The sequence below is a fragment of the Wohlfahrtiimonas chitiniclastica DSM 18708 genome (assembly GCF_000375345.1).
GTDB classification, from domain to species: domain Bacteria; phylum Pseudomonadota; class Gammaproteobacteria; order Cardiobacteriales; family Wohlfahrtiimonadaceae; genus Wohlfahrtiimonas; species Wohlfahrtiimonas chitiniclastica.
This window is the reverse complement of the sequence record NZ_AQXD01000001.1, coordinates 749057-864399: the sequence shown is the minus strand read 5'-3', so window position 1 is coordinate 864399 and position 115343 is coordinate 749057. Positions and strand designations below refer to the sequence as shown.

Here is a 115343-nt window from a genome sequence, read left to right as displayed (position 1 = left end):
AAAGTCAAAGGCTTGGTGACAGAGTTTGGTGGGCCAACCTCGCACACAGCCATTTTAGCAAGAACATTGGGCATTCCGGCGGTTGTGGCTGTGGGGCAAGGGTTACACATCATTGAAACCCATGATGAGATCATTGTGGATGGGGATGGCGCGGCCATTTATGTTCGCCCAACCGCGACAAACATTGATGCGGCTAAAGCATGGATCATCACGCAGCGCGAAAAACGTGAAAAAGAGGAGGCCGATCGCCGTAAACCTGCCACCACGACAGATGGTCACACCATGATGGTGGCAGCGAACGTCAATCGACCGGATCAAGTGAAATTTGCGCTGGCTCAAGGTGCAGAAGGTGTTGGGCTCATGCGGACAGAGTTTCTCTTTTTAGAGCGCGGCGATACACCTTCAGAAGATGAGCAATATGAGACTTATCAAGCGATGATCGCAGCCTTAGACGACGCGCCGCTCATCATTCGTGCGTTAGACATTGGCGGGGATAAACAAGTGGCGCATCTTAAATTACCGCATGAGGAGAATCCATTTTTAGGCGTGCGCGGTGCGCGTTTATTGCTGCGCCGTTTAGATCTATTGTTGCCACAGCTTAAAGCCATTTATCGTGCGGCGAAAGAGGGCAAAGATGTATCGATCATGTTTCCGATGATCACATCGGTTGCAGAAATCACTGCTCTTAAAGCCCATTGTGAAGAGATGCGCATCGCAGTTGATGGCCCAAATATTCCCATCGGCATCATGGTGGAAGTGCCCGCAGCCGCATTAATGGCGGATGTGCTAGCAGAGCATGTGGACTTTTTCTCCATTGGCACGAATGACTTAACGCAATACACATTGGCGATGGATCGTCAAAATCCGGATCTTGCGCCAGAAGCAGACAGTTTACATCCTGCGGTGTTGCGTTTAATTGAAAAAACCGTGCAAGGCGCGAAAAAGCATCAACGCCATGTCGGCGTATGTGGCGGCTTAGCCGGTGATCCGTTAGGTGCATTGTTGCTCATGGGTTTAGGTGTGGATGAGTTATCGATGACGCCGCGGGACATTGCATCGGTCAAAGCACGCATTCGTCAGCATTCATTGGCAGACATGCAAGCGATGGCCGCAAAAGCTGTGACCTTTGAAAACGCCGCTGAAGTGCGTGCATTAACAGGAGAAATGGCATGAGCATCATCACCGTGACATTAAATCCCGCGATTGATCAAACCATTCAGTTAGAGCAATTACAAGTGGGTGAGGTGCATCGAGCACAATCGGTGCATTATACGGCAGGCGGCAAGGGCATTATGGTGGCTTCTTGTTTGGCCGACTGGTTTGAAGAACCGATTGTGGTCACAGGCCTTTTAGGCGATGAAAACATTGGCATTTTTGAGGCGATGTTTGAGTATAAAGGCATGGATGATCAGTTCATTCGTGTGCCCGGACTCAATCGCACCAACATTAAAATTGTGGATCACGATTGCACCACAGACATTAACTTACCCGGCATCGCTGCGAGTGAATCTGCTTTAACAGAGATGATGAGCGCTGTGGCACAAGATTATGAGATTGCCATTTTGTCAGGTTCCATTCCACCTTTGTGCCAAGGCACCATTTATGCAGAGATTTTAGATGCTTTAGCAGCACATGATACCAAAGTGATTGTGGACGCGAGCGGCGCGGCGCTCAAAGCAGCTTTAGCCGCCCCTGTGAAGCCGTATTGCGTGAAACCCAATTTTGTGGAGCTCTCTGAATACGCAGGACGTACATTAACCACAGAAGATGAGGTAATTGCAGAGGCCAAAAAATTATTGGCCAGTGGCATTCATTTAGTGGTGATTTCAATGGGCAGTGATGGCGCGCTCTTTATTGATGAGACAGGCGTCATTAAAGCGAATCTCATGGCGCCTAAAGTGATGACCACCGTTGGGGCGGGTGATGCGATGGTTGCCGGCATTGCCAGCGCGATGCGTGAGCATGCAAGCCTTGAGCGCATTGCTCGCTTAGCCACCGCCTTTGCGGTGTCTAAGTTAGGCTCCATTGGGCCAAACTTACCGGAACATGAAGTTGTTGAAGCATTTGCAGTACAAGTGACAATCCAAACTTTGGAGGTATCATCATGAAAAACATTTGGGTCATCCTCAATTCAGACCAATCAGATGTGAAAGCCATTTTAGCCAAAGAAGCATTGCATCAAGCCGCAAAAGAGCTTGGGCACAATGTCGATGTGGCCATCATCTCGAATGATCAAAAAATGGTGAATTTTAAAGCTTTACCAAGTGCACAAGATGCCTTGATTTTAGCGGATGTGGGACAAGACACTGCTGAGCAATATCCACAAACGGATCAAAAAATGGTCACCATGAGTGATCTATTGAGTGATCCAAAATCTGTGTTGCAAGCTGTGGCAAAAGAGACTGCGATGGCGCTCTCGCCAGATACCGTTTCTAAAGATGGCATTCATAACATTGTTGCAGTCACCTCTTGCCCGACAGGGATCGCCCATACTTTTATGGCGGCAGAAGGATTACAAACCGCAGGTGAAGCACTCGGTTATCATGTGCGAGTGGAGACGCAAGGCTCAGTCGGTGCGCAAGATGTGTTAACGCCTGAAGAGATTAAGGCTGCGGATTTGGTCATCATCGCGGCGGATCGCGAGGTGGATCGTTCCCGTTTTAATGGTAAACGCGTGTATGCATCTGGCACAAAAATGGCCATCAGCAATGGTGAAGGCTACATTCAAAAAGCCATTGCAGAGGCAAAAATACAGCAAGGCAGTGCAGCTGCTGACAGTCAAGCGGCCTCTAAAACAGAAGGGCAATCGGCCGGCGGTGTGTATAAACATTTGATGTCGGGCGTCTCCTTCATGTTGCCGTTTGTGGTGGCAGGCGGTTTATTGATCGCGTTAGCCTTTGCATTTGGCGGCATCAATGCCGGCAGCCCAGAAAATGCGGGGTCTTTTGCTCATACACTATCGACCATTGGTGGGGTTGGGTTCTCCTTGATGGTGCCCGCGTTGGCCGGTTACATTGCCTTTTCCATTGCTGATCGCCCAGGTTTAGCGCCTGGTATGATCGGTGGTTTTCTTGCTGCACAAATTGGTTCAGGCTTTTTAGGCGGCATCATTGCAGGTTTCATGGCCGGTTATTTGGTCTTATGGCTCAATAAACACATCAAGTTGCATCGCAATCTAGAAGGTTTAAAACCTATCTTAATTTTACCATTATTGGGCACTCTCATTGTGGGCTTGGTGATGGTGTATGTGATTGGTGAGCCTGTGGCGGCAGTGTTACACGGCTTAGAATCCTGGCTTCGCAGTATGCATGGGGCAAGTTCCTTTGTGATCGGTGCCATCATCGGTGGCATGATGGCAGCAGACTTAGGTGGACCCATCAACAAAGCCGCATATGCAACGGCGGTGGCACTCATTGCTTCAGGTGTGTATGAACCGATTGCTGCTGTTATGGCGGCTGGTATGGTGCCTCCATTGTCTGCAGCAGTGGCGACACGTTTATTTAAAAATAAATTCACCCATGATGAATATGAAGCAGGTGTGGCCACTGGGGTGTTAGGATTAGCTTTTATCAGCGAAGGGGCGATTCCTTTTGCAGCGCGTGATCCATTTCGCGTGATTCCATGCTTTGTGGCAGGTTCTGCAGTGGCAGGTGCGATCTCTATGGCATTAGGTTGTCAGCTCAAAGCGCCGCATGGCGGTATCTTTGTGTTGGCCATTCCGGGTGCAGTCTCTAACTTATTAGGCTATGCCCTTGCCATTGTGGTGGGTACGGTGGTCAGTGCGTTATTACTTGGCATTGTGAAAAAAACAGTGGTGGCCAAAGCGACTGCATAAACAATTCTTCGGTATAATCAATGCGCCTTTCGGGGCGCATTTTTTATGGAGGGAATATGAAACGAGTGGTGAGTATTGTCGGTATATTGTGGCTGATGTTGATCATGGCAGTGGCTGAACCCATTGATCGAAAAGCATTATTAGAGAATTTAGATGAATCTGTGATGATCATTTATCCCGCGGTGAACGAAACCCACACCGTTACGATTTTTACGGATGTTTTGTGTCCGTATTGCCGAGAATTACATCATAATCTAACAGATTTTACGGATCATGGCATCACGGTGCGTTTCGTGCCTTTTCCTTTGATGGCGGAATCAAAGCCCATTTTAGAATCCATTTGGTGCGCGCCGCAGGATCAACAACATTTTTTATTGGATGTTGCGATGATTTATGGCAAATTCAAAGCGCGCCCATGTGATGCACCGATTTTATCTAACGCACACATTGCCGCGAAAGCCATGCAAGTCTTTGGCACGCCTTCAATTTTTCTAGACAATGGACGCAAAGTCAGTGGTTTTATGTCACCTAAAGAGATTCGAGCTGGCCTTAATGGCGAGCTCGACTTTGACTCATGGCAGCGGGTTAATCCCCAATGATGCGGGCGCGGCAGCGAATATTTTTGATGGGGTTTTTCCAGATTTGATCCACCGCTTGTTTTGCATGTGCGCGACTGATGGCCACATAAGCTTGCATCGGCAATAGAGTGATTTTGCCCACATCTTTGCCTGAGATTTCACCTTTTGCCGTCAAAGCGCCTAAAATATCCCCAGCACTGATTTTGGATTTTTTGCCTTCGCTGATCTCGATGGTGCTCATTTTAGCGATCAATGAGATGGGCTTAACATCTTTAAAATGTTCAGCAGGGTATTGCGTAATGGCTTGATCTTGATATTTTTCAATCTCTTGGAGACGATGCAATTTATCCATCACCACTAAACTGACGGCAATGCCTGTTTTGCCTGCGCGCCCTGTGCGACCGATGCGATGAACGTAAACTTCAGGATCAAAGGGCAGATCATAGTTGATCACCATGGATAAATCAGCGATGTCTAAGCCGCGCGCCGCGACATCAGTTGCCACCAATACGCGGGTGCTGCCATTACTAAAGCGCAATAACACTTGATCGCGCTCGCGCTGTTCAAGATCACCGTGAAGAGAAACCACATCAATGTCTTGCTCAAAGAGATAATCTTCAAGCTCCTGGCAGGCGGCAATGGTGTTACAGAAAATGACGGTGGATTCTGGCGCATAATGGTAAAGCAGTGCGGCGGTTGTGGCAGTTTTTGCGCCTTGATTGTCTACAATCACAACCGATTGATCAATGTTTGGTTTGTCCGCAGGTGTTTCTTCCACCGTTACGCGCACAGGATTGTGTTGAATGCGTGCGCTGATGGCTTCGATGTTCTCAGGGAATGTGGCTGAAAACAACAATGTTTGGCGTTGACGCGGAGCATGTTCAATGATGGCATCCATTTCATCGGCAAAGCCCATGTCTAGCATGCGATCGGCTTCATCGAGTACCAAAACTTTAAGGGATTTGAGGCTCAATGTGTTGCGTTTGAGATGATCTAATAAACGGCCGGGCGTGCCCACAGCAATGTGCGGTGGATGCTGGCTCATGGCATGGATTTGACGGGCAATCGGCGTGCCGCCACAAATGCTTGAAATTTTAAGATTCGGAATGTAACGGGCTAAACGGCGCAGCTCTTTACTCACTTGATCGGCCAGTTCACGCGTTGGGCAAATCACCAAAGCTTGCGTGGCAAAGCGCGTGACATCAATGCTTTCTAACACACCAATGCCGAAGGCGGCTGTTTTACCGCTGCCGGTTTTGGCTTGGCCCAGCAAATCTTTCCCCTTTAAAATGGCCGGCAGGGCTGCAGCTTGAATGGGCGTTGTGGATTGATAGCCCAAATCTTGAAGGTTTTTAAGTTGCGCAGCCGGTAAAGGGAGTTCAGAAAATTGCATAGACACAGTGATTCTCGATGTTAATGAAAGACATAAAGGCTTCACTATACGGAAAATTGTTACGCAACGCCATCTTTATTGGCAAAAAGCCGATGAAATTCATCGGCTTTTGAAGATTGTGTCGTGTTGCCGTTGCTTTTTTTAAACTAAAATGTCGGATGTGATGTCTGCAATGGTGTTTGCACCGGTTAAGGTCATGGCAACTTTCATCTCTTTTTGGAAAAGATCGAGTAAGTTTTCAACACCGGCTTGACCATTTGCCGCTAACGCATAGGCAAAGGCACGGCCAATCATGACGCTGTCGGCCCCTAGCGCTAACATGCGCACCACATCAAGCCCTGTGCGAATGCCAGAATCCGCCAAGATTTTAAGGTCACCTTTGACGGCATCTGCAATCGGAGGCAGTGCGCGTGCAGAGGACAATACGCCATCTAATTGACGGCCACCATGGTTAGACACCACAATACCATCCGCCCCAAAGCTGACCGCATCGCGTGCATCATCTGGATCTAAAATGCCTTTGATGATCATTGGGCCATCCCAGAATTCACGGATCCATTCCAAATCTTTCCAACAGATCGATGGGTCAAAGTTTTTCGTGAGCCAACCGATGTAATCTTCAAGGCCAATGGCGGAGCCAAAGTATTTCGAGATGTTGCCAAGATCATGTGGTTTACCATTTAAACCCACGTCCCATGCCCATTTAGGATGAACCATGGCTTGACCGATGCGGCGAACATTTGCGTAAGGCCCACTCATGCCGGAATGTGCATCACGATAACGTGCGCCTGGTGTTGGCATATCGACTGTGAAGACAAGCGTGGTGACACCTTGAGCTTTTGCACGTTCAAGAACATTTTTCATAAAGCCGCGATCTTTGAGTACATACAATTGAAACCACATTGGGCGATCAATGGCTGGGACAACTTCTTCAATCGGGCATACAGACACTGAGGACAATGTGAAGGGAATGCCTTTGTTTGCAGCAGCTTTTGCGGCTTGTACTTCACCACGGCGTGCATACATACCGGTTAAACCCACAGGCGCAAGAATCACAGGCAAGGCCAGTTTTTCACCCCAAAGTTCAGTTTCTGTGCTGACATGTTCCATGTTGTTCAAAACGCGTTGTTTCAATTCAATGTCAGAGAGATCTTCTACATTGCGTCTTAAAGTATGCTCAGCATAAGCACCCCCATCAATGTAATGAAACAAGAAGGGCGGAAGCGTGCGTTTAGCGGCTTTTCGGTAATCTGTTGAGGCTGAAACAATCATGTTTTTCTCCAATGGTTAACTGTTTGACTCAATGAATTGCTTGACAAATAAACTACAATTCATTTACTTTTTCGCATACGGTAAGAAAAAACAAATCATAAAGCGATTTAACGCAGATTGGAATAATTAAATAACATTTTTTTGGATATTAGGATATGGAAGGGGTTTCTCAGCTGAAAAAGTCGCATGCATTATTTGTGCAGGCGCTTGGTGAAGTTTTACCAAAAGCGCAGATTTATACTGAGCTTGCGGTACGTTTCGCCTATGGAACAGATGCAAGTTGCTATCGTTATGTGCCAGAGGTTGTGGTGCGTGCACAAAACGAAAAAGAGGTGTTAAATATTATGCAGCTTGCGGCACAATATCATTTGCCGATCACTTTTCGGGCATCAGGAACCTCATTGTCGGGTCAAACATCGTCAGATTCTATTTTGGTGTTGTTAGGTGATGAATTTGTGGATGCCAAAATTTTGGACAAGGGCGATAAAATCAAATTGCGCCCGATGGTGATTGGTTCAAATGCGAACCTCATCCTCAAGCCTTTTGGTCGGAAGATTGGACCCGATCCTGCCACCATCAATACCGCAAGGATTGGTGGGATTGCTGCAAATAACTCAAGTGGGATGTGTTGTGGGACAAAAGACAACAGTTATCACACATTAGATACGATGCGCGTGATCCTTGCAGATGGCACAATTTTAGACACTGCGGATGCAAAAAGCATTGCTGATTTTAAAGCCTCACACGGGCAATTTTTGGCAGAGTTAAAGGGATTATCTGATTTAATTCGTAGCAATCCTGAGCTTGAATCGCGCATTCGTCATAAATATCGCCTGAAAAATACCACAGGTTATGGCATCAATGCGTTGGTGGATTTTGATGATCCGATTGACATGCTCACCCATTTGATGATCGGTTCAGAAGGCACCTTAGGTTTTATCAGTGAAATCACCTATAAAACGGTGGTGGATCATCCTCATAAAGCTTCCGCACTGATCTATTTTGATGATTTAGACAATTGCTGCAATGCCGTCACTGCGCTTCGTCAGCAAGCGACTGTGGATTCTGTGGAGTTGCTTGATGCGCGTAGCATTCGCTGTGTGGGTGAAAATATTATCGATCGTTTGCCAAGCTTTTTCTATCAAGAGATTCCGGAAGATTCAGGTTGTTTGCTCATTGAAACGAAAGCGAAAGATGATGCCATGCTTGATGAACAAATTGCCTTCATAAATCAATTGGTGGCGGATCATGGGGCAACGGAGCACAGCACATTTTCAAAAGATACCGTAGTCACGGATCTTTATTGGAGCGTGCGTAAAGGCTTATTGCCAATCATTGGCGGCAATCGTCCCCTTGGGAGTAATTTGATCACAGAAGATGTGGCATTCCCGATTGAACGCTTAGCTGAAGGTATGCGCGCTTTAACAAAGCTATTGAAAGCGTATGGCTATGAAGAAGGCATGATCATGGGGCATGCGCTTGAGGGTAATCTCCATTTCATCTTAACGCCAAAGCTTGACAGTGACGCTGAAGTGTCCCGTTATAACGGCTTTATGGCGGCGCTGGCTGAAATTGTGGCAGTTGACTTCAATGGCTCTTTAAAGGCCGAACATGGCACAGGGCGCAACATTGCCCCCTTTGTGAAAGTGGAGTGGGGAGAGGATGCTTATGGCATCATGCGCAGCATCAAAGCGCTGTTTGATCCCTTGGGCATTTTAAATCCTGATGTCATCATCACCGATGATCCGCATTTGCACTTGAAGAAACTCAAAGCGATGCCAGAATCTGATCCCATCATTGATCAATGCATTGAATGTGGTTTGTGCGAGCCTGCGTGCCCATCCGATGGTTTATCTTTAACGCCACGTCAGCGCATTGTGTTGTGGCGTCAGCATGAGCATTTAACACGCACCGGCGAGCATCCTGAATTATTGGCATCCATTCAAAAAGTCTATCCCTACATGGGGATTGATACATGCGCCACAACCGGCATGTGCGCCACCCGTTGCCCCATTGGTATCAATACCGGCGAGATGATGAAATCTCTGAAAACTGCCAATCGCCAACCGGATTTAGCCAATTATGCAGAGTCCCACATTAACTTTTTAAGCAAAACAGCGCGCACAATGCTCAAAGGTGCTCATGTATTGGGCGCAAAACGCAGTCATGGGATCACAAAATCCCTACATTCTGTGTTTAAGGGCATTCCGATTTTGCCAGAGCATTTGCCAAAAGCTGCCAAGCCCATTGCGCCAATTGTGGCGACCGATCAAACGCCTGTGGTCTATTTTGTCTCCTGTGTCAATCGCACCTTTGCAGAAGGCACAAAAGAGGCAACATCGGTGGCAGATCACACATTGTCCTTATTTAAAAAGGCCGGTTACCGTGCCATTTTCCCAGAGGATTATCAATCACTGTGCTGCGGGCAACCCTTTGATTCACTCAAAGAAGTTTTAGCCAGTGAGCGCGCGGCAAACCGCGTGAACCAAGCGTTATTACAAGCGAGTCAAGATGGACAATATCCTGTTTATATTGACAATGCACCGTGCGCCTTGCGCTTATTTGATGCGCAAGAACAAGGCTTGATTGATGCACGCTTAAAATTGTATGATGCCGCCTCATTTTTAGCAGCCTTTGTGTTGCCAAAATTGACCATCGTGCATAAGCGTGAGCAATTATCCCTGCATATTCCATGTTCGGCCACGAAAATGAACAGCGGCACCGCGCTCACACAATTAGCGGCCGCTTGCACGGATTCGCTGAACTTCACCAACATTGCGTGTTGTGGATATGCGGGTAATAAGGGGATGTTTTTGCCAGAGCTCAATGCCAATGCATTGCGTTTATTAAAGCAGAACATTCCAAGCAACTGCGAACATGGGGTTTCCATGAGCCGCACTTGCCAAATGGGTTTAACTGAACATTCCGGCATTGAGTATCACAGCATTGAAGCTTTGCTCAATCACTGTTCAGATTAGTTAAACCATTCATCTATCTGTAACTTGTAAATTATGCCGATCTATATTGTGGTAGATCGGTCTTTCAACTAGCCTTTTTTTGACAGAGGTATTTTATGACATGGATGCAAAATTACACACCCATTATGAATCTGGGTGTCTCCTCACTATTTGCTGTATTGCCAATTGTAACGTTTTTCTTGTGTTTGACGGTTTTTAAAATTAAAGGCTATTTAGCCGGATTATTGACATTGTCGATGGCCATTTTAGTGGCAATTTTTGTCTACGACATGCCAGTGACTATGGCATTTGCAGCCTCAGGTTATGGCTTTGTGTATGGCTTATGGCCGATTGCGTGGATCATCATCACTGCCGTTTTCTTGTATAAGATTGCTGTGAAAACAGGGCAGTTTGACATCATCCGCTCATCGATCATCTCCATTACCGAAGATCAACGCTTACAGTTGTTATTGGTGGGTTTTGCATTCGGTGCCTTCTTAGAAGGGGCGGCAGGTTTTGGTGCACCGGTTGCCATTACAGCTGCACTGTTGGTGGGTTTAGGCTTTAAACCTTTGTATGCAGCCGGTTTATGTTTGATCGCCAATACAGCACCTGTTGCATTTGGCGCAATGGGCATTCCGATCATTGTGGCAGGGGAAGTGTCTCATTTAGACGCATTCCATATTGGTCAAGTGGTGGGTCGTCAGTTACCGATTTTATCCATCATCGTACCGTTTTGGTTAGTGGCAATGATGGATGGCTGGCGCGGTGTGCGTCAAACGTGGCCAGCTGTTTTAGTGAGCGGCGTTTCCTTTGCCATCACTCAATTCTTAACGGCGAACTTTGTGGGCCCAGAATTGCCAGACATCACCTCTGCATTGGTGAGCCTCGTCTGCTTAACCTTGTTCCTTCGCGTTTGGCAGCCTAAAGAGATCTTCACATTTGACGGTCAAAGAAAACCATCGCCAAGACAAGCCAGTGGTTATTCCATGAAACAAATCTTCATTGCATGGTCACCGTTCATCGTATTGACCATCATGGTAACATTGTGGAGCTTTAAATCTGTTCAAGCATTATTAACCTTTGCCACCTTCAAATTTGAAGTGCCATTTTTACACAATTTAGTGATGAAGGCAGCGCCCATCGTTGAAGAACCGACAGCATATGCAGCTGTTTATACCTTAAACATTTTGGGGGCAGTGGGTACATCGATTCTCATTGCATGTGTGATCTCTATGGTGATTTTACGCATGAAGGTCACTGATGGCATCAAAACCTTCACAGAAACACTGTATGAACTCAGAATGCCAATTTTATCCATTGGTTTGGTATTAGGTTTTGCCTTTATCGCGAACTATTCAGGTTTATCTTCAACATTGGCATTGCTCCTTGCACAAACAGGCGTATTGTTCCCATTCTTCGCGCCATTCTTAGGTTGGCTCGGTGTATTCTTAACGGGTTCAGATACATCATCAAATGCGCTCTTTAGCTCATTGCAAGCAAACGTTGCCAATCAGCTCAATGTGACGCCTGAATTATTGGTTGCGGCAAATACCACAGGGGGTGTGACGGGTAAAATGATCTCTCCGCAATCAATTGCGGTGGCATGTGCAGCAACAGGGATTGTGGGTAAAGAGTCTGAGCTCTTTAGATTCACGGTGAAACACAGCTTGATCTTCTGTAGCTTTGTGGGCTTATTGACGATCTTACAAGCTTATGTGATGCCATGGACATTGATCTTCTTTAATAAATAAAGTGTCATTGACCGTATGAATCGATAAAATCCTCCTTCATGGAGGATTTTTTGATGGAGGCAATATGGATTTAACCTATATGTATATGGATTCACCTCTTGGGCAAATGGTATTGTGCGCACTTGGGGATCGCGTGTGTGCGGTTGATTTTGTGGAAGAGGATGCATTCAGTGCCATTCAGCGCATGGAAAAACGTCATCAAGTGACCGCAAAAGCGGGCAATCATGCTGTGTTATCGCAATTGATGGAAGAGTTAGAAGAGTATTTTCAAAAGAAACGGACAGATTTTACGGTGCCGATGGTGTTGTCTGGCACGCCCTTTCAACAGGCGGTGTGGCAAATTTTATTAGAGATTCCGTATGGGCAAACCATCAGTTATAAAACTGAAGCGGTGCGATATGGCAATGAAAGGGCCATCCGCGCTATTGCTAGCGCGAATGGGAAGAACCCCCTGAGTATATTGGTGCCTTGTCACCGTGTGATTGGCAGCAATGGCGCGTTGGTCGGCTATGCAGGCGGGCTGCATCGAAAAGAAGCATTGTTGACATTAGAGCAATCCTGACTCATCTTTCGCTTTGCGCACTTTGTCAAAGGCTTGATTGATGGTGTTTAAATTACACTCTAATAAACCGATGTAAGAGTCACAAGGCTCGCCTTTTGGCATAATGGTGTCAGAGATGAGTTGACCGCCATCGGTGATGTGATAATCCTTCACAACTGTATTCACAAAGCGGCTTTGCTCCATGGATTCAGAGAAAATCACAGGAATTTGATTGTCTTTGATCATGGTTTGAATGCCCGCAAACACTTTCACAGAAGGCTCGCTTAAACTATGGGCATCGAGCACAGGGAAGAACATCATCGGATAGCGCTCAGAGAAATAACGATAACTGTCATGGAGCACGATGCCTTTGAGTGGTTGGCTTGGGTTATCGTTGAGCGAATGCATAATGGTTTGATCCACTTGATGTAACTTTTCTTGATACGCTTCTAGATTTTTGGCATAAAATTCGCTGTTTTCAGGATCTTTCTCAGAGAGTGCTTTGGCAATATTGTTGGCCATGATGATGCCGTTGAGTGGATTTTGCCACACATGTGGATCAGTGTCCCCATGATCGTGGTGATGCTCGTGATCATGATCATCATGGTCGTGATGATGGTGATGCTGTTCATCTTCTGCTAAATGAATCACTTTGATGCCATCGCTTGCGGTCACAATCTCGCCTTTAAAGTTTGATTGCTTTGTGGCGCGCTTGAGCCAATGCTCGAAATTAAGCCCATTGATGATGAGTAAATCCGCATTGTATAGGCTCTGAATGTCAGACATGGTGGGCTCATAATTGTGCGGGTTTTGATTGCGCTTAATCATGGAGGTGATTTTGACTTTATCTTGCCCGATGTTCGCAGTGATGTCTTCTAAAATGGAAAAGGATGTCACCACGTTGAGCTCTGCAAAGCTTAGGGATAAGCTTGACGCAAAGAGGGCGGATAAGAGAAGTTTTTTCATAAATTACACAGTTCCTTGTATAAAGTGTTGAGAATCTTGACGCACAATGGTGCCTTCAAGTTCCATCATCATGATGGCTTGTGTGGCAATGTGTGTGTCAAGTTGTGTTCTCACCACGATGTCATCGATGGTGAGGGGTTCGGTGAGCAGCTCAAAGATTTGACGTTCAATGGGATCAGTGGGCGCAGGCACAATTTTACGCACCGGTTGCAATGGCGTGAGGGTTGTTTGCGTCGGTTCAACCGCTTGAGCATTCGGCAGCCAATGTTTGAGCTCGGAGAAAATATCAAAGGTGGATTCCACCAATTTTGCCCCTTCACGAATGAGGCGATGGCACCCTTTTGATTGAGGATTGTGAATGGAACTTGGAATGGCAAACACTTCGCGGCTCGATTCATTCGCTAAGCGTGCGGTGATGAGGGAGCCCGATTGATCGGCCGCTTCCACCACTAAAACGCCTAAGGATAAACCGGCAATGATGCGATTGCGTTTAGGGAAATTATTTGGAATCGGCGGCGTATGGAGCGGAAATTCACTGACCAATGCGCCATTGTGTGCCACAATTTTTTCTGCCAATGGGCGATTGTGTTTCGGATAAATTTCATTCAATCCCGTGCCAAGCACCGCAATGGTGGGTGAGGGACTCGCAAGCGTACCATCATGGGCAAATTGATCAATCCCCATGGCAAGGCCACTTGTGATGGTGAGCCCATATTCTCCTAATTGTTTTGCAAAATGATAGGCATTTTGCTCGCCTTCTTTTGTGGGGTGACGCGTGCCCACAATGCCAAGCTGCGGATTTGCTAAAATATCCGGATTGCCGCGCACAAATAAGAGCGCTGGCGGATCATCACAAATGCGCAGCAATTCAGGATAACGTTCATCGGTCACCACAATGATATGATTGAGTGGGTCACTCTCCATCCATAAAAGGGCAGATTCTGCCTTTTTGCGAGATGAATCCGCCCGTGCGGCGATGACTTGATCTGTCATGCCAGCTTTTCGCCAGTCACTGTTAGAGGCGTTGACTGCAAGGGTGGCAGAATCAAAATGTGCCACCAATTGCATCAATCGTTTTGCGCCAATATGCTTTGTATAATAAAGCGTTAACCAATCGATCAGCATTGCCATTACCCTTTTTAAGATGAGAAATTTTTATCCCTCTAAGAGTATAGCAAAGCTGTCAATAGGTAAATTTTAAGGGCTAAATTAAACGAGGGGAATGATCAAATGCCAAAGGACGATCGTCACAAACGAGACGGGAATCCCGATACTTGTGAGGAAATTTGCCAGCTCAGGATCTAAGTTTTTATCCGCCGCAATGATGACACTCATCACCATAGGCGCCATACCGATCTCTAAAATCGTCACCATCGCCGTCATCGGGCTTAAGATGTGATCAAAGATGAACAGGGCAGGAATGGCGATGGATAACGGCATGATGATCAATTTCACAATGAGCCCAATGGAGATCATTTTGATCATGCTTTTATCGCGCGGTAAGCTCAAACTACAGCCAATGGAGAGCATGGTTAAGGGGGTTAACAATGAGCCAAAAGAACTTAAGGCATATTCAATGGCTTCAGGATATTCGATCGGGCGCAATAATACACCTAAAATGAGTGCCACAACGGGTGGATAGATGAGTAAACGCAGGAAGATCTGTTTAAAATTCACTGAGGTGCCAGAGTAAAGATTGGCCACCAAAATCCCCATGGTAAAGAGCAATATGAGGTTTGATTGATCCACAATGATGGCCACATTGAGTGAATCATGCCCTAAAATGGCTTGCAGTAAAGGAAAGCCCACAAATGAGGTGTTACTTGTACCACAAATGAGGATCAAGCAGCCTGTGGTGACTTTCGAGAAGGGAATAAAAAAGCGGATGGCATAGATGGCGCCAACCGCTACAATAAAGGCTATCCATGGGGATAAAATGGGGAAGAAGGCATCACCTTCTAGATTAATGGTGTGAATTTTATCGAGAATCAATGCAGGCAATGCCACACGGACAACGAGAAGATTCAGGGTTCGGATGAGTTCTTGGGGGTTGGTTAATCGGGAGAGTAGCTTGCCTACTCCAAGACAGATGATGATAAAAATTAAACCGCTCATAATTGATTTTCGCCAATTGAGGTTGTTACAGAAGGGGCGTTATTTTATCACCATTGATGTGGTTCACGTTAGCATTTGCGCACTTTTTGAGTGAACCCACGGTCGGATAAAGCCCTAAAACTGTCGAAGGATTGCGCGTTGCCATCTGTAAACTTTTTTCAAAAGAATAATTTAGCGCCATCGTATTTTGAATGCATGAATATAGATCAATGTGCGCGCCAGCAAGCTTGCCTTCGTGATTCACGAGGCGATTTTCCTCACGATAAATGGTGTGCCCATTAAAATCAAAGTGCATTAAGTCACTGCCTAAGGTTGCCATTGCATCCGTGACGAGCACAATGTTGTCAGGGTGTTTAGCCTCAATGGCAATTTTAACCATAATCGGATCGACATGAATGCCATCATGAATGATGGAACCATAACTGTTTTGGTCACTCAATGCGACGCCTAAAATGGAAGGCTCGCGTGACAGCATTGGCGGCATTGCATTAAAGAGATGGGTAAAACCTTTTAAGCCATGATTGAGGGCACTTTGCGCCTCATCAGCCGTTGCGTGCGTGTGCCCTGCAAACACGATGATGCCTGCATCCGTTAAGGATTGAATCATCGATGGGGGCACAATCTCAGGCGCGAGCGTGATCATCACTTTACCAAGGTTGCGTTGCGTTAAACTTTGCAGCAGTTCATCACTCAATGGATGAATGTTTTTTTCAAAGTGAATGCCGCGTTTTGCTGCATTGATCATCGGGCCTTCTAAATGAATGCCCAATAACCCCGGTAGTTTCTCTTCCATAGCAGCTTCCACAGCATCTAAAGCACGGGCAATGGTGTCATCATCACTGGTGATCAAAGTGATCATCATATGATGCGTGCCAAGGGCGCGATGCGCATTGACAATCGTGCGGATGCCTTCTAGTGTTGGCTCATTGTTAAAGAGTACGCCACCGCCGCCATTGACTTGTAAATCAATGAAGCCCGGAATCAACATGCCATCACTGTAATAGCTTTGGGATAAAAACACAGGGCTTTTTGTGATGCTGTGCACGCGGTTGTGCTCAATATTGAGCCACGCATCATGATGGTGCATTTCACCATCATAAATGTGAGAAGCAAAGAGAGATTGCGCCATATTAAACCGTTTTGGTCACTTTATTGAGGAAAGGTGGCTCATCAGGATTCATGCCTTTTTTCATGGCGATCTCTTCGATGATGCTGTAGAGCGCTGCGGTTTGAATCATTGGCTGAATGAGTGGCGAAGATGCTGGAATCACCAATGTTTTCTCATCAAAGGCTTTGCTATCTACAGTGTAGACATTTGCCCCTAAATTTAAGAGTTTTTCGGTGGTTTCCACGGACACTTTATGACTTTCATCATTCATTAAAAAGTGCAAAATCGGAATGCCGCGTTCAATAAGAGCAAGGGGACCATGGAAAAATTCAGAGGATGAATAATCTTTTGCAAACACTTGGCACGTTTCATTGAACTTCAATGCGACTTCTTTAGCCGTACTGAAGTTAAAGCTGCGCCCTAAACAAAAGAGTTGATCTTCTGTGACCATTGCATCAGAAAATTGATCCCAACGCGTGTGCACCACTTGATCCATCACCTCTGGCAGATGATACAATTCATCGGCCAAATCATTTTTACCGCAGAACATTGCATAAATGGAGGCAAAGGCGTAAATGGTGGCAATGTAGGATTTTGTCGCAGCCACGCTGTGCTCTTTGCCGGCTTTGAGGCCAAACAAAAAATCAGACATTTTTGCAAGCGGAGAGTTTTCATCATTGACCAAGCCAATGAGGGTTGCGCCGCCCGCTTTGGCATTTTCTGCATATTTGATCAAGTCAGGGCTTGAGCCTGATTGTGAGCAGACAAACAACAAATGGTTGTTAAAATTAAGGGTGCGATCATAAATCGATGCCACAGAAGGTGAGGCCATAGAAACAGGAATGTTCAATGCTGTTTCAAAAATGTATTTGGCATAATAACAAGCATTTTTTGAGCTGCCGCGCCCTAATAGCGTGATGCCGTGAATGGTCTCTTTTTTAATGAATTCGGCCAATTTAATGAGCATTGGGGCATTGCTTTCCCCTTGTTTGGCTATGACATCTGGGATTTCTCGGATTTCCTTTGCCATATACGTGGACATAATTTTTATTCCTTGTTCATGTTTTTAAGTTGATGTGCACCTGAGAAGCTTTTGGCAAATTGCATGGCCACTCGGCCGCTGCGTGATCCGCGCAAAAGGGCAAATTGTAACGCCTCGCGTTCGGCGTCAGGCGTGAAATGACAATCCGGATCTAAGGTGGTTAACCAATTTTTGACAACATTGAGGTAATCTTTTTGGGAAAAACTATAAAAGGTGAGCCATAAGCCAAAGCGCTCAGAGAGGGAGATTTTCTCCTCAATGGCATCGCCTAAATGCACCTCGCCATTGTGATCATGTTGTGCCTGTTCGTTATCTTTCATGTATTCAGGCAGCAAATGACGACGGTTTGAGGTGGCATAAAATAAAATATTTTCGGGTGGATTCATCAAAGAGCCATCAAGGAGCGCCTTTAATGATTTATACGCCGCATCGTTTGCTTCAAAGGAGAGATCATCACAAAAGATGATGAAGCGTTCATTTGACTCACTCAACAGTGTGAGCAATTTTTGCAGATCATCTAAAGCATCGCGGTCAATTTCGACCATTTTTAAGCCTTGATCGGCAAATTCCGTCAGCGTTGCTTTAATGAGGGAGGATTTACCTGTGCCGCGCGCGCCGGTTAAGAGCACATTGTTCGCGGGTAAACCATGCAAAAACTGTAAGGTATTTTGGCGAAGGCACTCAATTTTATCCTCAACGCCCACTAAGTTTTGATAATCAATGGCGGCAAAGCGGGAAATCGGTTGAAGATGCGCAGGTATCCAGTGATCCGCACGCACCCAACGAAAGGCCGCGCATTCGGAAAAATCCACACTTAGAGGAACTTTCGGAATGAGCGGCTCAATTAAAGCAATGAGCGACAAAAGTCGCTCATTGAGAAGAGATTGATTGCTCATGGGCAATTACCCTTTGAATCGTCCAAATTTCATGATGCGATCATAGCGTTGTTCCATGCGTGTGTCAGGATCTAACGCTTCTAATTCGTTCAAGTATTTAAGGATCTGATGTTTAACAGACATCGCCACTATTTCATGGTTACGATGCGCGCCGCCTTCAGGTTCAGGAATCACGCAATCGATGAGTTCAAGATCAGACAAGCGATCGGCCGTGATGCCCATTGCATTCGCAGCTTCCATTGATTTATCAGCGCTTTTCCAGAGAATGGAGGCGCAACCTTCAGGTGAAATCACAGAGTATGTGGAGTATTGAAGCATCATTACGCGGTCACCCACAGCAATGGCCAATGCACCGCCTGAACCGCCTTGACCAATGATGGTGCAAATGGTAGGCACTTTAAGTTTACTCATCTCTAATAAGTTACGAGCAATGGCTTCACTTTGTCCGCGCTCTTCTGCACCAATGCCAGGATAAGCCCCTGGTGTGTCCACAAATGTCACAATTGGTACATGAAAGCGTTCGGCCAATTTCATTAAGCGCAACGCTTTGCGGTAACCTTCAGGACGTGGCATCCCGAAGTTGCGTTGAATTTTCTCTTTTGTATCGCGGCCTTGTTGATGGCCAATGATCATCACAGGATGATCACCAATGCGCGCAAAACCACCGACGATGGATTTATCATCCGCATACGCACGATCGCCATGAAGCTCTTGGAAATCAGTTGCTAAATATTTGATGTAATCAAAGGTATAAGGGCGCAATGGATGGCGCGCCACTTGAGAGATTTGTGAGGGCGACAATTTAGAGAAAATGGATTTAATCTCATTTTTGCGCTCAGCTTGCAACAAAGACAAAGCCTCGCTCACATCAGCGCCCGCTTGGGAAGCGGCGCTTTCTAAGGCTTCGATTTTAGCATCGAGTTCTAAAATGGGTGCTTCAAAACTTAAAAAATTAGGGTTCAAAACTCATACTCCTAGAGTTAACGAAATGGGCATATTCTAGCATGCCCATTTCAAAACTAAAAAGAACGGATTATTTTGCTAAATAATCAGCCATAATTTTTTTATGTTCATTCAATTTTTCGGCGGTTAAAAATGCCAACTCTAAGCTTTGGGCTGCATTTAAACGCGGATCACAATGTGTGTGATAACGGCTTGATAAATCAGCATCTGTGATGTTTTGTGCGCCACCTGTGCACTCTGTCACATCTTTACCGGTCATCTCAAAGTGAACGCCTCCGGCATGTGTTTTTTCTGCATTGTGCGCATCAAAGAAGGCCGTCACTTCTGCCAAAATTCTGTCAAACGGACGCGTTTTATAGCCCGATTCAGTTTTGATGGTATTGCCATGCATCGCATCACAAATCCATACCACATGGCGGCCTTCTTGTTTCACGCGGCGCAATAATTGTGGCAAGTAATCTAGAAGGTTTTTATCCCCCATGCGCGTGATGAGCGTTAAGCGACCCGGTTCATTGTTCGGGTTTAACGTGTCAATCAAGCGGATTAAATCATCGCCAGATAAATGCTGACTCACTTTAACGCCAATCGGGTTAGAGATGCCGCGGGCAAACTCAATGTGTGCACCATCTAATTGACGGGTGCGCTCACCAATCCAAATGAAGTGGGCAGAGGTGTCATACCAATCACCAGTTGTGGAGTCGACGCGCGTCATGGCTTCTTCATAGCCAAGAAGCAGCATTTCATGAGAGGTGTAGAAATCCACTTCCTTAAGGGCACGGGTTGAATCAGGGCGAATGCCGCAGGCTGTCATAAAGTTCAAGGCATCTTGAATGCGGTTGGCAAGATCAGCGTAGCGCGCCGCTTGTGGCGTTGCATCAAGGAAATCCATCGTCCAGCCTTGGACACGGTGTAAATCTGCATAACCACCAGTGGCAAAGGCGCGGATTAAGTTTAGCGTTAAACCTGCTTGACCATACGCTTTCCATAAACGCTCAGGATCTGGCGTACGTGATTCTTTGGTAAAGTCAATGCCATTGACAATGTCACCACGATAACTTGGCAATGTGATGCCATCGATGGTTTCTAAATCTTCAGAGCGAGGCTTGGCAAATTGACCGGCCATGCGCCCAACTTTAATCACAGGGCTACTTGCCGCAAAGGTGAGCACAACAGCCATTTGTAACAACACACGAAAACTATCTCGAATATTTGTGGCGTTGAATTCTGAAAAGCTCTCTGCACAATCCCCACCTTGCAATAAGAACGAGCGTCCATAAGCAGCTTCTGCCAATGCTTTTTTCAGGGTACGAGCTTCCCCTGCAAAAACCAGTGGCGGTGCTTGATGCAAACGATCTTCAACTTCTTTTAATTTTGCAGCATCTGGGTAATTGGGCATTTGTGCCGCAGGAAATTTTCTCCAACTATCCGGTGTCCAAATATTAGACATAATTTTATCCTTTTCACTTCTAAAAAAAGAAGACTGAATTCAGTCTTCTTTTTTAATCATTAAACTTTAGTTTTTAGACTGATCCACTAAACGATTTTGTGCGATCCATGGCATCATAGAACGCAATTTTGCACCGGTTTTTTCAATCGGATGCTCTGCTGTCAAACGACGACGCGCAGTCATTGAAGGGTAATTGGTTTTGCCTTCTAAGATGAACATTTTCGCGTATTCACCCGTTTGGATGCGTTTTAATGCTTGACGCATCGCTTCTTTAGACTCAGCATTCACCACTTCGTGACCGGTCACATATTCACCATACTCAGCATTGTTAGAGATGGAGTAGTTCATGTTCGCGATGCCGCCTTCGTACATTAAATCAACGATGAGTTTTAACTCATGTAAACATTCAAAGTACGCCATTTCTGGTGCATAACCTGCTTCTGTCAATACTTCAAAGCCTGCTTTAACCAACTCAACAGCACCGCCACATAACACAGCTTGCTCGCCGAATAAGTCTGTTTCAGTCTCTTCGCGGAAATCTGTTTCAATCACACCTGCGCGGCCGCCACCATTGGCAGATGCGTAGGCCAATGCGATCTCTTTGGCTTTACCTGACGTGTCTTGGTAAACCGCGATCAATGTTGGCACGCCGCCACCTTTAACATATTCAGAACGCACAGTGTGGCCTGGGCCTTTTGGTGCAATCATGATCACGTCTAAATCTTTACGTGGCACGATTTGGTTGTAATGCACGTTAAAGCCATGAGCAAAGGCAAGGGCAGCACCTTCTTTGATGTTTGGTTCAATGGATTCTGCGTACACTTCTGGTTGATTTTCATCAGGCAATAAGATCATGACAAGGTCAGCGGCTTTTGTTGCATCTGCCACTTCCATCACAGTGTGACCTGCATTCACTGCTTTTGACCAAGATGCGCCATTTTTGCGAAGACCGACCACCACATTCACGCCTGAATCTTTCAAGTTTTGTGCATGTGCATGACCTTGTGAACCGTAACCGATGATGGCAACAGTTTTGTCTTTTAATAAGGATAAGTCTGCATCTTTGTCATAATAAATGTTCATAAATCGATTCCTTTAAACGGTTAATTTTTGTTGCTGTTATTTTTAGTCTAACAGCTAATAGTAATAGTCAAAATGTTAATTGATTGTCAAGCCTTTTGCGCCACGAACTAAGCCAAGGGCACCTGAACGGACAATTTCAATGATGCCAAGAGTCTCGACAGCAGTGACAAAAGCGTTCAATTTATCGGCGGTTCCGGTCATTTCGATGGTGTAACTTGACTCGGTGACATCTAATAGGCGACCGCGGAACATATCGTTCAAACGATACAGCTCAGCACGGGCATTTTCAGATTCAGCCTTCACTTTAATGAGCATGATTTCACGCTCAATGTGGGAGCCATCGGTTAAATCCACCAATTTGATCACATCGATCAGTTTATTGAGTTGCTTGACGATCTGCTCAATGACTGCAGCATTTGCAAAGGTCACGAGGGTCAATCGAGAAATTGACTGATCTTCTGTCGGTGCAACCGATAAACTTTCAATGTTATAACCGCGGGCAGAGAAGAGATTCACCACGCGCGATAAGGCACCTGACTCATTCTCCATTAAGATGGAGATGATGTGTCGCATAGGTTGTTGAGTTGTGTTCGTCATCATTGTCTCCTTATACTTGGCTCAATCCATCAACGGTTGTGTTTTCCATTTTATCCCGACCACGTAAAATCATCTCGTGATGACCTTTACCGGCAGGAATCATGGGGAATACGTTCGCATCTGAATCCACAATGATGTCTAAGAAAATGGTCTTATCTTTTTGCTTAAAGGCTTCGATAAGGGCGGGTTCTAGATCTTTTGGATCTCTGATTTGAATCCCGTCATGCCCGTAGGCTTTTGCTAAACCAATAAAGTCCGGTAACGACTCGAAATAGCTCATGCAGTAGCGCTTCTTAAAGAAGAACTCTTGCCACTGGCGAACCATGCCAAGGTAACCGTTGTTTAAATTCAAAATTTTTACAGGTGTGTGATATTGCAACATGGTGGAGAGCTCTTGAAGCATCATCTGAATGCTGCCATCGCCCGTGATGCACGCCACATCTTTATCTGGGCAACCAATTTTAGCGCCCATGGCTGCCGGTAAACCAAAGCCCATGGTGCCAAGGCCACCTGAGTTGATCCACTGTCTTGGGCTGTCAAATTTATAATATTGCGCTGCCCACATTTGATGCTGACCCACATCGGTGGTCACAATGGCTTGGCCTTTTGTCACTTTATATAAGGCTTCCACCACTTGTTGAGGCTGAATGATGCCGGGCGTTAAGTCATAGCCTAAAGAATCCATTTTGCGCCAATCATCAATGGTTTTCCACCATTTCGCTAAGGCTTCTTGATTGAGTTGCTTTTCACCACTTCTGACGAGCTCTAAAAACTCTGTCAAAATCGGTTTAACTTGACCCACCAATGGGATGTCCGTCACCACATTTTTACCAATCGATGAAGGATCAACGTCAATGTGAATGATTTTAGCATGTGGGCAAAAGTGCTCAAGCACGCCAGTGATGCGGTCATCAAAACGCGCACCGATGGCAAAGAGCACGTCACAATTGTGCATCGCCATGTTCGCTTCATAGGTGCCGTGCATGCCAAGCATGCCCACGAATTGGCGGTCTGAAGCAGGATAAGCCCCTAAGCCCATCAATGTGTTGGTGATGGGCACATTTAAGCGTTGAACCATTTCGACTAATTCATCACAAGCATCACCTAAAATCACACCGCCGCCGGTATAAATCATCGGGCGTTTTGCCGTCATCAAAAGGTTATAGGCTTTTTTGATCTGTCCTGAATGACCTTTGACAATCGGATTGTAAGAGCGCATGGCAATCTTTTTCGGATAGCTGAATTTTGCTAAAGCCACCTGAACGTCTTTGGGCACATCGATCACCACAGGGCCAGGGCGACCCGTTGTGGCAATGTGAAACGCTTTTTTAATCGTAATCGCTAAATCTTCAACGTTTTTGACTAGGAAGTTATGTTTAACACAAGGACGGGTGATGCCAATGGTGTCCACTTCTTGGAACGCATCATTACCAATCAAGCTTGTGGCCACCTGACCTGAAAAGACCACCATTGGAATGGAGTCCATATAAGCTGTGGCAATGCCGGTGACAGCATTGGTGAGCCCTGGGCCAGATGTGAGTAAAACAACGCCGGGTTTGCCTGTCACGCGCGCATAACCATCAGCCGCATGGGCTGCTGCTTGCTCGTGGCGGACGAGGACGTGCTTAATTTCATCTTGTTGATAAATGGTGTCGTAAAGTGGTAGTACAGCCCCCCCTGGATAACCAAATATATATTCTACTTTCTCCTCGATAAGAGACTTTATAATGATTTCTGCACCTGAAGATTTCACGGTTTACCTCTGTTTTGTGTGTATCTATTTGTTTTAAATATGCTATGACCTGAAAGATTCGATTCTCAATAACTTCGCCTTGCCGCGGATGTTTGCGAGTGCTTCGATCGCGCGTAAGGATTCAAGAATCGAGTGTTCTTTCGTTTCATGCGTTGTCATAATGATATTAGCGAGATTGTCATCAACAGATTTTGTCTGGATCATCAATTCAATACTAATATCATGCTGAGCTAGGATATGGGTAATATCAGAAAGCACACCAGGTTGGTCCACAGCTTTAATTCTTAAATAGTAGGCTGTGTGGATCTCTGCTTGTGGCAGAATGGGCGCATTAGAGAGCGCTTGATTTTGGAAGGCTAAATAGGGCACATAGTGCTCTTTATCAGCATCTAACATGCGTGAGATGTCCGCTAAGTCAGATAACACAGAAGACGCTGTGGGTTTGCCACCTGCACCTGCGCCATAACTTAAAACGGGGCCAACGCCATTGGCTTTGACCAACACGGCATTCATCACGCCATTGACGTTAGAGATGAGCTCGGACTTTGGAATCAAAGTGGGATGCACGCGAATTTCAATGCCTTCGGGTAGATATTTCGCGATGCCTAAATGTTTGATGGTGTAGCCTAATTGATTGGCATATTGAATGTCTTCAGTTTCTAAAGAAGAGATGCCTTCAATGAACACTTTATCAAATTGCAAGGGAATGCCAAAGGCAATGGAAGCTAAAATGGTGAGTTTATGGGCAGCATCAATGCCTTCAACGTCAAAGGTCGGATCAGCTTCTGCATAACCTAAGGCTTGGGCATCTTTTAATGCATCTTCAAAGGAGCGACCTTTCTCTTTCATCTCCGTTAAGATGTAGTTGCCGGTGCCATTGATGATGCCCGCTAAGGACTCAATTTTGTTACCAATTAAGCTTTCGCGTAAGGTTTTGATCACAGGAATACCGCCAGCGACAGAAGCTTCAAACATGAGCATCAAACCTTTTTCAGCCGCTTTCTTAAAGAGTTCATTACCATGAGTGGCAATTAAGGCTTTGTTCGCTGTGATCACATGTTTATTGTGATCAAGGGCTGTTTGAATGTAACTCAAGCTTGGCTCAATGCCGCCCATGAGTTCAACCACCACATCGATGTTTGGGTTCATCAAAACATCATTGACATCTGTGGTGAGGGATAAACCATAAGGATTGTCACGATCCATTGAGCGCACAAAGATTTTTTCAATCGCGAATTCGTACCCTGTACGACGCGTAATTTCCGCATGATTTTCTTTAATTAAATCCACAACTCCCGTTGCAACTGTACCAAAACCTAAAATACCAATATTCAAACGTTTCATGCGCTAATAATTCCAATGTGACTAATGTGTTAACTGTTTTAATAATTCTTCGATGACAAAACCTGTACATAAAGATATATCATAAGGTGTGGCTTCATGGAACATGTAAGCACCACTTGTGATTAATTTATGTTCAATATCGGTGTGTCCTTCGTGTAATTTCGTGTCGATGTGGTTGATATTCCAATCATTTAATGCGGGTAAAAAATTTCCCGCATTTTCAGCGGCGCCAAAGCTCACAGTGGCAGCTTTTTGTGCATCACGCATCGCAATCGCTGCCACTAATGGTGCGGCACAAATGGCAACGATCCAAAGATGATGGGTAATGGCATCATTTAAGGCGCGCCCGATGTCACTCATTAAGGTGGCTTTATTGCCTTTTTCAATGAAATTCGTGAAATTTTTCACAGCGCCAAAGCCGCCCGGCATAATCACTGCAACATATTCACTGGCATCAAATTGATCAATGGGGGCAATGTTGCCGCGGGCAATGCGTGAGGATTCCACTAAAATATTGCGAAGCTCTGGCATGGCTTCTTGTTCTTGATGATTGATGACATCTGTTTGAGATCGGTTAGGGGCAAAGCACACCACATCAAAGCCATGTTGAGCAAGGGCAACACGCAAGGTGACAGCTTCTGTAATCTCAGTGCCATCTAAATGTCCTGATCCCGATAAAAAGAACGCAACTTTCCTGTTCATTTCATGCTCTCCCCGTAAAATTTATTTTTATTTGCGATTCATTTGATCATATCGACTATTTTTGTAGATTGCTATAGCTAAATGCAAAGAATTCGATATGGGGAAGAAACCCCGCTTTTTTTAGTGTAGAATTGAGCCGAAATATCAGAGAGGAAAACCGCCATTATGATCAAACAGATGACACTCGGGCTTGTGGTTGGGCTATTCATTTCAATGGGCAGCGCCAGTGCAAACGAGCCAAAGCAAGACAACCTAATGCTGAATTTCTTATTGGGTGAGTTGGCATTTCAACGCAATGATTTAGAAACTGCAGAGAATTATCTTGCAAAAGTCACTGAAGACAATAACATTGCCTACGTGCTCAGACAGCAGTTTAACATTGCCTATGTCAATGGCGATTATCTCAAAGCCCTCTCGTTATTGAATCAAATTTTAGAAGATGAGCCCGATAACATCGAAGTGTTGCTCTTTGAAGCCATCATTTACGCCCATTTAAATGACAATGGTAAAGCGGCGGCTGTGATGAATCGTGTTGCGATGCTCTACACACAAGATCAACCCGACGACAATGGTTTTCACTTTTTGTATCGTGAATTAAAAGGGGCGATTGCGCCGGCACAATTTTTAACGATTTATCGTCAAATTGCGAAAATGAACGATTATTCACCGGATGTGACGCCACTTTTAGCGAGTCTCTTAGTGGACAATGGCTTATATGATGAAGCTTTGATGTATTTAACGGGCGTGATTGAATCAGATCCAAACAGCGCAGTGAATTACGCCTTATTAATGTATGTGTATGCATTGTTAAATGAGCCGCAAAAGGGGCTGGCCATTGTGAAAGCGGCCGCTGAGAAAAGCGATCATGTGGATTTAAAGCTTGAATATGCTCAAGGGCTCATCAATCAATTTGATTATTCCGGTGCATTACAGTACACAAAAGGGCTCGAAGCACGTTACCCTAATAATGCACGAGTTCAAGGGCAATTAGCGTTCCTCTATTTTGCGTATCAAGACAGTGAGGCTGCTAGAAATCATTTAGATAAAATGGTTCAACTCAAGGGCGATTATGTGGATGTGATCTACAAAATGGCTGACTTTGCACGTTCAGCGGGGCGCATGGGCGATTTGTATGATGTGTTGCCCAATGTGAATGTGATCGATGTGCAAGTGGTGCGTTTATTGTCTGAAGCTGACATGGCATTGAAGAAAAAATCATATGCCACATTCTTAGCAATTTTTGATGAACTGCGCACTAAATTTCCCGATCGTGCAGAATATTTGTATAATCAGCAATTAGAGATGCTTGAGGCATCTTTTGATTATCAGCTCTTGTTGCCTTATGCTGAAATTTTAGATGTGGTGACCAATTATGAAGTGTTCACCTATTCATATTATAAGGCGATCGCGTATGAGGGCATGCAAAAACCTGCCCAAATGCAAACGGTGCTCAAAGCTTGGCTCAATAAGCATCCGGATGATCCTTTAGCCCTCAATGGTTATGGTTATATGCTCTTAGAAAATGCCAAAACAGCGGCGCAAGAGAAAAAAGCGATGGGTTATTTGCAAAAAGCGATTAACCTTGCACCCGATGAACCGGCCATTATGGACAGTTTAGGCTGGGCATATTTTAAAGCAAAAGATTATGTCAAAGCGCGCCAATACATAGTGCCAGCATTCCATCGCTTAAAAGAGCCCGATGTCATCAGCCATTACATTGCGTTATTGATTGAGGAGCAATCCATTGATCAAGCGCGTGCATTATTTGAACAGCTGCAAGCCCTTTTACCCACCCATCCTGAAACATTGGCCTTGCTTAAACAGTATCCAGAGGTTTTACAGTAGTGATGAAACAGGCTTTACACACATTATCGCGCTGCATCGGTGTGCTGATTGTTTTGATCAGTTCGTTGCATGTGGCTTTTGCCGTGACATTAGTGGGTCAAGGGGCGAGCACCACAACGCCCGATGGGAACCTGCGCATTGTCTTTCCGTTGAATGAACGCACAACCTTTACCAGCTTTCGTTTAGACAGTCCGCCGCGTTTGGTGGTGGACATTCCGAATGCACAGCTGCGCAATAAAGTGCAATCGTTGCCGATTGCTGGCAAAAATGTTGCAGGTGTGCGTTTAGGCACGCAGCAAGGCACCGATTTACGCATTGTGGTGGATTTAACGCAATCGGTGCCGGGTACAACGGCTTTAGTCAAAGGCAAACAAGGCTATGAATTGGTGATCATGATCAGCCAAGGCGCAACGGCCGTATCGCGTGACAGTGCGATTGCCCGCGGCTCTGAAATGGTGGTGGCTGAGCAATCGAGCGTACAAGTGGCCAAGCAAGTGCCTAAAAAGAATGTGATTGTGGTGATTGATCCTGGGCACGGCGGGAAAGATCCCGGCGCGATTGGGCAAAACAAAACGCGTGAAAAAGATGTGGTGCTAGCGATTGGTAAAAAATTGCGGGATCGCATTAATAAAGAGCCTGGCATGCGAGCTGTGATGACGCGTGACAGTGATCGTTTCATTCCGCTGCGTGAACGCGTGTTGATTGCAAAACGCCAAAAGGCTGACATGTTCATCTCCATTCATGCCGATGCGGCGCTCAATCGTTCTGCTTGGGGCGCATCGGTTTATGTGTTGTCCACAAAAGGCGCATCGAGTGAAGCAGCGCGTTTGTTGGCGGAAAAAGAGAACCGCTCGGACATCATTGCCGGCGTGAAAATGTCTGATAAAGATAATGCCATTGCATCAATGTTGTTAGACATTTCGCAAGATGCCACCATTGAGGCATCCCATGAATTGGGCGCTCAAATCCTAACGCAATTGCAGCGCGACACTAAATTGCATAAGCAAAATGTGGAACGCGCCAACTTTGCGGTACTCAAAGCGCCGGACATTCCCTCAGTTTTGGTGGAAACTGGCTTTATCTCAAACCCTGATGATGAGAAAAAGCTAAAAAATGCTTCTCATCAAAATCGTTTAGCCGATGATATGATGAAGGGTGTGCGTGCGTACTTTAAAAAACGTCCTGCGGTTGAGCTCGTTTACAGTACCGTTGCGCCACCTAAAAAGGTGAATCCAACGCCTGTGCCACCGCCCACGATTACAGCGCGCCCGAATCCAACGCCGGCTGTGCCAGAGGTGCGTTTAGAGAGTCAAGCACAAGCAAAAGATGCGCAAGTGGTGTTTCCGGAATTATCCCTTGAATCTCAGCAAAACGTACAAACGGCTCAGGTGGTGGTAAAGCCAAAACCACAACCTGCAGTCAAGCGTCACACGGTGCAGCGTGGGGAAGCGCTTGCCGACATTGCGCGTCGTTATCGGGTATCATTGGAGAGTTTGTTGAAAATCAATCGCTTGCCAAGCAATCAATTGCGTGTGCCTGTGGGCACTGTGCTCGTGTTACCGTAAGGGAGTGCAAAGCAATTCAAATCGGATAGCGTAAATTGTTAAAAATATAAAGAAATTGATAAATTCGGTCATTTTTGTGGGGTTGGAAGTTTGTTTCTCTGATAATTTCAGGTATGATAATCCGCTTCTCTGGCCATCTTTATTTGAGAGTAATAGTAATGTCTTCGATTATTTCTTTATGTGGTTCTTTGGCGCTATCCGATTTCAGATTGGAGAAGCTTCGACAAAATGCAGCAAGGTTGAATTTGCCGCCTGATATTAATATAACCGCAACCTATTGGTATTTTATAGAAAGCAAACAACCCTTAACATCCTCCTCTTTATCCTCTCTCTCGGCTATTTTAACAGCCACTCAAAATCCTCCTCCCGCGCTCTCTTCTAGCGAACATCTCTTCTTAGTCACTCCTCGCATCGGCACCATCTCCTCTTGGGCATCTAAAGCCACTGACATCGCACACAATTGTGGTTTTGATGATGTTTCACGCATTGAGCGTGGCATTGCGTATGTATTGAGCGGCGATTTAACAGAAGCACAGTTGAATGCATGGGGCACATTGTTGTATGACCGCATGACGGAATCATTGCTCACATCCTTTGATGAAGCCGAAGCGCTCTTTCATCACACCCAAGCGCGCACTTATGAATCGATTGACATTTTAGGGGAAGGCATCAGCGCCTTACAAAAGGCGAATGTCACCTTTGGCTTTGCATTGTCAGAAGATGAAATCGAATACTTAGTTGAAAACTATCAAAAATTGGGTCGCAACCCCACAGATGTAGAACTCATGATGTTTGCTCAAGCAAACTCAGAGCATTGCCGCCATAAAATCTTCAATGCAGATTTTATTTTAAATGATGAAAAACAGCCAAAATCACTGTTTCGCATGATCAAAGATACCCACGAGAAAACGCCAGAAGGTACTGTGGTTGCGTATAAAGACAATGCATCGGTGATTGAAGGTTATACGATTGATCGCTTTTATCCAAATGCGGATGCGTGTGAATATCAATTCAATGAAGAACTCACACACATCGTGATGAAAGTGGAAACCCATAACCATCCCACAGCCATTTCACCTTTTGCAGGCGCATCCACAGGTGCAGGCGGTGAGATTCGTGATGAAGGGGCCACCGGCCGCGGTGCACGTCCAAAAGCAGGTTTAACAGGCTTTAGCGTCTCTAATCTGCAAATCCCAAATTATGTGCAGTCGTGGGAGCAGTATCAAAACGATGGCAGTTATGGCAAACCTGATCGCATCAGCAGCGCTTTTGACATCATGATCGATGGCCCATTAGGCGGCGCTGCGTTTAACAATGAATTTGGTCGTCCAAATTTATTGGGTTATTTCAGAACCTTTGAAGCGCCTTATAAAGGTAAAGTGCGCGGTTATCATAAACCCATTATGATTGCCGGCGGCTTAGGCAACATTCAAGCACAGCAAGTGGAAAAAGGTATTTTCCCTGCGGGTGCGCTCTTGATTCAATTAGGCGGCCCAGGTCTATTGATTGGTTTAGGTGGCGGCGCGGCATCAAGTATGGAAACCGGTGCAAACAGTGCAGATTTAGACTTTGACTCTGTGCAACGCGGCAACCCTGAAATCGAGCACCGCGCACAAGAGGTGATTGATCGTTGTTGGCAGCTTGGGGATCAAAATCCAATCGTCTCCATTCATGATGTGGGCGCAGGTGGTTTATCGAATGCTTTCCCTGAATTGGTCAATGATGCAGGGCGCAGCGCCATTTTTAATTTGCGTGACATTAAGCTTGAGGAAGAGGGCTTAAGCCCCATGGAAATCTGGTGTAACGAAGCGCAAGAGCGTTATGTGTTAGCCATTTTGCCAGAAGATTTAGAGCGTTTTCGAACCTTATGTGAACGTGAACGCTGCCCATTTGCCGTTGTGGGGACTGCCACCGATGATGGCGTGTTAAAAGTGAAAGATGCGCTCTTTGACAATGAACCTGTGGATTTACCGCTAGACATTCTATTGGGCAAGCCACCGAAAACCACACGCATTGATCATACGGTGGAAGAGTCAGAAATTCCCTTCAATGCCACACAAGTGGATTTGGTGAAAAGTGCGTATGATGTGCTTCGCTTGCCAACTGTGGCGAGCAAAAACTTCCTCATCACCATTGGGGATCGCACTGTGGGCGGCTTAACGTATCAAGATCAAATGGTGGGACCTTATCAAATACCGGTCTCGGATGTGGCTGTGACGAAAATGGGCTTTGACACCACGCACGGCGAAGCGATGACAATGGGTGAAAAAGCCCCAGTTGCTTTGTTTGATGCCGCAGCCTCTGGCCGCTTAGCGGTGGGTGAAGCCATCACGAACATTGCCGCAACAGACATTGGTGACATCAACCGCATTAAATTGTCCGCAAACTGGATGGCGCCTTGCGGTTTACCGGGCGAAGATGAAAAACTCTATCGCACGGTGGAAGCGGTTTCGCACTTCTGTCAGGATTTATCCTTATCGATTCCGGTGGGTAAAGATTCTTTATCCATGAATACAGTTTGGGAAGATCAAGGTGAGCAAAAGTCAGTCACCGCGCCATTATCTTTGGTGATCACCGCCTTTGCACCGATTGAAAATGTGCGTAAAACAGTGACGCCAGAGCTCAAAACTGTAGAAAACAGTCAGCTCTTTTTGGTGGATTTAGGGGCAGGGCATGCGCGTTTAGGCGGCAGTGCTTTAACACAAGTCAATGGTCAATTGTCTGATGTGGCACCGGATGTATCGAGCGAGCATTTAGGCGCATTCTTTAAACTCATGCAGCGCATGGTGGCCACAGGTGAATTGCTTGCTTATCATGACCGAGGCGATGGCGGTTTATTGGCGACTTTAGCAGAAATGATGTTTGCCGGTCGCTTAGGGATGACTGTTGATTTAAGCAGCGTAAAAGCGGCATTGTTGGCAGATGGTTCAAGCCATGAGCAAAATCTTCGCATGCTCTTTAACGAAGAGTTAGGCGCCGTCGTGCAAATTGATGAGAGTTTTGCCGGTAACTTTACTGCGCTTGCTGAAGCAATGGGCATGGGTCATTTAGTACATCAAATCGGTACGGTGGTGGATGATTATACACTCACCATTCGCGCAAATGATGAGACATTATTGGCAGAATCTGGCGTGGCATTGCAAAAAGCTTGGAGCGAAGTGAGTCATCACATGCAGCGCTTACGTGACAATCCTGCGGCAGCAGATAGCGAATTTGCGTTGATTGAAATGCCTGAGCTTAAAAAACTCTTTGCAAAAACCACCTTTGATGTCAATGAAGACATTGCGGCGCCTTACATTAACCTTGGGGCGCAGCCGCGCATTGCGATTTTGCGTGAACAAGGCGTCAATGGTCATGTGGAAATGGCAGCAGCTTTCCATACGGCAGGCTTTGCAGCGCAAGATGTGCACATGAGTGACTTAATTGCAGGGCGCGTCTCTTTAACAGACTTTGATGCCCTTGCAGCATGTGGCGGCTTTAGCTACGGTGACGTCTTAGGTGCCGGTCAAGGTTGGGCGAAGAGCATTTTATTCAATGCTAAATTGCGTGATCACTTTGCAAGCTTCTTTGCGCGCAATGATACGTTGAGCTTAGGGATCTGTAATGGTTGCCAAATGATGAGTCAGTTGGCGGAAATCATTCCGGGCGCAGAGCATTGGCCAACCTTTATGCGCAATGGGTCTGAGCAATTTGAAGCACGTTTGACCATGATGGAAGTGGTCAAATCACCGTCCATTTTCTTCAATGGCATGGAAGGCTCCATGATGCCGATTGTGGTGAGTCATGGTGAAGGCCGTGCGCACTTTAAAAATGGCATGGGCAACATTGATGTGGCCGCGCGTTATGTCGATGGTTTAGGGCAAGTGACGGATCGCTATCCATTGAATCCGAATGGTTCACCACAGGCAATTGCTGGCGTAACCTCTCAAGATGGCCGCGCCACCATCATGATGCCACACCCTGAGCGTGTGTATCAGCGTGATCAATTGAGCTGGAAACCGGATGATTGGGAAACGTTCAGCGGCTGGTATCGTATGTTTGCCAATGCGCGTAAATCATTCGTCTAAAGACTTGCATCTTCATTAGACTTTCAATACTCTGCCTCGGCAGAGTATTTTTTTTCAAAGGACAAAAGTGATGGAAGAGATTGTGGTGGGATTTGATTATGGCGTGAAGAACATTGGCTTAGCGGTGGGCAATCGTTTGACGAATACCGCCCAGCCCATTGCCATCTTAAAAGCCACCGATGGTCAGCCCGATTGGGAAGAGGTGGCGCGCCATTTAAAAGATTGGACCCCCACAGTTTTGGTGGTGGGCATTCCATACACTGCAGATGGCACAGAAACTGAGCACATCAAAAAGATCCGTAAATTTATGAATCGCTTGCATGGGCGCTTTGGTTTGCCAGTGGAAGAGGTGGATGAGCGCTTATCCTCGCAAGAGAGCGAGCAATACATCAAACCCTCTAAAAAAGGCAAGAAAGGCCAATTAGATGCCCATTCAGCCGCGATCATTGTGGAGCGCTACTTAAATGGTGATTGCCTGTTTTAAGTGCGCTGAATGATAAAAATTAGTCAAAAGGGGAACAATGTTTTCCCCTTTTTTATGGGAATCAGGGGCACTGATTCCGATGCAATGGTGCAGCACTTTTAACTAAAATAAATCAATTAAATATATATTTAAAACAATAATCAATAATTTATATGGATTTTAGAAGCGCATAATATAGCGCGTTGATTCATGAAAAACAAATTTTATCTGAATGAAAAATAATCACATATTTAATGTATATGTAATATATGTAAAAATTATTTGCACATCAAAAATCTTAATGCTATAAATATTGAGCTTAAGCAAAATATTTTATTCAGGAGTTTTACGATGCAAATGTTAATGTCAATGATGTGCTGCTGTTCTATGCAAATGTCACACACCACTTTATTAGATCAAACTTTATTAAAATCACGGGCACTTCATCATGATCGAGTTTCAAAACATCACCAAAAGCTATCTTAAGAACAATCAAGAAGTCACAGCGCTTCACCCCATCAATTTAACCATCAACAAAGGCGATGTCTTTGGCGTCATCGGTTACAGCGGCGCTGGCAAAAGCACCCTCATTCGCTTAGTCAATGCGCTTGAATGGCCAACGTCTGGTAATGTCATCATCAACGGCCAATCTCTCCAATCTCTCTCCCCGATAGAACTTCGCAATGTCAAAAAACGCATTGGCATGATCTTTCAGCACTTTAATTTGCTTGAAACAAAAACGGTGGCAGAAAACATTGCGCTCCCCTTAAAACTCAACTCCAATTTATCAAAAGCGGCGATTGATGCGCGCGTTGATGAGTTGCTTGCGTATGTGGAAATTCCTGATAAGAAACATGCGTATCCGCGTGAGTTATCCGGTGGGCAAAAGCAGCGTGTGGGCATTGCGCGTGCCTTGGCAAACAATCCTGACATTTTATTGTGCGATGAGGCAACTTCTGCCCTTGATCCACAAACCACGCAATCGATCCTGAATTTATTGCGTAAAATCAACCAAGAGCAGGGCATCACCATCATGATGGTGACGCACCAAATGGAAGTGGTCACAAGCATTTGTAACCGCATTGCTGTGATGGATAAAGGCGTTGTGGTGGAAACGGGTTCAACAAAAGAGATTTTCCAAAATCCAGCCGCACCGATGACGCGTAAATTCATCAATACGTTGATTGAAGATGAGATTCCTAAAAGCATCATTCGCAACATTGATGATGCCCATCCTAATCACATTTACCGCTTGGAATTTTTGGGCGATTCTGCGAAAACACCAGTGGTCAATGAGCTCATTTTAAACCGCTTAGTGGTGGTTAATTTCCTATTTTCTAACATGATCGAGATCGAAGGCTCCGTCATTGGCAGCATGTTTGTGCAGTTCATTGGCGATGATGATGCGGTGGCAAAAGCCGTTGCATATTTAAGAGATCATGGCGTTCGTGTGACGCACAATCAGTTGGATTAGGAGAGTTTTCATGGAACAATTAACCGCAATTTTTAAAGATTTATTCATCCCCCACACTGTGGGTTTAGAGGGCTTTATTTTAGCTGGGCAACAAACCTTATGGATGGTGGTGGTTTCCTTAGTGCTGGGCGTCATTTTAGGGGGCTTACTTGGCATTATTTTGGTATTGACGCGCCCTAATGGCATTCGCCCACATCGCGCAATTTATAATGTGTTAAATCCCATCATTAACATCGTGCGCTCACTGCCTTTCATCATTTTATTGGTGGCTGTGATGCCGATTACCCGTTTGATTTTAGATGTGGGCATTGGGACATCTGCCGCCATGATTCCACTGACCATCTACATTGCGCCTTTCATTGCACGCTTAGTGGAAACCTCATTATTAGAAGTGGATCACGGCATCATTGAGGCCGCAAATGCGATGGGAGCATCGACCTTTGAAACGGTGTGGCACTTTTTAATTCCTGAAGCAAAAGCATCCCTTATTTTAAACTTCACCACGGCAACGATTGGCCTGATTGGCGCAACCGCCATGGCTGGCGCAATTGGTGCAGGCGGCATCGGCGATTTGGCCATCAACTACGGCTACAATCGCTATGACAACGCTGTGATTGTTTACTGTGTCATCATTTTAGTGGTCTTGGTTCAAGCCATTCAAATGATCGGTAACTACTTCGCAAAACGCGTTCGCTCATAATTCTATTCTCTCGGAGATCACATGACATTATTCACCCATGACACCATGGGTGAGCGTCTTGCTTTGACTCAAAAAACGGCTCAAGCCTTCAAAGCACGCGCTCATCACCATGATCAAAATAACACTTTTCCCTTTGAAAACATTGAAGATTTAAAACGCATTGCGTATCCTGCGCTCACCTTGAGCGCTGAATATGGTGGCATTGGCGTCACGCTAGAAGAGATGCTGCGCCATCAAGCCATCATTGCAGCAAATGATGCTGCCACCGCGTTGGCCATTGGTTGGCACATTGGTATGAGTAAGCAGTTGAGCGATGATCGTCCGTGGGCTGAAGCCACTTTCCGTGAGTTTGCCAAAGATGTGGTGGCGAAGGGTGCTTTAATCAACAGCGCCGCCACTGAAGCGGCAACCGGCAGCCCAACGCGTGGCGGTTTGCCTGAAACCACAGCGCGCACCACTGAATCTGGCTGGGTGATCACAGGACGTAAAACATTTACAACCTTATCGCCTGTGCTCGACTATTTTGTGGTCTCTGCCCGCATTAATGATACAGATGAAGTGGGACAGTTTTTAGTCAAACGCACCTATACAGGATTGCGCATAGAAGAGACATGGAACATGCTTGGCATGCGTGCAACCGGCAGCCATGATCTCATTTTAGATCAGGTGTCACTGCCAAAAGATGCATTATTGATGACCAAAGTGGTGAACAGAGCGCCACAAGGTTGGTTGCTACACATTCCGGCGGTGTATTACGGCATTGCAAAAGCGGCATTGAATGAAGCGTTAGAATTTGCTGCCCATTATGCACCCAATAGCTTAGCAACGGGCACAATTGGCGATTTACCCTTGGTGCAGCAAAAGCTTGGGCAAATGCGCGCAAAGCTCATCGAAAGCGAATATTTACTCTTTGGTGTGGCACGTGACTGGGATCTTGCTGATGCTAAAACGCGTTCAACACTTGGGGATGCCTTGGCGGTGACAAAAACTGCTGTCGTCAATCACGCCATTGAGGTGGTGGATTTAGCAATGCGTTTAGTGGGCGCGCGCTCATTGTCCATGGACAATCCATTGCAGCGCCTGTATCGCGATGTGCGCGCAGGTTTACACAATCCGCCGATGGAAGACATGGTTTACATCAATTTAGCGCAATCCGCCTTGCGTGCACTTAGGGAGAATCATCATGCATCAGTTATTTAAAGTCACAATCGCGTTTTTGTTCATGGGATTATTAGCCGCGTGTGGGCAGGATAAAAAGAGCACGCAAGATTCGATTGTGGTGGCGTTTGGCCCTTCGACTTATTCGGATCAATTCATTCAAGGAATCATGCCCATCATGACGGCAAAAGGCCATCACATTGAGCCAAAAGTTTTTTCACAAAATAGCCAAATCAATCGCAGTATGAAAGATGGCGAAGTGCATGCGTCGATTTTCCAAAGTGAAGCTTTTATGAAGGAGATCAATCGATTGACGGGCTCAAACATGATCAAGCTTGCCAATACTGCCAGTGCACCGCAGACATTGCGCTCAAAGCATCATCAAAGCTTATCAAGCATTCAAGATGGCATGACCATCACCATTCCAAATGATCCCGTCAATGCCGAGCGTGCCGCCCGCATTTTAGAAAAACTCGGTTGGGTAACCATCCGTGAAGGGGTTGATCCGATTCGCTTTAGTGTCAAAGACATTTTGCCAGGGCAATATACTTTAAACATCAAAGAGATTGATCCGGCGCAGGCTTTGCGCTCGTTAGAGGATGCAGATTTTGCAGTGGTCAATGGCAATTACATCATGAGCATGGGGCTTAAAATCAGCGATTCATTGGCCATTGAAGAGACGCCCGATGAACATGTGGTGATTGTCACCATTCCGTCGGCGCTGAAAGACGAACCTTGGGCAAAGGATCTCAAAGCGGCTTATGAGTCCGATGAGTTTAAAGCCTACATTTTAAATGAGCCGTTGTACGATGGGTTCATTTTGCCCAAAGCTTGGCGATGATCAATCGATGATAGAGAAACTCGCCGCGGCGAGTTTTTTTTTGTTACGATGAAGCCTCAATCTAGCGAATAGGGGTAGTATGAGCATTAAATTGATAGCCATTGATATGGATGGCACTTTGTTAAACTCTGATCACGCAGTCAGTCAAAAAGTGGCGGAGAGCATCCGTACGGCACAAGCGCAAGGCGTTGAGATCATTTTAGCCACTGGCCGCCCATTTTCTGGCATGAAACCTCACATTGATGCATTGGGCATATACAATCGTGGTACATACTGCATCAGCAATAATGGTGCATTGATCCAAAACTTTGCCACGGGCGAAGTGGTGTATGAGAGCTTATTGACCCATGAAGATTATGATCGCATTGAAAAATTGAGCCGCAATTTTGATGTGTCCATGCACGTGATCAGTGAGGGTGCGTTGTATACGCCGAACACTGCCATCGGCCGCTATGTGGTGTATGAATCTTATTTATCGAACATTCCGCTGATTTATCGCGCGCCAGAGGATATGGAACCACATCGCTTATATACCAAGTGTTTGTTTTCCGATGTGCCAGAAAAACTTGCCCTTGTGGAAGCTCAAATTCCCGCACCGTTTTATGAGCAATATACCGTAGTGAAGAGCGCGCCATTTTACCTTGAGTTTTTACATTTAGATTCAAGTAAAGGGCGTGCCTTACAACGCATTGCCAATGAATTTGGGCTCAAAAAAGAGGAGATCATATGCATTGGGGATCATCAAAATGATTTTTCGATGTTTGAAGTCGCGGGCACTAAAGTTGCAATGGGTAATGCCATTGAGTTACTCAAAACCCATGCTGATTTCATCACAACGACAAATGATCAAGATGGCGTAGCCGTTGCCATCGAGCGTTACTTATGACTTGATAATTTATTTTAATCGCCTATAGTGAATTGAATAACAACAATAAATGAGGCGATCAATGGATTATCTACATGGCTCAGATCTCAAGGCGATTTTACATTCAAAGCGCGCGAATCTTTATTACCTAGAACATTGTCGGGTGATGCAAAAAGATGGGCGCGTTTTATATTTAACGGAAGCAAAAAAAGACAATCAATATTGGAACATTCCAATTGCGAACACCACGGTGATTTTATTGGGTACGGGCACATCGATCACGCAAGCGGCGATGCGCATGCTGGCATCCGCTGGCGTATTGGTGGGCTTTTGTGGCGGGGGTGGCACGCCGCTCTTTATGGGCACTGAGATTGAATGGATGACGCCACAATCTGAATATCGTCCCACAGAATACATGCAAGGTTGGATGAAGTTTTGGTTTGAGGATCATCATCGCTTAATGGCAGCGAAAGATTTTCAGCGGGCGCGCATTGCCTTCATTCGGGCGGTGTGGTCAAAGGATCGTGATTTACAAGCAGAAGGCTTTCATGCCGATGATCTTGCAGTGGAAAAAGCATTAGAAGGATTTGAATCGCGTTTACCGAATCTCTCTCGCGTGGGTGATTTGCTCTTAAGCGAAGCGCAAATGACCAAGCAATTGTATAAATATGCCGCGCAAAATTTATCGATGACCAGTTTCACTCGCAATCCCGAGGAAGGCGATTTAGCCAATGACTTTTTAAATCATGGCAACTATTTAGCCTATGGTTTAGCGGCCAGTTGTTTATGGGTGCTGGGTATTCCGCATGGCTTTGCGGTAATGCATGGTAAAACCCGCCGCGGCGCATTAGTTTTTGACGTCGCAGATCTCATTAAAGATGCAGTGGTGCTGCCTTGGGCATTTGTGTGCGCAAAAGAGAATATGAAGGAGCAAGAGTTTCGTCAGCAGGTTTTGCAAAAATTCACTGAGCATAAATGTCTTGATTACATGTTCAATGTGGTCAAATCTGTCGCGCTCAAGGAGTGGCAAATATGATCGTCACTTTCATCAGTCAATGTGAGAAAAAGGCATTGAGCCGCACGCGTCGAGTGCTCGATGCTTATGCAAACCGCATTGGCGACAATGTTTGGCAAACCATCATCACCGATGATGGCTTATTGATGGTTAAAAAATTGCTGCGTAAAACCGCCTCAAAAAGTACCGCGGTGAGCTGCCATTGGATTCGCTCCCGTAGCCGCAGTGATTTATTGTGGATTGTGGGCAATCGCAGCCGCTTTAATGAGATGGGCTATGTGCCGGTGAATAGTACTCGGCGCGCATTATTGGTGCGGGATTCAGAGAATGATTGGCCATATTTGGATTTGATGAAAGGTTTAACGGCGCTGGCGGCTTTGCTCCATGATTGGGGGAAGTGCTCGGATCTTTTTCAATCAAAATTGGTGACCACTTCGCAGCACTTTAAGGGTGATCCGATTCGTCATGAGTGGATATCATGTTTATTGCTGCGGGCATTGGTGGAAACATCGGGCGATGTGAGTACAGATGTGGCATGGCTCACCTCATTTGCACAGGGCAATTGGCAGGAAAAAACGCTGCAAAAAAAGATGGCGGCTTATTTGAAAGATGGTGATTTCACAAAGCTTGGGTCATTGCCGCCGATGGCACAAATGGTGGCGTGGTTGATGGTGTCTCATCATCGTTTACCGGATTTGCTGTTGAAGAATGAATATAATAATTTTTCAGAAGATTATATGCCATCTTTACGCCAGCTTTTAAAAAAAGTGGCAGTGAGCTGGCATTATCAAAACCAATATGATGAGAGTTATGACAAGCGCCTAAAAAAATGTTTTCAGTTTAAAGAGGGTTTATTGCAAGATTCTCCTGAATGGATGAGGGCATTAAAACGCTGGGCAGTTAGGTCTTTAACGGTGCAGGATAAAATTGAGACGGTGATGAGTGATGGCAGCTGGCGCATCATCATTCAAAATGCGCGCTTAGCATTGATGCTTGCGGATCATTATGTCTCCTCATTGCCTAAAGAGATAATCCCCCATAAACAATGGCAGCTGCGCACGCCGTTACTTGCGAACACTGACCGAAAAACACGCGAGCCGAAACAGTATTTAGATGAGCACATTGTGGGTGTTTATACCCATGCGCTCAAAGCCATTCAGGCACTGAAATTATTAACGCTGGAGATGCCACAAGCACATGACTTACGTGCCATCAAACGCAAAAGTCCGCCTAAATTTGCATGGCAAGATCTCGCGGTTAAAAAGATTCGTAGCCTCAAAAAAGAGAGTGAAGATCAAGCGGTGGAAGGTTGGTTTGTGGTAAACATGGCCAGCACCGGTACCGGCAAAACGATTGCCAATGCCAAAATGATGCAAGCCTTATCCAATGATGGGGATGCATTGCGTTATGTATTGGCGTTAGGACTACGCACGCTCACATTGCAAACGGGTGACTCGTATCGTGAAAATTTGGGCATGGCGAAAGATGAATTGGCGGTTTTGATTGGTTCACGGGCAGTGCAAGCGCTGCATGAACAAGCAAAATTGGCATCTGATCAATCAATCCCAAGTTATGAAGAGGTGGGCTCTGAATCTTTAGAGTCATTGTTAGAAGAGCCCGTGCTGTTTGAAGATCAATATTATCCGGATTTTTTAGAACAACTCTTCCCACAGGATCAAGCGCGCAAAAGCCAAGCTTTTTTATATAAACCCGTTTTGGTGTGCACCATTGATCACATGATGGCAGCGACTGAGTCCACGCGCGGTGGGCGTCATTTATTGCCATATTTGCGTTTATTGTCCTCTGATCTTGTGATTGATGAAGTGGATGACTTTGGCATTGAGGATTTAATCCCGATTGCGCGCCTTGTGCATTTAGCTGGGATGCTTGGGCGAAGAGTGATGATCTCATCCGCCACGATTCCGCCAAGCTTAGCGGAAGGTTTATTCAATGCGTATCAAAAGGGTTGGCAAGCATTTTGTGCGTTTCGTCAGCTTAAAAAAGTGCCACTGTACGGCATGTGGGTCGATGAGTTCAAAGCAGAGATTGTGAAGATGCCACAAGTCGCCTCTGAACCGTTGATGGAAAACTATCAGCAATCCCATCACGCATTTATTGAAAAACGTGTGGCACGCCTGTTAGAAGCCGTGGTGAAGCAGCATGCAAAAATTGTGCAGTGCGATGATTTATTGACAGAATCGGGCGAAGATTCACGCAAGCAGCGTTATTTTGCGCGCATTCAAGAGAGCATCATTGATCTTCATCAGGCACATCATACCGTGGATAACGCCACCGGTAAGCGAGTCTCTTTTGGCGTGGTGCGGGTTGCGAACATTCCGCCGTGCATTGATTTGACGCGTTATTTGCTCTCTGCAAATTGGGCAGACGGTATCGTGCCAAGAGTGCTCGCTTATCATTCTCGGCAAATTTTATTGCTTCGAAGTGTACAAGAGCGCCATTTAGATGAAGTATTATCCCGCAAAGAAAAAGCAGGTGAGATGCCTAAAGCCTTCAGTCATCCTGTGATTCGTCAACACATTGGTGGCACCGATGGAGATGATGTGATCTTTATTTTAGTGGCAACGCCCGTTGAGGAAGTGGGGCGCGATCATGATTTTGATTGGGCAGTGATTGAGCCTTCGTCGTATCGCTCCATCATTCAGCTTGCAGGGCGCGTTCGCCGTCATCGCCCATTAGAGGCAGACATTGCAACGCCGAACATTGCTTTAATGCAATACAACTTAAAGGGCATTCATGGGAAAAATGTGGCATTTGAGCGCCCAGGTTTTGAGTTGGACAACACTCGTTTTCGCTTAGTGAATAAGGATTTGATGCAATTGATCGAACATGATCAAGGTCAGCTGCCCATCAATGCCATTGCAAGAATTCAAATGGGGGAAAAGTTGGCATCAAATGCATCCCTTGCGGATCTTGAGCATGCACGCATTCAGGCAGCATTGACGGATTATGAGGAAACGGGGGCAAAGCCACTACAAGGTTGGCTCGATGAAGTGTGGTTTTTAACAGGTTTGCCGCAGCGATTTTACCGTTTTCGTCAAAGTAGCCCGGCGATTCGTTTATGTGCTGTGTATGAAGATGAGGACATTCGCTTTAAAGAGCAAGATCAAGCCGGCGATTGGGTGGATCGCACGACCCATTATCAGATCATGCCACTGCAATTGACGGAATTAGAGCAGTCGCGCTTATGGTTGGTGCGCGATTATCGTGCGGCATTATTGTCCACAGCCCATGAGGATTGGGCGGAATATGATGAGCAAACCATATTGCGACGTGCTTCTTATTTATATGGTGAAATCTCGTTGCCGAGTTTTGATGATGTTTCGCATTCGTATCACTATTCTGATCAATTAGGATTAATGGTGGCACGTGCATCAGCCAATTGCATATCTGATTGAATGTGATAGAGTGAAACTCTGCTGAAAAAGCAGCTTAGCGGTATTTGACAACAAATAGATAAACAAATACAGGAAAAATATAATGATTGAATCCATTCAGGAATACATCACGGGACGGCAAACTAGTTGGTTGGAAAAGAAAATTAAAAATGCCAAAGAGGATCAAGAAGCGATTGCGCAATTGATGGAAGAAGCGGCGGATCATTTTCATCCAAAAATATGGATAGAGGATGCTGCAAAACGCGCTAAACAGCTCGTCATGACGACACATCCTTGTAAATTTAGCCATCCGAGTGCCAAAAGTACGCCGATTATGGCCACAGCAACGGCGAGCCATGATGGTTATGTGCGAACCGGTAATATTCGAACAGTGACGGGCGCGGATGTGTATGGCAATGCGGCGGCGTTAGATGTGTATAAGTTTTTAATGCTGCCATTGACGAATGATTGCACTGTGATTGAAGGTTTTGAAACTCATCATCCTTTGTTGGTGCAATACATCGAAGGATTGGGGCTGAATTTTGATGAGATTGCCCAGGAGTTTTTAGAGATTAAAACAGATGATGGCGAACTGAAAACCGATGGTTTACTTAAGCAAGTGTATTTTCCCTTAGGCGAGGGGCAATATCATTTATTGTCCATTCTGACTTCCTCAAATACATTGATGCGCGTGAAAACAGAGATTGATGAGATGCGCTTTTCAGAGTTTTCGAAAGCGGCGCGCAAAGCCCGCAGAGAAGGCAAGTGGCATGAACCGTATCAGGATGTGTTAGATTTAACCTTGTTGAGTCATGGCGGTACAAAGCCGCAAAACATCAGCAGCATTAACAGTCAAATGGCGGGTAAAGTCTATTTATTGCCATGCTTGCCACCGTGCCTGAAAAAACGTGCTGTTCGTGTCCCAACATCAGATTTCTTTAAACAAACGCTGTATCTGAAAAAAGAGCATTCACGCTTTAAAACACTGCATCGATTTGTGAAGCAGGATTATAACACGCATGAGGTGCGCGCGACGATTGACCGCATCATTCACGGCATCATTGATGTCATTTTGCGTAAAGCGTATCAAGTGCGTGCCTCGATGCCAGCAACATGGAGTAAAGACGAGCGTTATCAAAATCTACCCAAAGTTCAGAAAGTTTGGCTAGATGCACAGTATCAAACAGAACGCGAAGATCAAGAGTGGCAGCAAGAGATGGCAAAAATGATCACCAAATGCATTGTCAGTGAATATGAAACGGTGGATCGCGCCCATAAATTAGATGAGCCTGCCCGCAAAGCCATTCGCTTAGCAGTGATGGCATGTTTAGCGAATGATAAGGAGTTTTTCTGATGGCCAAACGATATTTTTTAAAGATTCCGCATTTATCCATTCACAATGCCAATGCGTTGAGCAGCCCTTTGACCATTGGTTTTCCGGCGATGACAGCATGGCTTGGGGCAATGCATGCATTAGAGCGTCATGTGACTGTTGATCCTGAATTATCAGGTGTGAAGTTCACGCAAATGGCAGTCAGTTGTCATGATTTTCATTTGCGTACCCATAAAGGACGCGGCGATTTTGTGCACTCTGTGATCAATTCTCGTAATCCTATGCAATTGAAAAAGAAAAGAGAGAAGGGAGAGCCGGATGATACCGCAGAATCGTCACCTTTTATTGAAGAGCCTTTATGCAATTTAGAAGTGACTTTGCTGATTGAGGTCGAGGGCAAAAGCATGAAAAGCAGTGATGTGCGGGCGGCGCTCGTCAAAGCATGTGATCAGTATGTGATGCGCATGAAGTTTGCGAGCGGTGATGTGATGTCTGTCAAAGCGTGTCAATGGGTAAGCATCGATGGCGACGATGACAGTGCTGATCATCGTCACATTGCCCGTGAATTAATGTTGGGCAATGTCTTAGTGGAAGCGCGTGATGTGATGGCAAAGGCAATGGAAGAAAATCCTGAGAAAGATGCCATCACGATTTTGTTGGACCATTTAGCCATTCAACATGAAGCCACGCCGAATGAACACAACGATGGGGCACAATGGTCATCTTCTCGCCTTGGGGATCATGGTTGGCTGGTGCCCATTAGTGTGGGATTTCAGGCATTGTCACCGGTGACCGATCCCATTTTGAATCAGCGTGATGATATGACACCGCATCGTTTTGCAGAGAGCATGTTGACCCTTGGGCGCTTTGTGATGCCGCATCGCTGTGAGTCATTGTCATCACTGTTTTGGTCTTATCATGTCGATGAGGCGCAAGGCTTGTATCTTTGTCGTAATCAATCATAACAATCGTTTAATCAATAAATAAAGAGGAAAAAATATGTCTAAGAATGAAAAAATTAAGGTTGCGAGCGTGTTGTCTTTTGAGAAAAAATTGGTGCCATCGGATGCATTTTTTTATGGCACATGTTGGGATCAGCGTGAAAAAGCGGGTGCAGAACCTTTGGCTTTGATTGAAAAATCAGTGCGCGGTACCATTTCAAACCGCCTAAAATCGGCACTTGCGAAAGATACAACCAAATTAGATGCAGAAGTGGAAAAGGCAAACTTACAGCGCGTCGATGCATGTGCTTTAGGCGCTGCGCATGACACATTAAAAATGTCATTCACCTTAAAAGTGCTCAATGGGTTAGAGCATCCGTCAGCTTGTAACAGTAAAGAGTTTTTGGCATCGTATCGTCAAATGGTGACTGAGTATGTGAAGGATTTTGGCTTCTCAGAGCTTGCCAGACGTTATGCGCATAACATCGCCAATGGTCGTTTTTTATGGCGCAATCGCGTTGGGGCAGAGAAGGTTGAAGTTCGCGTCACATTAAATGCCACAAATGATGCGAAAAAAGAGACATTGATTTTTGATGCCAAATCTTTTTGCATCAATGATAACTTTAAAACGCCTGACAATAAAGAAACCGCAACACATTTACAAAAATTGGCTGATTATATTGCGAACGCGCTCGAACATTCAGGGGATCACTTTTTAATTCAAGTGGATGCTTATGCATTGATGGGTAAAGCGCAGGAAGTTTATCCGAGTGAAGAGTTGGTGCTTGATAAAAATGAGAGCAACAAAGAGAAAAAGAGCAAGATTTTATATGCCGTCAATGGCACAGCAGCCATGCATTCACAAAAAGTGGGCAATGCGCTGCGCACCATTGATACATGGTATCCGAACTTTACTGAACATAATGCACCGATTGCCATTGAACCTTATGGTGCCGTGACCAATTTAGGCCGCGCGTTCCGTACGCCGAAAGATAAACAGGATTTCTTCACATTGTTTGATGCATATGCCACGGGCGGTGAATTAGAGCGTGATGATCAAAAACATTATGTGATGGCGGTACTCATTCGTGGTGGTGTGTTTGGTCAGAGCGGGAAAGAGTAGGGGAACTGTATGCAGTTTTATCAAGAGATTACATTCATTGTGCAAGAGGATATTTCTCTCAATTTCATTCGTAATCAGGCATTTAAACAGCTGCATGTTGCGTTGGTGGATATGCACAATCGTCAGCAGCACAAAGGCATAGGGTTCAGTTTCCCTGGTTATGTTTTTGAGCCTGATCAGGGAAAAATCGGTCTTGGCAAAACCATGCGCATCTTTGCAAAGACAGAGGCTGAATTAATGGCATTGAATGCAGGTTTGTGGCTGTCACGCTTGACGGATTATGTGCACATCTCTTCCATTAAGCCGGTGCCTAATCGTGTGATGCATTATGCGATTTATCAACGTAAACAGGTCAAAAGCAGCATTGAGCGTTTAGCGCGCCGCTATGCTAAGCGTAAGCATGTGACATTTGAGGATGCCATGGCACATTTGAATGGCAAAACGCCAGAATATTGTGATTTGCCTTATGTTCAGATGAAAAGTGAAAGCACGGATCAACGTTTTCATTTATTGATCCATAAAGAGTGGGTGCCATCACCGACGGAGGCGGCAAACTTTACAACGTATGGTTTGAGTGATCATGAACAATTGTCTGCCGTTCCTGAATTTTAACCAATGTTTTTTGCTCTTTAAAAATTTGGATAAAAATCAGCGTCTTATAAAATAAGGAAAAATCATTGGTCTTTTCAGGTAAACTACCTGCGATCAGTGATTTTTCCTATCTTTTGTGCCGAAATTTTACTGTTCACTGCCGCACAGGCAGCTTAGAAACCCCAACGGCGAAGCAATTCGCGAATCTGCATGTTCACTGCCGCACAGGCAGCTTAGAAAACGCCATGGAAGTTTTGGAACAATCGTTGCTACGTTCACTGCCGCACAGGCAGCTTAGAAAATGTGCAACCTGGTGCAGAACTTCACAATGGAGTTCACTGCCGCACAGGCAGCTTAGAAAGTATTGTGGTACACCAATCCCACCGCCTAAAGGTTCACTGCCGCACAGGCAGCTTAGAAACACCGGTGATCGAAGGTGTGATTGTCCCTCATGTTCACTGCCGCACAGGCAGCTTAGAAAATCGGTCTCAACATTGCGCCCCACTGATGCAATGTTCACTGCCGCACAGGCAGCTTAGAAATGGCAATGAAGGTGCTATGTATGGTGACATTTGTTCACTGCCGCACAGGCAGCTTAGAAATTTACAATGAGATTGGACTCAATGCCAATTTCGTTCACTGCCGCACAGGCAGCTTAGAAACATGAGGTATTAAAAAATGAGTAATAAATTAAGTTCACTGCCGCACAGGCAGCTTAGAAAACACCATTGTGCCATTGCGTTCTTCAACTCGTGTTCACTGCCGCACAGGCAGCTTAGAAAGTGAAGGATGGTAGATTGGTTCAGCACTTCAAGTTCACTGCCGCACAGGCAGCTTAGAAATTTTTCAAGCAAACGCATTGTGGCGTCGTCAAGTTCACTGCCGCACAGGCAGCTTAGAAATAAGTGGGAGCAACCCGAACCGCCTAAGTGGGGTTCACTGCCGCACAGGCAGCTTAGAAATTTGGGTGCTAAGTAATGTTCGCATGTTCAAAGTTCACTGCCGCACAGGCAGCTTAGAAAAAACAGAACGAGCAATTACACGCACAGAACGAGTTCACTGCCGCACAGGCAGCTTAGAAAAGTATGGAAGCGGTTAGTGGCAATATTGAAATGTTCACTGCCGCACAGGCAGCTTAGAAATAACTCATGACGAACAATGCCGCGCTTATCTTGTTCACTGCCGCACAGGCAGCTTAGAAATGATTCTAATCATTTGAGAAAAAATTGCAGAAAAAATGATAAATGTTATAGTTTGCACGATTAGATGAAATACAAGCACAAAATATAATGTGCTAACAATCATCATATATATAGATAAAACAACATAATATATGAATACTAAGGAGAATATTATGCACATGCATTTGAGTAATGAAGATCTTGATGGCTTAATCGCTGAAATTACTGCATCACAAGAGTGGATAAAAATGGCGACACCATCGGTCAGCAATATGATAAGGCTGCATTAAATGACATTACTAAAAGTGTAAAAATGATCATTGGTCACTTTTTAAAAAGTGTAGGTACCACATTTGTTTGTGTTGAAAATTCATTCATCACATCCTTGCCAGTGTTTGCAGATGCCAATAGCAATACAGGTGGCAGCACACAATGGAATAATTCTGTGAACATTAAAATGTCCATCGATATGTATGACAATGGTGTGATGGACATTGGTATCAATGCAGAAATTGAAAATAAAAATGAAATTTCAGACAGATTTAAACATTATTGCGGCTATGTGCTTGGGCGTTTATTCAGTGGTCAGTTGTATAAACGCGGTTGGGTGAATAATGAGCATTTTGGCACAAGCAGCCATTAAGACTGTTGCATTTGTAACCATTGATCAAGCGCGTTGGCAAATTGTTGACGCTCTTTTTGTGATAATGGTGGCGGACCTGAAGTTTGTACACCGCTTGAACGCAATTCATCCATAAAGTTGCGTAAACTTAAACGTGAACCAATCGTCTCTTTCGTTAAAGGCTCACCGCGTGGTGTGATGACCAAAGCACCTTTTGCAATGGCATCGGCGGCAAGTGGAATGTCTGCCGTGATGAGCAATTCACCAGCATTGATGCGCGCGACAATTTCATGGTCAGCCACATCAAAGCCTTGAGGCACCGTCAAAGAGCGGATGAATGGGGAAGCGGGCACGGACAAATTTTGATTCGCCACTAAATAGAGCATGGTTGAGGTGCGTTTAGCCGCACGGTATAAAATCTCTTTGATCACTTTTGGACACGCATCGGCATCCACCCAAATGGTCATGGTTTGATCCTTACAATAGAAAGCTGAGATGATAGAGAATAAAAAGCCCTTCGTAAAGAAGGGCTTTGTGTTTTCAGTGATTTAGAAGTTATAACGTAAATCTAAACGCACTTTCGTATCACGGTAGTCTTGTCTCTTTTTACCTTGCGCATAAGAAACGCCACCCGTTAAACGAAGATCCTTATTCAATTGACTGGTAAAGCCCACTTCAATTTGATAAATATCGCGTGCATTCTGTTGGCTAATGGTGGTCATGCCATTGCCATTTTGTACATTCACTTTAAATGGTTTGGTATTGTGGAAATAGTTGAGCTCCATATATGGCGTTGTTGAGCCATTGAAGAGCGTTTTATCTCCATAAACACGCGCACCCACACGAATTTGTACATTACCGCTATTACTGGTCACAATATTGCCATTTGCTTCTTCATGGCGATCTGACTTCACGCCCATATAAGTCAATTGCACTTGTGGTTGGAAGTAAGAGTTTTCAGAAATATTAAAGGCATAACCTGCTTCAATCGAGGCCAATAAACCTTTTGAATTATATTTCTCTGACGCAAATTTCTTACGTGTTATCTTGTTGTGTAAGTAAGCATATTGCACCCATGCATCAACATAGCGATGTTCAGTGGGCGTGTATGAACCATAAACACCCACTGCAAAACCGTTGCTATCCATATCTGCTTTGATGCCATGACGATGATTACGGCTTGTCCCCGATGCATGGCCATAAGCTGCCATTACACCAAATTGATACAATTCGTTTTCCACCAAATCTTTACCAATATGAATGGTGTAGTAATCCATTTTGGCAGAAATATCTTGCGTTAAACTTGAACGCATTTTATTAAAACCTGCTTGTGCATGAACCCAAACGCCATTTTCACCCGGTAAATAGAGACGATCATGGAATTTTAAGTTAAACATGTGGTTAGCGGTTGCATGTTGTGACAAATAAGCAACCGTTTCTGGGCTGTAAATCGGCGCAGGTGTAGGTTTACTAGGCTGTTCAGGTTTTGGCTCTTCCGGTTGTGGGTCAATCGGTGCTTCAGGTTCTTCATCTTCTGGATCTTTTGGCAATGGATCCGGTGCTGCACAAGTATCCGAACTTGAACGAGTATCACAAGGATCAACCGGCTCACTTGGTTCTTCAGGCTTTTCGATTGGATTTGCAGGTTCTAATGGTGTCCATGGAATGGAAGGCTTAAACTCAGTGCTGCCCACTAAATACCAATCATTGCCACGTTTTTCTAATGCTGTAAAGTCAGTCACGCCAGAGCGCACACCGCGGCTTGGGTCTAATTGGAAAGCGGTTGCTTCACTGGTGCCTTGGACATTGATGAGTAAAATTCCTTGATCTGTGAATTGACCTTCAATTTTTTGTACGATCACATTCGTATTGCCGGATGCATCACCTGTGATGATCAATAAATCTTTATGCGTTGTATCAAACGGATCAACTTCAGCGCCATTAGTTGTCGTATTGCGCTTGATGTTATCTGCATTGACCGCACCAAATACCAATGTACCGCCATTACCAATGTAATTGCCATTAAACGTCACTTTACCACGGTCAGCAGTGCCATTGTCGTTAGCACCCGCAAGTTGAATGATGCCATTGTTGGTAACATGGCCAAATTCGCTGTCAGCATAAGCATGGATGCTGCCATCGTTCAAAGTTTGCCCCAATTTTGCACCGGAAAGGGCAGTGATTGTGCCTTTGTTATTTAAGCGCGCACTCTCTTTGGTTAAATCAGCGGCGCCATTGAATTGTAACGTTGCGCCATCAGCGACATTCAATGTGCCTAAAAATTCATACTGCTGACCATCAATGATGAGGTTACCGGCAGTCAAATCAAATTGTTGACCTTCAGCAATGCCAAGTGTGCCATCCACTTGTGAGCCTTTGGCATCACTTAAAGTGATGTTGCCATCAATCGTGGCTAATTTAGCACCTTTGGCAACAGTGAGTTGTTCACCGATGTTGATGTCACCTTTTGTTGCGGTAAATTCTGCTTGATCCTCGACATTCATAGTGCTTTTGACTGTAACATCGCCGGCTGTTTTATAAATGGCTGCATCGCGCATATTGACATTATTGGCTGTTAAAGATGCAGCGGCATCAACATCAATGGCAGCGGCGGCATCATCTTTTAAGAAATCGACCAATTGATCATAGGTGAGCTCATATTTTTCAGGCGATTTAAGGCCGGGTGCATTAAATTTACGATCATCATTTGAGCCATCAAAATAGCTGGCATCATAAATTTGGGCATGATTTGCCAATGTGAAATCACCTGCAATGTCCAAAGTATTGCCTAAGAATGCACTTTTTTCGTTTTCATTTGCATTGTCAACAATGAAATCATTTGCCTGAATGGTGCTGTTGATGATGACCAATTCAGCATCATTCGCGGACAACGAAATAGTGTCTTCAACATTGAGTGCGCCATGGATCATGGAGAAACTTAAGTTGTCATTCTCTTTTGCAGTAAAATTGCCATGCACATTCACATCACTGTTGATGACGTTAAAGATATTATCACCACTTGCAAGGGTGAAATCGGCTTTTTGATCTGCTGTGCCCACATTGAGTGTGCTTTTTTTCGCATAACCTTCAGAGCGCTGGGGGAAGCTTGTATTGATTTTATATAAGTATTCATTGGTCTTAGGATCTGTACCAATGTATTCTTGCACAAAGCTTAAGCCATCATTGATGGTGATGCTTTGATTATGGAACTCAATGCCATGATCTGCACTGATCGTGCTGCCTGTGGAAACAGTGTTATAGCCTTTATCTTTAGATGAGTCAGATCCACCTTTCCAAGTCTCTTTGGTGATGTGAATGTTTGATGCATCATTGGCATGTAAACCTGCGCCATGACCATTAAAGTTGGCGGCACCTTCTAATGTACCCTCTGAGCGACTGGCAAAAATGCGTGAACCATTGGTAAAGTTGGTGTCTTTTTGAAAGGCAAAGCGACTGCTGCTGGCATTAAAGTCAGCGCCTGCGCCTTGTGCTGAACCAGAAAATTCAACATTGTCTGTCACCGTTAAATCGGCATTGTCACGGATATAAAAAGCACCGCCGCCTTCATCATAAATCGGATCATGTGGACGCATGCTATTGTTATAAGCATGATTCATGTCATAGCCTAATGCATCACCATTTGAACCATTGTATGAGTTATCACAGCTTGCTGGTGTATTGGTGCCTTCACAACGTGTGTTCTCAATGCGCTGTGCAGAAGCATTATTTTTAAATGTTAAGTTCTTTAAGGTTTCTGTTGAGTTGTCAATGGTGACAAGGGTATAGCCTTCAACGATCATGTCATTGTCTTGACCTAACAGATTTGTAGAGGCAGTTTGATGATCCCCAATGTAGAGATTCACGCCTGGCGTCACATAAATGTCACCTTTAAAATCATTTTCCGCACCATTGTTAGACACTAAATGAATGTCACGACCATAACGATCCCCTTTACTAAATGGGCTCAAATGACCATTATGATCATATTTAGGCTCACCTGAGTGATCTGCATATGGATCATAATTGGGATCTGCAACGCCTAAAATGGGCTTATATTGAATGTCTGTCGCGCCAAAGTATACATTTTTATCGCCACTGATTTTTTCATCATAACGAACGCCACTGACAGGTTTGTAATGTTCAGAAGGCACATCATGGGTTTGGTTATTGTTTAAAATCACCAAATCACCTTTTTGAGGTGCAGGCTCAAAGCCTTCAAAGCCATTGATGCCTTTGGTTTCTGCGAATGCATTTGCACCCATCAACGCTAAAACACCAGCAACCGCAGCTTTAACCGTGGTTGATTTAGATTTTTGGTGTGATTTGCCCAATTCGGAAGTCACCACCCATTGATTGAGTGCCATGCTCCACACAATTTTAAATACTTTATTCATACTGTAATTTACATTGACCTAGATATTGTTAATTAATTTTAAGTTAAATCGGCTCCATAGCTAGGTTAGTATAGAAATGTAAGTAATGATCTGCATCAAATTTTGTTGAATTATCAAAAAATCATGATCTATATGAAAATAAAGGGAATATATTTTTAATATGCATAAAAAGTGTGCAGAATTAATGTGTTTTTCTTAAAATAATATTTTTAAATGTAAAGAAAGACGGAAGGGGAAAGGGATTGTAGGAAATTTTAGGCAATAAAAAAGCCCTTCATCGAAGGGCTTTAAATTTGGAGCGGGAAACGAGACTCGAACTCGCGACCCCAACCTTGGCAAGGTTGTGCTCTACCAACTGAGCTATTCCCGCAAAAAGCGTTGTGGATAATGATGATTTGGTCTTCATCACATCACCTTATTTCTAAGGATTTAATTTGGAGCGGGAAACGAGACTCGAACTCGCGACCCCAACCTTGGCAAGGTTGTGCTCTACCAACTGAGCTATTCCCGCAGAAGAGGTGTGCATTATACAACTTTTTCAGGCCTTGTCTGCTCAAAGATTGCGCAAAATGTATTTTTTTTTGATTTATGCACCATTTTTGATTGCCAACTACCAACTTTACGCGCTCTCTTGTAAAATCAAATCCCACATTCATTTATTAAAGGACAAGGCATGAAAATAGGATTCATCGGTGGTGGCAATATGGCAGAAGGCATCATTGCAGGCTTAGTGAAAGGGTTTTTACCCGCATCCATTTTTGTGGCTGATCCAAGTGTCGATCGTCAAATGCACCTTTCATCCACGTATGGCATCAACACTTTTGAGCATTATCGCTATTTTTTATCAGAAGTGGATTACATTGTGTTGGCCATTAAACCTCAAGGTTTTGCAGCATTGTTGCCAGAGATGAGTGCGCACATTCAGCCGCATCAAGTGGTGATTTCCATTGCAGCGGGCGTGACGGTGTCCGCCATTACACAATTATTACCGATTAATGAGCTGCCCATTGTACGTGCGATGCCAAACATGGCAGCAAAAGTTGGGCACGGTGTGACGGGATTATATGCCAATTCTTATATGACGGCTGATCGCATCAATTGTGTGACAGAGATGTTTGAAGGTTGTGGGATGGCAACATGGGTGAAAGAAGAATCCTTAATCAATGCCGTGATTGCGGTGGCAGGTTCAAGTCCAGCGTATTTCTTCTATTTTGCCGAAGTCATTGGGCAAGTGGGCGCACAAATGGGACTGAATCCTGAAGAAGCCACGCGCATGGCGGTTGAAACGATGCTCGGCAGTGCCAAATTAGCGGCAGCAGGTGAAGCTGCATTGCCAGATTTGATTCGTAGCATCTGTTCCCCTAAGGGCACCACAGAACAAGCAATGACCGTTTTTAAAGACAATGATGCTTTATTCAATGTGGTTAAATCTGCCATGACGGCAACGGTTGAGCGCAGCGAAGCATTGGCTCAAGATTTAGAGGCAACCATTAAAGGTGAGGATCACTGATGACAGGATTATTAGAATTCATCATTAAATTGGTGTTTAACTGCATCAGCTTTTTGGTGTTGCTTCGCTTTTTATTGCAATGCGTGAAAGTAAATTTCTTTCACCCAATGATTCAAATTTTGGTGCGCATCACCAATCCGATTGTATTGCCTGTGCGCAGAATCACGCCGGTATTCAGCAGCTGGGATTGGTCATGCATGGTGGTGGTGCTGTTAGCGGGCATCATTAAGTATGTGCTCATAATGTTATTGATGCGCCTTGCGCTCTCGCCATTGATTGTGCTTGGGCTCATTTTAATAGAGATCATTCAAGACATTTTGACCATCTATTTTTATGCCATCATTGGTGTGTCGTTATGCAGCTGGTTTCGAGAGTCCCCGAATGCGCGCATTGTGCTGGATGTGTTAGGGCGTTTAACTGCGCCATTGATGCTCCTTTTTAATTTCACATTGCGATATCGCAACATTGATTTTAAACCGATGGTGGTATTATTGGCGATCATGCTGGTGCAATCTGGGTTATACATCGTCAAATCCTTTTTACTCAACTGGGGTTTGTAGATGATGGCAGAAGAGATACAGCCTCAGGATGAATTTTTCATGCGTGAGGCTTTGGTGGAGGCACAAAAAGCGGCCGCGATTGGCGAAATTCCCATTGGCGCAGTGATCGTCAAAGATGGGCAAATCATTGCCCGCGGTTTTAATGAGTCAATCACCACAAATGATCCGACAGCGCATGCTGAAATTGTCGCCATTCGCCGAGCAGGGCAAGCTTTAAATAATTATCGGCTCATTGATTGCGAACTCTATGTGACGTTAGAGCCTTGCATGATGTGTGCCGGCAGCTTTGTACACAGCCGCTTAAAACGCATCATCTTTGGGGCAGGCGATTCTCGCCACGGTGCGCTTGGCACACAATTGAATGTCAATACCTTTGCTTCTTTTAACCACCGCGTTATGATAACGCAAGCGGTTTTGGCCGAAGAGTGTCGCACATTAATACAGTCGTTTTTCAAAGAGAGACGACAACAACAAAAAAGCAGTAGGAGGGAGTAATGTCAACCATCAAGGAAGCCTATCTTAAGGAGACAGAAACGCGCGGGTATAATGTTGATCCGATTCAGTTGCGCGTGGCAGAAGAGTACGATCGATTAAAAGCTAAGATTGAAAATGATGAGCCTGTCGTGGATCAACGTAAATTATCGTTTTTCCAAAAGCTCACCAAAAAAGTGCCCGATCAAGCCAAGCAATATGCTGATCCCCGAGGTATTTATATTTATGGACGCGTCGGGCGCGGTAAAACGTTTTTGATGGATCTTTTTTATCACAACATCAATGTGCCAAAGATTCGCAATCACTATTATCACTTCATGCAAGATGTGCATAATGAACTCAGAAGCTTTCAGGGCGAGAGCGACCCTTTAAAATTGGTGGCCAAGCGCTATGCTGAAAAATGCAAAGTACTCTGCATTGATGAATTCCATGTGATTGACATCACCGATGCCATGATTTTGTATCGCTTGTTAGAATCTCTATTAGATGAAGGCATTTTCTTCATTACAACCTCAAACCGTGAGCCGGATGAGTTGTATAAAAATGGTTTGCAACGCGATAAATTCTTGCCCGCCATTGAGATCATTAAAAAACGTTTGGTGTCTGTGCCTTTAGACAGCGATAAAGATTATCGCATGCGCCATTTAGAATCGGCGGATGTGTGGTTCACAGGCTCTGTCGATGCACAAATCGCACATTTTGAACAAGCCTTTGATGAGCTTGCCGGTTACAGTCAAGGGCCGATCACCCGTGATGTCAATGGTCATGCCTTTGAGATGATTAAAGTGGGCAATGATGCCACATGGTTCACTTTTAAAGAGGCATGTGCAAAGCCGCGTGCCTCACAAGACTTCATTCAATTGGCCGCTGATTACAATACGGTCTTTTTAAGTGGCGTGCCGATTTTAAATCGAGATCGTCAAAATGAGGCACGCCGATTTGTGATTATGATCGATGAGTTTTATGATCAAGGTGTTAAAATCATTATAGGCGCTGAAACAAATCTAGCTGAACTCTATGAAACAAAAGGCACGAATGCCTTGGATTTTGAGTTTGATCGCACCGTCAGCCGCCTCATTGAAATGCAGTCAGAAACCTATTTACATCAATCGAAACGCCAGGCATAAGGGAGAAAAAGATGAGTCCTTCTATTTCTGAACAAACCATAGAGCAGTACATTCACGCGTTGCGTCAAACGCCATTTCAAGGGGAAATAGAAGTCAGTGAGGCATCGCGCTTGGTGCATTCGGTGGATAACTCCATTTACGAGGTCAAACCCGCAGCGGTGTTGTACCCGAAAAACAGTGAAGATGTGGCAATTGTGACAGCACTGCTGGCAAAGCCAGAACATCAAGGCGTGAACATCACGGCCAAAGGTGGCGGCACAGGCACGAATGGTCAATCCCTCAATACGGGAATCATTTTAGATTTATCCCGCCACATGAATCAGATTTTAAGTTTTGATGCTGAAAAACATCAAGTGACGGTGCAAACGGGCGTTGTGAAAGATCAGCTCAATGCCTTTTTAAAACCCCATGGCTTTTTCTTTGCCCCTGAATTGTCTACGTCCAACCGCGCAACCATTGGCGGAATGATCAATACAGACGCATCGGGGCAAGGCAGTTTTACCTATGGTAAAACGCGCCATCATGTGATTGCCTTAAAAGGCTTTTTGCCTAATGGTGCGCCGATTGACACCACTCAAAATAATCCATTGAGTGAGACGGTCGCCAATCTCATTGCCCCAAATGTGGAGAGCATGAATGCCCATTTCCCTGAGCTCAATCGCTCCATGACTGGGTATGATGCCAAACATTTTTATGAAGATGAAACCCATAACTTAAAGCATCTATTATGTGGGGCAGAGGGCACGCTTGGCATTCTAACGGAAGCGACGCTCAATGTTTTGCCGATCCCGAAATATCGCACACTTGTGATCCTCAGCTATGATGATTTCATCGCTTCTTTAAGGCATTCAAGTTATTTGATGAATGCACCTGTGACGCCAACATCCATCGAAGTGTTAGATGATCGCGTGGTGGAACGTGCGCAAAACGATTATGTGTGGGAAGTGAATCAGCACCATTTTAAAGGTGTGGATTTTGATCGTTTAAAAGCCATTTTATTGGTGGAATTTAACAGCGATGATGAAGCAGAATTGGCAGATTCTGTGGCGAAATTTGCCACGTATATGCAAGAGAGCCAATACAGTGCGCTGCTATCCTCTAATGTAATCCAAGGGGAAGCGGCGATTAAAGATGTGTATGGCTTAAGAAAACGCGCGGTGGGTTTACTTGGTAACATCAAAGGTGAACGCAGAACCATGGCATTTGTGGAAGACTGCGCCGTGCCACCAGAAGCTTTGGCAGATTTCATCACAGAATTTAAAGCAGTGTTAGATGCACAAAATCTCATGTATGGCATGTTTGGCCATGTGGATGCGGGTGTATTGCATGTGCGCCCAGCCCTTGATCTTAAAACGCCAGAAGATCGCGCAATGATCCGCAAAGTGAGTGATCAAGTGTATGATTTATGCGTGAAATACAAAGGTGTTTTATGGGGTGAACATGGTAAAGGGGTGCGCTCTGAATATTGCGAACCTTTCTTTGGGGATTTTTACCCCGTGATTCGTGCCATTAAATCTGCCTTTGATCCGCACAATCAAATGAACCCCGGGAAAATTGCCGCACCGTTAGAAATGACGGATGCAACGCTTAAGAAAATTGACGCAACGCCAATGCGCGGCGAGTTTGATGCATTGATCACAGAAGAGATGTGGAATGAGTACCGCCGCATCAACTTCTGTAATGGTAATGGTGCGTGTTTTAACTATGATGTCCATTCACCAATGTGCCCAAGTTATAAAGCCACACGTGATCGTGTTCAATCACCGAAAGGGCGCGCGATGCTCATTAAAGAGTGGGAACGTCGTCGTTGTACGGATCAAAATACGCCAGAATTTGAAGAAGAGATTTTCAAAGCCCTAGAAACTTGTTTAAGTTGCGGCTCTTGTACTTCTGAATGTCCGGTGATGATCAATATTCCCAATGCCCGTTCACAGTTTATGGAAGTTTATTATCAAACCCGTAAACGCCCATTGGTGCACACCATTTTAGCGCAATCTGAAGAGCGCGCACCGATGTTGTATCAGATGCGAAACCTCACCAACCCGCTGTTTAAATTGCCGATGACCAAAAGCATCATGCAAAAAATTGGGTTGGTGGATGCCACAATGCCACAAGACAATGGCGTGGCGGCATTGGTGAAGGCGGGTAAAGTGACGCAGTGGACAATTGCAGATGTTGAACGCTTAACGGCGGCGCAATTTGACCCGGAGCACAGCGTGATCATTGTACCTGATGCATTGACGGAATATTTTGATGGCCATGTGCTCAAAGATTGCATTGAAGTGTTGCATCAATTGGGGTTGAAAGTCTTTTTAGCGCCGTATCAAAATTCTGGTAAAGCGTACCATGTGCTCGGCATGCGTGATCAATTTAAGCGTTCGGCTGAGCAGCAATATAAAATGTTGGTGCAATTGTCTAAGTTTGGCGTGCCAATGGTGGGCATTGAGCCGCCAATTACTGTGATGTATCGCAAGGATTATAAACAACTCTTTGGCACCGATACCAATGTTCGCCTTGTGCAAGAGTTTTTGGCAGAGTATTTGGCCAAGGCTCAATCTTTACCAAAGGCGACGGCGGCGACTTATTATTTGATGAGTCATTGCATGGAAAAAACTTCTGTGCCGAATGCGCCGACTTTATGGCAGCAAGTTTTTACAAGACTTGGTTTAACAGTGGAAGTGGTGGCAACGGGTTGCTGTGGTATGAGTGGCGCATTTGGCCACTTAAGTGCCCAAGCAGAATTGTCAGAGAAAATTTATGATCAATCTTGGCGTGTGAAGATCGATGGCATTGATGCTAAAGATCACATCATGGCGACAGGTTTTTCATGCCGTACGCAAGTGGAGCGTTTTTCTGCCGTCAATGCGTTGCATCCTGTGAGTGTGTTGCGCCGCGCTTTAGCCTAATTGAAGCGCTTTAAAATCAAAGCCTCGTCTGAATGATTCAAACGAGGCTTTTTTAATGGCGTTAAAAAGACAGAGTCTTAACAGCAGCCCACACATTTTTTAGTGGGAGCGAAGCTTTCGGCTTGCGCTTCATTCCACACAGTTGAGTAGTATTGGCTGGCAATTTCATCTTTGAGTAACGCGCCAGGTTCTAAGTAATAATAAGTGTTCGAGAAGAGGCGCACTTCATTGTCTGTGGTTCTTAATACCAAATGATGGGGCTCTAACTCATGCACATTTGAGATACCCGCAGAACTTAACATCTCAGCAAGCGCATGGAGCGTATTGCGATGATAGTTATACACGCGGTTTTTCTTATTGGTGACATCGAGTCCTTTTTGACGCATTAAATCTTGCGTGGCAATGCCTGTGGGGCAGTTGTTCGTATGGCAGCTCAATGATTGAATGCAACCTAAGGCAAACATAAAGCCACGCGCGGAGTTCACCCAGTCTGCGCCAATGGCGATGGTGCGGGCAATGTCAAAGGCGCTGATGATTTTACCGCTTGCACCAATCTTGATTTGATCACGTAAGTTCGCGCCCACCAATGTGTTGTGCACAAAGAGCAAGCCTTCACGCAGTGGCGAACCAATGTGGTCTGCAAATTCAATCGGGGCAGAGCCTGTGCCGCCTTCTTTACCATCAACCACGATAAAGTCTGGCAAAATCCCAGTTTTGAGCATGGCTTTAACAATCGCGGCAAATTCCCACGCATGACCAATACAGAGTTTAAAACCGACAGGTTTGCCATCACTGAGTTCGCGTAATTTTTGGATGAATTCTAACAACTCGATGGGCGTTGAGAATTCGGAATGTGTGGCAGGGGAGATGCAATCACGATCCATGGGTACGCCGCGTGTTTCGGCGATCTCTTTGGTGATTTTATCTTTTGGCAATACGCCGCCATGCCCAGGTTTAGCGCCTTGGCTGATTTTGACCTCAATCATTTTGACTTGTGGCAAACGGGCTTTTTCACGGAATTTTTCAGGATCAAAACGGCCATCTTCTGTGCGGCAACCAAAGTAACCGCTGCCCAATTCCCAAATTAAATCCCCGCCATTTTCCAAATGGTATGGGCTGATGCTGCCTTCGCCTGTATCATGGGCAAAGTTACCCAATTTTGCGCCACCATTTAAGGCTAAAACGGCATTTGAACTCAATGCGCCAAAGCTCATGGCTGAAATGTTAAAGATGGAGGCACTGTAAGGCTGTTTACACTCTTTGCCGCCAATGGTGACGCGAAAGCCATCAGGATCCGGCATGGCAACAGGTGCCATGGAATGGTTGATGAATTGAAAGCCTTTTTCATAAACATTTTGAATCGTCCCAAAGGCACGATTGGAGTTATGATTTTTCGAGCGATTGTAAACCAATTCACGTTGGCCATGGGTGAAAGGCACCGCTTCGGAGTCAGATTCAATGAAGTATTGACGGATTTCAGGGCGGAAATGTTTAAGGAGATAACGCAAGTTACCCAAAATCGGGTAGTTGCGACGAACCGCATAAGTCTTTTGGGAAATGTCTAAAATGCCGATGAAAATCAGCACCAGTGACACCCCAAAAACCACTTGACCCAGTGGAAAATGGAAGAGGATAGAAACGAGGGCAACAACAATTGCAAGTATGAAGAGGGAATAGCGCCCAATGTATGCAATAGCGGTCATGATATCTCCTTTGATAAATGGTGATAATGGCTTAGAATGGTGGGCGCTATCATACGCTAAATTGTTTTAAATTATAAGGAATTGTAGTTAAAATGTTGTCAAAGAGTAAAAAGGCGGCACCCGAGAACGAATGGGACTATCACTCCATTCCGAGCATTCCTTTTAGTAATCATAGATATAGTGCAGACAGGGCTGTGGCGAAGATCATTTATTCAAATAATTTAAATGATCAGGATTTGAAAATTCAATTGCGTAGAGCCCGTCAATTGGCTTATGTCGAACCTTGGTTTCAGGAGTTTTTGCCCAAGAAATTAAAAGGGCGCTTATTTGTGGCATCTTTAGGTAAGCGTTTTTGGATCATCGGGGCGCTTGATCCATTGTCCATGAGCCATTTTAAACAGTATCATCAAAAAGAGGTGCGCCAAACCCTTGAAAACCATTTAAACAACATTTCCACAAAAGCTTGGAGATTGCCTGAGTTTTATGTGCAAGTGATGCCGAAAAAAAGTGGTGTTGAAGAGATGACGCCGCTGCGTGATGAACCTGTGCCACAGCTGCCAGTGCGTTCCAATAAAACCTTATTAACCAAACCACGCATTCAAAATCGCTCCATTGAAGAGATTTTAGCGAGCATGACAAAAAATGCAGAGAAGTACACCAAACCATGACTGAACACGATCCCGCTAAAGAGCTGCGTTATTGGCAAGAACGCGCTTTGAATCTATTGATGCGCCGCGAACACAGCATTGTGGAATTGACGCAAAAGCTCACTGCCAGAGGTTGCCCAGAAACTGTGTTGCCGAAAGTATTGGCCTATTGTCATGAGCACAATTATGTGAGCCTTGAGCGTTTTGCGGAGATGTTTGCCCGCAACCAAGCGAATTTAGGTTATGGGCCGCATCGCGTTACGATGCAATTAAGACAGCATCAAGTGCCAAGCGACTTAATCAACATTGCGCTTGAAGAGGCAGATTTTACAGCGGCTAAAGCCATCGCTTTGCGGAAAATTGGCGCAAAGCCTGAACCTAAATTAAAGGCGGCGCTGTATCGCCGAGGTTTTTAATGCAGGCGCCTAAATTTTGGCAACACAAAGGGATCATGGCACATCTTTTGTGGCCATTGTCATGGTTGTATCAGATGGCCGCGCGCCGAGTGATGCATAAAAAATTAGCAGCCATCAAACGCCTGCCCGTGCCCGTGATTGTGGTGGGGAACATCAATGTCGGTGGCACTGGAAAAACGCCTGTGACGATTGCTTTAATTGCAGCGTTGCAAAAAAAAGGGTATTGTGTCGGCTTGATTTCACGCGGTTATGGTCGAACAAGTGAAGGATGCATCGTTGCAGATGCCGCATCATCACCAAAGGTGTTAGGGGATGAACCTTATTTGATCCGTGAAAAAACAGGTGTGGCAGTCGCTGTCTGTGCAGATCGCCATCAAGCTGGCATGGCATTACTCAATGCAGCGCCAAACATTGATGTGATCATCAGTGATGATGGTTTGCAGCATTATGCGCTCGCCCGTGATTTTGAGATTGCCGTCATCGGTGAACAAGGCGTTGGCAATGGTTATGTGATGCCCGCAGGTCCGCTTCGTGAACCGGTCAGTCGCTTAGCTTCGGTCTCAGCGATTGTTTCAAAAGTACCCTGTGATGATTTAACCCCCTATATTGATCGATGTTATGATCTAAAACAAACCTTAGGTTTGCCATATCCATTACATCAGCCCACAATAACAACAAACTGGTGCAATTTAACCCATGCAAGCGCGGTGGCTGGCATTGCGCACCCCGATAATTTCTTTCGTGCTTTAAAGGCTCAAGGCGTTCATATCACTCCGTATCCCTTTGATGATCATCATGCATTTTGCGAACAAGATTTTGCCAAAATCAGTGATCCGATCGTGATGACGGAAAAAGATGCCGTCAAATGCACACATATTTTAAAAGATCGCGCGGTCTTTGTGGTGCCGTTAGAGACGACACTGCCAGATGCGCTGATCACAAACATTACACACTGTATTCAAAAAAAGGTTGATGCAATCAGCCTTAAAGAAAGGAGACTCAATGTCTAAATTAACACAAGAACAACAAGCATATTTTGGCGATTACGTACAAAATGATGCGAACTTTAAAAAAGAACAAGAAAAATATACCCATGCCATTCCGAGTCGTGATTTCATTCAAGCCTTATTAAAAGTGGCTGAAAAAGTCACGTTTGATGAAATCGCCGCGCTCTTTCGTTTGACGGAAGATTGGCAGTTAGAAGCTTTAAGCAATCGTTTGTTCATCATGCAGCGCGCAGGTCAGCTCCATTGTAATCATCGCCAAGAATTTTTACCGGTGACTGGAGATGCCACCGTCATTGGCACATTTGAAGGCTCGGTTGAAGGGCACGGTTATGTGATGGTCAAAGGTGAAGATACGATTTATATCTCCCCGAAAGATTGCCGCAATGTGTTGCATCATGATGAAGTGGAAGTGCAAATCACAGGGATTTTCCGCTCTAAATCCATGCGCCAAGGTCGCGTGACTCGCGTGATTAAGCGCCATTTACATGAAATTATTGCCCGCATCTCTTTATATGATGGCTCAGCCCTTGCCATTCCTGAAAATCGTAAGATTACACAACACTTTTTGGTGTTAGAAGATCAATTGAAAGGTGCGAAAAACCATGATCTGGTGAAAATTGAAATTGATCAAAAAGGGCTCGATCAAGGCAATTTTGCCGCAAAAGTGACGGAAGTGTTTGGCCGTAAAATGACCAAAGACATTGCCATCATTCAAGCGATTATGGAGCATCAATTGCCCCATGAGTTTTCTAAAGCCACAGATGCATTGTTAAAAACGATTGCCGATGAAGTCAAAGAAGAAGATAAAGTGGGGCGCAAAGATTATCGCCATTTACCGCTTGTTACCATCGATGGCATCACTGCGCGTGACTTTGATGATGCCGTCTATGCAGAAAAAGTGGCGGACGGTAACTTTAAATTGTATGTTGCGATCGCCGATGTTGCGCACTATGTGCGTTTAGGCAATGCGATTGACAGTGATGCCATCACGCGTGGGACTTCTGTCTATTTCCCGGATCGCGTGATTCCGATGTTGCCTGAAAAATTGTCCAATGGTTTATGTTCATTGAATCCCGATGTTGATCGATTATGCATGGTGTGTGAGTTATTGATCTCGCCCACCGGTGAAATGATCAGCTTTGAATTCTTTGAAGGTGTGATGCGCTCCCATGCGCGTTTAACCTATGAATTGGTGGCAGAACTCATTGGGGAAGATAGCCCAATTCAAGATGATTATGCTCAGATCATGCCGCACATTTTAAATCTCTATCAATTGTATAAAGTATTGCGTAAAGCGCGTGATCAACGCGGTTCCATTGACTTTGAAACGAAAGAGACAGAGATCCTTTACAACGATGAAGGCTTGATTGATAAAATTGAGTTCCGTGTGCGTAATGAAGCGCACATGATCATTGAAGAGTGCATGATTGCCGCAAACATTGCCGCGGCGACTTTCTTAGAAGGCAATGACATTCCGACTTTGTATCGTGTGCATGCCAAACCCCCTGAAGAGCGTTTGACAAAATTGCGCCGCTTTTTGGTGGAATACAATTTAGGTGTTGAAGGTGGCGATGCGCCTGAACCGCGTGATTTTGCGCGCACATTGGCGGAAGCTGCCGATTTGCCTGAGTTTGACATCATTCAAACCATGATGCTGCGCTCGATGGCGCAAGCGGTGTATCAACCAGCCAATGAAGGCCACTTTGGCCTATCTTTGACCCATTATGCGCATTTTACCTCGCCGATTCGTCGTTATCCCGATTTAATTGTGCATCGTGGCATTAAATATTTGATCCACAAAGCGCAGGGCGAAGGCGTGAAATATCCTTACAATGAAAAAATCATGACAGGATTGGGTGAAAACCTCTCAGAAATGGAGCGTCGTGCCGATGATGCTGTTGCGGATGTGGTTTCGTGGCTTAAATGCGAATACATGCAGCAGTTCATAGGTAAAGTGTTAAATGGTCGCATCTCTGGGGTGACGAAGTTTGGCGTGTTTGTTGAATTGGCGGAAATCTTCATAGAAGGCTTGGTGCACATGTCGAAATTGCCAGGCGATTATTTCCATTTTGATGATGTGCGTTATCGTTTAATCGGCGAGAAAACAGGCACAGTGCTTAAACTCAACGATGAAGTGGTGGTGCGTGTATTAGATGCGAATCCGGAAACGAAATTCATTGATTTTGATTTGATCTCATTGCCGAAAAATCCAAAACTCACCAAAAAAGAGCGTGAGAAGATCTTTACAGAGATTGCAGCAGCGAAACAATCGGATCGTGCAAACCGTAAACAATCCTCGAAGCCAAAACGTGAAGCGCAGCGCAAAGGTGGCAAAAAGAAGGTCACAGCCGTGAAGGTTGCCAAACCTGGTCAACTCAAAAAACGTGGCACTCGCAGAAAAGCGAAGAAGTCGTCTTAATATTGAGTCATTGCTATTAATTCACAATGAAATGTTTTAAAATGCCGAGTTATTTTGTGTCATCAACTAGTGTAAGGATTAAGGATTATGAATAAGCCCCCTAAGTATAAACGTATTTTACTTAAGTTAAGCGGTGAAGCGTTAATGGGATCAGGGAATTATGGTATTGAACCTGAAACAATCGGTCGAATTGCAGACGAGATTCAATCGCTTAACTCAATCGGCGTCGAAGTGGGCGTTGTGATTGGTGGTGGCAACATTTTCCGCGGCGCAGGTCTTGCGAGTAAAGGGATGGATCGCGTGACGGGTGATCACATGGGCATGCTTGCCACAGTGATGAACTCATTGGCTTTACAAGATGCATTGGAAAAACGCAATGTATACGTGCGTGTGATGAGTGCAATTCGCATCAATGAAGTGTGTGAAGAGTACATTCGTCGCCGTGCGGTGCGTCACTTAGAGAAAAAACGTGTGACGATTTTTGCAGCCGGTACCGGTAACCCATTTTTCACCACCGATTCTGCTGCAGCCCTTCGTGCCATTGAAGTGAATGCAGACATCATGCTTAAAGCCACAAAAGTCGATGGCGTTTATTCAGCTGATCCACACAAAGATCCAGATGCTGTGCGTTATGATCAAGTGAGCTATAAAGAAGCGTTGGCTAAAGATTTAGGCGTCATGGATGCCACAGCCCTTGTGATGTGCCGCGAAAACAAATTACCGATTCGCGTCTTTAACATCTTTAATCCTGGCGACTTAGTGCGCACAGTATGTGGCGAAGACATCGGTACATTGGTGACAGAATAATTCAATCCATTTGAGTATTTAATCTATTGCGTCAATAAGGAAACAAAATATGATCAATGACATTAAAAAAGATGCTGAGCATCGTATGAACCTCTCCATTGAAAGCTTGAAAAATGCATTGCAAAAGTTAAGAACTGGCCGTGCACACACAAGTTTGTTAGACCACATTGAAGTGGAATTTTATGGCACGCCAACGCCATTGACTCAAGCGGCCAACGTGAGTGTGTTAGATTCACGCACATTAGGTGTGACGCCTTGGGATAAAAACATGGTGGGCCCGATTGAAAAAGCCATCATCATGAGTGACTTAGGGTTAAACCCATCGACAACAGGGACGTTGATCCGCATTCCATTGCCAGCATTAACCGAAGAGCGTCGTCGTGACATGGTTAAAGTGGTTAAAGGTGAAGGCGAAGGCGCAAAAGTGGCCATTCGTAACATCCGCCGTGATGCGAACCAAAAATTGAAAGATGCTGAAATCTCTGAAGATGACGTGCGTCGTGGTGAAGATGCCATCCAAAAATTAACGGATGCGATGATCTCTGAAGTGGATGCGGTATTAGCTGCGAAAGAAAAAGAGTTGATGGAGATCTAATTGCACATGGCAGCATCAGAATCGAATGCTTGTCGTCACGTTGCCATCATTATGGATGGCAACGGTCGCTGGGCTAAAAAACGTTTTTTGCCTCGCACCATGGGGCACAATGCTGGCGTTAAGTCAGTGAAACGGGTTGTGAAGGCTGCCATTGAGCATCACGTTGAAGCCCTAACGCTGTATGCGTTTTCAACGGAAAATTGGTCAAGGCCAGATGAAGAGGTGAGCTTTTTAGTGAAGCTCTTCATCAAAACCCTTGATCGAGAATTACAGTCATTGAATGAAGCAGGGGTGGCCATTCATTTCATTGGGGACACCCATAAATTCCCGCTGTTGTTGCAACAAAAATTGCATCAAGCGGTGGAATTGACGCGCAACAATCAACAATTAGATTTGATCATCGCACTCAATTATGGCTCACGCGCAGAGATTGTCTCTGCCTGTAAAGCGATCGCCCAAGATGTGCAAAATAAGTTCATCAGTTTAGATGAAGTCGATGAAGTGATGGTCAGTCAGCGCTTAGCCTTACATGATTTTCCGCCGGTGGATTTATTGATTCGCACAAGCGGTGAGCAGCGTTTGAGTAACTTTTTGTTGTGGCAGCTTGCGTATGCCGAATTTTATTTCACAGAGTGTCTGTGGCCTGATTTCAATGAGAATGAGTTTAACAAAGCACTGATGTCGTTTGCCGAGCGCGAACGTCGTTTTGGTGCAGTAACGAAATGAGAATAATGATATGAAAGAACGCGTTGTTACAGGAATCATCATGGCGCTGGTGGCGTTATTTGCCATTCGCTTTTTACCCTCTTGGTTGTTTCAATTGGCGTTGCTTGTCGTTGTGATCATTGGTGTCATTGAGTGGGCACGCATGCTGCATGAAGATGTGCGTTTGCCATATTTGCTCATCAATACACTGTTATTGGTCATTGCGTACATTTTTTTAGTGACGCATTCTCACGATTTATTATTAACCGTCAATGCATTTGCCACTTATGTGTGGCTAGCTGTGCCGGTGGTGTTGTATTTACAAGTCAAATATCCGCGTGATTGGATTGTGTCCACACGTTTGACGGCTTTTTGTTCCTCTTTAATGTTGATGGGCTTTTTTGTCTCCATTGGCATGCTGCATCAATTGCCGGGCGGTTATGGCTTTGGTTTAGTGTTGTATGTGATTGCGTTGGTGGCATTGGCCGACAGTGGCGCTTACTTTGTGGGGCGCAAAATGGGTGTCAATAAATTGGCGCCAAGCATTAGCCCTGGCAAAACGATTGAAGGCGCGCTAGGCGGCTTAATTTTTTCGACGTTGTTTGCCATTTTAGTGGCGCTTTCATTGCCAGAGAGCTTTTCGGTTGGCCAAAAATTTGGATTTATTTTAATTTCCATGATTGCATCGATGTTGTCTGTTTCTGGTGATTTATATGAGAGCTTAATTAAGCGCCATGCCGGTTATAAAGACAGCGGCAATCTCTTTCCGGGACATGGTGGGGTGCTCGATCGCATCGATGGCTTAATTGCCGGTGCCACCTTCTTTGCGTTCGGTTTTTATCTTTTTAATATGAATGTCAGCACATTATGAAACGCGTTTCCATCTTAGGAGCAACAGGCTCCATCGGCACATCGACATTAACTGTCATCCGCAATAATCCAGCGTTGTATCAAGTGCATTCTGTCGTGGCCGATCGCAGCGTGGCGAAAATGTTTGCCATTTGCCAAGAGTTTTCACCGCAATATGTGGTGATGGCCAATGAAACTGCCGCCGCGGAACTTGAAGCTTTATTTAAACAGCATCAAATGAACATCACGGTATGGCGCGGCGAAGCTGCCATCAATGATTTGGTGATGATGCCAGAGATTGATGTGGTGGTTGCAGCGATTGTGGGGGCTAAAGGCTTTTTGTCTTCATTATCCGCCGTTAAAGCCGGTAAAACCATTTTGCTTGCGAATAAAGAGAGCTTGGTGATGGGCGGCGCGCTTTTTATGGAGGCTGTGAAAACCCATGGCGCAATGCTACTGCCCATTGACAGCGAGCACAATGCACTCTTTCAGTGCTTGCCAAAAAATACACAAGGGCAGAGCACATTATCAGGTGTTGCTCAATTGGTATTAACGGCATCAGGTGGCCCTTTTCGCACGTTCACTTTAGAGCAAATGGCATCGATCCGTAAGGAAGATGCGCTTAAACATCCACGCTGGGACATGGGCGCGAAAGTCACGATTGATTCATCGACATTGATGAACAAAGGGCTTGAGTTCATTGAAGCGCACTTTTTATTTGATATGGATCCGGATCATATTGATGTGGTGATCCACCCGCAAAGCATCATTCATTCATTGGTGGCGTATCAAGATGGCTCATTGCTTGCGCAATTAGGTGAACCGGATATGACGATTCCGATTGCCCATGCGCTTGGTTATCCGGATCGCATTTTATCGGGTAAAAAGCCCGTTGATATGACGCAAATGATGGATCTAACGTTTGAAAAACCTGATTTAGAGCGCTTTGCATGCCTTCGCATTGCCAAAGAGTGCTTGCGTAAAGGCAATACTTATTTAGTGGCGATGAACGCCATCAATGAATTATTAGTGGAAGCTTTTTTAGCGGATAAAATCAGCTATTTGGACATTCCAAGAAAGTTGGAAGCTTTTTTAGATCAATTGACCGATGGGCCGCTGACCTCGTTTGATGCAATCATTGAGTATGATCGCATCATTCGTGAGCGCACCAAACTTGCCTTAAAGGATGTGTAAGCGATGTTTGAATGGTTAGAAACCTTTTTCCGCTCTGTGGGCGGATTCATTATTTTGATGGGACTTTTGGTCACCATCCATGAATTTGGTCACTTTTATGTGGCGCGTAAATTGGGTTTTGCCGTCTCAAAGTTCAGCATTGGCTTTGGGAAAAACATTTGGTCCCGCAAAGGAAAAGATGGCATTGAATATGCTGTTGGACTCATTCCACTCGGTGGTTATGTGGCGTTTGTGGATGATGAAGGGCACACAGAATCCTTCAGTGAAGGGATGAAGTTTAAAGACGCTCCGATTTGGAAGCGTGCGTGTGTCGTTGCTGCTGGCCCTTTGGCCAATATTGTGCTGGCAATTGCATTGCTTTGGGGCTTATTCATGTATGGCGTGCCGGCTTATAAGCCCTATGTCGAAGTGACGGCAGAACAACCCTTTGCGAGCGCAGGATTACAAAATGGCGATCTCATTCGCACCATTGATGGCGAAAATGTCGAAAGTTTTACGGACATGATGCAAAAGCTCATCGAATATTTAGACGATGGCAAGGCAGAAATCGTGTATGAGCGCAATGGTAAAGAGCGTTATGCCACGTTAGACATTGGCGAGTCTTTAAAATTAGATGCCAAGACAGATTTGTACAAAGAGCTGGGTGTGAATCTTTATTTGCCTGCATTAAAACCGATTATCTCTGAGGTGGTTGCAGGGAGTGCCGCAGAAATCGCAGGTTTAATGAAGGGCGATGACATCATTGAAATTGCGGGCCATCAAACGCCAGAATGGCACGATGTATTGACGGTGGCCGCTGATTTAAAAGATGGGCAAGCGGTAGAGGTCATCATTGATCGCGGCGGAAAAATAGAGCGTAAAACATTAATGCCGCAGGCAGATGCAGACGGTCGCGTACGTTTAGGTGTGATGATTGATGCGTCCATTTATAAAGATTTAGTGACCAAAGATCGCCTAGGGCCAATCGATGCATTGAGCGCTGCGGTGCATAAAACTGTGAGCGATGGTTTGATGGTGTTTAAATTCCTTGGGCGCATGATTACAGGGGATTTTCACATCAATACAATGGCAGGGCCTGTGAGCATTGCAAACATTGCAGGACAAGCGCTTGCTTCAGGTTTGGTTTACTTTGTGCAGCTTGCTGCGCTCTTTAGCATTAACATTGGTTTATTGAACTTATTGCCCATTCCTGTCTTAGATGGTGGGCGCTTAGTGGGGCTTGGGATTGAAAAAATCATGGGCAAACATCAATTCCCTGATAGTATTAAGGTCAAAGTTTTGCAATTAGGTGCGCTCGTCATGTTTATTTTTATGGCGGTGGTCATCAGTTATGATGTGGCTAAGTGGTTTTAGCTGTCTATTAAATGAGTGGTAATTACGCCTCAAATTCTGTATATTGTCGCCTAGTTTACCTTCAGATTTTATAGTGTTAGAGAATAATAATGGTCCTCAAGAATTGTCAAAAATCGATACTCGCAACGGCTTTGTTATTAGCAATGCCTCTCGTTTATGCACAAAACTATTCTGTGCGAGATGTTCGCGTTGAAGGTCTGCAAAGACTCAATGCTGGTACAGTCTTTTCACAATTAGGTGGTGATACAGCGACACTTAAAAAAGGTAACATCCAAGAGACAATTGGTCGCTTATATGCCACAGAACTCTTTGATGATGTGCGTGTTTACCAACAAAATGGCGTGTTGGTCATCAATGTGGTGGAGCGCCCAGTCATTGACCGTGTGAATGTCACAGGCAATAAAGATGTGGGCTCTAAGCAATTTAAAGAGATGCTTAAAATGGCAGGTTTATCCGAAGGGAAAACCTACAGCGCCTCTAAAATGGCATCCATTAAAAACGATTTACTCAAAGCCTATGAAGAACGTGGCAAATACACCACAAAAATTGATGTCAATGTCATTGAGTTGCCACGTAATCGTGTGAATGTTGAATTGGCGGTCTCTGAAGGTAAAACCGCTGAATTGGCAGACATCTCTTTTACGGGCAATGAAAATTACGGCGATGGTAAACTCAAAAAGCAAATGAAGACCAAAGAGTCTGGCTTTATGACGCTGTTGACCAAATCAGATCGTTACAGCCCACGCATCGTGGGTGAAGATGTGGAATCGATTGAGAAATTCTACCAAGAGCGCGGCTTTATGAAAGCGGAGGTGAATTCCTCTTTAGCCTCTGTGGCACCAGATCAAGAGCGCTTATTTGTGGACATTGATGTGCATGAAGGCAATCGTTATCGCATTACAGATTTTGAAGTGGTGGGCAACACCCATGTGCCATTAGAAGAATTAACCGCATTGGTGGACATCGATAAAGGCAAATATTACAAAAAATCAAAAGTGGATGCGGCTGTGAAAGCCATTCAAGATCGCCTTGGGGATGATGGTTATGCGCTTGCACGCGTCAATGCCATTCCGGACATCGATGAAGAGAATAAAACCGTTAAAATGATTTTCTCTGTGGATAATGGTGAGAAAATTTATGTGCGCCGCGTGAACATCGAAGGGAACGAACGGACACAAGACAATGTTTTCCGTCGTGAAATTCGTCAGATGGAAGGCGGACAATTCATGTCCAGTGACGTTGAGCGCTCAAAAGTGCGTTTACAGCGTTTGCCTTATGTGGAAGATGTCGATGTCGTCACGCGCCAAGTGGATTCTGATCTTGTGGATTTAACCTATAAGGTTAAAGAGCGCAGCGCAGGGAGCATCACATTTGGTTTGAGCTATGGCATGGAATCTAAATTTGGTTTCAACATTAGTTTTGATCAGCCAAACTTCATGGGGACAGGTAATCAGTTGTATGTGTCTGCGGAAACGGATGATGAAACACAATCTTTTAACATCTCTTACACCAATCCATACTTTACGGACAGTGGTGTGAGTGCGGGTGTCTCTGCGCATTATACAAAACAGAAGAATAAAAACGATTACACCGCTGACTATTTGATGGATGGTTATGGTTTAAGCTTTAACTTTGGTTATCCATTGACTGAGTTTACATCCGTGGGTGCAAGTGTGGGTTATGACCGTTTGAACATCAAAACCACTCGTGAAACGCCGATGGAAATCGTTAAAGATTTAACCGGCACTGAGTGTAAAGAGTACGGCAATACAGGGTATTGTGAAGGTTACAATGGTGGCAACTGGAATCGTGTGACGAAGAAGAAAAACTTGATTCGTTTCAGCACCGGGATTTCTCGTGATACGCGTGATCGCACCGTATTTGCCACAGAAGGCTCACTCAACTCATTGACGTTATCGGGTACATTGCCGGGTTCAACGGATGAATTCTACAAAGTGGCCTTTAAACACAGCAGCTTCTATCCATTGTTTGATGGGGATGATGTGGTGTTGAACTTGCGTGGTGACATTGCCAAAGGTTATGGCTACGGCAAAACTTCCGGCTTACCATTTTATGAGCGTTACTACTCAGGTGGTTTAAGAACGGTTCGTGGTTATCGTTCAGGTACATTAGGTCCGCGTTATGTGAATGATCAAGCCGCTGGCGGTGATTTACAAATGAATGCAACGGCTGAACTCATTATGCGCGTGCCAGGCTTTGCAGAGAGCAACAACTTAAGATGGTCTGTGTTCTTTGATGCCGGTCAAGTGTATGGTTTAGGCGATAACTTGCGCGAAAACGTGCACAACAATGACAAATACAAAAGCTTTAAAACATCAAGCTTACGTTATTCTGCCGGTGTGAGCGTGGCATGGTTCTCTCCAATTGGTCCATTGGTGTTCTCCTATGCGAACCCGATCAAATCAGAATCTTATGACCGCACGCAGAAATTCCAGTTCTCCATTGGTATTCCGTTCTAATGAAACGTTGGATGCTTCAAGCCATTTTGCTGATCTCATGCAATTTGGCTTTCAATGCTGCCACAGCGCAATCACTGAAAGTGGGCGTTGTGGACATGCCACGCTTAGTGGAAGAGTATTCGCAAATTAAAGGCGTACAAAAAAGCCTGCAAGATGAATTTGCCCAAAAAGATGAGATGCTCAGAAATTTAAGCCTTGAGATGAAAAGCTCGCAAGATTCCATTGTGACGTCTGCCTTAGATGATTCAGAGCGCAAAGAGAATGAACGCAGCTTGCTCAATTTAGAGCGCGAATATGCCCGTTTAGCTTCAGAGTTTCGTCAAGATTATAATCTGCGCCGCAATGAAGAGCTCTACAAAATGCATAAAGAGATCACCGACACCATTTTAGAATATGCTGAGGATAATCAGTATGATCTCATTATGGAATCCGGCATGATCTTTTCCGCCGATCGCTTACAAGTGACCGACTCCATCTTAAATAAATTAAGAGAAAAACTAGAGAAATAACATGTTATTGTCAGAAATTTATGATTATGTGGCGCACCACATCAATGATTTGGAATTGAAAGGTGATCAAAATTGTCAGATCACGCGTTTAGCGACGATCCAGAATGCCAAAGCAGGTGAGATCGCGTTTATCAATAACGTGAAATATCGTCAGTTTTTAGAAACAACAGAAGCATCTGTGGTGATTTTAGCGCCTGATTTAGCAGAGCATTATCAAGGTAATGCCTTGGTCACTAAAAATCCTTATTTAGCGTGGGCGTATGTTTCTCATCTATTTGATACGCGTCAAACCCATTTAGTGCGCACCATTCATCCTTCAGCCGTGATTGATGAAACGGCAACCATTGGCGAAAATGTCTACATTGGCGCAAATGTGGTGATTGAAGCGGGCGTACAAATCGGTGATGATTCTGTGATTAAAGCCGGCAGCGTCATTGAAGAGAATGTGGTGCTGGGCAAAGGCTGCTTTTTATATCCGAATGTCACCATTTGTTATGGTTGTATTTTAGGCGATCGCGTGACGCTCCATTCAGGCGTTGTGATTGGGGCAGAAGGTTTTGGCTTTGCGCCAGGAGCGACAGGTTATGTAAAAATTGCTCAAGTGGGTCGCGTCATTTTATCGGATGATGTGGACATTGGGGCAAATAGCTGTATTGACCGCGGTGCGATTGAAGATACAGTGATTGGCAAAGGCACAAAAATCGATAACCATGTGCAATTAGGGCACAATGGCATCGTCGGTGAACACACCGTAATTTCAGGATTTACGGGCATCGCGGGTTCTGCGACGATTGGTAATCGCGTCGTCATTGGCGGCGGTGTCGGTATCAACGGGCACATCAAGTTGCATGACGGCGTCATGGTGACGGGGGATACAATGGTTACTCATTCGTTGATTGAGCCTGGCGTGTATTCATCCGGAATGCCTGTGACAGATAATCGTAGCTGGCGCAAAAATGTGGTTCAGCTACAAAACATTGATAAACTCTATCGCCGTGTGAAGGCTTTAGAGAAGAAAATAGACTTTGAAGAATAAGGAAAGGTGAAACAGTGTCTGATTCTAAAATGATTGACATCAACGAAATTATGAAGTTTTTACCCCATCGCTATCCATTTTTGATGATCGATCGCGTTTTGGATTATGTAGAAGGCGAAACATTGTTAGCACGCAAAAATGTGACCTACAATGAACCCTACTTCACAGGCCACTTTCCTGTGAAACCGATTATGCCGGGTGTATTGATTTTAGAAGCCATTGCACAAGCCACAGGCATTTTAGCATATAAAACAGCGGGTCAAGATGCGACGCCAAACTCCATTTACTACTTTGTAGGGATTGATAAAGCGCGCTTTAGAAAGCCTGTTGAACCCGGTGATACCATGGAAATCGAAGTGAAATTCTTAAAAGCGCGTCGTGGTATTTGGTCGTTTTCTGGCGTTGCGCGCGTTGATGGCACTGTGGTGTGTGAAGCAGAAGTCATGTGTATGCGTCAGGAGGCATTTTAACTCTGTTTAAGGAGGAATGAATCATGCCAGAAAATTTAATCCATTCAACCGCCGTCATTCATGAAACCGCAGTCATTGCGGAGGATGTGAGCATCGGCCCATTTTGCATCGTGGGTGAAAATAGCCGCATTGGTCGTGGGACAAAACTCATTTCCCACGTAGTCATTGGTGCAAATACCATCATCGGGGAAGATAACACGTTTTATCAATTCTCTTCCATCGGTGAAGTGCCACAGGATAAAAAGTTCAAAGCGGACGATTTTACTGAGTTGCACATTGGTGATCGCAATACGTTTCGTGAATATGTTTCAATCAATCGTGGCACGGTGCAAGATGCGAGCCTTACTAAAATTGGGGACGACAACTGGATCATGGCAACGTGTCACATTGCCCATGATTGCATCGTCGGTTCGCGCACCATTTTTGCCAATGGTGCATCTTTAGCCGGACATGTCACCATTGAAGATGATGTGATTTTAGGCGGCTATTCTATGGTGTATCAGCGCTGCCGCGTTGGGACAGGTGCCATTACAGGTTTCTCATCGGGGATTCATCGCGATGTGCCACCATTCATTACGGCAGCCGGTTACCGTGCTGAGCCTGCGGGCATCAACTCAGAAGGGCTGCGTCGTCACAACTATTCAAGTGATGCCATTTTAGCCACGAAACGTGCGTATAAAATTTTGTATCGTCAAAACTTGATGCTTCAAGATGCCATCGATGAGATTAAAGTGCTGGCCAAAGAGTTCCCACATTTGCAACAAATGGTGGACTTTTTAGAAGTGCCCACTCAACGTGGTATTGTGCGTTAAATTAAAAAGAAGGTTAACCTGTGAAAGAAATATCATCCTCGCCCACTTTTATGATTGTTGCCGGTGAATTATCGGGTGATATTTTAGGTGCAGGTTTAATCCGAGCATTGAAAGTGGAGTTTCCGCACGCTGAATTTTTTGGCGTCGGGGGTCCACTGATGATTGCTGAAGGCTTAGAGAGTCTAGCACCGATCGAAACATTATCGGTGATGGGGCTCTTTGAAGTCTTGGTGCATTTGCCTAAATTGCTGCGTTTAAAGGCGCAATTGGTCAAAGCCGCCGAAGATCGCATGCCGATTGCCTTTATTGGCATCGATGCCCCAGATTTTAATTTAAAAGTGGCAGCCTCTGTCAAACAGATTGGCATCACCACTTTTCATTACGTCTCCCCATCAATTTGGGTGTGGCGTGAAAAACGTGTTTTTACCATCAAAAAGTCGGTGGATAAAGTTTTGTGCCTCTTTCCATTTGAAGTGGCACTGTATCAAAAGCATAAAATGGATGCAGCGTGCGTTGGTCATCGCTTGGCCGATGAAATCCCGTTGCAGCCCGATGTGGCTTATGCCCGTCAAACCCTAAATTTACCTGAGCATGGCAAAGTGCTGGCATTGTTGCCGGGCAGCCGCGTCAGTGAAGTGTCTCGCTTGTTAGACATCTTCATGCAAACGGCCATCTTATTGATGGATGCACATCCTGAGTTAAAAGTATTGATTCCAGCGGCAACCGATCACCTTCATGAGGTGATTGAAAGCGCGGTGGCTAAGCTCAGCCAGGAAGCCCAAGCCCATATGGTGGTCTTAAAAGGTGATTCACGTTTAGCGATGCAAGCTTCGGATGTTGTGTTACTTGCCTCAGGCACTGCAACCCTTGAGGCATTGCTCCTTAAAAAACCGATGGTGGTGGCATATAAATTCTCATCGGTCACCGCATACATTGCCAAAAAAGTGGTGCGCACGCCATATTTCTCGTTACCAAATATTTTATCGGGTCAGCCATTGGTGCCAGAAGTTTTCCAAGCAGATGTCACGCCAGAGCGCTTAAAGCCCTTGGTGGAAGAGGCATTTGAGAAAGCCGATGCCCATGTGCTTGATGCAGAATTTTTAAAAGTGCATGAGTCGCTGCGTTTAAATGCAGATAAAGCGGCGGCTAAAGCCATCATTGATAAATTGGTCAATTCCATCTGATGAATACGCAACTCTCTTTATTTACTGAAACACCTGAGCATGATGACAACGTTTTTTTAATTGCAGGTGTCGATGAAGCCGGGCGCGGCCCTTTATGTGGCGATGTTTTTGCCGCGGCTGTGATTTTAGATGCAGATCATGGCATTGAAGGCTTAACGGATTCAAAAAAAATCTCTGAGAAAAAGCGCTACATCATCGCACAAGAGATCAAAGAAAAAGCAAAAGCTTGGTGCATAGCGTCGGCTTCAGTTGAGGAGATTGACACACTTAATATTCTACAAGCCACACTGCTAGCCATGCGCCGCGCGGTGGCAGGTTTGGATGTGACGCCAGATTTGGTACGCGTGGATGGCAATCAAAATCCAAAATTTCCAAATCACCTTGCTTGTGAAACGGTGATCAAAGGAGATTTACTGCATCAAGAGATCAGTGCGGCGAGTATTTTAGCGAAAACAGCGCGCGATTTGTCCATGATTGCGTTAGATCAAGATCATCCTGAATATGGATTTAAACAACACAAAGGTTATGGAACGGCGGCTCATTTAGCGGCACTGGCTGCCCATGGCGTTTTGCCAACCCATCGCAGAAGTTTTGCGCCCATACAAAAAGCGCTGGCATGCATAAAAGATAAAAACATAGTAGAATGAAGCCAATTTTATTAAGAGTGAGAGCAGTATGAATACACGAGCAGTGAATTTTTCAGTCGGCTTATTTATGATTCTTGGGGTGGTGGCATTGATTTGGCTCGCCTTGAGTGCCAGTACAACCGATGGCCGCTTTGGTAAGCAAATCTCTGTGTCAGCAAGTTTTGACAATGTGGGCTCATTGAAAGTGAAAGCACCTGTGATGATTGGCGGTGTGCGCGTGGGTCGTGTGTCAAACATTGCGTTAGATCCGGATGATTTTCGTGCCGTTGTCACTATGAAATTAGATGATCAATTTGAGATCCCAAATGACACCTCCGCAATGATCTATACAGCAGGTTTAGTGGGTGAACAATACATTGCGTTAGATCCCGGCGGCTCACCGATTCCATTAGAAAATGACAGCCAAATTAAAATGACACAATCGGCCATTGTCATTGAGCGCTTAATCGGCCAGTTCCTCACCTCTATGGGGAATAAAGATTAATCGTGGTGATGCAAACGCTTGGCGTTGTCCTTAAAAAAAGTGCTTATCAAGAAGATCGGGTTTTGCTCGATCTTTTTACTGAGCAGCATGGAAAAATTAAAGTACTCGCAAGGCGTAGCCGCAAAGCCCGTTACAGTGATCAAATTTTTGAGCTCGGCCATTGGCAATTGAAAGCAGGTAAAGTCTTCTATTTTGCAGAGGATTATGACAGTGTGCAGCATGCCTTCATTAAGGGGCTCAATGTGTGGTCCGGTTACTATTTAAATGAGCTGTTGATGCGTTTAATGAGCGCGCACCATGCCGATTCATCGCTATTTACCCATTATTGGCGGGCGCTGGCAGCATTAGAACATGCTGATGCAGACTTGCAAGAGTGGATGCTGCGCACCTTTGAGAAAGCACTCTTAGAAACTTTGGGATCGATGCCTGATTTAACCGCAGACAGCGAGGGCGATGAGATTCAAGCCAATCTCAATTATTATGTGGGGATTGAAGCAGGGCTCAGTAAACATCCCTTTAAAATGCCAACGCCAGTGATGCCAGGGCACCATATTTTAACCCTACAGATGATCGAAGAGACGCATCAATATGAACGCCTTGATCGCCCATTATTGCAACACTATAAGCGCATGATGCGCTTTTTATTGCAGTCACTGCTTGGCAAAGAGCCTTTGCAATCTCGACTGTGGCTACAATCCTTACATGCCAAACAACAATCAATCCCATTATCAGACACAAGGAGCTCCCTATGATGGATTTTGCGCGCCGCTTTTTATTAACATTACCGGCTGAAACGGCGCATAACATCGCCATTGCCACATTACCGTTATTACCGATTGCCACAGAAATGACGCATGATCCAGTCAATATCATGGGTTTAACCTTTCCCAATCGTTTAGGTTTAGCGGCAGGTTTAGATAAAAATGGGGCGGCATTGTCTGCATGGGCAAAAATGGGCTTTGGCTTTGTGGAAATTGGTACGGTGACGCCGCGCCCGCAGCCGGGCAATCCAAAGCCACGCATGTTCCGCATTCCGGAAAAACAAGCCATCATCAATCGCATGGGCTTTAATAATAAAGGGATTGACCATTTATTACAGAATTTGGCGGAGTATCGCTTAAATCATGGCGCCAATGGTCCATTGATTGGCGTGAACATTGGTAAAAATGCAGTGACGCCCATTGAGCGCGCCACCGATGATTATATGATTTGCTTGCAAAAAGCGTATACATTGGCCGATTACATCACCATTAATATTTCATCGCCAAACACTAAGAATTTACGTGCCCTTCAGGGGAAAGATCATTTGATGCAACTGCTCTCAACCCTCAAAGCAGAGCAGGGCAGATTGTTCAATGAAACGAAAAAATACACCCCGCTTGTGGTGAAGTTAGCGCCTGATATGAGTGAGGCAGAGTTGCTTGAATCCATAGAAGTGATCAAAGCGGTGGCATTAGATGGTGTGATTGCCACAAACACAACGTTAAGCCGTGAGGCTGTTACCGGTTGCATCAATGCCAATGAAGCGGGCGGATTAAGTGGTGGACCGTTGACAGAAAAAGCCACAGAAGTTGTGAAGGTGCTCACAACGCATTTACCAGAATCCATTCCTGTGATTGCCGCCGGTGGCATCATGACAGGAGAAGATGCTTTAGATAAGATCAAAGCGGGCGCAAAATTGGTGCAAATCTATTCTGGCTTCATTTATGGCGGCACGGGATTGGTGGCGGATATTCAACAAAAATTGAGTGATTATCAGTCATAATTTGACTTTATGGCACCCGCCACTTGAGTACTCTAAATTTTCATGCTATCTATTTAAGTAACCCAAAAGGTTTCCCATTGCGTTTACTGTGCGTAAACAGTGTCTTTACCCAAGACAATCTTACAAAATATATTGATGAAAATTTAGAGAGTATTATGACGGTTCGAAAAATCACAGCCATTGGGTTTATGTTGTTCGCCATCTTTTTTGGCGCTGGTAACTTGATCTTCCCACCAAATGCAGGTTGGCTCAGTGGTGGCAACTTTTTTCCTGCAATTATCGGTTTTGTCATTACAGGCGTGGGTTTACCGCTGCTTGGCATCATCGCTGGTTCCTTTTCTGAAGAAGGTTTCATCACAGAAACAAAACGCATTGGCGTGATTTTCTCTGTGGTCTTTATGGTGGCCATTTATCTGACCATTGGACCATTCTTTGCCATCCCAAGAACAGCCACAGTCTCTTATGAAATGGCATTGGTGCCTTTCATTCGTAATGAAGGCGGACTGTTACATGGTCTGTTTTTAAGCATTGCTGAAGGCTTAAAATCGATGTTCTATGCAGCAGATGCATCTGTATTGGCGACGGATTTAGTGGGCAAAGTGGGCCTGTTTTTCTACTCTGTTTTCTTCTTCATTGTGGTGTTTTGGTTGAGCTTTAACCCAACGAAAATTGTGGATCGCGTGGGTCAGATCTTAACGCCAGCGTTATTGATCACCATGCTTGTATTGATCGTATTGGCGATTTTCCAACTCAATACACCGATTGAAGCCATTGATCCTTCATATCAAGCAGCGCCTTTTGCCAAAGGCTTTGTTGAAGGTTATCAAACAATGGATACCATCGCAGCGGTGGCATTTTCCATCATCGTATTAAAAGCGGTGCGTGCATATGGGATCACCAATCAAAAAGATTTGTTTAAATACTCCTCATATGCCGCAGTGATTGCAGGGATTGCCTTAGGTTTAATCTACATCGCTTTAGGCTGGGTGGGTAACCATTTCCCGATTGATGAAGCGCAATTTGCGTTACAACAACAAGATCGTGGGACATACATCTTAACGCAAGTCTCCCGCATGACTTTAGGTTTACCAGGTCAATTCTTATTGGGCATCATCGTCGGTTTGGCATGTTTGACCACAGCGATTGGTTTAATTGTGTCCATCAGCAGCTATTTCCATAGCTTAATGCCAAGATTGTCTTATAAGCAATATGCGATCATCTTCACATTGATCAGTTTTGGCTTAGCAAACCAAGGGCTCAGCAGCATCATTAAAGGGGCGATTCCTGTTTTATTGATCGTTTATCCTTTGACCATCACATTGATCGTGTTGATCTTTATTGATAAATTATTGGTGCCATTAGATAAAGTTGAATTGCGCATCACAACGTATGTGGTGTTGTTCATCAGCGTTTCTTCTGTCTTCTTCCCAACGGCAGGCTTTGTGCAAATGTTGCCATTACATGACATCTCTATGGGATGGGTTGTGCCAGGTGTGGTTGCATTTTTAGTGGCCATCCACATCAATAACAATATTTTGTTAAAGCGCGCAGTGCGCAATCAAAATAAAGAGCATAAAATTGCTCAAATTGTTGAATAACTGACATTGAGTCTCGATGTTAAAAAGCTCAGAGAGATCTGAGCTTTTTTTATGAGGAAAATTAAAGGTGTTGTTGCTGGCGTTTAGGCGCTGCAGTTTTTTGTTGATATTTGCTGAGTCGCTCAGTAAAATCAGCCGGCTTTTCACCCAAATATTTTGGCCAACCTTGTAAGCCAATGCGCATAAAATCTTCGCCCATGGCAGTTTGTACTGTGGCGATGGGTACTTTTTTGATCTCAACTAAGTAGTTAAAGACTGCACTCAAGAGTTTATCTAAAGGAATGCTGTGGGTGCGTTTGAAACATTTGACCAAGTATTCAGAGAGTTGCCATAAAGTTTCAAAGGCAGATTCATCAAACAATAACGGCAATGTATGATTAAAGCGCCCTGAGTTGGCAATCAGATCCCAAAATTTTGCGGCATTTTTCATCTGATTCATGGTGGTAAAGTCCATGTCCTTATTGGCAAAGACACTGTAAGGGGCTTCAGGACTGTAACGATAATCAAATGAATCAGTATGGCGCGTAATGGGTGTACCTTTTAAGCGCTTTAAAATGCCCAGCTGAATCTCTTGGGGCTCCCATGACCAAAGTTCATTAAAGCCTTTGGCAAACTGCTCTAAATCCTCCGCTGGTAAACCTGCGATCAAATCCACATGTAAATGCACGGAGGTATGTTTAGAGAGCCACGAGATGTTCTCTTTGGCTTTGGCTAAATTTGTGCGTCGTGAAATGAGCTGCTGTGTTTCCGTATTGAGGGTTTGAATGCCAATCTCAAACTGTAAACTCCCTTCAGGGAATTTTAAAATGAGGGCTTTGATCTCTTCGGGCAAAAAGTCTGGCACCAATTCAAAGTGTAAAAAGAGCGCATCTTCAGGATTTTTCGCCAATTTATCCAAAAAGAAATTTAAAATCCGTACGGTAAATTCACGTTTGAGATTAAAGGTGCGATCAATGAATTTAAATTGACGTAAACCCCGTTGATATAAGCGATCCATCGCCGCGAGAAAATCTTCAAGCGGGAAAGTCCACGCTGTTTTATCAAGGCTCGATAAACAGAACTCGCACTTAAATGGGCAACCGCGTGAGGCTTCCACATAAATGGTGCGGTGGGCAATGTCAAAGTCCGTATAGTAATCGTAAGGGAGCTTAATCTCTTCGAGTTTCGGCTGTTTGCCTTTGATGACTTTATCACTTGGTGCTTGATCATTGAGAATGTCACGGCACAATTCATACGCACTGATGTCGCCCCAACCGGTGATGAGATAATCAGCCGTGGTAAAAATCGCCGTCTCTTCATATTCATGGGACACTTCAGGTCCGCCAATGACAATGATGAGCTCAGGCATTAAAGCTTTGAGCTCGCGCACCAATTTGGTGGTTTCATTGATGTTCCAGATATAGACGCCCAAAAGAATGATTTTAGGTGCTTTGTCATACACAGTGGCTAAAATCTCTTCGGTGTCTTGCTGAATGGTGAATTCACAAATCTCAGCGCGTGCTCGTAAATCATCGTCTAAATTTGCCAATAAATAACGGGTGGCCAAAGAAGCATGAGAGAAACGCGCATTGAGTGTACTGATTAAAATATCCATATTAAAGGGCTAAGGTATCCTGCATTGAGTAAAGGCCATGGGGCTTTTGATGCAACCAGCGAGCGGCATACACGGCACCATCAGCAAAAAGGGAGCGATCTTTGGCTTTATGGGTGATCTCAATTTGTTCTTTAAGTGTGGCGAAAATTACTGTGTGATCACCCACCACAGAACCACCGCGCAATGTGGCAAAGCCGATTTCACCCGCGCCGCGCTCACGATTCATATCATGGCGATCATACACCGCGACTTTATCAAAATCTTCATTCATGGCATGGGCAACCACTTTACCCATTTGTAGTGCTGTGCCGCTTGGTGCATCTTTTTTAAAGCGATGATGCATTTCCAGCACTTCGATGTCGGCTTGTTTACCCAAAACTTTCGCCGCTTGTTCAAGGAGTGCATAAACTAAATTGACGCCAAGGCTCATATTCGGCGCTTGTAAAATGGCGGTCTCTTTGGCATAGATTGCCAATTGTGCCAAATCCTCAGTGCTTAAACCTGTGGTGCCAATCACCACCGGAATGTGGGCGTTGGCAATCGGTTGAATGTTGATCATGGTGGCTTCAGGTAGCGTGAAATCAATGTATACATCCACGTCTTTTGTGGTGCTTGCCACATCATCCGTGATGCGCACATTTAAGGGTTCGCTGTGTAGCAATGATCCTGCATCTTGTCCAATGTTTGGGCTGCCATGATGAGTGATGGCAGCGCCTAAAGTTAAATCTTCTGCCGCTGTCACCAATTGTAAGATGTTCAACCCCATGCGTCCTTCAACGCCAATAATGCCAATTCTAATCATATTTTTATCCTATTAACAAAACGATTTCATTATAGCCATAAAGGCGATAAAAGTAATGGCAGACGAGCAAATTGCGATGATAAATTGCTCTCATCATTCATAAAAACAATCAGTCAGATTAAAAAAAGTGATGAAATGATTTGACAAACGATTCTTAAATGATAATAATTCTCATACGTTAATCAACATTTTTTGATAATGGTTATGAATAAGAGAGCTTTTCAAACAACAGCAATCATGAATCTCCTTTTGATCGTCGGGGTCGGTGCACTGCATACAGCTGCACTTGCCACAATGTTATCGCCCAAAAGTCTCGCGGTGCAAGCAAGTGTTGCGGGCACGGTTGATCTTCAAATGGTGACATTAGGTGATCACATTGAGAGCATTGCTGAAGTTGAAGAGGTGATCGAAGAAACATTACAACATCCGCATGATGAAGAGATGGTTCAGATGGTGGCGGTAAACACAGCAGTAAAAGCCGCGGATGTTGTAATGCCCATTGAGGCGCCGGTGGTGAAGGCAAAGCCTAAACCCACACCTAAGCCTAAGGCGGTTGAGCGTGTTGTGAAAGCACCGAGCAAACCGGCTAAAGCACAAGCAGCGCGAACACAAGGCGGACGCCCATTGGTGGCAGCGAGTCGCATTGAGTTTTTGAAAAATCCGCAGCCAAAGCGCCCACGCGCAGCGCACCGTAAGGGATTGCGTGGCAATAGTGTTGTCATCATTGAGCTCAATGCACAAGGCGCACCGACAAAAGTGGTGCTTGAGCGATCATCTGGGCACAAGATGCTCGATGAGGCTGCACTCAATGCCGCAAATGGGGTGAAAATTCGCCCGTATCGAGAAAATGGTCAAGCGATCGCCATCCGACATCGTATAGACTATGCATTTTAATTCAGTCGCATAAAGGAATCGTATGGAAGTCGGACAGTTAGGATTTGCCCATTTCATCGGGCAAGCAGATGTGCTCAGCAAAAGCCTTTTGGGCATTTTAATTGTGATGTCTTTGATCTCTTGGAGCATCATTGTCATCAAAGCGTTCAATGGCATGATTCGTCGTCATAAAGTTTCTGCATTTTTTAAGCAGTTTAACACAGCAAAGGACATTCATGATTTATCCCGCACCGCGAAACATTTAGCGGGTTTAGATTATGCACAATTGACACAAAAGGGCATTGAAGCGGTGGATTTTTATCATGACAATGAAGGCGCTGTATTGGCAGAATCCACAACATTGACGGATTTTATCACTATTACACTGCGCGCGGAGCTAGATGACATTCAAATGCAAAAGGAAAATGGGTTATCTGTATTGGCAACGATTGCAGCAACTGCGCCTTTTGTGGGATTGTTTGGAACGGTGTGGGGGATTTATCATGCCCTCATTACCATCGGCGCAACCGGTGCCGGCACCATTGATAAAGTGGCAGGACCAGTGGGGGAAGCACTGATCATGACAGGCATCGGTTTAGCCGTCGCCATTCCGGCAGTGATGGCATATAACTGGCTGACGCGTCGCAATCGTGTGGCATTAGGACGATTGGACACATTTGCTTTTAAACTCATCAAATTATTGAGCGGACACGCGAAGGAGGCATGATGGCCATTGGTCGAATCAGAAGTGAGCACACCTCAGAAAATGCTGAAATCAACATGGTGCCCCTCATTGATGTGATGCTTGTATTATTGGTGATTTTCATCATCACAGCGCCGATGGTGACGCAATCTGTGGATCTCTCTTTGCCAAAGGCCGCGAGCATTGAAGCGCCAGTGCCGCCGCAAAAGCCAGAAACCATTGAGATTACCAAAACGGGTGACATTTTACTCAATCAAACGCCAGTGACATTAGAGAATTTACATGCATCACTTGAAGCCATTAAGGCTAAAGATGCCACCATTGAGCCGATCATTGCTTTAAACATTGATGAAAGTGTGCCGTATGACACTGTGGCAAAAACATTGATTGAAATTAAACGGGCGAATCTTTCAAAAATTGGTTTCATCACCACCGTTGAAGATCGCTGATCCCTTTAATTTCAATCCCAAGCTCCCTGCACTTTGAAGATTCCTCGGAATCTTCTTTTTTTTGCTGTTCAATTGCGGTAAATCTGATATTGTTTTAGGCGGCGAAAAGCCAAAGAGATGTGGAATTTTAATTATAAAGGAAAAGAGTCAATGAACGCATATCGTTTAACTATGTCATGCCCGGATGGAGTCGGGATTGTTGCTGGAATCAGTGGATTTATTGCAGAACACGGTGGGTGGATTGCCGAGGCAAATCATCACTCAGATTTTGGCAGCGGCTACTTTTTTATGCGTCATGTGATTCAAGCAGATTCATTGTCATGCAGCTTAGATGAGTTTAAAGAGCGTTTTGCACCGATTGCAGAGAAATTTTCGATGAAATGGAAAATCTCTGAAACAGCCGTGAAAAAGCGTGTGGTATTGATGGCGAGTAAAGATTCACATTGCTTGGTGGATCTTTTATCGCGCTGGCAAACGGGTGAGTTAGATTGTGACATCGTTGCGGTGATCTCTAACCACGATGATCTACGCAGTTTAGTGGAATGGTACAACGTGCCTTATCACCATGTGCCTGTGAACCCCTTGAATAAAAGTGAAAGTTTTACGAAAGTGGAGAATTTGATGGATGAGCTCAGAGCCGACACGATTGTGCTCGCGCGCTATATGCAGATCATTCCGCCAGATTTATGTGAGCGTTATCAACATAAAATCATCAACATTCATCACAGCTTTTTGCCCTCGTTTGTGGGTGCGCGCCCGTATCATCAGGCAGCGCAACGTGGCGTGAAGTTAATTGGGGCAACGTGCCATTATGTGACGCAGGATTTAGATGCCGGTCCCATCATTGATCAAGATGTGACGCGCATCACCCATGCGGACAATGTGCAAGACATGATTCGCCTTGGGCGCGATATTGAGAAGATTGTGTTAGCGCGCGGTTTGCGTTATCACATTGAAGATCGTGTCTTGGTGCATGGCAATCATACGGTTGTTTTTTAACAGCGCTTGAATCAAAAAAACCTCGGCATGCCGAGGTTTTTTAATGAGTAAGGATTAAGCCTGAGGTGGCGTTTCCTCTTTTTCAGGTTTTGCCTCTTTATTGTCAGGCACATAATTGTGTTCTAACTGAAAGTTATGAATGAATTGTAGATGGTTGGTGTACTGATCGACAATGTCATTGCTCAAACTCTCTTTGCTGTAACCCATGATGTCATAGCCTTGCGCGCCATTATCTAAATGGACTTCTGCACGGAAGTACTTTTGATAATCTGGATCAACATCAGAAGCCTCAATGGAGGAAAAGTTCGGTTTTAAATAGTGACGTGCTTTGATGCGATACATAAAGTTGTCATTTTTACCGTGTTCCACTTCAAAGAGAATGTCATCATCGCCTTTACGCGTGATGGTGGTTTTGATGCCTTGTTTAGAGAGCTCAGCGGCAATCTCTTCAAAGGCTGGCTCCACCGTTTCATTGATGAAACGAATCACATGATCACGGCGCGGATAGAGCACAAGCCCACGCAAACGTTTTTGCCAACCGCCTGACACAAAGCTTGATTGGAAATTGTTGATGGAGTTGGTGCGAATCTCGCGTTTACCATAATCGATGCGCAGCGCTTTAAAGAGCCCATAAAGTGAGAAGAGCAGAATCAAACTGAAGGGGAAAGCGGAGGCAATCGTTGCCGTTTGTAGTGCTTCTAAGCCATTGGCACTCATTAAAATGATGGCGATGATGCCTGTGATCGATCCCCAATACACACGTTGCCAAAGGGGCGTTTGTGTTTTGTTTGAGGAGAGCATGTCCATCACAATGGCACCTGAGTCGGCACTGGTGATGAAGAAGATGAACACCATCACGATACTAAGGCCAGATAAGAGCGATGCCCACGGGAAGGATTCTAAGAAGACAAAAAGCGCCAATGATTTATCCGTATTGATGGCATCGACAATTTCGATCATGCCATCGTTTCGAATCATGTCGATGGCTGAGTTACCAAAGACCGTCATCCAAAGGAGGGTAAAGCCCGCGGGCACCAATAAAACGCCGAGTAAAAATGAGCGAATGGTGCGACCGCGTGAAATGCGTGCAATGAACATGCCCACAAATGGTGACCATGATAACCACCAACCCCAATAGAGGATCGTCCAGCCACCGATCCAATCTTTCGGATCTTTTGGCTCATACGCATAAAGGTTAAAGGTCTTATTGACTAAGTCAGATAAATAGCTACCCGTATTTTGGATGTATGCTTGGAACAGATCCACCGTGCGGCCACCTAAAAAGAGCACAAGGAGCATTAAAGCAAGCGCCATATAAAGGTTCGTTTCAGAGAGGATTTTGATCCCTTTATCTAAACCTAAGCTCACAGATAATGTTGCGCCCGCTGTTGCTACCACGATGATTAAGATTTTAATGCCGCCGATGGACAATAAACTATCAGGATTGTTCCCATATTCAGAGAGTTTGTAATTGAGTAAATAATCCAATCCTGCATAAATTTGTTCCACACCAAAGCCTAAGGATGTTGCCACACCAAACGCTGTACCAAGGACGGCAAAGATGTCGATTGCATCGCCAATGCGGCCATAAATGCGTTCACCAATGAGCGGATAAAGGGCAGAGCGAAGGGCAAGGGGGAGTTTATGACGGAAACAGAAATACGCCAAAATCAAGCCCACAATGGCATAAATGGCCCAAGCGTGTAAGCCCCAATGGAAGAAGGTTAAGCGTAAAGCTTCGGTGGCAGCGGCGACGGTTTCAGGATCGCCCACAGGCGGTGCAATGTAATGCATGACAGGTTCTGCCACGCCAAAGAACATTAAACCGATGCCCATGCCGGTTGAAAAGAGCATGGCAAACCAACTAAAGTTGGTGTAATTCGGGCGTGCATGATCCGGCCCTAAGCGGATGTCGCCATAGCGACTTAAAATGATGAAAATGGCAGCGCCTAAAATGATGGCCACTGACAAAATGTAATACCATTTGAGGTTATCGACAATCCATGTTTGAATGGAGTTAAAGAGCTGCTCAGTGTTGGGCACTAAGATTGTGACTGCGAGCAAGAGTAAAATGAGAAGATTCGCGCCTACAAAAACGGGGATGTTTAAGCTTTTGAAAAACTTATGTTGAGTCCATGAAGGTTCTGGCATAAATGATCCTTGTTTGTTTAGGTTGAAAAAGAGATACGTGACAAGGGACGTATGGGGAGATTATTAGATTGATAAACAATGATAAAACGAGCAAAAATCGTTGAAATCATTTATCATGCTTGCCTGATTTTAGGGTTATGGGCCTCCTTGCAAAAACGTGAGTATAACATAAACACCTTTTATGCCACAAAAGCTGATTTTGGAAGTGGTGGCTTATTTGAGAGATATCAACGGATTTTACTGGATTATGTCTAAATTCATGCGAAAAATAACAATTTTGCTGATACTGACGTTAAGCGTAGCTTACGGGCAGGGGCAATTGACCTTCAACGCCCTTGAAAAGATGAAGGGACCTTTTAGCTTTACCGAACAAAATTTGATTGCACAATTGATGTCCATGCAGCAAGCGCAAATCGATGCAGGTGACATCACAGAATTTCAATCTCGCTGTATTGCGAGCAATATGGTGGTGATGTTTGGCGATGCAAATGCCGAGCGCTTTGTGCAGATCGCCCAAAAAGCGTATACCCATAGTATGGATGCGCTCTCCATCGATGACATCAATTTTATGCAAACGATCAACACGAAATACATGCCCGCTTTGACGATTGTCACAGGGGAATGTAGCGAAACAGATTCACAGAATCAAGAAGAGGACCATGAGTAATTTAATTCAACGCTTTCATGCGACAACATTTTTAACGAGCGCCAATCAGCTCAATCAATTGCCAGACAACGATGGCAGAGAAGTGGCATTCGCTGGCCGATCTAACGCAGGTAAATCCAGTGCTTTAAATGCCTTAACTTCTCAAAATACATTGGCGCGCACGAGTAAAACCCCAGGTCGCACGCAGCTCATCAACTACTTTGAAGTGGATGAAAAGAGCTACTTGGTGGATTTACCAGGTTATGGTTATGCAAAAGTGCCTGAGCGCATTCGTTTGCATTGGCAATCTGTATTGCAAGGCTATTTTGAAACGCGTAAAAACTTGGTGGGGTTAGTGATGTTGATGGATGTACGCCATCCTTTAACGCCATTGGATTTACAAATGTTAGAGTGGTGCGAAGCGCAAAATTTACCCACCCACATTTTATTGACCAAAGCTGATAAATTAAAACGTGGCCCTGCAAAAACTGCGCTTTTTCAAGTGCAAGCAGCGCTAAAAGAATTCAAAATGCCTGTAACGGTGCAGCTCTTTTCTGCAACCGATCACACCATTGGCTTACAAGATGCCTTAAAAGTCCTCAATGAGTGGTTGCCGCGTGACTAAGATTCGAGCCTTAATTGCGGACATTGGTGCAACGCATGCCCGTGTGGCGTGGGTGGATGAAGCCTATGACTATCATGATGTTGCGATTCATCGATCCGCAGATTTTAATGCCCCCGATGAAGTGATTGATGCCTATTGTCAAACGCTCGGCATTGAACGTCCGCAGTTAATTGTTTTGGCCATTGCGGCGCCTGTTGAGTTAGATGATGTTCACTTTGTGAATAATCATTGGCAATTTAAGTTAAGTGATGTGAAGGCACGTTTAGCTCCATCGACGGTTCATTTTTACAATGATGTGGAGATGCTTGGCGCAGCCTTACCCCATTTGCCTGAATCATCATTGGTCAAAGTGGGCGGCGGTGAATTGTCCCCCTATGCGCCAAAGCTTGCCATGAGCTTAGGCTCAGGCATTGGCACAAGTTTGGTGGTGCATCATCACAATTGGTTGGCGATTCCCTCAGAAGGCGGGCACTCTGCCATGATGATGGAAGACCAAGAGATTGTAAACTTTTGGCAAATGTTAAGATGTAGTGGAAAAGATGAGATCATTGTGGAAGATTTTATTGGCGGTCGAAGAGGCATCCCACAGCTCATTGACTACATGACAAAACTTTTAAATGTAAAGCACAAAGATTCATCACCAATGGCGCTGGTTTCTGGATTAATTGATAAAAAAGATGCATTTGCTGTGCAACTTTTTGGTCGATATTGTGCTATGATTGGCGGTGTAGCGAAAAACTACACTTTAATTACGGGAGCTAAGTCCGTTTATCTTGCTGGTGGCATCATCCCACGGTTTTTAGAATTTTTTGTACAGTCCGACTTTCGCAGTGCCTTTGAGCACAGTGCGTCGGTTTTCCCGTTGTTGCAAAAAATTCCAACCTTTGTGGTGACCGATCCTTACCCTGCATTAACCGGCCTAGTTCAAACCATTGCCTTTATGGAGGATGAATAGAGTGATCTCACACATCAGAAGCCATCGTGACAAACTAAGAAAATCAGAAAAACTCGTCGCCGATTGGATCATGAATCACCCGAACGACGCGGCCTCTTTCTCAATTGGTATGTTGGCAAAAACGGTGGGCGTTTCAGAACCCACAGTGATCCGCTTTTGTCGCGCCATTGGTTTTGACGGTTATCATGTGTTTAAACAAGAGTTGGCAGAATCTTTAAATGCTGGCGTACCATTCATACACAGCAATGTTTCTGAGTCTGACAACACAAAAGACATCGTCAATAAAGTGATTACGCAAGCCTCTGCGGCATTGCTTCGCACCAAAGAGTCTTTATCTGTGAAGGCAGTTGAGCAAGCGGTGAAAATTTTACTGCGCTCATCGAATGTATTGTGCATTGGGCATGGCGCATCAAACGTTGTGGCGCTCGACATTCAACAAAAATTGTTGCGCGTGGGCATTAATGTGTCCGTGTTCAGTGATCATCACGTTCACTCGCTTGCGGCATCGTTGATGGGTAAAAAAGAGGTGTTGATCGCCGTTTCCCATACAGGGCGCAGCCAAGACATTTTAGATTCTGTATCATTTGCTAAAGCCAATGGTGCTTCAGTGATCTCCTTTACCACTAAAGATTCACCGTTGGCAGAAGCCTCTGATGTGGTGCTTGAATCTGGCGCCACAGAAGACACCACCGAATACATTCCGATGATCTCGCGCTTAGCCGATTTAGCGATTGTGGACGTATTATTGGTGACATTGGCGCTTAAACGTGGCAATTCTTTCATTGATGAAATGAGCCGCTCAAAAGCGATCATTGAATCTAAACGCGTTCGCAACAGTCAGCAGCAAAACAATGGATAAAGAGAACATCGCGCTGGTCATCTCTTATGATGGCACGCAATTTAGAGGTTGGCAGGCACAAAAAAAACCACCGGTTCGCACAGTTGAATCAGTGCTTGTGCCAGCGATTGAAAAGGTTGCCAATCATTCCATTGAATTGATGTGTGCAGGGCGCACCGATGCTGGCGTGCATGCGCGTAATCAAGTGGTGAATTTCATCACAACGGCACAGCGCAGTGATTACTCATGGATTCGCGGCATCAATACAAATCTCCCTGATGATTGCGCTGTTGCTGAAGTGCGCCGCATGCCGCTTGATTTCCATGCCCGTTACAGCGCCAAAGGTCGCTATTATCAATATGTGATTGCCAATTTGCCTTATCGTTCCGTGATGGATCGCTTTTACACGACGCACATCAACTATCCATTAGATGTTGCAGCCATGCAGCAAGCGGCCAATGATTTGATTGGGGAGCACGATTTTAACGCTTATCGCTCCAGTGAATGCCAAGCGCCCACATCCATTCGAGAAATTTTTGACATTCGTTTGCGTCAACAAGGTGCTTATATTTACATTGATGTCCATGGCAATGCCTTTTTGCATCATATGGTGCGCAATATTGTGGGCGTACTATTAAAAGTTGGCAGTGGCAAAGCGCCTGTGACGTATGCAAAATCTGTGCTTGAGAGTTTAGATCGTAAACAAGGTGGCATCACAGCGCCGGCTTCTGGACTTTTCCTAGATCATATCGATTATTGATTCATATTAAGGTTAAATGGAATAAGTTTGACCTTATTTGGCTTAAATGCTGAGAAAGTACTATACTTTGATCATCCATCGATAACACAATAAAGGACGATCTATGAATAATCAAAGCATGACATTTAAAACGCCCGCCCAAGGACAGTTTGTGATGGCGGTGTACATTATCATCATTACAGTATTTGTGATTTTCATTGCACGTGCCTCAGAGGTGAACATCTCTTGGCTCATTTTTGTGGTGCTTGGCGTGTTTGCCTATGTGACATCGATGGCACGTGTTTCCCTTGTGGGGGATGCGTTGGTGGTTAAATCACCTTTAGGGAAAGGGCGCGTGTATCCGTTGAGTTCGGGTGCCTTTGAGATGCAAAAAGTCACCGGCATTAAAGCACACATCTCTTACTTTAAAAAAGAGGCCGACAGCATTATTTATACGCCCACAGGTTCTGATCGCAGCGTATTGGTGATGAATGGTTTATATCATCCTGAAGATGTCAAAGCGATGTTCGCGGCGATTGAAGCACGACAAAAAAACCTCAAGTCGTAACTTGAGGTTTGAGATTAACGTTCGATGATCGCGCCACCTAGGCAGACATCGCCATGATAAAAGACGATCGATTGCCCCGGCGTCACTGCGCGCTGGGGGTCATCAAATGCCACAAATAATCGTCCATCGTCTAAAAATTCAATGCGGCACGCTTCATCCTTTTGACGATAACGGATTTTCGCGGTGAGATTCTCATTGATGGCATTTAAATCTAAATTCGTATTGATCCAATGAACATCACGCGCAGTTAAGCTCTCTTTATATAAAGCAGGGTGCTCACCTTGCGCCACGATCAAAGTATTGTCTTCAAGATTCTTTTCCACCACAAACCAAGGCTCACCGGTTGAATTTTTCACGCCGCCAATGTGTAAGCCTTTACGTTGTCCGATGGTGTAAAAAGATAAGCCTTGATGCTCGCCAATCACCTCGCCATCCACCGTGATCATTTTTCCAGGTTTTGAGGCAATGTATTGACCAATGAACTCATTAAAATCGCGCTCACCGATAAAGCAGATGCCTGTTGAATCTTTTTTATCATAGGTGATGAGTTTATGTTTCAATGCCAATTCACGCACCACAGGTTTTTCAAGCTCACCGACAGGGAAGAGGGCATTTTTGATCTGCATCTGACTCAACAAATGCAAAAAGTAGCTTTGATCTTTATTATTGTCTAACCCTTTTAAGAGATAGGTTTGTCCATCGGCTCTGTGCGTTCTTGCATAATGGCCGGTGGCGATGTAATCTGCGCCCATCTCATTGGCATAATCTAAAAAGGCTTTAAACTTGATCTCTTTGTTGCACAAAACATCAGGATTTGGGGTTAAGCCCAACTTTAATGTCTCTAAAAAATAGGCAAACACGCGCTCTTTGTAGTTTTTCACAAAGTTGACTTTATGCAGGGGAATGCCAAGGGTATTGCACACTGCTTGGGCATCTTTGACATCCTCTTCCGCCGAGCAATAGCCCGTTTCAAAGTTATCTTCCCAGTTCTTCATGAAAACGCCATGCACGTCTGCGCCTTGCTCTTTTAATAAAAGGGCTGCCACAGAAGAGTCGACGCCGCCAGACATGCCCACAATGACACGTTTACCTTTAATATCTTCTTGAATCATGATAATTACTCAGTTGCTCCATCTTCGCTGCCTTCGCCAGAAGTGCCACGAATTCTTTCATACGGAACATAAGTTGGCTTATTGTTTTTGCCAGTCCCATATTCCACTAAACATTGTCCATTGATCCAATCATATTTGGTGACTTTATTCATCGAATGACCATTATAAGCACAGCGAATGTTATTGGTTAAAGGTTTGATGCACACCAAAATGATCAACGCAAACACAAGGGCTTCTAACGCAAAGAAAATGCGCTTTTTGTGCCAAATGAAAAAGAAAACAGGAATCTCTTTGCGCTTGGCATATAGGATAAAGCCCGCCAAAACAACTGCTAACCCAATGAATTGGAATGAGAGAAAGAAGATCAAAAGATAACTCCTATAAATATGAATGAATAATTAACGCCAATTTTACCATTATTTGATTTAAAATGAGAAAATAACTCGTCAGAAGTGAATACAGGAGAATATGGTATGTTAAGCACAGAACAAATGAACGCGCACACGCGAAATACATTGGTGGGGCACTTAGGCATTGATTTTACCGTCAGTGAAGATGGCTATGTAGAAGCCACAATGCCCGTAGATGAGCGCACCATTCAATCATACGGTTATTTGCATGGCGGCGCGACAATTGCATTGGCTGAAACCGTGGCAGGCGTTGGCACATTTAGCATTGCATTGCCAGATAAAAGCTGTGTGGGCATGCAGATCAGCGCAAGCCACATTTCATCGGCGCGCACCGGGGAAACCGTTGTGGCAAAAGGGCAGATTGTCCATCGCGGTAAAAGCACGCATGTGTGGGATGTGAATGTGTATGCGCTCGATGACAATCGACTCATTTCCACCATTCGCGTGACCAATGCCATTGTGAAAAATCGCAATCCCAGCATTTTTGCAGAGTAAGATGACATGAATGAAAAAGAGGCTTAAAGCCTCTTTTTTAAAGGTATGCATTAAAGCTGCTTGGCTGCCACAAATAAACTTTGACCTAAATACTCATTCGGATTGTTCATCCCTGGTAACGCAAAAAAGTAACCGCCCCCAAAGGGCTCAATGTAGCGCTCTAAGGGTTCACCATTGAGGCGCTTTTGCGTTTTAATGAAGCCTTGATTGAGGTCATTTTGATACGACACAAAAATGAGTCCCATGTCCAGTAATCCGCTGTCTGTTAAGCCTAAAGAATAACTGTAGCTTCTGCGGCGAAGGGGCGCGCTGTAACGATGTGGCACGCGCGGCTCAGCTCGGCGCATGTGGGAATCAAAGAGCACGCGGTCACCATGCGGATCTAGGGTAAATTGTGGGTCATCATGTTCATGCGTCATGCCAATCGGTGCGCCTGAATGTTTGATGCGTCCAAAATCATTTTCTTGATCTTCAAGGGGCGTTCTGTCCCAAAATTCAAGGTTAAAACGGATGAGGCGAATGGCTTGATAGGAACCATTTAAGCACCATAAGGGCTCTTTGTTTTTCTCGGTGACCCACACAATGTCATTCATCAAGGCTGAATCATTGCTTGGGGCATTGCCTGTGCCATCTTTAAAGCCAAACAGATTAATGGGGGTGGATTGTGTTTCAATGTCACGGGCGGGTAAAAAGCCATCCATTTTCCAAAGGGGTGCCATGTCATGATAATGATGCTTCATGATGTCCCGTAAGGCATAAATGAGGATCTCTTTACTGTTTGCACACAATTGTAAAACTAAATCACCGCCGCACCATTTTGGATCTAGGCGATCATTCGGGAAATTACTCATCGCGATTAAATGTTTGGGCTTTAAGGGCGCTAAACCAAAGCGATCATCAAAGAGAGATGAGCCCACAGAAAGGGTAATGGTGAGTTGATCGGGCAATAATTGTCCGCCCAATAATCCAGATTCTTTGGGTGGAAATTGACGATCATCATCATGATCTAGGGTTTGGGGCGCCGTTAAATAGGCAATGCGTTTGGAGAGTTTTTGAAATAATGCATCCAACTCATCACGGGTTTTCACTAAAAGATTGAAGGCCATAAAAATGGACTCTTTCGGTTCTGGCGTGATGATGCCCGCTTGATGGATGCCAAAAGCGGGCACCGTATCATAAAAGTGATCAGGAAAGGGGCGATTGTCTGTTGTTTGACGGGCAGTGTGTGCAATCGATGAGCTCATCAATAGCGCAGCGCCACTCAATCCTAAGCCTTTTAATAGGGAGCGACGAAAAGGGGAGTGAGACATTAGGGCATCTCCTTTGAATCAAATGAGTGATACACCTCGATGGCCAATAAACCACGCAATTGCGCCAATGCTTCGGCCAATTGTGAGGTCAAGCCATACAAATGCTGGCGATCCGTTTGCGTGAGTTGATCAAGGGGTAAATATGCACCTGCTTGATCATAGGGCAAAAGTTGCTGTCGAATGGCATGAATATTCTCTTCAACAGAGGTCATAAAAGCATCATCTAAATGAGGTTTAAGAACAGTTAAAATGGCAGTGATGCCTTCTAAATTGGCATTGATTTCACTTAAATCTGCACCGCTATAATAATGATCACGCCCTGATAACTTATTCTCTAAAATGTGCTCGGCAAAATCGGGCGCTGATTGCACAAGTTTGGGTAAAAATAGCGTTTCAATCTCCACGCGTTTGACTAAATCACGCAGATATTTGAGTAAACGCTGATTTTCTCGAAGGACATTGTGCACATCATGCTCATGAAAGAGCGCATACTCAACTGCATGAAAGCCTTTGAAATTCGGATCATTTTCTTGCAATAAATAGGCGCTTGCAGGCGAGTTGATCATGCGATCCATATTGCCAAACACCAAAATAATTGGGCGAATGGTTTCATAGGCATAATGGGCGCTTAAATAGTATTTTTCAGCGCTTTGGAGATCATTATTTTCAAGCGCTGTGGAGAGCGCCTTTAAATCCATCACCACGGTTTCAAGGCGCGCTCTGACAAACACCATGTAATCATCAATCGCTGTTTGATACGCTTCTGGCGTTGGAATGTCCCCAAGGGCAATGATGATGGGCGCATCCCCTGATTGTAAAATGGCTTGGCGACCCACTTTTGCATGTGTCACCGTCAATGTTGCCAATAAAGCCAAACTAATGAGCAGCGTGCGCACGGCGTCCTCTCCAAAATAGTGTAATCACAATGATCCAATAGAGGGCAAAGACGATGACAGATAATCCCGTCGGTGCGGAGCGATAGGCAAAGAATGACGATAAGAAATTGCCAATACCTTGACCATCATCAAGCAGGTGGCTTGTGTCCCATAAAGTGGCTTCAAAGAAGCTTGGGAGATCAATGTCATACTCAAGCAGTAAATTGGCCACTTCATCTGAGGCGCGCAACAATAAAGTCACCGCTAAAAAGAGCAGCATGATGCCGGTAATGGTGAAGAACCATTTCCATGACACAATTTTAGATGTCCAGATGAAAAGAGCGAGCGTAATGGCAGCAACGCCTAAGCCAATGGCCACTTCTGCGGCAAATGCGCCTGTGGTTTCTGGCGTTAAATTCATGATGATGGCGGATAAAAACACCACAATTTCACTGCCTTCACGGGCAATGGCAATGGCGATGATGAAAAGCGCCCCCCACCAAGAATGTTGTTTGGCCTGCTGATCAATGTTATTGATGAGGGCGCGGCTCATCTCTTTGCCATGCTTGTTCATCCAATACACCATTTGCACGATCAATATACAGGCAAGCACCTCCATAAAGATCATAAAGAGGGCTTGATAGAGGTCTTCAAGGTTGCTAAACACACCATAAATGGCCAGTGCTAACAACACAGAGAGCAACACGCCAAGGGCAACGCCGCCCCATAAAAATTTCATGCCATTTTTAGTGTCCGGATGGCGCTTGATCCAGCTGTAGATGATGCCTATGACCAATAAGGCTTCAAAGCTTTCGCGCCAAACAACAAATAATACGTTTCCCATCGGTGACCTTTTTACTCTTTAACAACAATTTTTCCGCGCGGATGATCTAAATGAAAGTCATCAAAAAATTCATATTCACCCGGTTTAAGAGGTGCGATGACCACCACAGATTTTGCGCCAGGGGCTAACACTTTCTCTTTGCGCAGTTGTGTGCTTTCAAATTCCGCAGGTTGCGTGCCTGTATTTTTCACTTCAATGCGGATTTTGGTTTTTTTTGGAACTTCTAACACCAAAGGGATCAAATCACCATCTTTCATTTCGAGTTCAACGGTGTATTTGTCAGCTTTGGCAAAAGCGGGCAGCGTGAACATCAAGCTGCACACGAGCATTGTCATCCATTGTTTGATTGTCATGGTGATTGATTCCTCATCTGTTAAAAGAGCGCAATTGCGCTCTTGATGGATCAGTAACTGCCTTTACGGCCTGTCCCTGCGTAGTCAAATTCCCATTCAACATCAAAAGGTTCAAACCACGGCGCAACACCAGTTTCTTTATCAATGTGGCGACCAAACATCACATCTTTATTGTAAGAAGGTGGAGAGATTTTAAAATTCACTTTGTATTTACCAAAGCCATCGAGTTTTAAGTTGTCACCATAATGTGGGCCATCTGATGCCACCATTGGCATGAATGTGCCGCTTTGGGCTTTGCTGCCTTCTTTATCAACGCGTTGAATGGTGTAATCCACCACTAAGTAAGGAATCCAATCCCCTTCGGCAAAGCCATTAGGATTATCTTCAACGGCGTGAATGTCCGCTTCTAAATGCACATCCGATTCAGTGGCAGGTAGATGGTGCATGTGGTGATGACCTTCTTCTGTATCCATGGTGATCGGTTGAAGATACACCCCTTGGATTTCCATACCATTTTCAATCACTGGTTGGCCAACGGGATACTCTTGGGCCAATGCAGCACTTGAGAGTAACAATGTGCTGACTAAACTCATTTTATATAATGTTTTCATAGTCGTATTTCCTTGACGATTGGCTGATAATAGCAATGATTATCATTTGCAAATGATGCTCGCGATTATACGCCTACTTTTTCAATAAAAAAAGCTCCCATTCGGGAGCCATTATCATCTTATTGTTTTTTTGGAAATTTAATCTTGTGCATCGCTTTCTTTAGGATGCGGCAAAATTAAATTGAGCACAATCGCTAAAACAGCGGCTAAACCCACACCTGCAAAGGGGAAACTTCCAATATTAATGGTGTAACCGCCAACGCCTGTGATCAATGTGGCACTGATGATCACTAAATTGCGTGGCACCATAATGTCAACGCGTGCATCAATCAAAGTTTTTAAGCCAATGCTTGCGATCGTACCAAAGAGTAAAATCATGATGCCGCCCATCACGGGTAATGGGATGGAATTTAAAAAGGCATTGAATTTACCCATAAATGCCATGGCAATGGCGAAAATGGCTGCATAGGTCATGATCTTTGGATTATCATTTTTTGTGATCATGACCGCACCTGTCACTTCACCATAAGTGGTCACAGGAGGTCCGCCAATTAAACCAGCCACACACACACCTAAACCATCGCCGGCTAAGGTTTTATCTAAACCAGGATCTTTGGTGTAATCTTTGCCTGTGACTTTACCAATCGCCATAATGCCGCCGATGTGCTCAATGGCAGGGGCAATGGCAACGGGTAACATAAAGAGGGCTGCAAGCCAATTGACTTCAGGGGCATGTAATTGAGGCACTGCAAACCAACGCGCATTAATTAAGTTCTCAAGGTGTAAAATGTTTTGTCCGTCATTCAGGCTTGCAGAGAAACCTGTGATATCAAACACAAATGTAATGAGATAACCTGCAAAAATCCCGCCTAAAATTGGGATTAAGCGAAATAAGCCTTTACCAAAAATGGTGATCAATACTGTGACTGTAAAGGTCGCGATTGATAAAATGATGGCTAATGTGTCTTTCATGATGGGTGTACCACCGCTGATGCCCATGGCCATTTGTGTGGCAGTCACGGCAACCGATAAACCAATGACCATGATCACAGGACCAATGACGACCGGTGGAATCAACGTATTGACCAAGCCAATGCCGCGCCAACGAATGATCAACGCAAAGACAAAATACATGAAACCTGCTGCAAAGAGGCCAAACATGGTGGCGCCCATGCCCCAAGTTTGTAGGGAGAAGATGATCGGTGCGATGAAGGCAAAGGATGAACCTAAAAAAATCGGCACTTTGCGTTTGGTGACGATTTGAAAGAGTAGGGTACCAAGGCCAGCGCCTAACAGCGCCATTGAAGGGTTTAAGCCGGTGAGTAATGGCACTAAAACCATGGCACCGAAGGCGACAAACAAGATCTGCACACCTGCAATGAAGTCTTTAATCGACTGCACAGTACGCTCCTTAATAAATCAATAGGGTGGGGGAAAGAAAAATCGCCGCACAGTATATCACTCAAATCCTTGCTCAGCGTATAAAAATCATTGCCATTGGTGCTATAATGATGGATTCATTCTCATCATTTAGGAAAGACGCGCATGCTGGAGTTAAGCCGCAAAAAATTGACGATCATGACCATTTTCACCCTGGGGTTACTCAGCATTGCAGTGGGGGTGATGATCAGCGGTTGGCATTGGCAAATGAAGGATCATTACACAACATGGGATCATCTTTTATTTTTAGTGACGCAATCTGGCACGGCAGTGACCTATGCCTTCATCACATGCGTTGTACTTGCCACTGTTTTATCGGTGCTTGCGCGCGCAAAAATGTCTTGGGTGTTGGTGTTTTTCACAGCCTTTATTTTGCTGGTGGGTACACAAGCTGTGAAAACCGGCTTAAAATCTTTTTATAAAGAGCCGCGCCCTTATACGGCATTTTTGGTGGAAAACCATGTGGATTTAGAGAGTTTTTATGAATCCTCAAGGGCAGATCGCAAGATGATCGTGGAGGATGTGCTCCTTGGGCATGATGAGATGCCGACTTATCTTAAAAAGCATTGGGCAAAAGAGACCGGTTATTCATTTCCATCCGGGCATGCGGCGTTTGCAGTGTGCTGGCTCATGTTATTTGTCTTGATTTTACCGATGACGCGCCTTCGTGATTACATTGCCGTGGGCGTGATTGCCATTTGGAGTGCATTGATGATCACCAGCCGCTTAGCCCTTGGCATGCATTTTCCGATCGATGTTTTAGTGAGCATTCTCTATGTGCCCATCATTTGCGTAGTGTATGCAAAACTCTCCCGCATTGCTCAATTGCAGCCTTATTATCAAGCATTGTCTCATTTGCCTAAGCGTTTAATTCAACGCGCCTAACAAGGAGAACGGTATGTTGTTATTTTTATTGTCGCCCGCGAAAAAACTCGATGAAGTGCGCCCTGCGCCTGTGCAAGGTCAAGGTGAGCCACATTTCATTCAAGAGAGTGCAGCCTTGATGGATGTATTGCGTCCATTGTCGCCGCCAGCGCTCGAATCTTTGATGAAAATCTCTGATAAATTAGCACTCCTGAACGCTGAGCGTTACAGTAACTTTACAACACCGCTGACGGAGCACAATGCCAAACCTGCGATTTTCCTATTCAATGGCGATGCGTATGAGTCGTTGAATGCTTATGATCTCTCAAACACAGCATTGGATTATGTGCAAAACCATTTAATGATTTTGTCTGGTTTATATGGTGCGGTTAAATCCCTTGATTGGATTGCGCCGTATCGATTAGAAATGGGCACTGCATTAACAAATCCGCGTGGTAAAAATCTCTATGAGTTTTGGGGATCGCGCATCACGGATTATTTAAATCAAATCATTGCTGAAAAGGGCATCACGACAGTGATTAACTTGGCATCTCATGAGTATTTTTCAGCTGTTGATCCCAAAGCATTAACCGTCCCTGTGATCACGCCAATTTTTAAAGATTATAAAAATGGGCAGTACAAAACCATCAGTTTTAATGCGAAAAAAGCGCGTGGTGCGATGGTGCGTTATGCAGCAGAGCAAAATGTCACCTCGCCTGATGATCTCAAAGCGTTTGATCTTCTCGGTTATGCTTTTAAAGGTGCAGCGCAAAACCATCCTTCAGAATGGTTATTTTATAAGGATTAAGTCATGACAGAACACAATAATATTTATCATATTTATCCGCCAAAAGGCTCCCTTGATTTACTCTCCCAAGTGGAAAGTGATTTGTTGCGTAAGCGCTCAGATGGTGAGTTGTATCACTTATTTAGAAATTGTTTGTTGGCGGTGTTAAATACCGGCAGCCAAACAGACAACGCCAATGAAATTTTTCAAAAATATGAAAATTTTGATGCCAAAGTTGAGCGTACAGAGCGCGGCATTAAACTTGAGTTGTATAATCCGCCGCAATCGGTGTTTGTGGATGGTGAATTGACCCATTTGATCCGCACGAACCTCTTTTCTGTGCTCAGAGATATTTTGTACATGCGTGAAGTGGTCAACAGTTATGATCAGAAAAAATTCTTCAAATATGGCAATCAAAAGATCACCACCGACATCATTTTCATGACCCTTCGCAATGCCAAAGCGTTAAAAGCCTCGAATGATTCGAATGTCATGGTGTGTTGGGGCGGGCATTCCATCAATGCTGTGGAATACCAATACGCTAGAGATGTGGGGCATGAATTGGGCTTGCGTCATTTTGACATTTGTACTGGTTGCGGTCCTGGGGCAATGGAAGCGCCGATGCGCGGTGCAGCCGTTGGGCACACGCAACAAGGTCATGAGGCCAATCGTTATATTGGCATTACCGAGCCTTCGATCATTGCGGCAGAGCCACCGAATCCATTGGTCAATGAATTGATCATCATGCCGGACATTGAGAAGCGCATCGAGGCATTCATTCGCTTAGGACATGGTTTAATTATTTTTCCGGGCGGTGTTGGCACCGCGGAAGAGTTTTTATATGTGCTTAGCATCTTGATGATGAAAGAGAATCAGGATCAAGTGTTGCCCATCATTTTGACAGGCCCCACTGAGAGCCGCGCTTATTTTGAAACATTAGATCGCTTCATTCATGAAAGTTTAGGCAGTGAGGCACAAAAGTATTATCAAATCATCATTGGGGATGCCACATTGGTGGCCCAAAAGATGAAAGAGATGATGCCGATTGTGCGTGAAAATCGTAAAGCACGTGATGATGCGTATTGCTTTAACTGGTCGCTGGCCATTGCCCCAGAGCTTCAAAAAACCTTTGATCCCACCCATGAAAATATGGCGAATTTAAACCTTCATAAAGATCAACCAAAAGAGAAATTGGCCGCGGCGCTTCGTCAGGCATTTTCTGGCATTGTGGCTGGAAACATTAAGGAAGTGGGCATCAAAGCCATTGCTGAACATGGTCCGTATGAACTGCATGGCGCACCTGAACTGATGGATTTGATCGATCAATTGCTCAATGATTTTGTGGCGCAAGGGCGCATGAAGTTGCCGGGCGAGCAGTATGAACCATGTTATCGAGTCATAAAATAACGCAAAAAAAGTGACAGAGCGCCAAAAGCGCCGCCACCTTTGAACACACAATGTTGATAAAAAAAGAACAAAGGCTGTAATCATGTGCAAATTTAGACGGTTTTTAACCACTGCATCTGGCAAAATATTGTTGGGTTTAGTGCTCGGCATCATCATCGGCGTGGGGCTTTTGAGCCTCAAGAACACCTCGCCACGATGGACAGAATGCGTATTGCAGTCCGCCGGCTATTTGCACATGTTAGGGCAGATCTTCATGAATTTGATGTACATGTGTGTGCCGTTTTTGATTTTTGGCTCTGTGGTGATGTCCGTCTCCTCCGTGCATTTAGAGGAGTTTAAGCGCTTAGGAATTCAAACTTTGTGGCTCTTTTTTATGGCCACAGCATTGTCAGCGACGTTGGCCATTTTGATCAGCACACTATTACCATTTCAATTTGATGTTGAGGTGGTTAAAGCTGTGAAAGCTTCGCACATGGCATCGTTAACCATTCAAGAGATTGTTTTGGGCTTTTTCCCAAACAATGTTTTTACAGCATTTACGCAGCCGTCGATTTTACAGATCATCGTATTTTCATGTCTGTTTGGTGCATGCATCAATCTATTGCGTGATGTGACACCGAATGTAGAAGCGCTGTTAAATGTCACGTTAGCTTTTAGAAGTGTGGTGCTCAAAATGATCTCTCTAATTATGAAAGTGGCACCGATTGCTGTGTTTGGCATTGTCTCATCCACCATTGTGATTCATGGGCTTGGCACACTCAAAACTCTTGGAATGGTGCTGGTTTACATCACTGCATTGAATGTGCTCTTTTTTCTGCTCTATACACTCTTTATTTGTCTGCGCTACCGTTTAAGTCCTGCCATTTTACTGAAAAAATCTGCCCGCGTGATGATCTTTGCCGGCAGCATCACCTCAACGGCGTTATCACTGCCTTTAGCGATGGACAGCAGTCGTCATCTAGGCGTCAGTAAAAAGGTGACCAATTTTGTTTTGCCCCTTGGCAACTCCCTTAATACCAATGGTGGACCCATCACAAACGTGATCATTGTGATTGCGGTGGCGCATTGTGCAAATTTAGAGATGACGCTGAGCTTTTATGTGATGCTTGGCATCTATGCAACGATTGCCTCTCTTGGCAATCCCGGTGTGCTCGGTGGGGCGCTGGTGTCATTATTGATGCTCTTTGACTTAGTGGGTTTGCCGAAAGAGGCGGCGCTCATTTTCTTCAGTTTAGATTATTTTTATGCCATCACGCGCGTCATTGTGAATGTCATGGGGAACATTTATGCGAGCATCATTCTTGCGCATGCTCAGGGAGAGTTTGATCGAGAGGTCTTTGAATCTTCTAAAGAAATTGCCTGTACCCCATGATTTTAAACATTTTTAATGGAATCAAACGCGCATTCTAGCGGTTTATGCATTAAACTATAGGCATGATTGGATTTGAATGATATTCAAAGGATACATTATGAACTTACGTCAAAAAGCATTGGTGTTAATGGTGGCTTCCGTCTTTGTGACAGGTTGTGCCTCATCATTATCAGGGGATAGCTATTCACGTTCTGAAGCACGTCAAGCCCAAACGGTACAAATTGGCACAGTGGTGAGCACGCGCCCTGTGAAAATCGAAGGCACGAAAACAGGTTTAGGCGCTGTGACAGGGGGTGCATTAGGTGGCGTGGCTGCAAACTCCATTGGTGGCGGTCGCGGTAAAGCATTGGCCACCATCGCAGGGGCCGCGGTCGGTGTGTTAGCCGGTGCGGCTGCTGAAGAAGGCATGACCAAATCTCAAGGCGTTGAAATCTTAGTGACCTTAGATGGCACGCACACCACGCGCGCTTATGTACAAGCGGCGGATGGCACGCAATTTTATGCGGGTCAACGGGTGTCAATCACCACCACTCGTGAAGGTACGAGCCGCGTCAATCCCATTTAATTGGCGCTCATATCATAAGCACGCCTTGCGTGCTTTTTTGTTGTAGATCATAAAAAAAGGACGGTCACATGTCTGCGCGCTTTAAAAAGCATCTCAATTATATTAATAGTTTCATTCACTCGCCAAGAAGTGTGGGCACTTTGATGCCATCTTCACCAGCGTTGTGTGAAGCGATGGTCCATCAAGTCAATTGGCGCACGCCTTCACTATTGGTGGCAGAGCTTGGGGCTGGTGATGGCGTTTTGACGCACCACATTTTACGTGCAATGGGGCAAGATGCTGCGTTATATGCTTATGAAATCAATTCAATTTTCTTTGAATCGTTGGATGAAATTCATGATCCGCGCCTAAAAATCTGTAAAGTTTCCGCTGAAACTCTTGATCAACCTTTTGACATCATCTTTTCATGCTTGCCATTTTTATCCTTGCCACTGCGCATTTCACTGCGCATTTTAAAGGTGACAGCACAAATTTTAGAAGAGACACAGGGCACCTTCATTTTGTTTCAATACACCAATCGCATGGAGAAATTGCTCTCCCGTTATTTTGATTGGGAGAAGCAATTTGTGGTGAAAAATTTCCCACCAGCATTTGTTTATGTGTGTCGTCCTAAGCGTCGATGATGACGACTGAACATTAAATATAAGCTTGGCACCACAAAGAGCGTCAGCAGTGTTCCAAGGGCTAAACCGCCCACAATCACCCAGCCGATGGTGGCACGTGATTCAGCGCCTGCGCCATGGGCGAGGGCTAAAGGCAATGAACCAAGCACCATTGCACCGGTGGTCATCAAAATGGGGCGTAGGCGTAAACTGGCCGATTCGATCATGGCAGCGATGCGATCTTTGCCCTGATCTTGCAACTGATTGGCAAAGGCAACGAGTAAAATGCCATGTTTTGTGATGAGCCCAACGAGCGTCACCAACCCAATTTGACTATAAATATTGATGCCATTGCCTGTAAAGTATAAGGCAAGGAGCGCACCTAATGCCGCTAAGGGCACAGATAATAAGATGATCAATGGATCCATCCATGATTCAAACTGCGCGGCTAACACCAAATAAATGAACACAATTGCCAATAAAAATACAATGCTCATCGCGCTGCCTGAACTTTTAAATTCGCGCGCGCTGCCAGTATAATCTAATAGGGCATCAGGCATCACCTCACGAATGGCATTTTCAACGGCAGCGATCCCTTCGCCTTGGGAGACATTTTCCGCTAAATCGGCCGAAAGGGTCACCGCTCTTAATTTATTGAAGTGATTAAGATTTTGCGGTGCCACAGTTTCACGAATGGTGACGAAATTGGACAAAGGAATCATCTGATTTTTATTCGAGCGCACATAGATGTTTTTTAGGTGATTGGGCTCATTGCGTTGCGTGGGCTCAACTTGGACGAGCACATCATATTGCTCTGAACCTTCTTTAAAGCGCGTCACTGTTCGGCCGCCTAAAGCCGTTTCTAATGCTCGGCCAACGGCATTGACATCAATCCCAAGGAGCGCCAATTTCTCGCGATCCACATCCACTTCCAATTGTGGCGTATTGAGACGAAGGTTATGATCAGGCGTCACTAAGCGATTGTCTTGATTGAGCTTTGCCATGATCTCTGTCATGTGCTGATCAAGGGTTGCAAAGCTCTCTGTGGAGCGCACCACAACTTCCACAGCTTTTGAGCGCCCATCTTGCCCTAAAGATTGCGGATTGCTCGCAAAAACGCGTAAGCCAAGGGCAATGTTGCGAAAGGATTGATTGAGGCGTTGCACGATGCTCATTTGTGATTCACTGCGTGTATCCCAATCGGGCAGCATCACGTTACCAATACCGCCTGCGGCAACACCTGACACCACAAAGATCACTGATTCAGGCAGCGTCGTTAAGAGATGATCCTCAATGTCCGTCAAGTAGCGATCCGTAAAATCCACCGTTGCACCTTCTGGGGCAATGGCTGTGATGCGAATAAAGCCACGATCCTCAATGGGCGCGAGCATTTTCGGTAATATTTGATAGATGCTGTAGCTTGCGATCAAAGTGAGCATCATGATGCTCACAATGAGCATGCGCTTTGGTATGATGCGGCGTAATCTTGACGTATAGGCACGCGTGAGTCCATCAAAGCCCGATTCAATGAGGTTAAAAATGCGCCCCTTTTTTTCAGTGGATTTTGCAGGCAATAATTTTGCGCACATCATCGGTGAGAGTGTGAGCGCTGTAAAACCTGAGATGATGACGGCGATGGAGAGCGTCACGGCAAATTCCACAAAGAGCTGCCCAATGCGACCCTCTGTGAAGGTTAACGGTAAAAAGACCGCGGCAAGGGTGAGGGTCATCGCGATGATGGCAAGCCCAATCTCTTTTGAGCCTTTAAATGCGGCATCTAAGGGCGATAATCCCGCTTCGATGTGGCGATGGATGTTTTCGAGCATCACAATCGCATCATCCACCACAAGTCCAATGGCCAACACAAATGCGAGCATGGTTAAGGTATTGATGGAATAACCTAACAAATACATGGCAAAGAGTGTGCCAATTAAGGCAATTGGTACGGTCACCATCGGGATTAATGTGGCGCGCGCGCTGCGCAGAAAGAAGAAAATGATGATGCCCACAAAAATCAGCGCTTCCACAATGGTGGAATAAACCGATTGTAGGGATTTTTGGATGAAAATGGAGTTGTCAGAGCTGATTTCAAGCGCGGTATCATCGGGTAGGGATTCACGCAATGTGGGCAGAATTTTACGGATATTGTCTGAAATGGTGAGCGGATTGGCGGTCGATTGCTTAATGATGGCAATCCCAACGCCGCGCTTGCCATTCATGCGTGGACGTGAAGTCTCTTCGACGCCGCCTAGCTCCACATTTGCTAAATCTTTCAAACGCACAATGTGCTGATTGTTATTTTGGTGCGTGGTTTTGATGATGATGTTGCCAAATTCATCCACAGTGTTTAAATCTGTTTGCGCCACAATGGCAAGCTCACGGGCATTGCTTTTGATGGTGCCGGCAGGAATCTCCACATTTTGTTTACGCAGCGCCGATTCAATGTCGGCAATTTCGATGTCAAACGCCGCCATCTTTTCAGTGTCTAACCAAATGCGCATTACAGGATCACGCGCGCCCCAAAGTTCAAGCATGGAGATGCCTTCAAGGAGTTCGACTTGAGGCTGAATATTGTTTTCAATGAGCTGCGTGAGTTCGATTGAGGAGAGCGTATCACTGGTGAGGGTTAAAATCATCACAGGATCCGCATCAGAATCACTTTTATTGATGAGGGGCTCATCCACATCATCTGGCAGTTGGCGTTTCGCGCGTGAGATTCGATCACGCACATCATTGGCTGCCTCTTCGATGTTTTTGTTGGGGTTAAACGTGATGTTCACAAAGGACATGCCGCGGCGCGACATGGAGCTTAAATAATCAATGCCATCGATGCTTGTCAATGCATCTTCAATGGGTTTGGTGACTTGAGTTTCAATGATGTCTGGGCTCGCGCCGCTGTACATCGTGCGCACGCTGATCACAGGCTGATCAATATTGGGGTATTCTCGAATGCTCATGCGACTCAAACCCACAATGCCAAGCAAAATGATGAGAATGTTGAGAACGATGGCGAAAACAGGGCGGCGAATGGAGAGATCAGAGAGCTTCATGAATCACCGCTCCATCACGCAATTTTGCTTGGCCAACTTTCACCACCACATCATCTTTTTGTAACCCGTGCAAGACTTCAATCGCATAACTTGAGCGATCGCCTAAGGTGACTTCTGTGAGTTTAGCAATCTTCTGCTCACCTTGTGGCACAACGGTGTACACATATTGTTTGCCTTCTGCGGAAAATACGGCTTCTTCTGGCACCATGATGACTTGGTAACCTAAAGGAATTTCAAGGAAGATGCGCGAGAACATGCCGGGCAGCAATGCGTCATCCTGATTATCGTAAATAGCGCGTACCGTTAGAGATCGTCCCTCTTGTTCAATTTCAGGGCTTAACGCGTAAATTTCTGCGGTGAAGGTTTTTTTCGGGAAATTATCCACTGAAAATTGTAAGGGTTGATTGAGGCGCACGGTATGGGCTAAGCGCTCTGGTAAGTTGAATTCAAGTTTGAGTTTTTCTGTATCCACAATCGTGGTTAAATCACTGCCAGATTGCACGTAGCTGCCCGCAAAGTGGTTGATGAGCCCAAGGCGACCATTAAAGGGCGCTTTAATCACGGTGCGATCTAAGGTCACTTCAGCCATCTCTAAATCTGCTTCGGCTTGTAAGGCTGCTGTTTTTGCGGCATCTAACTGCTGGGCGCTCGCGCTGCCTTTTGAGGCTTCTAGCCGTTTGACGTTTTGCATGGCATTCATCAAATTTGCGGTGGCATTTTTATATTGCGCGGTGGCTAAGCGATCATCAAAGCGAAAGAGTACTTCTTGCGCCGTCACGCGGGCGCCTTCTTTGACGGCCACTTCAGTGATTTTGCCAGACATTTCTGGGCGAATGATCACGCGCTCATAGGGCAATAATGTGCCCACGGCATTGATGTATTCAACTTTTGGGATGATTTGTGTCTCCGCCACTTCCACTAAAATCGGGCGCGGCTCACCAAAGGCAATCGGCAGTATCAAAACAGTCAGGGATAGCACAGTAAAAAATCGACGCATGAATGACCTTAAAATGGAAATGAACTCGATTAGATAGTGTACGTCAAGTGTTGCAAAAGATTGCTGAAAATTGTCAAAAATGTGTAAAGATTAAAAAAATCCCATCTAGGTTATCCTAAATGGGATGATTTTGATTGTACAGGGTGGCTCAAGATTATGCCGCGGCACTTTCCATGCTGTATAAAATGAATTTCACTAAGAACAGCGCTGCAATGATGTAAGTGGCAGGATGCACTTGGCGGAATTTACCAGTACACACTTTAAGCACCACATAGCTGATGAAGGCAAAAGCAAAGCCATTGGCAATCGAATAGGTGAATGCCATGGTAAATGCCATCAAGGCTGCCGGAATGGCATCAGTTAAATCATCCCAGTTCACTTCTGTCAATTCGCGAAGCATTAAACAGGCCAAATAGATTAAAGCAGGCGCTGTGGCATAGGCAGGCACTGCTGTTAATAATGGCGAGAAAAAGAGTGCCACTAAGAAAAGAACGGCAACGGTTGCGCTCGTTAAACCGGTGCGGCCGCCTGCTTGTACGCCTGATGCACTTTCCACATACGCTGTCACAGAGCTTGTGCCAAGCATACTGCCTGCTAAAATCGAGGTACTGTCTGCAAAGAGTGCGCGTGAGAAACGTTTTTTGTTTTCAGGGGATGTGTCATCTAAAATTTTGGCACGTTTTGCCACGCCAATTAATACGCCAGTGGCATCAAATAGTTCAACCAATACAAGGGTTAAAATCACTTGTAAGAAGCCTGCTTCCAATACTTTTGAGAAATCAATTTGGAAGAAGGTTGGGGCGATTGAAGGCGGCATGGAAACGATGCCGGCAAAATGTGTATTGCCTGTGAAAATGCTTAAAGCGGAGATCACCAAAATACCGATCAAAATGGCGCCTTTCACTTTTAATGCATCTAACACTGCAATCACTAAAAAGCCAAGCACACAGAATAAAACGGTGGGATTAGAGAGAGAACCTAATTTAACAAGTGTGGCGGAATCATCCACCACCACTTGAGCTGATTGTAAGCCGATGAAGGCTAAGAATAGGCCGATACCTGCGGCAACGGATGCGCGTAACGATGCCGGAATCCCTTCGATGATCCATGAACGTAAACCTGTCGCAGTCAGAATTAAGAAAATGACGCCAGAGACAAATACGCCACCTAATGCTTGCTGCCAAGTAAAGCCCATGTTCGCCACAATGGTGAAGGCAAAGAAGGCATTCAATCCCATGCCGGGTGCAACGGCAATGGGGTAGTTGGCCAAAAATGCCATGATGAAGGTACCGATTGCGGCGGCGACACACGTTGCCACAAACACAGAACCCATGTCCATGCCGGTTTTAGATAAGATGATCGGATTGACAAAAATGATGTAGGACATTGCTAAGAATGTCGTCATCCCTCCTAAGACTTCGGTTTGAACATTGGTTTTATGCTCACGAAGTTTAAAGATTCGCTCTAACATGAAAAAGTCTCCTAAAATTGTGACAAATGCGAATTTAAAAAGCCCCGCTATGAGTCATAGTGAGGCTAGTTGATTAAGATGCTTTAGGTTTGCGCTTCAGTGATATCACGACAGAGCCCACCAAAATCAGTAAGACCACCGAAAGGGAAATCCACGTGGGGATGTGAATGTCTAAAGCGAGCAGTAACATTTTTCCACCGATAAAAATGAGAATGGTGGCTAAACCATACTGGAGGAAATGGAAGCGGTCGGCCATGTCGGCCAATAAGAAGTACATGGCGCGCAACCCTAAAATCGCAAATACGTTAGAAGTCATCACAATGAACGGATCTTTGGTGATGGCAAAGATGGCAGGGACAGAATCCACTGCAAAAATAATGTCAGAAATGGTGATGACGATGAGCGCTAATAACAGCGGCGTGCCATAACGTAAACCATTTTCTATCGTGAAAAAGTGTTCTGCATCTAATCGATCCGTGAAGCGGAACTTATTTTTCACAGTGCGAATGAGCCATTTGTCATTGAGGTTTTCTTCTTCATCGTGCTTTTTGAACATCGTAAATCCTGTGTACACCAAAAAGGCACCAAAGACATACAAAATCCACTCAAATTGTGAGATGAGGGCAGAACCCACCAACACCATCAAAATGCGTAGGGCAATGGCGGCAAAGATGCCGTACACCAAAACGCGGCGTTGGAATTTTGCTGGAATTTTAAAGAAGCTGAAAATCAATAAAAAGACGAAAATATTATCAATGGAGAGTGATTTTTCAAGCACGTAACCGGTGAGGAAATCAACAGCAGCTTCTGTGGCTTGGGCTTGCTGCTCCGCGGCTGTGAGCCCCGGAAAATCGCCATGGGCTAAATACCAATAGAGCCAGCCATTGAAAACAAGGGCAACGGTGACCCAAATGAGCGTCCAGATGAGCGCCTCTTTTGTGCTCACTTTGTGATCGCCCGTTTGCTTTAATGCAAGCATATCCACAGCGATCATGATTAAAACGGCAATGGCAAAAACGGTGTATAAAAACGGTGAACCAATGTCTAGATTCATGGTGGAAAAACGTCCTTAAATGGATTTAAAATAATTTGCTAAATACTCATCAAAATCGATTTGAGGTTCAGCCTCTAACGCTTCTTGACGAGCGATGCTGTCTTGAGCGAGGGTTTTAAATCGTTCGCGTTGTGCCTCCGTGAGCTTGTGATCCGTTAAATAATGTTGCTTGTAATCGAGCGCTTTTTCAATGCAATAAGCGTTGTAATTTAAGTCAGTCGATTGTAATGACTTGATGAGTTCAGCCGAAGGCGTCAATGCACTTGATTGAACCATTTTTTTCAAAGGCGATAAGGTGGCCACATAGGGCGCGCCTAAAATCTCTGCCACAGGACGAATCCAATCTAACGTAAAGCGCAATAAATCTTTCAATGGATAATCGTGCCCAGAGAGATTGAGTGTTAACCCTTCTTGACGGCCATTGGCAGCCACTTTAGCAAGATTTTTACGGTTTTCTTCATATTCATCATAACTGAGCGGCAATGCATCAGAGAGCAAACAAGTGGTTAAAAAGGCTTGTAGAAAACGGATGGTTTCCACAGAAATACCTGTCGCCACGCTTGGCATGATGTCCACCGTGCGAAGTTC

The 115343-nt window shown here is 45.0% G+C and carries 100 protein-coding genes, 2 tRNA genes and 1 CRISPR repeat array (2 of these 103 running past the window's edge); of the genes, 66 read left to right on the top strand and 36 right to left on the bottom strand.

The genetic code is table 11. The features are described from left to right. The 4 genes in view from ptsP to B143_RS0103985 are tightly spaced (at most 56 nt apart) and all read left to right on the top strand, a layout consistent with a single transcriptional unit that may run on beyond the window. Window positions 1-1173, top strand: partial view of a phosphoenolpyruvate--protein phosphotransferase gene (gene ptsP / locus B143_RS0104000; RefSeq protein WP_018122307.1) — the 3' end only. It extends 1347 nt beyond the left edge of the window; only the last 1173 of its 2520 coding nucleotides appear in the window; its start codon lies off the left edge, out of view; the stop codon is at window positions 1171-1173. Further along, entirely contained in the window at window positions 1170-2108 is a 939-nt protein-coding gene (pfkB, locus tag B143_RS0103995; RefSeq protein ID WP_018122306.1) for a 1-phosphofructokinase, read from the top strand. The genes ptsP and pfkB overlap by 4 nt, the downstream gene beginning before the upstream one ends. Further along, on the top strand, window positions 2105-3835 hold the full coding sequence (locus tag B143_RS0103990) for a PTS fructose transporter subunit IIC (protein WP_018122305.1): 1731 nt from the start codon (window positions 2105-2107) through the stop codon (window positions 3833-3835). Before pfkB ends, B143_RS0103990 begins: the two co-directional genes overlap by 4 nt. A gap of 56 nt (window positions 3836-3891) precedes the next feature. Further along, window positions 3892-4434, top strand: a complete 543-nt coding sequence (locus tag B143_RS0103985) for a thioredoxin fold domain-containing protein (protein ID WP_018122304.1) — start codon at window positions 3892-3894, stop codon at window positions 4432-4434. On the opposite strand, the gene dbpA is transcribed toward B143_RS0103985, so the two are convergent. Both dbpA and lldD read right to left on the bottom strand, forming a co-directional pair. Next, the gene (gene dbpA, locus B143_RS0103980; protein ID WP_018122303.1) at window positions 4421-5806 is read right to left on the bottom strand and encodes an ATP-dependent RNA helicase DbpA; all 1386 of its coding nucleotides are present in this window, start codon (window positions 5804-5806) and stop codon (window positions 4421-4423) included. The two genes, B143_RS0103985 and dbpA, sit on opposite strands and share 14 nt — an antisense overlap. A 141-nt stretch (window positions 5807-5947) precedes the next feature. After that, on the bottom strand, window positions 5948-7078 hold the full coding sequence (gene lldD / locus B143_RS0103975) for an FMN-dependent L-lactate dehydrogenase LldD (RefSeq protein ID WP_008314330.1): 1131 nt from the start codon (window positions 7076-7078) through the stop codon (window positions 5948-5950). A 155-nt stretch (window positions 7079-7233) separates the two neighbouring features. Between lldD and B143_RS0103970 the strand changes: the two genes are divergently transcribed. The 3 genes from B143_RS0103970 (at window position 7234) to B143_RS0103960 (ending at window position 12351) form a co-directional block, all read left to right on the top strand. Next, window positions 7234-10056: an FAD-binding and (Fe-S)-binding domain-containing protein gene (locus B143_RS0103970; RefSeq protein WP_018122302.1), complete on the top strand. Its 2823-nt coding sequence runs from the start codon at window positions 7234-7236 to the stop codon at window positions 10054-10056. Window positions 10057-10151: 95 nt separating this feature from the next. Then, window positions 10152-11789 carry a lactate permease LctP family transporter gene (locus B143_RS0103965; RefSeq protein WP_018122301.1) on the top strand — a complete coding sequence of 546 codons (1638 nt, stop codon included), beginning with the start codon at window positions 10152-10154 and terminating at the stop codon, window positions 11787-11789. 64 nt (window positions 11790-11853) lie between these two features. Then, entirely contained in the window at window positions 11854-12351 is a 498-nt protein-coding gene (locus B143_RS0103960; RefSeq protein ID WP_018122300.1) for a methylated-DNA--[protein]-cysteine S-methyltransferase, read from the top strand. On the opposite strand, the gene B143_RS0103955 is transcribed toward B143_RS0103960, so the two are convergent. The 13 genes from B143_RS0103955 to elbB form a co-directional block, all read right to left on the bottom strand. Beyond that, entirely contained in the window at window positions 12337-13296 is a 960-nt protein-coding gene (locus B143_RS0103955; protein ID WP_018122299.1) for a metal ABC transporter solute-binding protein, Zn/Mn family, read from the bottom strand. The genes B143_RS0103960 and B143_RS0103955 overlap by 15 nt on opposite strands. 3 nt (window positions 13297-13299) lie before the next feature. Next, window positions 13300-14421 carry a DNA-processing protein DprA gene (gene dprA / locus B143_RS0103950; RefSeq protein ID WP_018122298.1) on the bottom strand — a complete coding sequence of 374 codons (1122 nt, stop codon included), beginning with the start codon at window positions 14419-14421 and terminating at the stop codon, window positions 13300-13302. An 84-nt stretch (window positions 14422-14505) separates the two neighbouring features. Next, window positions 14506-15411, bottom strand: coding sequence for an AEC family transporter (locus B143_RS0103945; protein ID WP_018122297.1), 906 nt, complete (start codon window positions 15409-15411; stop codon window positions 14506-14508). 25 nt (window positions 15412-15436) lie between these two features. Then, a complete protein-coding gene (gene nagA, locus B143_RS0103940; protein WP_018122296.1) occupies window positions 15437-16540 on the bottom strand; it encodes an N-acetylglucosamine-6-phosphate deacetylase in 1104 nt (367 codons plus the stop codon). A gap of 1 nt (window position 16541) precedes the next feature. Continuing rightward, window positions 16542-17561 carry an SIS domain-containing protein gene (locus B143_RS0103935; RefSeq protein ID WP_018122295.1) on the bottom strand — a complete coding sequence of 340 codons (1020 nt, stop codon included), beginning with the start codon at window positions 17559-17561 and terminating at the stop codon, window positions 16542-16544. A 5-nt stretch (window positions 17562-17566) separates the two neighbouring features. Then, window positions 17567-18457: an ATP-binding protein gene (locus B143_RS0103930; protein ID WP_018122294.1), complete on the bottom strand. Its 891-nt coding sequence runs from the start codon at window positions 18455-18457 to the stop codon at window positions 17567-17569. Window positions 18458-18463: 6 nt separating this feature from the next. Further along, window positions 18464-19420 carry an acetyl-CoA carboxylase carboxyltransferase subunit alpha gene (locus tag B143_RS0103925; protein ID WP_018122293.1) on the bottom strand — a complete coding sequence of 319 codons (957 nt, stop codon included), beginning with the start codon at window positions 19418-19420 and terminating at the stop codon, window positions 18464-18466. 70 nt (window positions 19421-19490) lie between these two features. Continuing rightward, on the bottom strand, window positions 19491-20867 hold the full coding sequence (locus tag B143_RS0103920) for a class II 3-deoxy-7-phosphoheptulonate synthase (RefSeq protein WP_018122292.1): 1377 nt from the start codon (window positions 20865-20867) through the stop codon (window positions 19491-19493). A gap of 66 nt (window positions 20868-20933) precedes the next feature. After that, a complete protein-coding gene (ilvC, locus tag B143_RS0103915; RefSeq protein WP_018122291.1) occupies window positions 20934-21950 on the bottom strand; it encodes a ketol-acid reductoisomerase in 1017 nt (338 codons plus the stop codon). Window positions 21951-22025: 75 nt separating this feature from the next. Beyond that, window positions 22026-22523: an acetolactate synthase small subunit gene (gene ilvN / locus B143_RS0103910; protein WP_026165695.1), complete on the bottom strand. Its 498-nt coding sequence runs from the start codon at window positions 22521-22523 to the stop codon at window positions 22026-22028. 34 nt (window positions 22524-22557) lie between these two features. After that, a complete protein-coding gene (ilvB, locus tag B143_RS0103905) occupies window positions 22558-24300 on the bottom strand; it encodes a biosynthetic-type acetolactate synthase large subunit (RefSeq protein WP_018122290.1) in 1743 nt (580 codons plus the stop codon). A 42-nt stretch (window positions 24301-24342) separates the two neighbouring features. After that, window positions 24343-25644, bottom strand: coding sequence for a homoserine dehydrogenase (locus tag B143_RS0103900; protein WP_018122289.1), 1302 nt, complete (start codon window positions 25642-25644; stop codon window positions 24343-24345). Between the two features lie 21 nt (window positions 25645-25665). After that, window positions 25666-26346 carry an isoprenoid biosynthesis glyoxalase ElbB gene (gene elbB, locus B143_RS0103895; RefSeq protein WP_018122288.1) on the bottom strand — a complete coding sequence of 227 codons (681 nt, stop codon included), beginning with the start codon at window positions 26344-26346 and terminating at the stop codon, window positions 25666-25668. Window positions 26347-26511: 165 nt separating this feature from the next. On the opposite strand from elbB, the gene B143_RS0103890 reads away from it, so the two are divergent. The 16 genes from B143_RS0103890 to B143_RS0103815 all read left to right on the top strand — a co-directional run bounded on the left by B143_RS0103890 (window position 26512) and on the right by B143_RS0103815 (window position 49546). Then, the gene (locus B143_RS0103890; RefSeq protein WP_018122287.1) at window positions 26512-28191 is read left to right on the top strand and encodes a tetratricopeptide repeat protein; all 1680 of its coding nucleotides are present in this window, start codon (window positions 26512-26514) and stop codon (window positions 28189-28191) included. A 2-nt stretch (window positions 28192-28193) separates the two neighbouring features. Continuing rightward, complete coding sequence (locus B143_RS0103885) at window positions 28194-29756, top strand: N-acetylmuramoyl-L-alanine amidase (RefSeq protein ID WP_018122286.1); 1563 nt, start codon at window positions 28194-28196, stop codon at window positions 29754-29756. Window positions 29757-29914: 158 nt separating this feature from the next. Beyond that, on the top strand, window positions 29915-33823 hold the full coding sequence (gene purL / locus B143_RS0103880; protein ID WP_026165694.1) for a phosphoribosylformylglycinamidine synthase: 3909 nt from the start codon (window positions 29915-29917) through the stop codon (window positions 33821-33823). A gap of 70 nt (window positions 33824-33893) precedes the next feature. Next, window positions 33894-34307 (top strand): Holliday junction resolvase RuvX, encoded by a 414-nt coding sequence (gene ruvX, locus B143_RS0103875; protein ID WP_008314362.1) that lies wholly within the window; start codon window positions 33894-33896, stop codon window positions 34305-34307. A 427-nt stretch (window positions 34308-34734) separates the two neighbouring features. After that, window positions 34735-35760: a methionine ABC transporter ATP-binding protein gene (locus B143_RS0103870; RefSeq protein ID WP_018122284.1), complete on the top strand. Its 1026-nt coding sequence runs from the start codon at window positions 34735-34737 to the stop codon at window positions 35758-35760. Next, window positions 35756-36460, top strand: coding sequence for a methionine ABC transporter permease (locus tag B143_RS0103865; protein WP_211205509.1), 705 nt, complete (start codon window positions 35756-35758; stop codon window positions 36458-36460). Before B143_RS0103870 ends, B143_RS0103865 begins: the two co-directional genes overlap by 5 nt. A 21-nt stretch (window positions 36461-36481) precedes the next feature. After that, window positions 36482-37660, top strand: coding sequence for an acyl-CoA dehydrogenase family protein (locus tag B143_RS0103860; RefSeq protein ID WP_018122282.1), 1179 nt, complete (start codon window positions 36482-36484; stop codon window positions 37658-37660). Beyond that, on the top strand, window positions 37644-38459 hold the full coding sequence (locus tag B143_RS0103855; protein WP_018122281.1) for a MetQ/NlpA family ABC transporter substrate-binding protein: 816 nt from the start codon (window positions 37644-37646) through the stop codon (window positions 38457-38459). The genes B143_RS0103860 and B143_RS0103855 overlap by 17 nt, the downstream gene beginning before the upstream one ends. Before the next feature lie 79 nt (window positions 38460-38538). Further along, the gene (gene yidA / locus B143_RS0103850) at window positions 38539-39345 is read left to right on the top strand and encodes a sugar-phosphatase (protein ID WP_018122280.1); all 807 of its coding nucleotides are present in this window, start codon (window positions 38539-38541) and stop codon (window positions 39343-39345) included. 61 nt (window positions 39346-39406) lie between these two features. Continuing rightward, window positions 39407-40360, top strand: a complete 954-nt coding sequence (gene cas1f / locus B143_RS0103845) for a type I-F CRISPR-associated endonuclease Cas1f (protein WP_018122279.1) — start codon at window positions 39407-39409, stop codon at window positions 40358-40360. Further along, window positions 40357-43755 carry a type I-F CRISPR-associated helicase Cas3f gene (gene cas3f, locus B143_RS0103840; protein WP_018122278.1) on the top strand — a complete coding sequence of 1133 codons (3399 nt, stop codon included), beginning with the start codon at window positions 40357-40359 and terminating at the stop codon, window positions 43753-43755. The genes cas1f and cas3f overlap by 4 nt, the downstream gene beginning before the upstream one ends. Window positions 43756-43837: 82 nt before the next feature. Next, window positions 43838-45088: a type I-F CRISPR-associated protein Csy1 gene (gene csy1 / locus B143_RS09715; protein WP_018122277.1), complete on the top strand. Its 1251-nt coding sequence runs from the start codon at window positions 43838-43840 to the stop codon at window positions 45086-45088. Continuing rightward, window positions 45088-46032: a type I-F CRISPR-associated protein Csy2 gene (csy2, locus tag B143_RS0103830; RefSeq protein ID WP_018122276.1), complete on the top strand. Its 945-nt coding sequence runs from the start codon at window positions 45088-45090 to the stop codon at window positions 46030-46032. The genes csy1 and csy2 overlap by 1 nt, the downstream gene beginning before the upstream one ends. Before the next feature lie 34 nt (window positions 46033-46066). Then, the gene (gene csy3 / locus B143_RS0103825; protein ID WP_018122275.1) at window positions 46067-47131 is read left to right on the top strand and encodes a type I-F CRISPR-associated protein Csy3; all 1065 of its coding nucleotides are present in this window, start codon (window positions 46067-46069) and stop codon (window positions 47129-47131) included. 9 nt (window positions 47132-47140) lie between these two features. After that, complete coding sequence (gene cas6f, locus B143_RS0103820) at window positions 47141-47743, top strand: type I-F CRISPR-associated endoribonuclease Cas6/Csy4 (RefSeq protein ID WP_018122274.1); 603 nt, start codon at window positions 47141-47143, stop codon at window positions 47741-47743. 131 nt (window positions 47744-47874) lie between these two features. Next, a CRISPR array of direct repeats spans window positions 47875-48924; the repeat unit is 28 nt; unit sequence GTTCACTGCCGCACAGGCAGCTTAGAAA. A gap of 217 nt (window positions 48925-49141) precedes the next feature. Next, a complete protein-coding gene (locus B143_RS0103815) occupies window positions 49142-49546 on the top strand; it encodes a hypothetical protein (protein ID WP_018122273.1) in 405 nt (134 codons plus the stop codon). On the opposite strand, the gene B143_RS0103810 is transcribed toward B143_RS0103815, so the two are convergent. From B143_RS0103810 to B143_RS0103795, 4 genes are all read right to left on the bottom strand, one after another. Next, entirely contained in the window at window positions 49543-49992 is a 450-nt protein-coding gene (locus tag B143_RS0103810; RefSeq protein ID WP_018122272.1) for a YaiI/YqxD family protein, read from the bottom strand. The two genes, B143_RS0103815 and B143_RS0103810, sit on opposite strands and share 4 nt — an antisense overlap. Window positions 49993-50073: 81 nt before the next feature. Beyond that, complete coding sequence (locus B143_RS0103805; RefSeq protein WP_018122271.1) at window positions 50074-53919, bottom strand: autotransporter outer membrane beta-barrel domain-containing protein; 3846 nt, start codon at window positions 53917-53919, stop codon at window positions 50074-50076. 294 nt (window positions 53920-54213) lie between these two features. Continuing rightward, window positions 54214-54289 (bottom strand) — tRNA-Gly (locus B143_RS0103800). Between the two features lie 65 nt (window positions 54290-54354). Further along, window positions 54355-54430: transfer RNA gene (locus B143_RS0103795), tRNA-Gly, on the bottom strand. Window positions 54431-54592: 162 nt separating this feature from the next. On the opposite strand from B143_RS0103795, the gene proC reads away from it, so the two are divergent. The 5 genes from proC to B143_RS0103765 are packed head-to-tail and all read left to right on the top strand — an operon-like array spanning window position 54593 to window position 60514. Further along, window positions 54593-55429: a pyrroline-5-carboxylate reductase gene (gene proC / locus B143_RS0103785; protein ID WP_018122269.1), complete on the top strand. Its 837-nt coding sequence runs from the start codon at window positions 54593-54595 to the stop codon at window positions 55427-55429. Beyond that, complete coding sequence (locus B143_RS0103780) at window positions 55429-55989, top strand: YggT family protein (protein ID WP_018122268.1); 561 nt, start codon at window positions 55429-55431, stop codon at window positions 55987-55989. Before proC ends, B143_RS0103780 begins: the two co-directional genes overlap by 1 nt. Further along, entirely contained in the window at window positions 55990-56484 is a 495-nt protein-coding gene (gene tadA / locus B143_RS0103775) for a tRNA adenosine(34) deaminase TadA (RefSeq protein WP_018122267.1), read from the top strand. Next, window positions 56484-57608, top strand: coding sequence for a cell division protein ZapE (gene zapE / locus B143_RS0103770; protein ID WP_018122266.1), 1125 nt, complete (start codon window positions 56484-56486; stop codon window positions 57606-57608). Before tadA ends, zapE begins: the two co-directional genes overlap by 1 nt. Before the next feature lie 11 nt (window positions 57609-57619). Beyond that, on the top strand, window positions 57620-60514 hold the full coding sequence (locus B143_RS0103765; protein WP_018122265.1) for an FAD-binding and (Fe-S)-binding domain-containing protein: 2895 nt from the start codon (window positions 57620-57622) through the stop codon (window positions 60512-60514). A gap of 77 nt (window positions 60515-60591) precedes the next feature. Here B143_RS0103765 and B143_RS0103760 read toward each other — a convergent pair whose 3' ends face one another. Continuing rightward, window positions 60592-62217: an FMN-binding glutamate synthase family protein gene (locus B143_RS0103760; protein WP_018122264.1), complete on the bottom strand. Its 1626-nt coding sequence runs from the start codon at window positions 62215-62217 to the stop codon at window positions 60592-60594. Window positions 62218-62411: 194 nt separating this feature from the next. Here B143_RS0103760 and B143_RS0103755 point away from each other — a divergent pair, with 194 nt between their 5' ends. The 21 genes from B143_RS0103755 to brnQ all read left to right on the top strand — a co-directional run bounded on the left by B143_RS0103755 (window position 62412) and on the right by brnQ (window position 83194). Then, window positions 62412-62885 carry a hypothetical protein gene (locus B143_RS0103755; RefSeq protein WP_246781894.1) on the top strand — a complete coding sequence of 158 codons (474 nt, stop codon included), beginning with the start codon at window positions 62412-62414 and terminating at the stop codon, window positions 62883-62885. Next, on the top strand, window positions 62882-63280 hold the full coding sequence (locus tag B143_RS0103750) for a regulatory protein RecX (RefSeq protein WP_018122262.1): 399 nt from the start codon (window positions 62882-62884) through the stop codon (window positions 63278-63280). The genes B143_RS0103755 and B143_RS0103750 overlap by 4 nt, the downstream gene beginning before the upstream one ends. Before the next feature lie 35 nt (window positions 63281-63315). Beyond that, on the top strand, window positions 63316-64290 hold the full coding sequence (gene lpxK / locus B143_RS0103745; RefSeq protein ID WP_248647498.1) for a tetraacyldisaccharide 4'-kinase: 975 nt from the start codon (window positions 63316-63318) through the stop codon (window positions 64288-64290). Beyond that, entirely contained in the window at window positions 64283-66706 is a 2424-nt protein-coding gene (gene rnr, locus B143_RS0103740; RefSeq protein WP_018122260.1) for a ribonuclease R, read from the top strand. Before lpxK ends, rnr begins: the two co-directional genes overlap by 8 nt. Before the next feature lie 87 nt (window positions 66707-66793). Beyond that, window positions 66794-67513, top strand: coding sequence for a UMP kinase (pyrH, locus tag B143_RS0103735; RefSeq protein WP_008314411.1), 720 nt, complete (start codon window positions 66794-66796; stop codon window positions 67511-67513). Between the two features lie 49 nt (window positions 67514-67562). After that, window positions 67563-68108 (top strand): ribosome recycling factor, encoded by a 546-nt coding sequence (gene frr / locus B143_RS0103730; protein ID WP_008314412.1) that lies wholly within the window; start codon window positions 67563-67565, stop codon window positions 68106-68108. Window positions 68109-68114: 6 nt separating this feature from the next. Continuing rightward, window positions 68115-68834, top strand: a complete 720-nt coding sequence (gene uppS / locus B143_RS0103725; RefSeq protein ID WP_211205507.1) for an undecaprenyl pyrophosphate synthase — start codon at window positions 68115-68117, stop codon at window positions 68832-68834. Between the two features lie 10 nt (window positions 68835-68844). Continuing rightward, window positions 68845-69684 carry a phosphatidate cytidylyltransferase gene (locus B143_RS0103720; protein ID WP_008314414.1) on the top strand — a complete coding sequence of 280 codons (840 nt, stop codon included), beginning with the start codon at window positions 68845-68847 and terminating at the stop codon, window positions 69682-69684. Beyond that, on the top strand, window positions 69681-70856 hold the full coding sequence (dxr, locus tag B143_RS0103715; RefSeq protein ID WP_018122259.1) for a 1-deoxy-D-xylulose-5-phosphate reductoisomerase: 1176 nt from the start codon (window positions 69681-69683) through the stop codon (window positions 70854-70856). Before B143_RS0103720 ends, dxr begins: the two co-directional genes overlap by 4 nt. A 3-nt stretch (window positions 70857-70859) precedes the next feature. Next, window positions 70860-72209 (top strand): RIP metalloprotease RseP, encoded by a 1350-nt coding sequence (gene rseP / locus B143_RS0103710; protein WP_018122258.1) that lies wholly within the window; start codon window positions 70860-70862, stop codon window positions 72207-72209. 143 nt (window positions 72210-72352) lie between these two features. Next, window positions 72353-74689 (top strand): outer membrane protein assembly factor BamA, encoded by a 2337-nt coding sequence (gene bamA, locus B143_RS0103705; protein WP_246534765.1) that lies wholly within the window; start codon window positions 72353-72355, stop codon window positions 74687-74689. Then, window positions 74689-75198 carry an OmpH/Skp family outer membrane protein gene (locus B143_RS0103700; RefSeq protein WP_246781893.1) on the top strand — a complete coding sequence of 170 codons (510 nt, stop codon included), beginning with the start codon at window positions 74689-74691 and terminating at the stop codon, window positions 75196-75198. Before bamA ends, B143_RS0103700 begins: the two co-directional genes overlap by 1 nt. Before the next feature lies 1 nt (window position 75199). Next, window positions 75200-76234 (top strand): UDP-3-O-(3-hydroxymyristoyl)glucosamine N-acyltransferase, encoded by a 1035-nt coding sequence (gene lpxD / locus B143_RS0103695; RefSeq protein WP_018122255.1) that lies wholly within the window; start codon window positions 75200-75202, stop codon window positions 76232-76234. A 29-nt stretch (window positions 76235-76263) separates the two neighbouring features. Continuing rightward, window positions 76264-76704, top strand: coding sequence for a 3-hydroxyacyl-ACP dehydratase FabZ (fabZ, locus tag B143_RS0103690; protein ID WP_018122254.1), 441 nt, complete (start codon window positions 76264-76266; stop codon window positions 76702-76704). Window positions 76705-76727: 23 nt separating this feature from the next. Then, window positions 76728-77516: an acyl-ACP--UDP-N-acetylglucosamine O-acyltransferase gene (gene lpxA, locus B143_RS0103685; protein ID WP_018122253.1), complete on the top strand. Its 789-nt coding sequence runs from the start codon at window positions 76728-76730 to the stop codon at window positions 77514-77516. Between the two features lie 20 nt (window positions 77517-77536). Continuing rightward, on the top strand, window positions 77537-78700 hold the full coding sequence (gene lpxB / locus B143_RS0103680; protein ID WP_248647497.1) for a lipid-A-disaccharide synthase: 1164 nt from the start codon (window positions 77537-77539) through the stop codon (window positions 78698-78700). Continuing rightward, the gene (gene rnhB / locus B143_RS0103675; protein ID WP_018122251.1) at window positions 78700-79347 is read left to right on the top strand and encodes a ribonuclease HII; all 648 of its coding nucleotides are present in this window, start codon (window positions 78700-78702) and stop codon (window positions 79345-79347) included. Before lpxB ends, rnhB begins: the two co-directional genes overlap by 1 nt. A gap of 28 nt (window positions 79348-79375) precedes the next feature. Next, window positions 79376-79831 carry an outer membrane lipid asymmetry maintenance protein MlaD gene (mlaD, locus tag B143_RS0103670; RefSeq protein WP_008314429.1) on the top strand — a complete coding sequence of 152 codons (456 nt, stop codon included), beginning with the start codon at window positions 79376-79378 and terminating at the stop codon, window positions 79829-79831. An 8-nt stretch (window positions 79832-79839) separates the two neighbouring features. Further along, the gene (recO, locus tag B143_RS0103665; protein WP_248647501.1) at window positions 79840-80583 is read left to right on the top strand and encodes a DNA repair protein RecO; all 744 of its coding nucleotides are present in this window, start codon (window positions 79840-79842) and stop codon (window positions 80581-80583) included. After that, window positions 80580-81596: a quinone-dependent dihydroorotate dehydrogenase gene (locus B143_RS0103660; RefSeq protein ID WP_018122249.1), complete on the top strand. Its 1017-nt coding sequence runs from the start codon at window positions 80580-80582 to the stop codon at window positions 81594-81596. Before recO ends, B143_RS0103660 begins: the two co-directional genes overlap by 4 nt. A gap of 155 nt (window positions 81597-81751) precedes the next feature. Then, on the top strand, window positions 81752-83194 hold the full coding sequence (brnQ, locus tag B143_RS0103655) for a branched-chain amino acid transport system II carrier protein (RefSeq protein WP_018122248.1): 1443 nt from the start codon (window positions 81752-81754) through the stop codon (window positions 83192-83194). Between the two features lie 61 nt (window positions 83195-83255). Here brnQ and B143_RS0103650 read toward each other — a convergent pair whose 3' ends face one another. Both B143_RS0103650 and dapB read right to left on the bottom strand, forming a co-directional pair. Further along, complete coding sequence (locus B143_RS0103650; RefSeq protein WP_018122247.1) at window positions 83256-84788, bottom strand: B12-binding domain-containing radical SAM protein; 1533 nt, start codon at window positions 84786-84788, stop codon at window positions 83256-83258. Between the two features lies 1 nt (window position 84789). Next, window positions 84790-85590 carry a 4-hydroxy-tetrahydrodipicolinate reductase gene (dapB, locus tag B143_RS0103645; protein ID WP_018122246.1) on the bottom strand — a complete coding sequence of 267 codons (801 nt, stop codon included), beginning with the start codon at window positions 85588-85590 and terminating at the stop codon, window positions 84790-84792. Window positions 85591-85794: 204 nt separating this feature from the next. Between dapB and B143_RS0103640 the strand changes: the two genes are divergently transcribed. From B143_RS0103640 to purU, 4 genes are all read left to right on the top strand, one after another. Continuing rightward, window positions 85795-86484 (top strand): energy transducer TonB, encoded by a 690-nt coding sequence (locus tag B143_RS0103640; RefSeq protein WP_018122245.1) that lies wholly within the window; start codon window positions 85795-85797, stop codon window positions 86482-86484. A gap of 22 nt (window positions 86485-86506) precedes the next feature. Continuing rightward, window positions 86507-87190 (top strand): MotA/TolQ/ExbB proton channel family protein, encoded by a 684-nt coding sequence (locus B143_RS0103635; RefSeq protein ID WP_018122244.1) that lies wholly within the window; start codon window positions 86507-86509, stop codon window positions 87188-87190. Then, window positions 87190-87615, top strand: coding sequence for an ExbD/TolR family protein (locus tag B143_RS0103630; protein WP_018122243.1), 426 nt, complete (start codon window positions 87190-87192; stop codon window positions 87613-87615). The genes B143_RS0103635 and B143_RS0103630 overlap by 1 nt, the downstream gene beginning before the upstream one ends. Window positions 87616-87765: 150 nt before the next feature. Next, window positions 87766-88614, top strand: coding sequence for a formyltetrahydrofolate deformylase (gene purU, locus B143_RS0103625; RefSeq protein ID WP_008314445.1), 849 nt, complete (start codon window positions 87766-87768; stop codon window positions 88612-88614). Window positions 88615-88668: 54 nt separating this feature from the next. Here the strand turns inward: purU and B143_RS0103620 are convergent, their stop codons facing one another. Continuing rightward, window positions 88669-90765 (bottom strand): BCCT family transporter, encoded by a 2097-nt coding sequence (locus B143_RS0103620; RefSeq protein WP_018122242.1) that lies wholly within the window; start codon window positions 90763-90765, stop codon window positions 88669-88671. A 259-nt stretch (window positions 90766-91024) separates the two neighbouring features. On the opposite strand from B143_RS0103620, the gene B143_RS09710 reads away from it, so the two are divergent. The 6 genes from B143_RS09710 to B143_RS0103585 all read left to right on the top strand — a co-directional run bounded on the left by B143_RS09710 (window position 91025) and on the right by B143_RS0103585 (window position 95136). Further along, a complete protein-coding gene (locus B143_RS09710) occupies window positions 91025-91432 on the top strand; it encodes a hypothetical protein (protein WP_248647496.1) in 408 nt (135 codons plus the stop codon). Further along, window positions 91425-92036: a ribosome biogenesis GTP-binding protein YihA/YsxC gene (yihA, locus tag B143_RS0103605; RefSeq protein WP_018122239.1), complete on the top strand. Its 612-nt coding sequence runs from the start codon at window positions 91425-91427 to the stop codon at window positions 92034-92036. The genes B143_RS09710 and yihA overlap by 8 nt, the downstream gene beginning before the upstream one ends. Beyond that, a complete protein-coding gene (locus tag B143_RS0103600) occupies window positions 92029-92991 on the top strand; it encodes a glucokinase (RefSeq protein WP_018122238.1) in 963 nt (320 codons plus the stop codon). Before yihA ends, B143_RS0103600 begins: the two co-directional genes overlap by 8 nt. Continuing rightward, window positions 92984-93850 carry a MurR/RpiR family transcriptional regulator gene (locus B143_RS0103595; protein WP_018122237.1) on the top strand — a complete coding sequence of 289 codons (867 nt, stop codon included), beginning with the start codon at window positions 92984-92986 and terminating at the stop codon, window positions 93848-93850. The genes B143_RS0103600 and B143_RS0103595 overlap by 8 nt, the downstream gene beginning before the upstream one ends. Further along, complete coding sequence (gene truA / locus B143_RS0103590) at window positions 93843-94589, top strand: tRNA pseudouridine(38-40) synthase TruA (RefSeq protein ID WP_018122236.1); 747 nt, start codon at window positions 93843-93845, stop codon at window positions 94587-94589. Before B143_RS0103595 ends, truA begins: the two co-directional genes overlap by 8 nt. Window positions 94590-94692: 103 nt before the next feature. Next, window positions 94693-95136 carry a hypothetical protein gene (locus B143_RS0103585; protein ID WP_008314461.1) on the top strand — a complete coding sequence of 148 codons (444 nt, stop codon included), beginning with the start codon at window positions 94693-94695 and terminating at the stop codon, window positions 95134-95136. A 14-nt stretch (window positions 95137-95150) separates the two neighbouring features. Here the strand turns inward: B143_RS0103585 and mnmA are convergent, their stop codons facing one another. Together mnmA and B143_RS0103575 are read right to left on the bottom strand one after the other, a co-directional pair. Next, entirely contained in the window at window positions 95151-96248 is a 1098-nt protein-coding gene (gene mnmA / locus B143_RS0103580; RefSeq protein WP_018122235.1) for a tRNA 2-thiouridine(34) synthase MnmA, read from the bottom strand. A 5-nt stretch (window positions 96249-96253) separates the two neighbouring features. Beyond that, the gene (locus tag B143_RS0103575) at window positions 96254-96616 is read right to left on the bottom strand and encodes a hypothetical protein (protein ID WP_008314464.1); all 363 of its coding nucleotides are present in this window, start codon (window positions 96614-96616) and stop codon (window positions 96254-96256) included. A gap of 105 nt (window positions 96617-96721) precedes the next feature. Between B143_RS0103575 and B143_RS0103570 the strand changes: the two genes are divergently transcribed. Further along, window positions 96722-97153: a PaaI family thioesterase gene (locus tag B143_RS0103570; protein ID WP_018122234.1), complete on the top strand. Its 432-nt coding sequence runs from the start codon at window positions 96722-96724 to the stop codon at window positions 97151-97153. Window positions 97154-97203: 50 nt separating this feature from the next. Here the strand turns inward: B143_RS0103570 and efeB are convergent, their stop codons facing one another. The 6 genes from efeB to B143_RS0103540 form a co-directional block, all read right to left on the bottom strand. Continuing rightward, a complete protein-coding gene (efeB, locus tag B143_RS0103565) occupies window positions 97204-98463 on the bottom strand; it encodes an iron uptake transporter deferrochelatase/peroxidase subunit (protein WP_018122233.1) in 1260 nt (419 codons plus the stop codon). Beyond that, on the bottom strand, window positions 98463-99359 hold the full coding sequence (locus B143_RS0103560) for an EfeM/EfeO family lipoprotein (protein WP_018122232.1): 897 nt from the start codon (window positions 99357-99359) through the stop codon (window positions 98463-98465). Before B143_RS0103560 ends, efeB begins: the two co-directional genes overlap by 1 nt. Further along, window positions 99340-100182: an FTR1 family iron permease gene (locus B143_RS0103555; protein ID WP_018122231.1), complete on the bottom strand. Its 843-nt coding sequence runs from the start codon at window positions 100180-100182 to the stop codon at window positions 99340-99342. Before B143_RS0103555 ends, B143_RS0103560 begins: the two co-directional genes overlap by 20 nt. An 11-nt stretch (window positions 100183-100193) precedes the next feature. Then, complete coding sequence (locus tag B143_RS0103550; RefSeq protein WP_416236263.1) at window positions 100194-100511, bottom strand: cupredoxin domain-containing protein; 318 nt, start codon at window positions 100509-100511, stop codon at window positions 100194-100196. Between the two features lie 74 nt (window positions 100512-100585). Continuing rightward, complete coding sequence (locus B143_RS0103545; protein WP_008314477.1) at window positions 100586-101146, bottom strand: iron transporter; 561 nt, start codon at window positions 101144-101146, stop codon at window positions 100586-100588. A 138-nt stretch (window positions 101147-101284) separates the two neighbouring features. Further along, window positions 101285-102547, bottom strand: coding sequence for a uracil-xanthine permease family protein (locus B143_RS0103540; RefSeq protein ID WP_018122230.1), 1263 nt, complete (start codon window positions 102545-102547; stop codon window positions 101285-101287). 144 nt (window positions 102548-102691) lie between these two features. Between B143_RS0103540 and B143_RS0103535 the strand changes: the two genes are divergently transcribed. From B143_RS0103535 to B143_RS0103510, 6 genes are all read left to right on the top strand, one after another. Continuing rightward, entirely contained in the window at window positions 102692-103471 is a 780-nt protein-coding gene (locus B143_RS0103535; protein ID WP_018122229.1) for a phosphatase PAP2 family protein, read from the top strand. A gap of 16 nt (window positions 103472-103487) precedes the next feature. Further along, the gene (yaaA, locus tag B143_RS0103530) at window positions 103488-104258 is read left to right on the top strand and encodes a peroxide stress protein YaaA (RefSeq protein ID WP_026165689.1); all 771 of its coding nucleotides are present in this window, start codon (window positions 103488-103490) and stop codon (window positions 104256-104258) included. A gap of 3 nt (window positions 104259-104261) precedes the next feature. Then, window positions 104262-105644: a nucleotide 5'-monophosphate nucleosidase PpnN gene (gene ppnN, locus B143_RS0103525; RefSeq protein WP_018122227.1), complete on the top strand. Its 1383-nt coding sequence runs from the start codon at window positions 104262-104264 to the stop codon at window positions 105642-105644. 82 nt (window positions 105645-105726) lie between these two features. Beyond that, entirely contained in the window at window positions 105727-107016 is a 1290-nt protein-coding gene (locus tag B143_RS0103520; protein WP_018122226.1) for a dicarboxylate/amino acid:cation symporter, read from the top strand. Between the two features lie 97 nt (window positions 107017-107113). Further along, window positions 107114-107581 carry an outer membrane lipoprotein gene (locus B143_RS0103515; RefSeq protein ID WP_008314490.1) on the top strand — a complete coding sequence of 156 codons (468 nt, stop codon included), beginning with the start codon at window positions 107114-107116 and terminating at the stop codon, window positions 107579-107581. Between the two features lie 68 nt (window positions 107582-107649). Next, complete coding sequence (locus B143_RS0103510; protein ID WP_018122225.1) at window positions 107650-108204, top strand: class I SAM-dependent methyltransferase; 555 nt, start codon at window positions 107650-107652, stop codon at window positions 108202-108204. Here the strand turns inward: B143_RS0103510 and B143_RS0103505 are convergent. The 5 genes from B143_RS0103505 to gshA all read right to left on the bottom strand — a co-directional run. Continuing rightward, on the bottom strand, window positions 108177-111233 hold the full coding sequence (locus B143_RS0103505; protein WP_018122224.1) for an efflux RND transporter permease subunit: 3057 nt from the start codon (window positions 111231-111233) through the stop codon (window positions 108177-108179). The two genes, B143_RS0103510 and B143_RS0103505, sit on opposite strands and share 28 nt — an antisense overlap. After that, window positions 111220-112230, bottom strand: coding sequence for an efflux RND transporter periplasmic adaptor subunit (locus B143_RS0103500; protein ID WP_018122223.1), 1011 nt, complete (start codon window positions 112228-112230; stop codon window positions 111220-111222). The genes B143_RS0103505 and B143_RS0103500 overlap by 14 nt, the downstream gene beginning before the upstream one ends. 154 nt (window positions 112231-112384) lie before the next feature. Beyond that, a complete protein-coding gene (locus B143_RS0103495) occupies window positions 112385-113701 on the bottom strand; it encodes an NCS2 family permease (protein WP_018122222.1) in 1317 nt (438 codons plus the stop codon). Window positions 113702-113774: 73 nt separating this feature from the next. After that, a complete protein-coding gene (locus B143_RS0103490) occupies window positions 113775-114755 on the bottom strand; it encodes a TerC family protein (RefSeq protein ID WP_018122221.1) in 981 nt (326 codons plus the stop codon). 15 nt (window positions 114756-114770) lie between these two features. Continuing rightward, window positions 114771-115343 carry the final stretch of a glutamate--cysteine ligase gene (gene gshA, locus B143_RS0103485; protein WP_018122220.1) on the bottom strand. Its footprint extends 990 nt past the window's final position, so only the last 573 of its 1563 coding nucleotides appear in the window; the start codon falls outside the window, past its right edge — the gene reads right to left on this strand; its stop codon occupies window positions 114771-114773.

What these genes read in the sequence shown, in the direction of transcription:
- pfkB (WP_018122306.1), top strand. Translation starts at nt 1,170, where the DNA reads ATGAGCATCATCACCGTGACATTAAATCCCGCGATTGATCAAACCATT.
- B143_RS0103990 (WP_018122305.1), top strand. Translation starts at nt 2,105, where the DNA reads ATGAAAAACATTTGGGTCATCCTCAATTCAGACCAATCAGATGTGAAA.
- B143_RS0103985 (WP_018122304.1), top strand. Translation starts at nt 3,892, where the DNA reads ATGAAACGAGTGGTGAGTATTGTCGGTATATTGTGGCTGATGTTGATC.
- dbpA (WP_018122303.1), bottom strand. Translation starts at nt 5,806, where the DNA reads ATGCAATTTTCTGAACTCCCTTTACCGGCTGCGCAACTTAAAAACCTT.
- lldD (WP_008314330.1), bottom strand. Translation starts at nt 7,078, where the DNA reads ATGATTGTTTCAGCCTCAACAGATTACCGAAAAGCCGCTAAACGCACG.
- B143_RS0103970 (WP_018122302.1), top strand. Translation starts at nt 7,234, where the DNA reads ATGGAAGGGGTTTCTCAGCTGAAAAAGTCGCATGCATTATTTGTGCAG.
- B143_RS0103965 (WP_018122301.1), top strand. Translation starts at nt 10,152, where the DNA reads ATGACATGGATGCAAAATTACACACCCATTATGAATCTGGGTGTCTCC.
- B143_RS0103960 (WP_018122300.1), top strand. Translation starts at nt 11,854, where the DNA reads ATGGATTTAACCTATATGTATATGGATTCACCTCTTGGGCAAATGGTA.
- B143_RS0103955 (WP_018122299.1), bottom strand. Translation starts at nt 13,296, where the DNA reads ATGAAAAAACTTCTCTTATCCGCCCTCTTTGCGTCAAGCTTATCCCTA.
- dprA (WP_018122298.1), bottom strand. Translation starts at nt 14,421, where the DNA reads ATGCTGATCGATTGGTTAACGCTTTATTATACAAAGCATATTGGCGCA.
- B143_RS0103945 (WP_018122297.1), bottom strand. Translation starts at nt 15,411, where the DNA reads ATGAGCGGTTTAATTTTTATCATCATCTGTCTTGGAGTAGGCAAGCTA.
- nagA (WP_018122296.1), bottom strand. Translation starts at nt 16,540, where the DNA reads ATGGCGCAATCTCTCTTTGCTTCTCACATTTATGATGGTGAAATGCAC.
- B143_RS0103935 (WP_018122295.1), bottom strand. Translation starts at nt 17,561, where the DNA reads ATGTCCACGTATATGGCAAAGGAAATCCGAGAAATCCCAGATGTCATA.
- B143_RS0103930 (WP_018122294.1), bottom strand. Translation starts at nt 18,457, where the DNA reads ATGAGCAATCAATCTCTTCTCAATGAGCGACTTTTGTCGCTCATTGCT.
- B143_RS0103920 (WP_018122292.1), bottom strand. Translation starts at nt 20,867, where the DNA reads ATGTCTAATATTTGGACACCGGATAGTTGGAGAAAATTTCCTGCGGCA.
- ilvC (WP_018122291.1), bottom strand. Translation starts at nt 21,950, where the DNA reads ATGAACATTTATTATGACAAAGATGCAGACTTATCCTTATTAAAAGAC.
- ilvN (WP_026165695.1), bottom strand. Translation starts at nt 22,523, where the DNA reads ATGCGACACATCATCTCCATCTTAATGGAGAATGAGTCAGGTGCCTTA.
- B143_RS0103900 (WP_018122289.1), bottom strand. Translation starts at nt 25,644, where the DNA reads ATGAAACGTTTGAATATTGGTATTTTAGGTTTTGGTACAGTTGCAACG.
- elbB (WP_018122288.1), bottom strand. Translation starts at nt 26,346, where the DNA reads ATGAACAGGAAAGTTGCGTTCTTTTTATCGGGATCAGGACATTTAGAT.
- B143_RS0103890 (WP_018122287.1), top strand. Translation starts at nt 26,512, where the DNA reads ATGATCAAACAGATGACACTCGGGCTTGTGGTTGGGCTATTCATTTCA.
- B143_RS0103885 (WP_018122286.1), top strand. Translation starts at nt 28,194, where the DNA reads ATGAAACAGGCTTTACACACATTATCGCGCTGCATCGGTGTGCTGATT.
- purL (WP_026165694.1), top strand. Translation starts at nt 29,915, where the DNA reads ATGTCTTCGATTATTTCTTTATGTGGTTCTTTGGCGCTATCCGATTTC.
- ruvX (WP_008314362.1), top strand. Translation starts at nt 33,894, where the DNA reads ATGGAAGAGATTGTGGTGGGATTTGATTATGGCGTGAAGAACATTGGC.
- B143_RS0103870 (WP_018122284.1), top strand. Translation starts at nt 34,735, where the DNA reads ATGATCGAGTTTCAAAACATCACCAAAAGCTATCTTAAGAACAATCAA.
- B143_RS0103860 (WP_018122282.1), top strand. Translation starts at nt 36,482, where the DNA reads ATGACATTATTCACCCATGACACCATGGGTGAGCGTCTTGCTTTGACT.
- B143_RS0103855 (WP_018122281.1), top strand. Translation starts at nt 37,644, where the DNA reads ATGCATCAGTTATTTAAAGTCACAATCGCGTTTTTGTTCATGGGATTA.
- yidA (WP_018122280.1), top strand. Translation starts at nt 38,539, where the DNA reads ATGAGCATTAAATTGATAGCCATTGATATGGATGGCACTTTGTTAAAC.
- cas1f (WP_018122279.1), top strand. Translation starts at nt 39,407, where the DNA reads ATGGATTATCTACATGGCTCAGATCTCAAGGCGATTTTACATTCAAAG.
- cas3f (WP_018122278.1), top strand. Translation starts at nt 40,357, where the DNA reads ATGATCGTCACTTTCATCAGTCAATGTGAGAAAAAGGCATTGAGCCGC.
- csy1 (WP_018122277.1), top strand. Translation starts at nt 43,838, where the DNA reads ATGATTGAATCCATTCAGGAATACATCACGGGACGGCAAACTAGTTGG.
- csy2 (WP_018122276.1), top strand. Translation starts at nt 45,088, where the DNA reads ATGGCCAAACGATATTTTTTAAAGATTCCGCATTTATCCATTCACAAT.
- csy3 (WP_018122275.1), top strand. Translation starts at nt 46,067, where the DNA reads ATGTCTAAGAATGAAAAAATTAAGGTTGCGAGCGTGTTGTCTTTTGAG.
- cas6f (WP_018122274.1), top strand. Translation starts at nt 47,141, where the DNA reads ATGCAGTTTTATCAAGAGATTACATTCATTGTGCAAGAGGATATTTCT.
- B143_RS0103810 (WP_018122272.1), bottom strand. Translation starts at nt 49,992, where the DNA reads ATGACCATTTGGGTGGATGCCGATGCGTGTCCAAAAGTGATCAAAGAG.
- B143_RS0103805 (WP_018122271.1), bottom strand. Translation starts at nt 53,919, where the DNA reads ATGAATAAAGTATTTAAAATTGTGTGGAGCATGGCACTCAATCAATGG.
- proC (WP_018122269.1), top strand. Translation starts at nt 54,593, where the DNA reads ATGAAAATAGGATTCATCGGTGGTGGCAATATGGCAGAAGGCATCATT.
- B143_RS0103780 (WP_018122268.1), top strand. Translation starts at nt 55,429, where the DNA reads ATGACAGGATTATTAGAATTCATCATTAAATTGGTGTTTAACTGCATC.
- tadA (WP_018122267.1), top strand. Translation starts at nt 55,990, where the DNA reads ATGATGGCAGAAGAGATACAGCCTCAGGATGAATTTTTCATGCGTGAG.
- zapE (WP_018122266.1), top strand. Translation starts at nt 56,484, where the DNA reads ATGTCAACCATCAAGGAAGCCTATCTTAAGGAGACAGAAACGCGCGGG.
- B143_RS0103765 (WP_018122265.1), top strand. Translation starts at nt 57,620, where the DNA reads ATGAGTCCTTCTATTTCTGAACAAACCATAGAGCAGTACATTCACGCG.
- B143_RS0103760 (WP_018122264.1), bottom strand. Translation starts at nt 62,217, where the DNA reads ATGACCGCTATTGCATACATTGGGCGCTATTCCCTCTTCATACTTGCA.
- B143_RS0103750 (WP_018122262.1), top strand. Translation starts at nt 62,882, where the DNA reads ATGACTGAACACGATCCCGCTAAAGAGCTGCGTTATTGGCAAGAACGC.
- lpxK (WP_248647498.1), top strand. Translation starts at nt 63,316, where the DNA reads ATGGCACATCTTTTGTGGCCATTGTCATGGTTGTATCAGATGGCCGCG.
- rnr (WP_018122260.1), top strand. Translation starts at nt 64,283, where the DNA reads ATGTCTAAATTAACACAAGAACAACAAGCATATTTTGGCGATTACGTA.
- pyrH (WP_008314411.1), top strand. Translation starts at nt 66,794, where the DNA reads ATGAATAAGCCCCCTAAGTATAAACGTATTTTACTTAAGTTAAGCGGT.
- frr (WP_008314412.1), top strand. Translation starts at nt 67,563, where the DNA reads ATGATCAATGACATTAAAAAAGATGCTGAGCATCGTATGAACCTCTCC.
- uppS (WP_211205507.1), top strand. Translation starts at nt 68,115, where the DNA reads ATGGCAGCATCAGAATCGAATGCTTGTCGTCACGTTGCCATCATTATG.
- B143_RS0103720 (WP_008314414.1), top strand. Translation starts at nt 68,845, where the DNA reads ATGAAAGAACGCGTTGTTACAGGAATCATCATGGCGCTGGTGGCGTTA.
- dxr (WP_018122259.1), top strand. Translation starts at nt 69,681, where the DNA reads ATGAAACGCGTTTCCATCTTAGGAGCAACAGGCTCCATCGGCACATCG.
- rseP (WP_018122258.1), top strand. Translation starts at nt 70,860, where the DNA reads ATGTTTGAATGGTTAGAAACCTTTTTCCGCTCTGTGGGCGGATTCATT.
- bamA (WP_246534765.1), top strand. Translation starts at nt 72,353, where the DNA reads ATGCCTCTCGTTTATGCACAAAACTATTCTGTGCGAGATGTTCGCGTT.
- B143_RS0103700 (WP_246781893.1), top strand. Translation starts at nt 74,689, where the DNA reads ATGAAACGTTGGATGCTTCAAGCCATTTTGCTGATCTCATGCAATTTG.
- lpxD (WP_018122255.1), top strand. Translation starts at nt 75,200, where the DNA reads ATGTTATTGTCAGAAATTTATGATTATGTGGCGCACCACATCAATGAT.
- fabZ (WP_018122254.1), top strand. Translation starts at nt 76,264, where the DNA reads ATGATTGACATCAACGAAATTATGAAGTTTTTACCCCATCGCTATCCA.
- lpxA (WP_018122253.1), top strand. Translation starts at nt 76,728, where the DNA reads ATGCCAGAAAATTTAATCCATTCAACCGCCGTCATTCATGAAACCGCA.
- rnhB (WP_018122251.1), top strand. Translation starts at nt 78,700, where the DNA reads ATGAATACGCAACTCTCTTTATTTACTGAAACACCTGAGCATGATGAC.
- mlaD (WP_008314429.1), top strand. Translation starts at nt 79,376, where the DNA reads ATGAATACACGAGCAGTGAATTTTTCAGTCGGCTTATTTATGATTCTT.
- recO (WP_248647501.1), top strand. Translation starts at nt 79,840, where the DNA reads ATGCAAACGCTTGGCGTTGTCCTTAAAAAAAGTGCTTATCAAGAAGAT.
- B143_RS0103660 (WP_018122249.1), top strand. Translation starts at nt 80,580, where the DNA reads ATGATGGATTTTGCGCGCCGCTTTTTATTAACATTACCGGCTGAAACG.
- brnQ (WP_018122248.1), top strand. Translation starts at nt 81,752, where the DNA reads ATGACGGTTCGAAAAATCACAGCCATTGGGTTTATGTTGTTCGCCATC.
- B143_RS0103650 (WP_018122247.1), bottom strand. Translation starts at nt 84,788, where the DNA reads ATGGATATTTTAATCAGTACACTCAATGCGCGTTTCTCTCATGCTTCT.
- dapB (WP_018122246.1), bottom strand. Translation starts at nt 85,590, where the DNA reads ATGATTAGAATTGGCATTATTGGCGTTGAAGGACGCATGGGGTTGAAC.
- B143_RS0103640 (WP_018122245.1), top strand. Translation starts at nt 85,795, where the DNA reads ATGAATAAGAGAGCTTTTCAAACAACAGCAATCATGAATCTCCTTTTG.
- B143_RS0103635 (WP_018122244.1), top strand. Translation starts at nt 86,507, where the DNA reads ATGGAAGTCGGACAGTTAGGATTTGCCCATTTCATCGGGCAAGCAGAT.
- B143_RS0103630 (WP_018122243.1), top strand. Translation starts at nt 87,190, where the DNA reads ATGGCCATTGGTCGAATCAGAAGTGAGCACACCTCAGAAAATGCTGAA.
- purU (WP_008314445.1), top strand. Translation starts at nt 87,766, where the DNA reads ATGAACGCATATCGTTTAACTATGTCATGCCCGGATGGAGTCGGGATT.
- B143_RS0103620 (WP_018122242.1), bottom strand. Translation starts at nt 90,765, where the DNA reads ATGCCAGAACCTTCATGGACTCAACATAAGTTTTTCAAAAGCTTAAAC.
- B143_RS09710 (WP_248647496.1), top strand. Translation starts at nt 91,025, where the DNA reads ATGCGAAAAATAACAATTTTGCTGATACTGACGTTAAGCGTAGCTTAC.
- yihA (WP_018122239.1), top strand. Translation starts at nt 91,425, where the DNA reads ATGAGTAATTTAATTCAACGCTTTCATGCGACAACATTTTTAACGAGC.
- B143_RS0103595 (WP_018122237.1), top strand. Translation starts at nt 92,984, where the DNA reads ATGAATAGAGTGATCTCACACATCAGAAGCCATCGTGACAAACTAAGA.
- truA (WP_018122236.1), top strand. Translation starts at nt 93,843, where the DNA reads ATGGATAAAGAGAACATCGCGCTGGTCATCTCTTATGATGGCACGCAA.
- B143_RS0103585 (WP_008314461.1), top strand. Translation starts at nt 94,693, where the DNA reads ATGAATAATCAAAGCATGACATTTAAAACGCCCGCCCAAGGACAGTTT.
- mnmA (WP_018122235.1), bottom strand. Translation starts at nt 96,248, where the DNA reads ATGATTCAAGAAGATATTAAAGGTAAACGTGTCATTGTGGGCATGTCT.
- B143_RS0103570 (WP_018122234.1), top strand. Translation starts at nt 96,722, where the DNA reads ATGTTAAGCACAGAACAAATGAACGCGCACACGCGAAATACATTGGTG.
- efeB (WP_018122233.1), bottom strand. Translation starts at nt 98,463, where the DNA reads ATGTCTCACTCCCCTTTTCGTCGCTCCCTATTAAAAGGCTTAGGATTG.
- B143_RS0103555 (WP_018122231.1), bottom strand. Translation starts at nt 100,182, where the DNA reads ATGGGAAACGTATTATTTGTTGTTTGGCGCGAAAGCTTTGAAGCCTTA.
- B143_RS0103550 (WP_416236263.1), bottom strand. Translation starts at nt 100,511, where the DNA reads ATGCTCGTGTGCAGCTTGATGTTCACGCTGCCCGCTTTTGCCAAAGCT.
- B143_RS0103545 (WP_008314477.1), bottom strand. Translation starts at nt 101,146, where the DNA reads ATGAAAACATTATATAAAATGAGTTTAGTCAGCACATTGTTACTCTCA.
- B143_RS0103535 (WP_018122229.1), top strand. Translation starts at nt 102,692, where the DNA reads ATGCTGGAGTTAAGCCGCAAAAAATTGACGATCATGACCATTTTCACC.
- ppnN (WP_018122227.1), top strand. Translation starts at nt 104,262, where the DNA reads ATGACAGAACACAATAATATTTATCATATTTATCCGCCAAAAGGCTCC.
- B143_RS0103520 (WP_018122226.1), top strand. Translation starts at nt 105,727, where the DNA reads ATGTGCAAATTTAGACGGTTTTTAACCACTGCATCTGGCAAAATATTG.
- B143_RS0103515 (WP_008314490.1), top strand. Translation starts at nt 107,114, where the DNA reads ATGAACTTACGTCAAAAAGCATTGGTGTTAATGGTGGCTTCCGTCTTT.
- B143_RS0103510 (WP_018122225.1), top strand. Translation starts at nt 107,650, where the DNA reads ATGTCTGCGCGCTTTAAAAAGCATCTCAATTATATTAATAGTTTCATT.
- B143_RS0103505 (WP_018122224.1), bottom strand. Translation starts at nt 111,233, where the DNA reads ATGAAGCTCTCTGATCTCTCCATTCGCCGCCCTGTTTTCGCCATCGTT.
- B143_RS0103500 (WP_018122223.1), bottom strand. Translation starts at nt 112,230, where the DNA reads ATGCGTCGATTTTTTACTGTGCTATCCCTGACTGTTTTGATACTGCCG.
- B143_RS0103495 (WP_018122222.1), bottom strand. Translation starts at nt 113,701, where the DNA reads ATGTTAGAGCGAATCTTTAAACTTCGTGAGCATAAAACCAATGTTCAA.
- B143_RS0103490 (WP_018122221.1), bottom strand. Translation starts at nt 114,755, where the DNA reads ATGAATCTAGACATTGGTTCACCGTTTTTATACACCGTTTTTGCCATT.